The organism is Hydrogenophaga sp. A37 (assembly GCF_002001205.1).
GTDB lineage: Bacteria > Pseudomonadota > Gammaproteobacteria > Burkholderiales > Burkholderiaceae_C > Hydrogenophaga.
Genome location: NZ_MUNZ01000106.1, coordinates 1 through 88,049, shown reverse-complemented (window position 1 = coordinate 88,049; position 88,049 = coordinate 1). Strand labels below are relative to the sequence as shown.

Genomic DNA, 88,049 nt, shown 5'->3' with positions numbered 1-88,049 from the left:
AAGAGCTACCGACTCAAGGAGGCAGCGGCACGCATCGCCGTCACACCCGAGTCGTCATAATCCGGCCGTCCTGCCTGGGGGAATTTGGGGTGGCCAAGGGTGGGGGAATTTGACCTGGCCATCGGGGACCAGTGGCTTGCCCGCATCCCAGCGTGCAACCAGCCGCGTGATCTGGGCCCGGCTGTAGCCGCTCAACCGCTGCAGGTAGGCCAACACGGGGCCACGCTCAGTGCGAGGCAGCCCACGGTACTCAAAGCGCGTGAGCACGCTCCCAATTCACGCATAGCGACCCCTGTCGTCGTCGGCAGGCTGGAACTCCATCGCCTGCGTGCCAGCCAGTACCTGGTGCACCTGCTCCAGCGTGCGCACCTGAGCTTCGTTCATGTCGATCACCATCAATTCGATGATCGACCCGCACCATCAGCGAGCTGCCTGCCAGCCACCATATCGACGATCTCAGCTGCCCTCCAGGCTCATTCCTCACTGGAATGCCGCTCCCGGCCCCAGGCTCATTCCTCGTTGGACAAGACTCGGAGCCAGAAACGGCTCCAGAAGCTGCTACAATTCCGCTTCTGTTTGGCCCGGTAGCTCAGTTGGTAGAGCAGCGGATTGAAAATCCGCGTGTCGATGGTTCGATTCCGTCCCAGGCCACCAAACACAAAAACGCCCAGCACCCGCTGGGCGTTTTGCTTTGTACCTTCCCCTTGAAATCCTCGATCCACACCGTTGAAGTTGACCGTCCCGACACCTGGACGCGCCACCGCGCCGGTCTGTGCGACAGCTGTGTGGCCAACTGCTGCACCATGCCGGTCGAGGTGCGCCTGCCGGAGCTGGTGCGGCTGGGCCTGGTGGACCCATTCGAGGTCGAGCATGAGGCGCCCAAGCAGATCGCCAAGCGCCTGGACAAGGCCGGGCTGATCGACCATTTCAATTTCAAGCACAGTGTGTTCACGCTGGCCCGCCGCGCCAGCGGGGACTGCCAGTTTCTGGATGCGAAGACGCGGCGCTGCACGGTGTATGAACAGCGGCCGGACACCTGCCGCAAGCACCCGCATGTGGGGCCCAAGCCGGGCTACTGTCCTCACGGTGCCAAGCGGATCGTGAGAATCGTGCCCGCCCATGAGCGCTGACGCCTTGCCGCTGCTGTCGGCCGCCGAGTTGGCCACGCTCGCCGGTGCGGAGCGCCCCGGCCATTGCAGCGTGTGCGCGCCGCTGGTGTGCCCCGGGTGGGAGTCGGTGCCTTCGACCTTGGACGCCTCGGTGTTGCAGCGGGTGGGCACATTGCGGCGCGAAGAGGCCGATGAGCCCACGTTGATCGAGCATCACCCGCGAGGCACGCACGGTTGGTCGATCGACGCGCCGATCGCGCCAGCTTTTTTTCCTTACAACCGATGCGACGTGTGGACTTGCAAGGCCTGCGCCCGGCCCTTTCTGCGCTACACCGAGTACGGCGGTTATTACGAAGATGAGCGCATCCGCCAGGTCAATGCGGCGTTGATCGACGACTCGCAGCCCTGACGCTCAGCCGACGCGTGGCCTCGTCCGAGGTCACCGGTTCGCAGGTGCTTTTCGCAGGCGGAAATTCCATTCCGGATCACCACCCGTTCGACCTTCGGCCGCGCGGCGGGTGCCTTGGATGTCGAGCCGGCAATCGGTGGGGGAGAGCTCCCCGGACCACACAGCGCTCATGGCGACACCGTCGTCGGACTCGTCGAGGTTGAACCCGCCGTCGGTCACGTCACCGGACACCTGCGCCTTCACCTCGTCGGCCCGCGTGCTGCGTTGCAGTTGGCCGCGCACACTGTCCGGATAGTCGGGGTGGGCCTCGAGCAGCATGGCGCCCCGCGACACCGCCGCGTCTTCGTTGCCGCCGGATGGCCACAGGCTGAAGTGCCACAGGCCGTACAGATTGGCCGGCTTCACGTCCCGGGCCGCAGGGCATGGGTCGAGCGGCCGCCCTTCGACCTGTGCCTGCGCGGGCGCGCCCCACACCAGCCACGCACTGGCGAGGCTCAAGGCTAGCGAGCGCATCGAGATCACGGCGCCTCCGCCGCTTTGATGGCGGCTTGCTCGGTGGCGCGCTGGGCGAACTCGGCACGCAGTGCGCGCAGCTTTTCGCGCGGGTCTTCCTTGACCGTGTTCTGGTCCAGCGCCATCTCTTTGATGAAGCGGCTGGCCATGCCGGGCACGCTTTCGCGGCCCTTCTTGCGGCGCTTGAGCCAGCTCACCGCCAGCGTGCGCTGCGCGCGTGTGATGCCCACGTACATCAGGCGGCGCTCTTCCTGCAGGCGCTGCGCCAGGCTCTCGGCGCTGGCGTCGCGGTTGCTCTCTTCGTCCATCTTGAACGGCAGCAGGCCTTCGTTCACACCCACCAGCATCACGTGCGGCCACTCCAGGCCTTTCGAGGCGTGCAGCGTGGAGAGCGTGACCACGTTCTGGTCTTTCTCGCGCTCGCTCAGGGTGGAGAGCAAGGCGATGGTCTGCACCACTTCGAGCAGGGTCTTGCGTTCGGTTTCGGTCTGCACACCCGCCTCGTCCTCGATCTGGCCGCCGCAGCGCCCGGCCACCCAATCGCAGAACTCCACCACGTTGGTCCAGCGAGCGGCGGCGACCTTCTCGTTGTCTTCGCTGTCGATCAGGTGTTTTTCGTAGGCGATGTCTTTCAGCCACTCGGTGAGGAAGGCCCGCGCGGCCTCGTGGCCCACCGTGTGTTTCGCGCGGTATTCGAGGTCGTTCACCGCGCGGCCGAATTCGTGCAGCGTGGCCACGGCGCGCGCGGGCAGGGCGGCGCTCAGCGAGTGGGAGAACAGTGCTTCAAACAGGCTCAGCTTGTATTGCGTGGCGAAGTTGCCCAGCGCCTGCAGCGTGGTGTGGCCGATGCCGCGTTTGGGCGTGGTGGCCGAACGCAGGAACGCCGGGTCGTCGTCGTTGTTCACCAGCAGGCGCAGCCAGGCGCAGAGGTCGCGGATCTCGGCCTTGTCAAAGAAGCTCTGACCGCCCGAGACCTTGTACGGGATCTGCGCGCGGCGCAGCGACTGCTCGAACGGGCGCGCCATGTGGTTGGCGCGGTAGAGGATGGCGAAGTCGCGCCACTCCTTGTGCGGCGACACCGTGCGCAGGCTCTGGATGCGCGCCACCGCGCGCTCAGCCTCGTGCTCCTCGTTGTCGGCATCGACCACACGCACCGGTTCCCCTTCACCGAGGTCGCTCCACAGCGTCTTGGGAAACAGCTTGGGGTTGGGGCCGATCACGTTGTTGGCCGCGCGCAGGATGGCGCTGGTGGAGCGGTAGTTCTGCTCCAGCTTGATGACCTTGAGCTCGGGAAAGTCCTGCGGCAGGCGCTTGAGGTTGTCCAGTGTGGCGCCGCGCCAGCCGTAGATGGACTGGTCGTCGTCGCCCACGGCGGTGAAGCGCGCGCGTTCGCCCACCAGCAGTTTCAGCAGCTCGTACTGCGTGGCGTTGGTGTCCTGGTACTCGTCCACCAGCACATGCCCCATCTTCTTCTGCCAGCGCTCGCGCACGTCGAGGTGCTCGGTGAGCAGCTTCAATGGCAGGCTGATCAGGTCGTCGAAGTCCACGCTCTGGTAAGCGGTGAGGCGCTCTTCGTAGCGCGCCATGATGGTGGCGGTGACGCGCTCGTTCTCGTCCTTCGCCTGTGCGAGTGCCTGGGCCGAATTCAGGCCCGCGCTCTTCAGCGAGCTGATCGCCCACTGCCAGCCTCGCGCGGTGTTGGCGTCGGTGGTTCCGCCGCAGTCCTTGAGCATGCTGGTGATGTCGTCGGTGTCGAGGATGCTGAAGTTCTTTTTCAGCCCCAGCGCCGCGCCGTCTTCGCGCAGCAGGCGCACGCCCAGCGCGTGGAAGGTGCAGATCAGCACCTTCTTGGCGTCGCGCCCCACCAGCTGTTTGGCGCGCTCGCGCATTTCGGCGGCGGCCTTGTTGGTGAAGGTGATGGCGGCGATGCGGTCGGCCGCGAGCCCGGCGTTGATGAGGCGGCCGATCTTGTGCGTGATCACGCGCGTCTTGCCCGAGCCCGCGCCGGCCAGCACCAGGCAGGGGCCGCCGAGGTGGTTCACGGCTTCGAGTTGGGCAAGGTTGAGACCGGCGGACATGGGATGGGACGGGGAAGAGCGGCGAATGATACGGGAGCAGGCCGCCTGAAGGGCTTAGCGGATGCGCACGCCGAACTTCTCCAGATCGGCCTGGTTGCGTTCGTCGGTGTAGATGCCGGGCGCCGAGGGCTGGCTGTCGGCGTGGCAGGTGGCGATGACGTTGGCGAAAGCCTGCCCCTTTTGCAGCACCGTGGTGTCGCAACGCCCGTACACGCTCTCCAGGGTCTCCAGCACGTGGCGGGCGTAGGGCGTGGCCAGCTTGCTGTCCAGAATCAGGTTGGCCATCAACACGCCCTGTGGGCGCAGCGTACGGCGGGACGCGGCCCAGAACTCGCGGGTGACGAGGTGGCTGGGGATGGACGCCCGGTCGCTGTAGACATCGACCACCACGGCGTCGAAGCGCCGTTCGGTGCCGGCGACAAAGCGGCGCGCGTCTTCGGCGATGAACTCGCCGTTGGCCGGCGCTTTGAGAAAGTGCTGTTCAGCGATGGCCCGGATCGCGGGGTCGATGTCCACATAGGTGTAGCGGTTGAGTGTTTCGCCGTGGGACAGGGCGAAACCGCCCGCACCCAGCACCAAAATGTCCTTGTCCTTGAATCCCAGTTCAACCAGCAGCGCCTGGCGCAGGGCCTGGACATAGCGGTGGGTTTTGGGCGGCTGGCTGTCATCCAGTTGAGACGAGTGCGAGCCGTTGGACATGAAGACCCGTGGGTTGATCTGGTCGGGCAAGGTGAGTGCCTTGACCTGGTAGTCGGCGTAGGCGGTGTCGGCCGCCGCGATGGGGGCGAGGTTGGCCGCCACGACGGTGCCTGCGCCCAGCAGCGGCACCACGACCTGTGGCCAGCGCCGGTGCTCCAGCATCAGTGCGCCCGCGAGCAGACCTGTCGCGCAGGCGAGCACCGCCGTGGACACGCCAAACCACTGCATCACGAACACCGAGAGCGACACCGACCCGAGAAAAGAGCCGAGGGTGGACCAGTACAGCGCCATGCCGCTGGCCTGGCCCACGTGGCTGTGTTTCATGAGGTTGGTGAGAATGGGCACGGTCTGCCCCAGCAGCCAGGCGATGGGGCACAGCACCGCTGCGATGAACACCAGATAGGCCAGCAACCCTGGCCGCAGGTGGGTGAAGATGGCGTCGACAGTGGAGCCGGCCAGACCGACGCCAGCGATGACGCCTGCCAACAGGAAGTTGCGCGCCACGCGCCACATGTGGCCCTCCACCACCTTGCCGCCAGTGGCGTAGCCGATGGCCAGCGCGAAGAGAAAGAAGCCGATGGTGGGCGCGGTGACGACGATGGAGCTGCCCACATGGGGCACCAGGCGGCGCAGCGCAATGATCTCGGCGCCCAGGGAGCAAAAGCCTTCGATGAAGACGATCAGGTAGATCAGCATGGTGGGGTGGTGACAGCAGGCGGTTGGGGGCACGGCTTGGCTCGGAGGGCTCGCCGTTGTGGTGTTTTTGAGTGTGCCTCAGTTGACGGGGCGCGGTCCCGGCGCCTGAGACAATCGCCCGGTGCTCCAAATCCTGCTCGTCACCTTCCCCTTCTTTGCGCTCGTGCTCGCGGGCTTTGCGGCCGCCCACCGGCGCATGCTGCCGCTGGAGGCGATCCCGGGGCTCAATGGCTTTGTGCTGTTTTTCGCGCTGCCGTGCATGCTCTACCGCTTCGGCTCGACCACGCCGATCGCGCAGTTGCTCGACGCGTCGGTCGCCGGGGTCTATCTCCTGTGTGCGCTGGTGATGGTGGCCTTCGCCATCGTCATGAGCATGAACAGCCGCATCCGCTGGAACGACGCCTCGTTGGGTGCGCTGGTGGCGGCGTTCCCCAACACCGGTTTCATGGGCGTGCCGCTGCTGGCCGCGCTGCTGGGGCCGCAGAGTGTGGGGCCGGTGATCGTGTTGATCGTGGTGGACATGCTCATCACCAGTTCGCTGTGCATCGCACTCTCGCGCCTGGACGAGGGCGAGGGCCACGGCGGCGCGGCCATGCTCGACGCCGCCAAAAAAGCGCTCAAGGGCGTGGCCACCAACCCCATGCCCTGGGCCATCTTGCTGGGCGCGGTGGCCTCGGCCGTGCGGTTCACGCTGCCCGGCCCGGTGGAAAAAACGGTCTGGCTGCTGGCCGACGCGGCCTCGCCGGTGGCGCTGTTCACCATCGGCGCGGTGCTGGCACGCTCGCAGATCCAGTCCAGCCACCCGATGCCGCTCTCCGACTACGTCCCGGTGGCGTTGATGAAGCTGCTGCTGCACCCGCTGCTGGTGCTGGTGGTGGGCACGGGGGCGATCCAGCTCGGTGTGCCGCTCGATCCGTTTGCGCTGACGGTGATGGTGCTGATCTCGGCCCTGCCCAGCGCGAGCAATGTCTCGTTGCTGGCCGAGCGCCTGGGCGCGGACAACGGGCGCATCGCCCGCATCATCCTGGTGACCACCGTGGCGGCCTTCTTCAGCTTTTCGGGCGCGGTCGCGCTGATGATTTGATTCAATAGGTTGCAGCTATTGATTGTCTAGTGACAATCAAGTGGTCATATCACCTGGCGCCGCCTACAGTGAGGCCTCGATCACTCGCTGGAGCCGCCATGACACCCCCCGACACCTTCGCCCGCTTCCTGGCCGACTGTGTGGAGCGTTTCGCAGCACTCGCCCTCGCGCACTGAACGAGTCCGTTCAACCCACTGGAAATCCCCCATGAGCCACCCCACTGCAGAAGCCAAGTGCCCTTTCCACGCTGACACTGGCGTGCGCGTCAGCCACGGTGCCCAGTCCAACGCCGACTGGTGGCCCAACCAGCTGAACCTGGCCATCCTGCACCAGCACCAGCCGGTGTCCAACCCCATGGACCCGGACTTCAACTACGCCGAAGCCTTCAAGAAACTGGACTACGCCGCGCTCAAAGCCGACCTGGCCGCGCTCATGACCCAGTCGCAAGACTGGTGGCCGGCCGACTACGGCCACTACGGCGGCCTGTTCATCCGCATGGCCTGGCACTCGGCCGGCACCTACCGCACGGCCGACGGCCGCGGCGGCGCCAACACCGGCAACCAGCGTTTTGCCCCGCTCAACAGCTGGCCCGACAACGGCAACCTCGACAAAGCGCGCCGCCTGCTCTGGCCGATCAAGCAGACATACGGCAACGCCATCTCCTGGGCCGACCTGTTCGTGCTGGCCGGCAACGTGGCCATGGAAACCATGGGCTTCAAGACATTCGGCTTCGGTGGCGGCCGCGCCGACACCTGGGCGCCGGAAGAAGACGTCTATTGGGGCGCCGAGACCGAGTGGCTGGCCACCAGCGACAAGCCCAACAGCCGCTACAGCGGCGAGCGCGATCTGGAGAACCCGCTGGCGGCCGTGCAGATGGGCCTGATCTACGTGAACCCCCAGGGCCCGGACGGCAAACCCGATCCGGTGGCCTCGGGCAAGGACGTGCGCGAAACCTTCGCCCGCATGGCCATGGACGATTACGAAACCGTGGCCCTGGTGGCCGGCGGGCACACCTTCGGCAAGATGCACGGCGCCGGTGATGCGGCCCTGGTCGGCCCTGAGCCCGAGGGCGCACCCATGGAAGAAATGGGCCTGGGCTGGATCAACAAACACGGCACCGGCAAAGGCGGCGACGCCACCACCAGCGGCTTCGAAGGCGCCTGGAAACCCAACCCGACCACCTGGGACATGGGTTACTTCAAGGTGCTGTTCAAGTACGAGTACGAGCAGATGACCACCGCCGCCGGCGCCATCCAGTGGCGCGCGAAAGACGTGGCGCCGGAGGACATGATCCCCGACGCGCACGACCCGAGCAAGAAGCACCCGCCGCACATGACCACGGCCGACCTCTCGCTCAAGTTCGACCCGGCCTATGAAAAAATCTCGCGCCACTTCGCCGCGAACCCGGACGAGTTCGCCGACGCCTACGCCCGTGCCTGGTTCAAGCTGACCCACCGCGACATGGGCCCCAAGCGCCTGTACCTCGGCCCCGAAGTGCCGTCCGAAGACCTGATCTGGCAAGACCCGGTGCCTGCCGTGAACCACCCGCTGACTGACGCGAAAGACATCGCCGTGCTCAAGGCGCAGGTGCTGGCCTCCGGCCTCTCGGTGAGCGAGCTGGTGTCCACCGCCTGGGCCTCGGCCTCGACCTACCGCGGCTCTGATCGGCGTGGTGGCGCCAACGGTGCCCGCATCCGCCTGGCGCCCCAGAAAGACTGGGAAGTCAACCAGCCGGCGCAGCTGGCCAAGGTGCTGGCCGTGCTCGAAGGCGTCCAGGCCACCTTCAACAGCGCGCAGGCCGGCGGCAAACAGGTGTCGATGGCCGATCTGATCGTGCTCGCCGGCAGCGCTGCGGTGGAAGCCGCCGCCAAAGCCGCAGGCCAGGCGGTGGACGTGCCCTTCACGCCGGGCCGTGGCGACGCTTCGCAGGAGCAGACCGACGTGGAATCGTTCAGCGTGATGGAGCCGGTGGCCGATGGCTTCCGCAACTTCCGCCAGAAGGCCTACAGCGTGTCGCCCGAGGCCATGCTGCTCGACAAGGCGCAGTTGCTCACGCTCAGCGCGCCGGAGATGACGGTGCTGGTCGGTGGCCTGCGCGTGCTCGGTGCCAACGTGGACGGCCGTCAGCACGGCGTGTTCACCCAGCGCCCGGGCCAGCTCACGAACGACTTCTTCATCAACCTGGTGGACATGTCCACCGCGTGGAAGCCGAGCGGCGACAACGCCTACGCGGGCACCGACCGCAAGACGGGTGCCGCGAAGTGGACCGCCACCCGGGTGGACCTGGCCTTCGGCTCCAACTCGCAGCTGCGGGCGATTGCCGAGGTCTATGCGCAGAACGACGGTGGCAAGAAGTTCGTGAAAGACTTCGTGGCCGCCTGGAACAAGGTGATGAACCTCGACCGCGTTGACCTGAAAAGTTGATGCGTTGATCAGGCGGGACATGCCTGCCGCTGCCCCCGCCGCTTCGGCTGCGGGGGCTTTTTTATGGCGGTGCGAAGATCGAGGCTTTCTACCTGCCCCCCTCCGCATGGCCCTGACCCTCCTGATGGCCCGCCACGGCCAGACCGACCTCAACATCGACGAACGCTGGCAGGGCCGGACAGACGCGCCGCTCAACGCCACCGGCTTCGCCCAGGCCGAGCAGCTCGCGCTGGTGCTGCCGGGTGGCATCGATGCACTGGTGGTTTCACCGATGCTGCGCGCGCGCCAGACCGCCGAGCCCATGGTCCGCGCGCTGGGGCTGGTGACGCGTTTCGATGCCGACTTCCGCGAGCGCGATTTCGGCATCTTCGAGGGCCTCACCGCCGAAGACGCAGCACAGCAGTTTCCCGAGCTGGCCGCACGCAACGTGGCCTACCGCTGGGACGAAGAACCGCCCGGTGCCGAGCCCACGCGGGTGGTGGTGGACCGGGTGGCGCGCGGCCTGCAGCGCCTGCGTGAAACCCACGACGGCCAGACCGTGCTGCTGGTGTCACACGGCTTCGTGGTGCGTTGCCTGCGCCATCTGATCGACGGTGTGAGCGAGGCCGATTTTTTCGCCGTGGCGCGCATCGCCAACGGCAGCTTCCTCACGCGGGTTGTGGCCTGAAAAAGTGCTGACCAGGGCCCCTCCGGCCGCCCTTCGACAAGCTCAGAACGGACGGCCAGTGCCGCCCCCTGGGGGCCACGCGAAGCGCGGCGGGGGTGTTTCAACCGGCGCGGTCTTTCCGGTTGGCGTAGGGCGGTATGTACACATAGCGCTCGGCCCGCCGCTTGCGCTTGCGATCCGGCCAGTCACAGCCACCCACATCGCAGCAGCTGAACACGTCGCACACATCCAGCTTGCCGGCCGAGGGCGTGAAGTCCAGGTCGCACGGCAGATCACAGCCGCAGTCGCCGCGCTCGCGTGCCGGTGGTCGGGGCCGTGCCGGGGTGTGCCGCCGGTGCACCACGCCGCACAGCCCGGTGCGTTGGCGCAGCACGAGCCAGCCCTTGCTCACGCCAAAGCGGCGGATCGCGCGGTAGCCCAGCGCCGAACAGCTGCAGCGCCCGGTGTGCACCCGGTAGGCGCAGACGAAACCCTTGTGCGGCGACACGTACCGCTGGTAGAGGCGGATGGCGCCGAGCGTCGCCGAGCGCAGCAGGTCCATGTGTTTCAGGGCTCCAGCAGTTTGGCCAGCACGGCTGGGATCTTCTTCGGCGCGTGGATGCGCAACTGCTTGTTGACGTTGAAGCGGCCGAACACCACGGTGATCGCCTTGGCCGGCACGTCAAATTCCTCCGCGAGGAACTTCACCATGTGGTCGGTCGCCTTGCCCGCCACCGGCGTGGCCGTCACGCTCACCTTCCACTGGTGGCCTTTGGTCTTGCCGATCGCGTCGCGCTTGGCGGCCGGGGTGCCCAGGATGTTGACCACCAGCGTGTCGCCGTCCCACGCGCAGGGCGTGTTCATCTTCATGCGCGGGGCGCTGGATGGTTCTTCGATTTCGGCGTCGGGCGCTTGCTGTGGCGGTGTTGCTTTGGGTTTGTGGGCCATGGAGAAGAACTCTCAAAAAGGCGCTGGAAGATGCCCCTCCAGGGCACCGCCGAACTGGCTTTGCCAGGCGGCCAGTGCCGCCCCCTGGGGGGCTGAGGGCTGCGGCTCCGAGCCTGCCTGCGCAGGCTCGGACAGTCCGAAGTGACACCGGTTCCGACGGTGGCGCGGCCTGCAAGGCACGCGAAGCGGCGCGGGGGGTGTCATATCGTCAACGGGTCCACGTCCACCGCCCAGCGCACCAGCCCTTTGGCCTCGGGCGCGCTGCGGCACCCATGCAGCACCGGCTGCCAGGCCGACAGAAAGCGCTGCAGCGCGCCGCGCGAGGCGCTTTCCACCAGCAGCTGCGCGCGCTCGATGTTGGCCACGCGCTGGATGGTGAGTGGCACGGCGGGGTAGAGCGTGATGTCGTCGCGGTGCGGCAGGCCGGCGGCCTGCTCGGCGGCGATGGTGAGAAAGGCCTGTGCGGCTTGCTGCGTGCGCGCGTCGGCGCGCAGCAGCGCCTGCGCGCCGTAGGGCGGCATGCCGGCGGCCTCGCGGTCGGCCAGCTGCTCGGCGGCGAAACCGGGGAAGTCGTGTTTTTTGAGGGCGGCAAACAGCGGGTGCAGCGGGTGCCAGGTCTGCACCCACATCTCGCTGGCCGCGCTCTGCGCCGCGTCGCGCCCGGCCCGGCCCGCCGCCTGCATGAGCAGGGCAAACAGGCGCTCGGGCGCGCGGTAGTCGCTGGCGAAGAGCGCCGAATCGGCGTTGATGCCGGCCACCAGCGTGATGCGGCGGAAATCATGGCCCTTGGCGATCATCTGCGTGCCCACCAGCACATCGACCTCGCCGCTGTGCAGCGCGTCGAGCTGCTGCTCCAGGCTGCCCTTGGCGCGCGTCGTGTCGGCGTCCATGCGCGCCACCCGCGCCGGGCCGCCGTCGGGCCGTTTCACATCAACCAGCAGGCCAGCGAGCTGTTCTTCGAGCTGCTCGGTGCCGCGGCCCACGGGCGCAATGTCCAGGTTGCCGCAGTCGGGGCAGGCGCGCGGCACGCGCGAGGTGAAGCCGCAGTGGTGACAGCGCAGGGTGCGATCGAGCTTGTGGAACACGCGGTAGGCGCTGCAGTTCGGGCACTGGCTCTTCCAGTCACAGGCGTCGCACGAGAGCACGGGCGCATAGCCCCGCCGGTTGAGCAGCACGAGGCATTGCTCGCCGCGCGCGATGCGCTCCTGCATCGCGGCCAGCAGCGGCGGCGAGATCGGCGTGCCCTTGGGCTGGTGGTTCATGTCCACCAACCGCAAGCGCGGCAGCGCTCCGCCACCGATGCGCCCGGGCATCGCCAGCCGCAGGTAGCGCCCTTGGTCCGCCGCGTGCCAGCTCTCCAGCGAGGGCGTGGCCGAACCCAGCAGCACCTGGCAGCGGGGTTTTTCTCCCTCTCCCCGACTTGCCCCCTCTCCCTCTGGGAGAGGGCGGGGGTGAGGGTTCGAGTGACGATCCGCCGCCGCAGCCTCCAAAGCCTCACTCTCCACCTTCGCCCGGTACACCGCCAGGTCCCGCGCCGAATACCGCGCCCCCTCCTGGCTCTTGTAGCTCGGGTCGTGCTCTTCATCGACCACGATCAGCCGCAGCCCGGGCAGGCTCGCGAACACGGCCATGCGCGTGCCCAGCACGATGCGCGCCGCGCCCGTGTGCGCCGCCAGCCAGCTGGAGAGGCGCTGGGCCGGCGTCATGCCGCTGTGCAGGCAGACCACCGAACCGACGCCAAACGCGGGTTCGAAGCGCTCGCGAAACCGTGCCTCCAGCTGCGGCGTGAGGTTGATCTCGGGCACCATCACCAGCACCTGGGTCAGCGCCTCGCCCTCGGGCACGGCGGTCTGCAACACATCTTGTGTCGCGCGCAGGTAGACCTCGGTCTTGCCGCTGCCGGTGGCGCCAAACAGCAGCACCGGCGCGGTGGCGGCGGCCAGCGCCTGCAAGGCGTCGGTCTGCTCGGCGCTGAGGTCATGGCCACTCAGCTCGCCCGGGGTGGCCGGTTTGTCCGCGGCCAGCTTGGCGCGCTTCTTCAGGCGCCGGGCCAGCTGGGTGTGGTCCAGCTCGCGCAATTGCGGCGGCAGCGCGGCGAGCGCCACCTCGCCCAGGCTGCGCTGGTAGTACTGGGCGGCAAATTTCACCAGTTGGCGCCAGCGCGCGTTGAGCGGCGGCAGGCCGTCGAGCACGCCGGCCACGGCCTTGGTCTGGGCCTCGGTCAGCCCTTCGGGCGGAACGCTCGGGCAGTCCCACACCACGCCCAGGATCTCGCGCGAGCCCAGCGGCACACGCACCAGTGTGCCCGGCGTGAGCAACAACTCACTCCGGTAACTCAGGATGCCGCCCACGCCGCTGTGGGCGGGCGTGGCGATCACGACGCCGGGCCAATAGGACATGGTTAGCGGTTCTTCCTCAGTCGAACTGTCGGAAAGTGATGTAAGTCATTGATTTGACATGTCTTCCGAAGCTGTCCAAGCTTTCTGTGGATAACTTTGTTGATAGGTGCTTTTTGCACGCCCGGAAGCCTTGTAAATCAAGGGCTTTCTTAAACTGCCCAGAAAAAAAGCAGAATTCAAAACTCAATGAAATCAACAGCTTAGCGCAACACCCCATCGGGTGAATCGGCCTGGGTGTGTCGAAACTCACATGCCGCACCGCAGCACAAAATTTGTGCATAAGTAAGGCGTGTCAAGCGTTCTTTTATGGAAGTTTTGTGCTAAAGGCTCGGGCCATGAGCGCTTTTGCCTGCGATCCGGGCGTACAAAGCCCCGAATGCACGGTGCGGCTCAGGCCTGCGCCCGGATGCGTTTGGAGTGCGTGTGCACCGCGTCCACCAGCACTTTCACGCTGTCTGGCGGGGTGTACTGGCTGATGCCGTGGCCCAGGTTGAAGATGTGCGTGGGACCGGTGCCAGCGCCTTGGTGCGGCTGGCCAAAACTTTCCAGCACGGCCGCCACTTCGCGGTCGATCGCCTCTGGCGGCGCGAACAGCACGTTGGGGTCGATGTTGCCCTGCAGCGCTTTTGACTCGCCCACCGCCGCGCGCGCCTTGGCCAGGTTCACCGTCCAGTCCAGGCCCAGGGCCTCGCAGTCCAGCCCCTTCATGTCGTCCAGCCACAGGCCGCCGCCCTTGGTGAACACGATGCGCGGGATCTTCACGCCGTCTTTCTCTGTCTTCAACTGCGCCAGCACGCGCTTGGTGTAGGCCAGCGAAAAGTCCTGGAACTTGCCGTCGGCCAGCACGCCGCCCCAGCTGTCAAAAATCATCACTGCCTGCGCGCCGGCCTCGATTTGCGCGTTCAGGTAGGTGGCCACCGAGTCCGCGTTGATGGCCAGAATGCGGTGCATCAGGTCCGGGCGGCTGTACATCAGCGATTTCACCGCGCGGTAGTCGTCCGAGCCGCCGCCCTCCACCATGTAGCAGGCCAGCGTCCAGGGGCTGCCCGAAAAGCCGATCAGCGGCACGCGGCCGTTCAACGCCTTGCGGATGCTGGTCACCGCGTCAAACACGTAGCGCAGCTTCTCCATGTCAGGCACGGCCAGGGTCGCCACATCGGCCTCGGTGCGCACCGTCTTGGCGAACTTCGGGCCTTCGCCCTGCTGGAAGGTCAGGCCCAGGCCCATCGCGTCCGGCACGGTCAGGATGTCGCTGAACAAAATGGCCGCGTCCAGCGCATACCGCTCCAGCGGCTGCAGGGTCACCTCGGTCGCGTAGTCCACGTTCGTCGCCAGCCCCATGAACGAGCCCGCCCTGGCACGCGTGGCGCAGTACTCGGGCAAATACCGGCCGGCCTGGCGCATCAGCCACACGGGTGTGTGCGCGGTGGACTGGCGCAGGCAGGCGCGCAGGAAGGTGTCGTTCTGCAGGGGGGCAAAGCTCATGGGGGTATCCGGTTGCGGTGATCAGGCGGGAAGCGGGGATTATCCCGCGTGGGGTGAGGGTGTCATACAGCGAGCGCCAGTGCATCCAACGGGCCTGTCCGTTGGCCGCGGCCATTGCCAGAATCGGCGGTTGAAACCTACACTGCCCATTCCATTCAGAGGAAGAAAACCACGCTGCCTTCGCGCGGTTCGGTTCAACAAGGTTGATCCGCTGCAAGGGAGCCCATGCTGGCTTCTTACGTCGTTTCGCGGCTGATCAACGCTGTACGGTAGACCACACCAACACCTTCCAAGCCATGCCCCAAGAAGACATTCCCACGCTCTACGATTGGCTCGGTGGCATCGAAGCGCTGAACCTTCTGACCACACGCTTCTACGAGCACGTCAAACGCGATTCGCTGCTTGCGCCAGTTTTCGCTCACATGGGCAGCGACCATCCTGCTCACGTCGCAGCGTTCCTCGCTGAGGTCCTTGGTGGTCCGGCCGATTACTCTGCACAACATGGCGGTCATCCGCACATGATTCAGCAGCACCTGAACCGCCACCTTGACCAGGAGCAACGGCGTCAATGGGTGAGCTTGCTTCTCCGAACGGCTGATGAACTGAACATGCCCGAAGACCCTGAGTTTCGTTCTGCGCTGGTCGGGTATCTGGAGTGGGGTTCGCGATTGGCCGTCATCAACTCGCAACCCGGTGCCAGCGTCGATGCGAACGCTCCCATGCCAAAGTGGGGATGGGGCGAAGTCAAAGGTCCGTACACCGGTTGAGAGTGCGGTGAACCCTTTTACTGGGACTTCCCAGGTGGTCAAGAGGCGCGGGCGGGGGCATTCCTTTTCCATCGGAGGCAAGCATGGACGAAGACATTGAATCCTTCTCCCGCGAGCAACTTGTCGCGGAGGTCAAACGCTTGCGAGCTGGCATCCGCTCGCACCGAGACGCCACGGGCCACGAATTGTGTTGGCATCATCCCGATCTCTGGGCGCTGTTGCCAGAACAGGCTTCGCCGGCGCTCCTGGTTCCAGAGTGGCCGCAGTTTATGAGGGGCTGTATCCGCTACCGGCAGTCACTTGAAGAGCAAGCGCCTGACGCGCCCAGAACCACACAAGAGTTCAGCGCCAACAGCAACGACTAACTGTCGCACCCCAGAGTTCCACCGAGCAAGCTCGAAAGAGGACATCCGCGCCTGTCGAATCTCATCCCCTTTGATCGTCGTTGACGTGGAGCGTGGTTTCAAACATGCGCCCACGGCTCAAACCAATGACCGAAAGGAATCGAAATGTCTACTGAAGAACCCGTCAAAGGGCCGGCCTCTTACTTTCCGTCTATCGAGAAAAAGTATGGCAAACCCATTGCCCACTGGATGCAGGTCCTCGAGAAGGCCGGTCCGCTCAAGCACATGGAGCTCGTCAGCCATCTCAAGACAGCGCATCAGCTGGGGCATGGCCACGCCAATGCGTTGGTCGCTTGGTTTTCGGCCAAGAGGTAGTTGACAGCAAGGGCTTGTGGGCAGCGGCCGCCTGCCGTGCCGCGCACCTGGTTGCGGTTCCCCGGGGTGGCCGCTAAACTGACCGCGCTCCAGGTACCGCTCTCCCAACTGTTGGCCCCACTCGGTACAAGTGGCCGGCTGGCATGTTCGGTCGAGGTGCGCATGAAATCAGAGCTGATGGCTTGGGTGGTGCTTTCTGCCAGTGTGGTCTCTGAGGTGGCAGGTACCGTGGCGCTCAGGTACTCCAGCGGCTTCACCAAGCTCTTGCCCACGGCCCTTGCGGGCTTCTGTTACGTGGTGGCCATCTGGCTCATGGCGGTGGCGATGCGGCAGCTGGAGATGGGGCTCACCTATGCCGTGTGGGCCGCGAGCGGAACCGCCGCCATTGCCCTGGTTGGCATCGCTTTCTACGGGGAGCCCACTTCGGCGCTCAAACTGGTCGGTCTGTCGCTCGTCGTTCTGGGCGTGGTCTTGCTGAACCTGGGGGCCAAGGCGTGACGCCCGGCCCCTTTGCAGGACCATCCAAGGAAGGCCCGTGGCGCCGACGCCGGGCTCCCTTGAACCACAAACCGCTGAAAGGACCGTTATGGAACTGCTTGACACCCTGAAACGACGCTTCGAAAAACACATGGATCGGCACAAGACGATCAAGTGGGCGCAGGTTCTGGCGCGACTGGAGGGCCGTCCCGGGGCGCTGGAGGTGCTGCGTGAAATGGAGGCGACCGGTGGCGAACCGGACGTGGTGGTGCTGGACGGTGAAGCGGGAGCGCTCGTGTTCTGCGACTGTTCGGTCGAGACGCCGGCAGGTCGCCGCAGCCTCTGCTACGACGAGGCGGCGCTGGCGGCGCGCAAGGAAAACAAACCGCAGGGCAGCGCGGTCGGCGTGGCCGCGGCCATGGGCGTCGAGCTGCTGACCGAGGCGCAGTACCGCGCGCTGCAGGCGTTGGGCGAGTTCGATCTGAAGACCTCCAGCTGGGTGCTGACGCCGCCTGAGGTGCGCGCGCTGGGCGGCGCGCTGTTCTGCGACCGCCGCTACGGCCAGGTGTTCACGTACCACAACGGGGTGCAGTCGTACTACGCGGCCAGGGGCTTTCGCGGCGCACTGCGAATCTGAATCCGATCAACCGAGTCCATGTGCGTGCAAAAGCCACAGTGCACAGGACCACCACGACGCGTGATGCAGTGCCGCCCAGGGCACCGCCGGGCCGGCTTTGCCGGACGGCCAGTGCCGCCCCCTGGGGGGTCGCGCGAAGCGCGGCGGGGGGTCCCGTTTCAGGTCTTGTATTTGATGCTGCAGCCGTAGGGCTGGCTGGTGGGGGTGCTGACTGGTTTGCCGGCGAGCAGTTCACCCAGGCCCTGGCGCACGTAGTTGGTGGCTTTTTCGATGTCGGTCACGCGGGCCGAGGGGACGCTGTCGATGCCGCCGGCGTAGGCCAACTGGCCTTGGGCGTTGACGATGTACATGTGGGGCGTGACGCGGGCCGCGTACAGCGCGCCGACCTGGCCTTCTTCGTCCATCAGCGTGGCGCTGGGGCTGGCGCCTTTGTCGCGCATCCAGCGCGCGAGCTGGGGCGGGGTCTGGTAATCGCTGCTGGCGTTTTCGGTGGAGTTGATAGCGAGCCAGACCACGCCTTTGCCGGTGAACTCCTTGTGCAGCCCCTGCATGTTGCCTTCGTAGTGTTTGCGCACGAAGGGGCAACCGGGGTTGTTCCACTCCAGCACCACCAGCTTGCCCTTGAACAGCGAGAGCTTCACGGGCTTGCCTGACGTGTCGTTGAGCGTGAAGTCGGGTGCGGGCTGACCGACGCTGGCGGCCGCATGGGCAGGGCGCGGGGCCAGGGCGGGCAGGGCAGAAGCGGCACCCAGTGCCAGGCTTCGGGTGATGAAGGGGCGGCGTTGCAGCATGGTCATGACTCCGTTGGGTGGCAAAAACCTAAGACAAGCGCGGGTTTCTTTGGTTCAAGGCCCCCGCGGAACCGGCTTCGCCGGGCCGCCAGGGGCGCCCCCCCGGGGGGTGACGCCGAAGGCGGCGCGGGGGGTTACAAAGAGCCTATCGCCGCGCGCACTTCGCTCACGGTCAGCACCTCGGTCAGCACCTGGGGCGGTTGGCCGTTTTTGTGGATCGCGTACACCGGCACGCCGTTGCGCCCCAGGCTGGCCAGCGCCTGCGTCACCAACGGATCGCGGCGGGTCCAGTCGGCGCGCAGCAGGGCCATGTTTTTGGCGGCCATGTCGGCCAGCACCTCGGCGTCTGCCAGGGTGCTGCGCTTGTTGTATTGGCAGGTCACGCACCAGGCGGCGGTGAAGTCCACGAACACCGGGCGCCCTTCGGCCAGCAGCGCGGCCTGGCGCTCGGGGCTCCAGGCTTGCCAGCTCAGGCCCTGCACGGCGGTGGCCACCTCGGCGCCGGGGCTGGCGGTTTGCATGCGCGTCACGTTCGGCCCCACGCTCCAGCCCAGCCACAGCAAGCCGGCCAGTGAGAGCCCGGCGAGCACCGTGCGGCTCTTGCCGCGCAGGCCGAGCGCCCACACCAGCAGCGCCAGCACCACCAGCAACATGAGCAGGGCGGCCGCGCCGTCGATGCCGCTTTGTTGCCCCAGCACCCAGAGCAGCCAGACCACGGTAGCGAACATGGGGAAGGCCATGAGCTGGCGGAAGATGTTCATCCAGGCGCCGGGGCGCGGCAGCGCGCGCGCAATGGCGGGCCACCAGCTGGCGGCCAGATACGGCAGCGCCATGCCCAGGCCGAGCGTGCCGAACACCGCGAGCGCCTGCACCACGGGCAGGCCGATGGCGAGACCCAGCGAGGCGCCCATGAAGGGGGCGGTGCAGGGCGAGGCGATGGCCGTGGCGAGCACGCCGGTCAAGAAAGCGTCGGCCGTGGGGTTCTTCGCCTGCAGGCTGGCCACGCGGCTGGGCAGCACGCTGCCAAATTCAAACAGACCGGCGAGGTTGAGGCCGATCAGCGTGAACAGCACCGCCAGAGCCGCCACCACACCCGGGCTTTGCAGCTGGAAGCCCCAGCCGAGCTGTTCGCCGGCGGAGCGCAGGCCCAGCAGCAGGCCGCCGAGCGCCAGAAACGAGAGCACCACGCCCGCGGTGTAGGCCAGGCCGTTGGCCCGGTGGGCGGCTTTGTCGTCGGCATGCTGCGCGAAGGCCAGCACCTTGATGGCCAGCACCGGGAACACGCAGGGCATGAGGTTGAGGATCATGCCGCCGATCAGGGCGCCCAGCAGGGCGGCCCAGAGCGACACCGGCACGCCGGGAGCGGCGGGTGGCGCGACGGCGCGGGCGGCGTTGGCGTCGAGCGCGGCCTGCAGCGCGTCGGGCACCGCCGCCGGCAGCGGGGCGGCGGCGGGCCAGGTGCCCTGCACGGGAACGTCGAGCCGCACGCCGGCCGTGCCCGCACCCTCGCCGGGCGGGTGGGCTTGCGCCACCACGAGGGCGAGCCGGGCGGGGCTGTCGCTGCGCTGTGGCGAGAGCGGCAGGCGGGCGGTCCAGCGCTCGCCGTCCCAGGCCTGTGTCCAGGGGCTACCGGGTTCGATCAGGCCCGTGGTTTCGGGGAAAAACTCCAGCGCCTGACCGCGCCAGGTGGCGGGCAAGCCCGCGAGGGCGACCTTCAGAAAGCCGGGCTCGGGCTGCAACGCGCTGCCGTCGGCGGCCTGGGTGGCGGGCGCGGCGGTGAAGGCCGCGTCGAACACGGCGCCGTTCAGCGCGGTCGATCCCTGCACCGGGATGCGCAGGGTGTAGCGGCCCTCTTCGGGGATGCACTCCTTGCGGCAGGCGAGCCAGGCGGCGGAGAGCTTGACGTCGAGGTGGGTGCCGGTGAACGAGGGGTCGATGGTCAGCGGCACCGGCAACAGCACCGTGCCGTTGTAGCCGTAGTTGGCCAGGGTGCCGAGCGGGAACTTGCGCGGCGTGGGCCAGGCGATGGCGCCGGCCGTCACGCCAGCGGGCAGTGTCCACTGCAGCTCGGTGGGCAGGCCGGAGTCGCCCGAGTTTTTCCAGTAGGTGTGCCACTCGGGTGTGTGCGTGAGTTGCAGGCCGAGCCAGACCTTGCTGCCCGGCGTGGCGCCTTCGGGCGCGTGGGCCAGCAACTCGCCGCGCACCATCTGCGGCGGCGCGTTCTGTGCGGTGTTGCCGCCCAGAATGCCTTGGGCCAGGGCAGCGAGCGGCAACCCCAGTGCAAACAACAGGCCGGCCAGCAGGCGGCGGACGGCGGGAACCAAAAGCGGGGGCAACGGCATCAAAAAGCAGTCGGTGAGGAAGGGCGCGCAGCGGCGCTGCCAGGGTATGAGGGGCGGGGCGAGCCCAAGTTCCTGGGCGCGCCGGACGCCGCATGAATATAAGGCAACGCTGAAAAAGTCGCGCGAGCGCCGCACTTTGACTACAAATGAGCTTGGAACACATGGACATGGAGGTCATCCCATGGGATTCATCGTGGAGCGCGCCCTGCTGCCCTGGGCGCAACGTGTGAAGCAGCGCGCCAACCTGCCGGTGCGCCTGAGCTGGGGCGCGGGCGGTGGCTCGTCGCTGGCGCTGGGCGACTTTGAGCAACCGAGCGTGGAGGTCCGCGTGCGCGACCCCTCGGCCTGGCCGCTGCTGATCGACCCGCGGCTCGACACGCTGGGCCAGGCCTATGTGGAGGGCCTGCTCGATGTGGACGGCCCGCTGACCGACATCTTGGAGGCGGCGCATGGCCTGGCCCAACACGCCGAGCCCGAGGGTGGCCTGCTCGGGCGCATCCGCCGTCGCCACGGGCACACCCGTGAGAGCGACAGCGAAGCCATCCAGTACCACTACGACGTGTCGAACCAGTTCTACGCTCAGTGGCTGGGCTTGGGGCTGGTGTATTCCTGTGCCTACTTCGAGCAGGGCGACGAAACGCTGGACGCCGCGCAGGCGAAGAAGATCGACCACATCCTGCGCAAGATCCGCCTGCAGCCGGGCCAGCGCCTGCTCGACATTGGCTGTGGCTGGGGCGCGCTGGTGCTGCGCGCGGCCCAGCACTTTGGCGCGCGCTGCGTGGGCGTGACGCTGTCGCAGAACCAGTGTGATCTGGCGCGCGAGCGGGTGAAGGCGGCGGGTTTGCAGGACCGCATCGAGATCCGCCTGCAGGACTACCGCGACGTGACGCTGCAGAGCGACGGCCCGTTTGATCGCATCACCAGCGTGGGCATGTTCGAGCATGTGGGGCTGGACCACCTGGCCGCTTACTTTGGCCACATCCGCGGCCTGCTTCAGCCCGACGGCTGGGCCATGAACCACGGCATCACCAGCACCGACCCGAACGACGGCGAAACCGCCCTGGGCGGTGGCAGCTTCATTCAGCGCTACGTGTTCCCGCGCGGCGAGCTGCCACACATCGGCACCGTGTTGCGCACCCTGCAAGAGGGCGGACTCGAGGCGTTTGACGTGGAGAACCTGCGCCGCCACTACCAGCGCACCACCCAGCTCTGGTGCGAGGCCTTCGAGGCGAACACCGCGCAGATCAAGCCGCTGGTGGACGAGCGACGCTGGCGCATCTGGCGCATTTACCTTGCGGGCTGCGCCTGGGCGTTCGAGCACGACGAGGTGGCGCTGTACCAGGTGCTGTGCCGCCCTGCGGGCCAGTCTGCGGCTGGGTTGCCGTGGTCGCGGCGGTGGATGTACGCCTAAACTCCGTGGCATGAACGCCCCGACACGTTTCTGGTCCGACCTCAGCACCGCCGATTTTTCTTCGCTCGACACCGCGCGCGCCATCGCCGTCTTGCCGGTGGCCGCGACCGAGCAGCACGGGCCGCACCTGCCGCTGTCGGTGGACACCGATCTGGTCAACGGCGTGATCGCCGCCGCACTGCCGCACCTGCCGCACGACCTGCCCGCGCTGTTTCTGCCGACGCAGGCGGTGGGTTTCAGCCCCGAACACACGCGCTTTGCCGGCACGCTCACGCTCAAGGCCGAGACGCTGATCCGGGTGTGGACGGAGCTCGGTGAGTGCGTGGCCGCGAGCGGCGTGAAGAAACTGGTGCTGCTCAACAGCCACGGCGGCCAGGTGGGCGCGCTCGATCTCGTGGCGCGCGACCTGCGCGCGCGGCTCGGTTTGCTGGTCTACAGCGTGAATTGGTTCAACCTGCCGCTGACCGACGCGCAGGGCCAGGACGTGAACGCGCGTTTCAGCGCCGAAGAACACCGCTTCGGCATCCATGCGGGTGAGATCGAAACGGCCATGATGCTGGCGCTGCGCCCTGAGCGCGTGCGCATGGACAAGGCCGAGTATTTCCGCTCCACCTCACAGGGCCGCGCCGAGCGTTTCTCTATCCTGGGCAACGGCAAGAGCGCCAAGCTCGGCTGGCAGATGCAGGACTACAACGCCAACGGCGCGGTGGGCAACGCACGCGCCGCCACGGCCGAGAACGGCCGCGCGGTGCTCGACGCCGCGGGCCGCGCGCTGGCGCAGCTGCTCAGCGAAATCGACCAGTTGCCGCCCGATACGTTGACCGAGCGCACGGCATTCGACTGAACCGGCGCGCGAGGAGGTCTTCACCCGAAGCCGCAAAGCGGCGCAGGGGGAGCCTATGCATAGGTGATCCAGTCCGCCAGGTGCGGCTGGTCCAGGTGCGGCAGCGCGTTGTACGTCAGCAGCGTGTGGCGTTTTGGGCTGAACTGGAACACGGTCACTGCGCTGTTGCGGATGCGCATGTTCAGGTCGATGGTGGCCTCCGGGCTCAGGCCCAGCACATGGCCCACAGCGGTCGAGATCGGCCCGCCGCTGGAGACCAACAGCACCTTCTGCCCCTGGTGGTGCGTGCGCACATGGTCCAGCGCGCTGGTGATGCCCTGCACGAAATCGGTGTAGGTCGGCATGCCCACGGGGCTCACGGTGCCCGCCATCCATTGACCCAGACCATCACGCAGCAGCCGGAAATGCGCCCGGTAGCCCTCGGGTGATCGGGGGTCGCCCAAGGTGGCATCGTGCCCTCGGGGCATCACGGCGCGGATCACCGCTTCGCTGTCGTACTCGTTGAGGCCGGGCCAGACCAGCGGCTCGGTGTCCAGCCCTGCGCCGCGGGCGATGCCGGCCCAGGTCTGGGTGTGGCGTTTGAGCGAGCCCGTGAGCACGGCGTCGAAACCCTGCCCGCGTTCGGCCCAGTGCGCGCCCAGCCGTTCGGCCTGGCGCTGGCCCAGCTCGCTGAGCTGGTCGTAGTCTGCGGCGCCAAACGAGGCCTGGCCGTGGCGCACGAGGTAGAGCGTTCCCATGGGGCGCGATTCTGTGCGTGGGGGCTGGCCCGGCTTTGTCCCGGCAGCGACTGCTTCGCTCCAGCCTGTCGCACAGATGTCCCCGGGCACCGAAAAGGCGGTCTTTGGGCCACGTTATCCGGGCTATGGCTGGGCCTTCTGCGTGCTTCAATGCTCGGCATGCCCCTCATCGCGCTGGCTCATGCTGCCTGACCTGCCCACCCTGTTGTTGGTGCGTCTGGGCGTCGACGTGCTCATCGCGGGCGCTTTCTGGACGCTGATGCGCCGCTACCCGGCCATCGGCGGGCCAGGCTGGTGGTCGCTGGGCGGGTTGATCAGCATCCTGGGGTCGGTGGCTTTGATGTCGCGTTCCGGCGGGGCCGGTCCTCTGGTGGCCGCCGCGTCGGCGGTGATGTTGTTCGGCGCCCATGGCTGCGCCTGGCTGGGTCTGCGCAGCTACCTGCGCGTGCCCATGCCCTGGCGCACGTTGGGCACGGTGTTTGGGGTGCACGCCGCCCTGCAAGTGGGGGTCGCGCTCCACAGCGACGGCAGTGGACCTCCTCAAATCATCTACGCGGTCGCGGGCCTGGTGCTCGTGGCGCTGGTGCTGCGCGATCTGGTGGGTCTGAAGGCCCAAAACACGACCCGGGAATTCCATGAGCTGACCCTCGTGACACTGGCCGAGGGTCTCCTGCTGCTGCTGGCGGTGGCCTGGATGGTGTATCGCCGGCAATCGCTGGACCAGGTCTCTGCCGGCTTCATGCTGGCGTTTCTGTTGACCAAGTTCCTGCGGACGCTGATCTTCAGCGCCCTGGTGTCGCTGCGTCTGCGACAGGACGCGGAGCGGGCACGCAAGGCCATCGCCGAACGCGAGGCCGACTCTCGAGCGCTCGTCACCAACCTGGGCGCGGGCGTGGTCGTGTTCCGGCCGGACAGGAGCATCGTGTCGGCCAACAACGCGGCGCGGCGCTTCTTCGGTTGGCCGATCGATGACAGCGGACGGGCTGGGGTCCCGCCCTTGACCGAGTGGCGTGTCATGCGCGAGGACGGCACGCGCATGCCGCGCCACGAGGTGCCGTTTGAGCGGGTGCTGGCCACAGGGCAGCCGGTCACGGACCTGATGGGCGGCTTTCAGAGGGGCAGAGGGGGTGCGGTGCGCTGGGCGGTGGGCAGCGCCTACCCCGAGAACGACGCCATCGGCGGCCTGAGGCATGTGGTCTTCACCTTCGTGGACATCACCTCGCTCAAGCAGGCCCAGCAGCAGCAGCACCTGCTGGAAACCCAGCTCGCCCAGTCGCAGAAGATGGAGGCCCTGGGCACCCTGGCTGGCGGCGTGGCGCACGATTTCAACAACATTCTGGCCGCCATTCTGGGCAACGCCGACCTCGCCCGGCAAGACATCTCGCCTGGAGCGCCCGCGCGCGAAAGCCTGCACGAAATCAGCAACGCGGCGAGGCGCGGCCGCGAGCTGGTGCGCCAGATCCTGGCCTTCAGCCGCCAGCAACCGCTGGCGCGCACGCCGGTGCGGCCCGGTGCCATCGTGGCCGAGACCTGCAGCTTGCTGCGTTCCGTGATCGCGCCCCATGTGCAACTGGTGCAGCAGGTGCCACCGAGGCACCACGCGATCCTCGCCGATCCCACCCAGCTTGGGCAGGTGCTGCTCAACCTGGGGACCAACGCGGTGCACGCGCTGCTGGGGCGGCCCGGTCGCATTGAGTTTCAGGCCGCCGACGTGGCGCCAGACGACCCGGCTTTGCCCTCGGCCGTGGCACAGGCCTGTCGCGACAGTGGGCTGGGCGCGGTGCGCATCAGCGTGAGCGACGACGGCTGTGGCATGGACGAGTCCACACGTGCTCGCATGTTTGAACCTTTCTTCACCACCAAGGTGGTGGGCCAAGGCACCGGGCTGGGCTTGCCGGTGGTGCTCGGCATTGTGGAGGCGCACGGCGGCGCCATCGTGGTGGACAGCAACCCTGGCGCGGGCACGACCTTCACGCTCTACTTTCCCGCGACCGCCGAGCAACCGGCGCCCTCGTTGTTGCTCTGCGCTGGCGTTGCGCAGGCCGAAGACGGCACAATGACTGCCTTTACAAGTGGCGACAACCAGCCGCCCCCCGATCATTCAGCGGAGCAATCTGTCATGCCCGACGACCTGAGCAACACCCCCCGCCACATCCTGTACCTCGACGATGACGACACCCTGGTGTTTCTCGTTCGGCGTTTGCTTGAGCGGCGTGGCTACAAGGTCACGGCCCTCACCGATCAGCAGGAAGCGATCGATGCCGTGCGTGCTCAGCCCGATGGTTTTCACCTGCTCATCACCGACTACAACATGCCCGGCATGTCGGGCATCGACGTCGCGCGCGAGGTGCTGCTGATCAACCCCCGCCTGCCGGTGGCCGTGGCCTCCGGCTACATCAGCGACGAGCTGCAGGCCGAAGCGCAGGCTGCGGGCGTGATCGAGGTGGTGTTCAAGACGGACGCCGTGGAGGCGTTCTGTGAGGTGGTGGCGAGACTGGTAAACCCCCCGCGCCCCGCCTGAGGGCGGGTCACCCCCCAAGGGGGCGATGCGAGTGGCCCGGCGAAGCCGGTTCCACCGCATCCCGGGTCAAGACCCTCTCGCCGGATGACCCCGTTTTCAGTTGGTGTTGGCCAGCACCTTGGCGAACGTCGCGCTGTCCACATTGCCGCCGCACAGCGTGGTGCCGACGACCTTTCCTTTGAGGCTTTCACGTTCCTGCCACGCGGCCGCGAAGCTCGCGGCACCGGCGCCTTCGGCCACGTTGTGGGTGTCGGCGAACAGCGTGCGCATGGCTCGCGCCACTTCATCGTCGGTGACTTTCACCACGTGATCCAGGTGCGGTATCAGCACCGCCAGCGCTGCCGCGTCGGCCACACGGCAGGCCATGCCGTCGGCCAGCTCGGTGGTCACGGGGGCTTCGACCACGCGGCCCGCCACGATGGAGTCCGCGTAGGTGGTGGCGTGGGCGCTGACCACGCCGACGATGCGCGCCGTGTGCCCCAACGCCAGCTTGGCGGCGATGGCCGAACACGCGCCCGAACCCTGGCCAATGGGCACGTAGACCACGTCGAGATGGGGCACGGCCTGAAAGAATTCCCACCAGTAGGTGCTCACGCCGCGCAGCAGGTCCTTGTGATAGCTCGGCACCATGTGCGCGCCGCGCTCGGCGGCCAGGCGGATCGCGTGTTCGCGGGCTGACTGGAAGTCGCTGCCGTGTTCGATCAGGTTCACGCCGAGCGCGCGCATGGCGGCATTTTTCTCCAGTGAGTTGCCCTGCGGCACCACGATGCTGCAGGCCACCCCGTGCGCGCGCGCCGCCCAGCCGATGCTCTGGCCGTGGTTGCCGCGCGTGGCGCTCATCACTTCGCTCGGCAGCTCGCCGTGCTGCTTGAGCTGCTCGAAGTAGGTCAGCCCGCCGCGGATCTTGAACGCGCCGACCGGGGTGTGGTTCTCGTGTTTCACCCAGCAGTCCGCGCCCAGGCGCTGCGACAGCGTGCCCCAGCGGTACTGCGGCGTGGCCTGGAAGGATTGGTAGACCACCTGGGCGGCGGCTTCGATGTCGTGCAGGTGGGGCAGCTGGAGGGGCATGAAAAGTTCCGGGTGATCAGGAGGCCGAGCTCAGCATGAATGGGCCTTGGGGTGTGTCGAGCAAGGCGGTGAGCGCAGCGGGGCCAGGCGTCACCGCCATGGCGGCCAGGCCGATGTTGTCCATCGCTGCTTGCAGCCGGGGTGCTTCGGGGTGGCTGAGCGTGAGGCTTTGCAGCGTGAGCCCGCTCGCGGGCATGACGTCGGCGGGGTGCTGGTTGCCCGATGAGTGGCCCCACTGGATCAGCGTGGGCAGCACGCCGTCGAACAGGCGCTGGCCGTCGTCGCGCACGGAGATGCGCCACTGCAGCAGGCCCGTCGGCGTCGGGCGCGACGCGGGGATCACCGGGCCGCGTTCGATACCGAGGTCACGCCAACCGGCGGTCGCCGCGTTGATGTCGGGCACGCTCGCCACCCAGTGCACCAATTGCGGCCCGTGTTGCGCCAGCCGTGCTTGCAGCACCGGGTCGTCCAGATCAAACCAGCGCCGCAGTCCGGCAGCGCGCGTGGGCGTGGCCTGCGGATGGATCGCGATGATTTCCAGGTAAGCGCTCGGGGCCTGTGCGCAGCTCAGCCGCAGCAGCCTGTTGTGCGTGCCGAACAAGGCGTGTTCGCCACCCGGCCCGGGCACCACGCCCAGCGTGGCCTCGCACCAGGCCGCGCCTTCGTCCAGCGTGCGCGCGGCCACCACGATGTGGTCGATCTGCGCGCTGTGCGGGGTGGTCACAGGGTGACGTGGCCGTGAATGCAGGTGACGGACTGGCCGCCAACCCAGATGGTGCCGCCGGCGTCGGTTTCGATGAACACGCGGCCTTCGCGCGCCAGTGCCGTGCCCTGCGCGGCCACGTAGCGCTCGGGCGCGAGGCCCGCACCGATCAGCCACTGCGCGAGCGCGGCGTTCAGGCTGCCGGTGACGGAGTCTTCACACAGGCCGTTGTTGCCGGGGAAGAAGGCACGCACTTCGAACTGGGTGTCGTGTTCCTCGCATGCTCCGACCACACCGACTTTGCCGCGCGGGCCCACCACGCCGATGTCCAGCCCGGCCAGCACCGTGCCGTCGGGCTTGAGGGCCAGCACCTGCTCGGCGCTGCGCAGCATCACGCCGCGCCAGTTGGGCCCGTTGTCGCACCACGCGTGGGCCGTGATGTCGCTGCGCGCCACGCCCAGGCCATGCGCGATCAGCGTCACGTCGTCTTCGGGCAATGGGCCGCTTTTGATCAGCGGCGGCGCTGCAAAAGCCAGGCGCTGGCCATCGCGACGCAAGCGCACCAAGCCCACCCCACATTCCTGCACCACGTGTTCAGCCTGCGGCACACCGCCGGTTTCGAGCCAGGCGTGGCAGCTGCCCAGCGTGGGGTGGCCGGCAAACGGCAGCTCGCGGCCGGGGCAGAAGATGCGCACGCGGTAGTCGGCGCCTGCAGCACGGCCTTCGTCGCTGGGCGGCAGCAGGAAGGAGCACTCCGACAGGTTGGTCCAGTTCGTGAAGTGCTGCATGGCTTCGGTGGACAGGCCGCTGCCATCGAGCACCACCGCGAGCGGGTTGCCGCGGTAGGGCGTGGCGGTGAACACGTCGACCTGTTTGAAAGGGCGTTGCTGCATGGGATGTCTCCAGGTTCAGGACAAAGGCAGGTCCAGCACGCCGCGGCTGGCCGGGTGGGCCAGCCACTGCGCGTACCAGCGTTCCAGGTGCGGCCAGGCCGGGCGCGGCTGCGGCAGGCCCCACCAGCGGTGCACCTCGCAGGCGATGGGGATGTCGGCCATGCTCAGCGTGTCGCCGGCCATGAAGGCCTGCCGCGAAAGGTGCTCGTCGAGTTGCTGGAACTTCGGCTCGGTCGCCGCCACCGAGGCGGCGATCACCTGAGGATTGCGCTGCTCGGCCGGTGTTCGGATCCATTGCTTGAAGGCGGGGCTGCCCGCCGGGTTCAACTCGGTCTGTTGCCAGTCCATCCAGCGTTCGGCGTTGAAGCGCTGTTGCAGGTCCTGCGGGTACAGGGGCGAGCTTTCGCGACAACAGAGGTATCGCACGATCACGTTCGATTCCCAGAGGATGAAGTCGCCGTCTTCCAGCAGCGGCACCAAACCGTTGGGGTTCTTGCCGCGGTAGTCGGGTGTGTTCACGATGCCGAAGCTCAATCCCGCATCGACGCGTTCAATCTTCAACCCGAGCACCTGCGCGCACAGCATCACCTTGCGCACGTTGATCGAGCTGATGCGGCCCCAGAGGCGCAGCATGGCCATCAGCCTTTCGCCGCTTCGCGGATCGCCTGTGCCAGCGCAGCGATGCCGATGTGGATCTGCTCCACGCTGGCCGTCACGAACGACAAGCGCAGCGTGCGCGGGTCGGCGTGATCGGCGTAGAACGCAGCGCCTGGCACGAAGGCCACGCCCTTGTCCACCGCTTTGGGCAGCAGCTCCACGGCGTTCATGCCCTCGGGCAGGCGCACCCAGAGGAACATGCCGCCGTCGGGGGTGTTCCATTGCACATCCAGCCCGGCCATTTCTTTCGAGAGCGCGTCCAGCATCGCGTGGCACTGGGTTTTGTACAGCGCGCGGATGGTGGGCACGTGGCGGTGAATGAAACCGTCTTTCAGCACCTCGGACACCATGCGCTGGTTGAAGCTCGGGCTGTGCAGGTCGGCCGCCTGCTTGGCCTGCAGCAGCTTGGGCATGATGGCTGGGGGTGCGACCACGTAGCCCAGCCGCAGGCCGGGCGCGAGCACCTTGGAGAACGAGCCCAGGTAGATGCAGCCGTCCGGGTAACGCGCGGTCAGCGGCTTCGGCGGCGGCTGGTCGAACCACAGGTCGCCATACGGGTTGTCTTCCACCAGCGGCAGGCCGATGGCCGCTGCGCGCTCCACCAGCGCGGCGCGGCGCGCCTCGCTCATGCTGCGGCCGGTGGGGTTCTGGAAGTTGGGCAGCACGTAGAGGAACCGCGCGCCGGGCGCCTTCTTCACCAGATCGTCCACGTCGATGCCTTCGTCGTCGCTCTCCACGCTCACGATGACCGGTTCCATGGGCGTGAAGGCCTGCAGCGCGCCGAGGTAGGTGGGCGTCTCCACCAGCACCGTGCTGCCCTCGTCGATCAGCACCTTGGCCACGAGATCCAGGCCTTGCTGGCTGCCCGTGGTGATCAGCACCTGGTCGGGGCTCACGTCCCAGGGCAGTTGCTCGGCGATCCATTCGCGCAACGCCGGCAGGCCTTCGCTGGCCGCGTACTGCAGCGCGGCACTGCCGTCGGTGCGCAGCACCGTTTCGCATGCCGCAGCAAACGCGTCGACCGGGAAGGTCTTGGGCGACGGCAGGCCGCCAGCGAAGCTGATGATGCCGGGCTTCTCGGTCACCTTCAGGATCTCGCGGATCACCGACGGGTTCATCTTGTGGGCGCGTTGGGCCAGGGTCCAGGGCATGGTGGTTCTCTCTTTGAATGCAAAACGGGTTCAGGGCTTGAGCGAAACGCTCACTCTCTCAGTCGACGATGAACAGTTTGGCCCCGTGGGGCGAGGTGGATCGGTGGGCTTCGGCGTGATCGGCGACCTGGTAGCTCATGCCGGGGGTCAGGACAAAGCTTCGTCCGTCGGCGAGCTCGGTGACGAGTTCGCCTTCCAGGCACAGCAGCACATGGCCCTTTTCACACCAGTGGTCGGCCACATAGCCAGGCGAGTATTCAACCATTCGAACGCGGATGTCGTCGAACGTCTGGGTGCGCCAGAGGGCCTGGCCTTGCAGGCCGGCGTGGGGCTCTGCGGTGATCGTTGACCAGTGGGTCACGCCAAAGGGAATGTGCTGCATCTTCATGGGGGGCTCCGGGGGATATTCTGGGCTTTCATGGTGTCCGTTCTCGGTGCGGCCATGCGGCGCCCCATGAAGACCGTGGCGACCACGGCCACGGCAAAACCCAGTGTCATCGGGTCCAGCGATTCGCCCAGCAGCGGCACAGCGGCCAGGATGCTGACGAAAGGTTGCAACAGCTGCAGCTGGCTCACCCGCAGCGTGCCGCCCAGCGCCAGGCCGCGAAACCAGGCGAAGAAGCCGGCCCACATGGAGAACACACCCACGTAGATCAGCGCGAGCCAGGCCGAGGTGTTCACCGGCTGCTCAGGCCAGGTGAGCAGCGCACCCGGCACCGTGAGCGGCAGCGCCATCACGCACACCCAGCTGATCACGCGCTCGGCGCCGAGCACCGGCGTGACCTTGGCGCCCGCCACGTAGCCGAGCGCGGCCGCGATCACCGCGCCCACCAGCAGCAGATCGGCCCAGGCCAGACCGAAGCCATGGCCGAGCTGGTGCGCGCGCAGCACGCTGTAGGCCGCCACCAGCAAACTACCGAGCCCAGCGAACAGCCAGAAGCCCAGGCGCGCTCGCTGGTGCAGCAGCCAGGCCGCGGCGGCCGCGGTCGCCAGCGGGAGCAGGGCAGTGATCACGGCGGCGTGGCTGGCCGTCACGTGGCGCAGCGCCCAGCCCAGCAGCAGCGGGAAGCCGATGGCATTGCCCAGCAGCGAGAGCGCAAGCGGTTTTCGCAGGCCTGGCGCTGGCAGCGGTGAGCGTGTCGCCAGCAGGTAGATGGCGGACAGGCCGCCGGCCAGCGCGGCGCGTGCCCAGGTGACGAACCAGGGCGAAAGCTGGGGCGCGTCGGCCGTGCCGGTGGCTAGCCGCGTCATGGGCAGGGTGAGCGCGAACACGACCACACCGATCAGGCCGAGCCACAGACCCAGGGTCTGTTCGCGAGGGCTAGGCAGGGCGGGCAACGCGGTGCTGTGGTTCATGGCGCGGTCCCCGTGGCCGTGACGGGCGCACCCAGACCGCTCGCCAGCATCCACGCGGCGGTGAGCACCAGTGCGCAGGCCATGACGCGGTTGAAAGCCAGTAGGCGAGCGCCCGTGGCCACGCCGTCCACCACCGGCCCGGCCAGCCAGTGGCGCAGCAGGGAGCCGACGGCGGCGTAGAGCAGGTTGCTGAACAACGCGAAGGCCAGCATCAGCGGCAGCACGTGCACGAAGCGCTCCAGCGCATCCGAGCGCCCGGCGATCCAGCCGGCCACGATGGACAGCGCCAGCATCCAGGCCTTGATGTTGAGGAACTGCAGACCCACGCCCTGCAGGAAGGTGACCTGCAGCCGCTCGGACTTGACCTGGCTGAGCGAGCGGCTGCCCCAGAGCTTCCACGCCATCCACAGCAGGTAGGCGCAGCCACCCACCAGGATGGCCCAGCGCAAGGCCGGCTGCGCCACGATCAGCGTGCCCAGGCCGCCGGCACACAGCGCCAGCAACAGTCCCCAGCCCACCGGCACCGCGCAGACGAAGCGCAGCGAATGCCGCAGGCCGAAGTTGGCCGCGAGCGCGGTGGACAAGGTGGTGTTGGGCCCGGGCGTGAAGCTGGTGGCCGTGGCCAGCACCAGCAGGGCGCTGAATTCGCTGGCGGTCATGCGGTTTCCATGGGGGCTTGTCGCTTCATGGGGAACACTTTATCCTTTCATTTCCATACACAAGCCATACAGATGATCGGTTCAGAAGCCACATCTGTGTGGTCTCTTTGAGCCATACACCGCCATGCTGCAGACCGCTGTGTTCCCTTCAGGCGACGCCACGTTGGCCCAGCCGGCGCTCACGCGCACCGCCGCGCAGAGCCTGACCGAGCAACTGGCCGAGCGCTTTGCTGCCCGCATCCGCGACCGCCTGCTCGCGCCCGGCGCGCGCCTGCCGAGCGTGCGCCAGTGTGCCGCGCAGCACGGGCTGAACCCGTCCACCGTGGTGGCCGCCTACGATCTGTTGCTGGCGCAGGGCATGGTGGAGGCGCGACGCAACCGGGGCTTCTTTGTGCGCGAGCGTGCGCCGCTCCGGGGCGAGACCGTGTCGGTGTCCACCGCGCCAGCCGTCACCCCGGGCATGGCCGCACCCATCAGCGCCGCGATGCTGATTCGCGGCATGTTCCACACCACGGGCGGAAAGCCGCAGCCGGGCATGGGCGTGTTCCCGCCCGAATGGCTGGCGTCCACCTTCATGGCAGCCGCGGTGCGCAAAGTCAGCGGCAGCAAGGCGCTGGCCGACAGTTCGCTGCGCTACGGTGAGCCGCAGGGCGACGGCCACCTGCGCCGCGTGCTGGCTTCGCGCCTGCAGGGCATGGGCTTGCCGGCCGAGGCCTCGCAGATCATCACCACCGTGGGCGCCACGCACGCGCTGGACATCGTCAGCCGCACCTTGCTCAAGCCGGGTGACTGTGTGATGGTCGAAGAGCCTGGCTGGGCGGTGGAGTTCGCCCGGCTCGACGCCATGGGCATGCGCATCCTGCCGGTGCCGCGAGGCCCGCTCGGGCCGGACCTGGCGGTGATGGCGCGCTACTGCGAGGTGCACGCGCCCAAGCTGTTTGTGAGCGTGAGCGTGTTGCACAACCCCACGGGTCACTGCCTCTCGCCGGCCAGCGCGCATCGCGTGTTGCAGCTGGCGCAGCGACACGATTTCCACATCGTCGAAGACGACACCTACAGCCACATCGCGCCCGAACACGCCACGCGCATGAGCGTGCTCGACGGGCTGCAGCGCAGCATCTACGTGAGCGGTTTCGCCAAGATCTTGGCGCCGAACTGGCGGGTGGGGTTTCTGGTGGCGCCGCCCGATCTGACCGAGCGCCTGCTCGACACCAAGCTCTTGGCCACGCTCACCACGCCCAGCCTGCTGGAGCGCGCCATGGCGCTGTGCATTGAAAGCGGGCAGCTGCGCCGCCATGCCGAACGCATCCGGACCCGGCTGGACGCCGCCCGCACCCGCAGTGTGAAGCTCGCCCAGGCCGCAGGTTGCCGTTTTGTGGCCGAACCTTCGGGTCTGTTTGGCTGGGTCGACACGGGCGTGGACACCGAGGCGCTGGCGCAGCGGTTGCTGGACGAGGGTTACCTGATCGCGCCCGGCGCGTTGTTCCATGCCGCGCGCGCGCCCAGCACGCTGATGCGCATCAATTTCGCGACCACGCAGGACGCGGCGTTCTGGAAGGTGTTTAGGCGGTTGGCCGGGCGCTGAGCAGCACGGCCAGCGCGGTATCGATCAGCTGCGCCTCGGCCTGCATCAGTGGCAGCGCCCTTTCAAACAGGTGCCAGTCGTGTGAGCGTGCGGCCAGCTCCAGCCCTTTCGAGAGGCGGGCGCCGCGCTCGGCCGTCATGGCGCCAAGCGAGCCCTTGAGGCCGTGCGTGTGGGCCACCGCCAGGTCGGTGTCCTTGGATTGCAGGGCGAGCTGCAAGTGTTGCAATCGTTCGGCCAGATCGCTGCGCATGGCCTGTGCCAGCTGGCGCAGCGTGACCTCATCGCCGTCGAGCCGGCGGCGCAGCGTGTTCACATCGAGGGCGCCGGCCGCTGCCGGGCTGCGCTGGCCGGCTTCCGGTGCCGCATCGGCCAGGGTGCTGCGCACGGGCCGGCCTGCGGCACGCTGCAAGGCCGCCTCCATCGCGCGCATCAGCGCCTGCGGGCTCACCGGCTTGGGCGTGTAGCCGTCCACGCCGGCGGCCAGGCAGGCCTCGCGGTCACCGTTCATGGCGTTGGCCGTCACCGCCACGATGGGCGTGTGTGGCAGGCCCTTCCGGGTTTCCAGCTCGCGGATGCGCCGGGTGGCTTCGAGTCCGTTGCTGCCGGGCATCTGCACGTCCATCAGCACGAGGTCCACGCCGCCCTGCGCCCATTGCTGAACCGCCTGCTCGCCGTCGCGCGCGTTGCGCACGCTGCAGCCCAGGCGCTGCAGCAGCTGGTTCATCAGCAGCTCGTTGACCGGATGGTCCTCGGCCACCAGCACGCACAGCCCGGCGAAGCGCTGGCCGGCCTGTGCCAATTCGTTCAGCTCCACCGGCCCGCTCATCGGGCCCGCGTCCACCACGGCGGGCTCGCCCAGCGGCAGCGTCACGGTGAAAGTGCTGCCCTGACCGAACTCGCTTTGCAGCTCGATGCCGCCGCCCATGAGCTGGATCAGGCGTGAGCAGATGGCCAGGCCCAGCCCGCTGCCGCCGAAACGGCGCGCGGTGGACGCGTCGGCCTGAGTGAAGGCGTCAAAAATGGTGGTTTGTTGCTTGGGTGAAATGCCCACGCCGCTGTCCTGCACCTTCAGTTGCAGCAGACGCGCACCGCTGCCTTGGGCCGTGAGCGTCTGGGCCGAGACCCGGATGCGTCCGCCCCGTGGCGTGAACTTCAGCGCGTTCGACAGCAGGTTGCCCAGCACCTGGCGCAGCCGACCGGGGTCGCCGAGCATCTGCGGCGGCAGGCCGGGTTCGATCTGAAGCGTCCAGTCCAGCGGCTTGGCACGGGCTTGTTGGGCGTAGAGGGCACTCACTTCGTCCAGTGTGTCGCGCAGGTTGAAGGGTAGGTGCTCGATGCTGAGCTTGCCCGCCTCGATGCGCGAGAGGTCCAGCACGTCGTTGAGCAGCGCCAGCAGCGCGTGGGCCGAGCTGTCCATCAGGTCGAGCCAGCTCTTTTGCTCCGGGTTCAGAGGCGAATCCATCAGCAGCCGCGTCAGGCCCATCAGCGCGTTGAGCGGCGTGCGCACCTCGTGGCTGATGTTGGCGAGGAACTCGCTCTTGGCTCGGCTGGCCTGCTCGGCCAGATCGCGTGCGCGCTCGCCTTCGGCCTCCACGCGCTTGCGTTCGCTGATGTCGGCGTGCGTGCCCATCAGGCGAATCGAGCGTCCCTTGGGATCGTGTTCGGCCACCATGGCGTGGCTCTCGATCCAGAGCCAGCCGTCGGCGGTGCGTACCCGGTATTGCGACACCGCGCGCTGATGCGGCCCCTTCAACAAGCTGCGGGCCGCGGCATCCACCCGGGTGCGGTCGTCGGGGTGGACCCGGTCGAGCAGGCCGTGAGTGTCCCAGTAGGCGTCCATGGCGATGTCGCCGAGCATCTCGCCCCAGCGCGCGGTCAGAAAGACCTGAGGCGAGGGCAGTTGCCAGTCCCACAGCGCCAGGCCGGCCGCGTCCACCGCGAGTTGCAGCCGGTCGCGCGTCTCGTCCAGGGCCTCTTCGGCCAGCAGACGGCTGTTGGATTCGCGGTGCACCGAGCCGCGCAGGCGGTCCAGATCGTGGTTCTGCCGGTCAATCTCGGCCATCAGCACCTGGGTTCGCTCGCGCTCTTGTTTCAGATCCTGCAAGGCGCGTTGCAGGTCCAGGGCGATGCGTTGAGGGCTGTTGGGCATGGGGGTGGTGTTTCTGTGTGCCCCCGCGAGAGGGTCAGCTGCCGCCGAGCGCTTCCCAACGCTCCATGGACTGCAGCCATTCAGCTTCTATTTCGGCATGTCGCACGCCCAATTGAGCCGCGCGCGCCGCATCGCTGGCAAACAGGGCGCCGCCGTTCAAGGCCGCGTCGATCTCTGCCTGTTCTGCTTCCAGCTTTTTCAGGAGCGCGGGCAGGGCGTCGAGTTCGCGCTGCTCCTTGTAACTCAGCTTGCGTTTGGCGGTGGGGGCGGGCGCCGCCACCGCCGAGCTCGGGGCTGGCGCCGCAGCGGGTGCGGGTGTTGGCGTGCTCGCGCGTTGCAGTTCAGCCGCCCGCGCCGATTGCGTGAGCCAGTCCTGCACGTCACCCACATACTCGCGCCAGCGGCCGTCGCCTTCGGCCACCAGCGTGCTGGTGACCACGTTGTCCAGGAAGCGCCGGTCGTGGCTGACCAGAAACACCGTGCCTTCATATTGTTGAAGCAGGTCTTCCAGCAGCTCCAGCGTGTCGATGTCCAGGTCGTTGGTGGGTTCGTCCAGCACCAGCACGTTGGCCGGGCGCGCAAACAGCCGCGCCAGCAGCAGGCGGTTGCGCTCGCCGCCCGAGAGTGTGCGCACCGGCGCGTTGGCCCGCGCCGGGGAGAACAGGAAGTCGCTCAGGTAGCTCTTGACGTGGGTGCGCTTGTTGCCGATCTCGATCCACTCGCTGCCCGGGCTGATGAAGTCTTCCAGCGTCGCGTCCAGGTCGATCTGGTCGCGCATCTGGTCAAAGTACGCCACGCTTTGTTTGCTGCCCTGGCGCACCGTGCCGCTGTCGGGGGCGAGTTCACCGAGGATGATCTTGAGCAGGGTGGTTTTGCCCGCGCCGTTGGGGCCGATCAGGCCGATCTTGTCGCCCCGCAGGATGGTGGCGGTGAAGTCGCGGATCACCGTGCGCTGGCCGCCATTGGCCGTGGGGAACGATTTGCTGATCTTCTCCAACTCCGCCACGATCTTGCCGCTGGTGGTGCCGCTGGCCACTTCGAGCTTCACACTGCCCACTGCGTCGCGTCGATGGGCGCGCTGTTCACGCAGTCGTTCCAGGCGGGTGATGCGGCCTTGAGCGCGGGTGCGGCGCGCTTCCACGCCCTTGCGGATCCACACCTCTTCCTGGGCCAGCAGCTTGTCGGCTCGGGCATTGATCACGGCCTCTTGTGCTGCTTGCTCTTCCTTCAGTAGCTGGTACTGGGCAAAGTTGCCCGGGTAGCTCAACAGGCGCCCACGGTCCAGTTCCACCATGCGCGTGGCCACGCGATCCAGGAAGGCCCGGTCGTGGCTGATGGTCACCACACTGCCCTTGTATTCCAGCAGAAGGTCTTCGAGCCAGGTGATGCTGTCCAGATCCAGGTGGTTGGTCGGCTCGTCCAGCAGCAGCACGTCGGGGCGGCTCACGAGCGCCTGTGCCAGTGCCACGCGCTTCTTGTTGCCGCCCGAGAGCTGGCCCACGGTCACTTCGCCCTCCAGGTGCAGTCGGTGCAGCGTCTCTTCCACCCGCTGTTCCCAGTTCCAGGCGTCCAGCGCTTCGATCCGGTTCTGCAGTGTGTCCAGATCCAGCCCGTCAGCGCCACTCAAATAGAGGTCGCGCGCCGCGCGGGCGTCGGCCAGCCCCACGCTGGCGGCTTCAAACACGGTACTTTGCAGGTCCAGAATGGGTTCCTGCGGCACATAGGCGACGCGCAACCCGGTTTGTGTCTGCAGGGTGCCGTCGTCTGGCTTCTCCAGCGCCGCGAGTATCTTGAGCAGCGAAGACTTGCCCGTGCCGTTGCGTCCGATCAGTCCGACCCTTTCCTGGAATTCAAGAGCGAAGTCGGTGTGATCGAGCAGCGCCACATGGCCATAGGCCAGTTGTGCGTCTTGCAATGTAATGAGTGCCATGAGGGAGTCAGAGTCAAAAGTGCCGCGATTATCCCAGTGCACCTCCTGTGGTTGGGGGCACCTTGTGTGTCATGCACATATAGGTGCTTCAGCGCCTTCTGGGAGGGCCCGCCGAAGCAGATCGATGCAGACGCATCTTTTCCAAACTTTTTTGCGGAATTTTGACAAAGACTCAAAATCTGTCATATACTGCGAGGCTGCGCTGATCACTGCGAAACTTCTTCGGAAGGCAAAGAGGTCAGGGTGGCTCAGGAATAAAAACCCGAGCGGTTTAGGCGGTCGAGATAAGTTAGGAGAAACCCTAAAATATTTTGACAAGGTAGCAAAAACTGATGTATACTACGAGGCTCAGCTGATCGCAGCTAAGCAAGCAGAAAGAAGCAAAGCTTCAGACTGTTGGATCATTAAAAACATACAGCCGATAAGCGTGGGCGTTTGAAGGCGATTGCGAAAACGAACTCGAAAGAGTTCAAGTCGCAAGACTTTAAACGCTCATGAGAATAGAAGTGAAGTTCACTTCAATTCCGTTTTTATGAGTAAATTCAAGATCGAACTAAAGAGTTTGATCCTGGCTCAGATTGAACGCTGGCGGCATGCTTTACACATGCAAGTCGAACGGTAACAGGCCGCAAGGTGCTGACGAGTGGCGAACGGGTGAGTAATGCATCGGAACGTGCCCAGTCGTGGGGGATAACGCAGCGAAAGCTGTGCTAATACCGCATACGATCTATGGATGAAAGCGGGGGACCGTAAGGCCTCGCGCGATTGGAGCGGCCGATGTCAGATTAGGTAGTTGGTGGGGTAAAGGCTCACCAAGCCAACGATCTGTAGCTGGTCTGAGAGGACGACCAGCCACACTGGAACTGAGACACGGTCCAGACTCCTACGGGAGGCAGCAGTGGGGAATTTTGGACAATGGGCGCAAGCCTGATCCAGCAATGCCGCGTGCAGGAAGAAGGCCTTCGGGTTGTAAACTGCTTTTGTACGGAACGAAACGGTCTGGATTAATACCCTGGGCTAATGACGGTACCGTAAGAATAAGCACCGGCTAACTACGTGCCAGCAGCCGCGGTAATACGTAGGGTGCAAGCGTTAATCGGAATTACTGGGCGTAAAGCGTGCGCAGGCGGTTTTGTAAGACAGTCGTGAAATCCCCGGGCTCAACCTGGGAATTGCGATTGTGACTGCAAAGCTGGAGTGCGGCAGAGGGGGATGGAATTCCGCGTGTAGCAGTGAAATGCGTAGATATGCGGAGGAACACCGATGGCGAAGGCAATCCCCTGGGCCTGCACTGACGCTCATGCACGAAAGCGTGGGGAGCAAACAGGATTAGATACCCTGGTAGTCCACGCCCTAAACGATGTCAACTGGTTGTTGGGTCTCTTCTGACTCAGTAACGAAGCTAACGCGTGAAGTTGACCGCCTGGGGAGTACGGCCGCAAGGTTGAAACTCAAAGGAATTGACGGGGACCCGCACAAGCGGTGGATGATGTGGTTTAATTCGATGCAACGCGAAAAACCTTACCCACCTTTGACATGTACGGAATTTGCCAGAGATGGCTTAGTGCTCGAAAGAGAGCCGTAACACAGGTGCTGCATGGCTGTCGTCAGCTCGTGTCGTGAGATGTTGGGTTAAGTCCCGCAACGAGCGCAACCCTTGTCATTAGTTGCTACATTTAGTTGGGCACTCTAATGAGACTGCCGGTGACAAACCGGAGGAAGGTGGGGATGACGTCAAGTCCTCATGGCCCTTATAGGTGGGGCTACACACGTCATACAATGGCCGGTACAAAGGGTCGCAAACCCGCGAGGGGGAGCCAATCCATCAAAGCCGGTCGTAGTCCGGATCGCAGTCTGCAACTCGACTGCGTGAAGTCGGAATCGCTAGTAATCGTGGATCAGCATGTCACGGTGAATACGTTCCCGGGTCTTGTACACACCGCCCGTCACACCATGGGAGCGGGTCTCGCCAGAAGTAGTTAGCCTAACCGCAAGGAGGGCGATTACCACGGCGGGGTTCGTGACTGGGGTGAAGTCGTAACAAGGTAGCCGTATCGGAAGGTGCGGCTGGATCACCTCCTTTCTGGAAAAGAGCAATCAAGCTCAAACGCTCACACTTATCGGTTGTTGGAAGGGGAAGTCGCCGGCAATCTGGATTTATCCAGGTTTCTAGTGACCGGCTTGGGTCTGTAGCTCAGTTGGTTAGAGCACCGTCTTGATAAGGCGGGGGTCGTTGGTTCGAGACCAACCAGACCCACCAAGTGCTCGAATTCCACCGCAACACATTGGGGGATTAGCTCAGCTGGGAGAGCACCTGCTTTGCAAGCAGGGGGTCGTCGGTTCGATCCCGTCATCCTCCACCAATTACTTGTCTGTTTCAACATCAAAGCATCTTGTTTTGCAGGATTCTTTGATGTTGATCGGTATCTATCGATCAATAGGTTGTTGAAAAACGACTACGGCTGTTCTTTAAAAATTCATAGAGTCGAATCAGCGTTGCTGATGGAAAGCACACATTCGTAAAGGTTTCGTGTGCACCGTGCCATCAGCAACAAGAATTTTTGATTGCGTCAACGAATATTCAATTTTATCGAAAGATATCAATTGAACGGCATAACGCGTCAGGTGAAAGACCTGACAGACATTTGCTTGATGTAATTTTGCGTTGCAAGACGTCAAAGTTATAGGGTCAAGTGAATAAGAGCATGTGGTGGATGCCTTGGCGATGATAGGCGACGAAGGACGTGATAGCCTGCGATAAGCTTCGGGGAGCTGGCAAATAAGCTTTGATCCGGAGATTTCCGAATGGGGAAACCCACCTAGCAGTAGGTATCGCATAGTGAATACATAGCTATGCGAGGCGAACCGGGTGAACTGAAACATCTCAGTAGCTCGAGGAACAGACATCAACCGAGATTCCGAAAGTAGTGGCGAGCGAAATCGGAGAAGCCTGTTAGTGATAGCACAAGACTTAACGGAACGCTTTGGAAAAGGCGGCCATAGTGGGTGATAGCCCCGTACGTGAAAAGACCTGTGTGGTACTAAGCTAACGAAAAGTAGGGCGGGACACGAGAAATCCTGTCTGAATATGGGGGGACCATCCTCCAAGGCTAAATACTCATCATCGACCGATAGTGAACTAGTACCGTGAGGGAAAGGCGAAAAGAACCCCGGGAGGGGAGTGAAATAGATCCTGAAACCGCATGCTTACAAAAAGTAGGAGCCTCGAAAGGGGTGACTGCGTACCTTTTGTATAATGGGTCAGCGACTTACATTCAGTGGCAAGCTTAACCGAGTAGGGAAGGCGTAGGGAAACCGAGTCCGAATAGGGCGATTCAGTCGCTGGGTGTAGACCCGAAACCAAGTGATCTATCCATGGCCAGGATGAAGGTGCCGTAACAGGTACTGGAGGTCCGAACCGACTAGTGTTGCAAAACTAGCGGATGAGCTGTGGATAGGGGTGAAAGGCTAAACAAACTTGGAAATAGCTGGTTCTCTCCGAAAACTATTTAGGTAGTGCCTCAAGTATTACCATCGGGGGTAGAGCACTGTTTTGGCTAGGGGGTCATGGCGACTTACCAAACCAAGGCAAACTCCGAATACCGATGAGTACAGCTTGGGAGACAGAGCACCGGGTGCTAACGTCCGGACTCAAGAGGGAAACAACCCAGACCGCCAGCTAAGGTCCCTAAAACGGGCTAAGTGGGAAACGAAGTGGGAAGGCTAAAACAGTCAGGATGTTGGCTTAGAAGCAGCCATCATTTAAAGAAAGCGTAATAGCTCACTGATCGAGTCGTCCTGCGCGGAAGATGTAACGGGGCTAAGCCAGTTACCGAAGCTGCGGATTTGCAATTTATTGCAAGTGGTAGGAGAGCGTTCTGTAAGCCTGTGAAGGTGTCTTGTAAAGGATGCTGGAGGTATCAGAAGTGCGAATGCTGACATGAGTAGCGTTAAAGGGGGTGAAAAGCCCCCTCGCCGTAAGCGCAAGGTTTCCTACGCAACGTTCATCGGCGTAGGGTGAGTCGGCCCCTAAGGTGAGGCAGAGATGCGTAACTGATGGGAAACAGGTCAATATTCCTGTACCGATTACAAGTGCGATGTGGGGACGGATCTTAATAGGTTATCCGGCGGTTGGATGTGCCGGTTTAGACAGATGTAGGCGACACGTAGGCAAATCCGCGTGTCATATACCGAGGCTGTTGATCGAGCGAGCTTGCTCGCGAAGTAACTGAACGAGGTCCCAGGAAAAGCCACTAAGCTTCAGCTTGTAATTGACCGTACCGCAAACCGACACTGGTGCGCGAGATGAGTATTCTAAGGCGCTTGAGAGAACTCAGGAGAAGGAACTCGGCAAATTGACACCGTAACTTCGGAAGAAGGTGTGCCCCGGTAGTGTGATGAGAACATCTGAGCACGAAAGGGTTGCAAAAAATAGGTGGCTGCGACTGTTTATTAAAAACACAGCACTCTGCAAACACGAAAGTGGACGTATAGGGTGTGACGCCTGCCCGGTGCTGGAAGATTAATTGATGGGGTGCAAGCTCTTGATCGAAGTCCCAGTAAACGGCGGCCGTAACTATAACGGTCCTAAGGTAGCGAAATTCCTTGTCGGGTAAGTTCCGACCTGCACGAATGGCGTAACGATGGCCACACTGTCTCCTCCTGAGACTCAGCGAAGTTGAAATGTTTGTGATGATGCAATCTCCCCGCGGAAAGACGGAAAGACCCCATGAACCTTTACTGTAGCTTTGTATTGAATTTTGAACAGATCTGTGTAGGATAGGTGGGAGGCTTTGAAGCAGGGTCGCTAGATCTTGTGGAGCCAACGTTGAAATACCACCCTGGTGTGTTTGAGGTTCTAACCTAGGTCCATTATCTGGATCGGGGACAGTGCATGGTAGGCAGTTTGACTGGGGCGGTCTCCTCCCAAAGTGTAACGGAGGAGTTCGAAGGTACGCTAGGTACGGTCGGACATCGTGCTAATAGTGCAATGGCATAAGCGTGCTTAACTGCGAGACTGACAAGTCGAGCAGATGCGAAAGCAGGACATAGTGATCCGGTGGTTCTGTATGGAAGGGCCATCGCTCAACGGATAAAAGGTACTCTGGGGATAACAGGCTGATACCGCCCAAGAGTTCATATCGACGGCGGTGTTTGGCACCTCGATGTCGGCTCATCTCATCCTGGGGCTGTAGCCGGTCCCAAGGGTATGGCTGTTCGCCATTTAAAGAGGTACGTGAGCTGGGTTTAAAACGTCGTGAGACAGTTTGGTCCCTATCTTCCGTGGGCGCTGCAGATTTGAGGAAGCCTGCTCCTAGTACGAGAGGACCGGAGTGGACGCACCTCTGGTGTACCGGTTGTCACGCCAGTGGCATTGCCGGGTAGCTAAGTGCGGAAGAGATAACCGCTGAAAGCATCTAAGCGGGAAACTCGTTCCAAGATGAGATCTGCCGGGGCCTTGAGCCCCCTAAAGAGTCGTTCAAGACCAGGACGTTGATAGGTCAGGTGTGGAAGCGCAGTAATGCGTTAAGCTAACTGATACTAATTGCTCGTGAGGCTTGACCCTATAACTTTGATGAAATCATCAAAATCAAATGTCATCTGACATGAAAAGTCATGTTATGCCCATATGGCACATTTGATGTGACCATAACGTTGGCAGCAATCAAAATTCAGCTGATTCGAAGCTCTATGAATTCGTTTGGCTGTGCATGTGCACAGCCGGACAACAAGTTATGCCTGACGACCATAGCGAGGTGGTACCACTCCTTCCCATCCCGAACAGGACAGTGAAACGCCTTTGCGCCGATGATAGTGCGGGTTCCCGTGTGAAAGTAGGTCATCGTCAGGCTCTTACCAGCCCCCAATACCCCCTCGTACCTCGTGTACTTGGGGGTTTTGGCTTTCTGGCTCATTGTCTTTGAATTGCGTTTATGCGTTCAGAACAAAATGACTGTCCATTCGCAATGCGCGGCTTTGCTCGAGTTCCGTTAAAAGCTGACGAAGCCACTGCTTTTGCAATGCCGGCTCAGTCGTAGGCATGGCATTCTTCAGGTAAGGCGTATTCACTGCCCAAACGAAAAGCTCTTCGTATTCAATTCTTTGCCACTCAAGCAGCCTGAATTTGATCAATACCTTGTGTGCATGGCGCAGGTGGCGCTCAGGAGCCGATCTGAATTGTTGCAACCTGCTGCGCGCACGCTCCAGCGCCTCTGGAACGTTCTGAAAGACCGACCCATGGCCGGGGACCACCGTGGTGGGTGCCAATGCTTCTATCAAATCCAGGGTTTCACTGACTTCGTCGAAGGCCGATTGGCCCTCCAGTTCTGGAAACACGACACCGAATCCGTTCTGCCACAGAGCATCTGCTGACAGGAGCAGGCGACTTTCTGGCTGGAACAAGATGATCGAGTGGGGGTCGTGCCCCTTTGCCCCGTGAACTTGCCAAATCCCAGTGCCCAGCCGCAGCGAGGTGCCGGGTATCAGAAGACCATGGTGCGCAAAACGGGGGCAATGCTGTCCGGTGGGGGCGTAGGTCAGCCGCTCTTCGTCCCAATCCGTGACGGCCGAAGCCAGTCCGGGGGGAATGAGTGTCTGCAGGTCCGGATACAAGACCTTTAGCGCAGCGTTGCCCCCACAGTGATCACTGTGCAGGTGCGTGTTGAGCAGCAGGTCCAGATGCTGTGAGCCCAACGCCTGTGAAACCAGGGCTGTGGTTTGGGCTGCATGGCTGCTGTAACCTGAATCCACGAGCGCTGTCGGTCCTTCGCCCTGGATCAGAACGTTGTTTGCCGAGAGCCAACCCCGTTCGAATACGGTAACGCCAGCGCAGGCCAGGACATCGTTGGCGGCCGAATGGCTCATCTGGCAGATCTCACACCGGTCCGCGGAGCGCGCGACGCAGGATCTTCCCGACGTTCGATTTGGGAAGGTCGTCGCGGAACTCGATGTGTTTGGGGCGCTTGTAGCCCGTGAGGTTGTCGTGGCAGAAGCGGGCCACGTCCTCTTCGCTCAATGTCGGGTCGCTTCGCACGACAAACACCTTGACCGCCTCGCCCTGTTTGGCGTCTTCAATGCCGATCACGGCGCATTCCAACACCCCGGGGCAAAGCGAGATCACATTCTCCAACTCGCTGGGAAAGACGTTGAAGCCGGACACCAGGATCATGTCCTTCTTGCGATCCACGATGCGCGTGAACCCTCGCTCGTCCATGATGCCGACGTCCCCTGTGCGCATGAATCCGTCCACCGTGAAGGCTCTGGCGGTTTCTTCCGCCTGTTGGTGGTATCCGCTCATCACATTGGGCCCGCGAATGCAGATTTCCCCCGACGCGCCGATCGGCAAGCTGTGGCCTTCGTCGTCCTTGATGGCCACATCAATGCCCGGCAAGGGAAGGCCAATGGTGCCGCTGAAGTCGCGGTGGGTGACCGTGTTGTTGGTGCCAATGGCGCAGGTTTCGCTCATGCCCCAGCCTTCAATCATGGGACATCCGGTGACCGCGAGCCACTGCCGGGCCGTGCCTTCGGCCGCGGCCATGCCCCCTGCTTGCGACAACACCAGGCTGGAGAAGTCGAGTTGGCGGAATTGCGGATCATGCAGCAGCGCGTTGAATAGGGTGTTGACCGCTGGCAGCAAATGGAAGGGACGGCGCTTGAGCGTGGCCACCAGCGCAGGGATGTCGCGCGGGTTGGGGATCAGCGTCATGTGTGCGCCCCACCGGACAGCGAGCAGGCTCAGTGTGAGCGCGAAGATGTGATACAGCGGCAAGGCGGTGACGCCATTGATGTCCCGAACATCGCCGACCTGGGTGAGCGCGGGCTTGAACCATGCTTCCGCCTGCAGGATCGCGGCGATCACGTTGCGGTGGGTCAACACCGCACCTTTGGACAAACCGGTCGTGCCGCCGGTGTATTGCAGGAAGGCGACGCTGTCGTGTTGTGCCGCGCTGGGCTTGAGCGGCAGGTCGGCACCCTCCGACACCGCCGAACGAAAGCTGACGATGGTGCGCGGGCCCTGCGCGCAGGTGGTTGCCAGTTTGTACGCAGGCACCATCTTGGCGAGGTGCCGAACGGCGAAGCTGATCCACCGGCCATACCAGAACCCCAGCATGTCCCCCAGGCTTGCCACCACGACGTGCTTCACCCCTGTGTGGTCAATCACATCTTCCAGCGTGGACGCGAAGTTCTCGAGGATGACGATGGCCTCGGCACCCGAATCCTTGAGTTGATGCTCCAGCTCGCGCGCGGTGTACAGCGGGTTGACATTGACCACGGTGTAGCCCGCACGCAGGATGGCCGCCATCGCCACCATGAATTGCGGCACATTGGGTAGCATCACCGCGACCCGCGCGCCCGGCAACATGCCACGGGCCTGCAGCCATGCACCCAGCGCGGCGCTGTGTGCATCGAGCTCACCGTAGGTCATCCAGCGCTCCATGCACACGGTCACCGGGCGCTGGGCGTTCTTTCGCATCGACTCTTCAAGCAGTGCCACCAAAGACCGGTATTGCGTGGGTTCGACCTCATGGGGCACTCCGTCGGGATAGTGCGCCAGCCAGGGGCGCTGAAGAAGGATGTTCGGGTTTGCTGGTTCCATCGGGGCATTTTGACGGCCAGTCACCGAACGCCGCTCAGGGGCAGCCCTAGGGGCGTGTCGCTCAGAGCTCAGATACGAGCGAGCTCGAGGTCCAGCGCCTGCACACAGGTAGGCCGTGCGGCGTCAAACAAGGTGTTGACCCAGAACTGTTCCCGCTCGGCGATGGTGCCGAGAAAACCTTGCGCGTCACCCAATGTCGCGAAGGCGGCGAAGCCACTTTCCAGGAACTGCTGCAGGGCAGACAGCCCCGCAGCCTGCGCCGGGCGCCTCATCATGCGCAGCGCCAACAGGAGCGATTTGCTGCGGGTGTGCTTCTGCAGCTCATGCCCCATGTGCTGCACCACCGCCAACTGGCGTTCCCTTTCAACCCTTTGGCCCGTCAGGCGCCAGCTGCGCACGTAACGCTCGGGCGCAGCGATGCCGTCGCCGAGTGCCAGCCAATGTCCGGCCATCTGGTGGTCCAGGGTCTCTGTGAGTGCGTGCATCTCGGCCAAGTCCACCGCGAGGGCGGTCAAGGCCGGCGGGAAAACCCGCTCGAGCGCGCCGGCGATGCGGGCAAACTGTGCATCCCGTTCTGCGAAGTCGTGTTCTCCGTACAGCTCTTCCAAAAAAAACCGGGTGGCGGGCACCCGGCGCGGGTCGTCCATGAAGTCAAGGTAGGTGGCGCGAAACCGTCGAGCTTGAAGCTGTTTGACGGCATGCACCGCCGAAGCGAGCCCGTTGCCCTCGGCCAGTGTCCTGAGCTCGGCCACGCGGGCGAGGTGGGCCCGGATGTGTTCTGCTGCGTGGTTGGGGGCGCTCATGGTGACGGCAGTCTAGCGGCGGTCGGCACCATGAAGCTAGATGGCGGGCTCTAGGCCAGCGATCTCAGCGCAGCCCATGCCGTGCGATAGTCGGTCCATGCGCTCTCCCATGCCTTCGGGCTCAGCCCCCACGCACCACTCGTCCCGCCTCGCGCGCCTCCAACAGTTCACCATGCTGGGGACGGTGGCCTTGGTGGTCGGGTGGCTGGCGCTGTTCTGGAACGCGCCGGGCGCTGTGGTGGTGGCGGGTGTGTTGCTGTTGGTGTTTGGGTATGCGCTGGTGCTCGCGCTGGAATTCGCAGCGGTGCACCGGGTCAACCGTGGTGATACCGTGCCGCCGGCAGGGCGTCTGGCGCTTGCTCGGGCCTGGTGGCAAGAGGTGCGTGTGGCCCCTCAGGTATTTTCCTGGAGGCAACCTTTCTTCTGGCGCGGGTGTCCCGACGATGCCGTGCCGCCCGCACCAGGGCAGACGGCGGTGGTGCTGGTGCATGGATTCGTTTGCAACCGCGGGCTTTGGTTGCCCTGGATGCGCGAATTGCTCCGCCGCCGCATGCCCTACACCTCGGTGAACCTGGAGCCGGTGTTTGGTTCGATCGACGAGTACCTCCCGCTGATCGACGACGCCGTGAAACGCGCCCATGCGCTGACCGGCCGCCCTCCGGTCTTGGTGTGTCACAGCATGGGCGGGCTGGCGGCGCGGGCCTGGTGTGCAGCCACTCCCGACGCCCATGCGCGGGTGCGCCAAGTGATCACCATCGGTACACCGCACCAAGGCACCTGGCTGGGGCAGTTCAGCCATGTGACCAATGGGCGGCAAATGCGCCAGCAAGGTGCCTGGTTGACGAAATTGCGTTCCCTGGAAGCCGAACAAACGCCCACAGGCACTTATGACCGCTTCATCTGCTGGTACTCCAACGCCGACAACATCGTGTTCCCGGCGTCCACCGCCATGCTGCCCGGCGCAGACAACCGCCATGTGCCCGGTGTGGCCCATGTGGCGCTCGCCTTCGATGCCCGGGTGATGGAGGAAACGCTCGCCTGGGTGGCGTCGGCGAACGCTCCCGAGGCGCGACCGATCGCTTTGTAAGCGGTCGGTCGCTTAACCCTTGAGCACGCCGCGTTTCACCTGGTCCAGTTCCATGGTTTCGAACAGCGCCTTGAAGTTGCCTTCTCCGAAACCCTGGTTGCCCTTGCGCTGGATGAACTCGAAAAAGATCGGTCCCAGCTGGTTCTCGCTGAAGATCTGCAGCAGCAACTCACCCGGCAGACCGTCCACCAAGATGTTGCGCTGTTTCAGGTCTTCCACGTTCTCGCCGTGGCCGGGAATGCGCTTGTCCAGCAGCTCGTAGTAGGTTTCGCTGGTGTTGAGCAGCTTCACGCCCTGCAACTCCAGCGCGTCCACCGTGTCCACGAGGTGGGTTGACGCCAGCGCGATGTGCTGGATGCCCTCACCCTGGTAGCGGTCCAGGTACTCCTGGATCTGACCGGCCTTCTCGTTCCCTTCTTCGTTGATCGGGATGCGGATCTTGCCGCAGGGGCTGGTCATCGCCTTGCTCTTGATGCCGGTCTGTTGGCCTTCCAGATCGAAGTAGCGCACCTCGCGGAAATTGAAGATGCGCTCGTAGAAACCGGCCCACTCGGCCATGCGGCCACGGTGCACGTTGTGCGTCAGGTGGTCGATGAGGGTCAGGCCATGGCCCACCGGCGAGAGTTCGGCGCCGGGCAGCGGGTAGAAATCGACGTCGTAGAAACCGATGTTGCCGATGTCGCCGTCTTTCGCGCCGTTCTTGCCGCGCCAGCGGTCAATGAAATAGATGATGGAGTCGCCGATGCCCTTGATGGCCGGGATGTTCAGCTCGCCCGGGCCGGCGTTGTGGGCATAGCCCCAGGCACCGAGCGAGATCGCGCGCTCGTAAGCCGCTTTGGCGTCCTGCACGCGGAAGGCGATGGCGCAGACGCTGGGGCCGTGCTGGCGGGCGAAGCGCTGGGCAAAGCTGTCGGGCTCGGCGTTGATGATGAAGTTGATCTCGCCCTGGCGGTAGAGCGTCACCGCCTTGTGGCGGTGCCGGGCCACGGGCTTGAAGCCCATGCGTTCGAACAGCGCGCCCATGGCGGCCGGGTCGGGCGCGGCGTATTCGATGAACTCAAAACCGTCGGTGCCCATGGGGTTTTCCCAGGTGGTGGCAGTGGCGGTGGCGGCGGGCATGGGGGCGTTCATGTGGGTTGTCTCCGTGTGTGGTAAACCGATCCGCCACTGTATCGGCGTGTTGCATCACGATTACAGCGTTTTGGGGCGCTATGGTGGTGGAGTTTGCCGCTTTCCTGCAAAATTCAGCAGATGCAAACACTCGACAAGCTTGATCGACAAATCTTGCGCAGCCTTCAGGCCGACGGACGCGCCACTTACGACCAGATCGCCGAAGGCGTGGGCCTGTCGCCCAGCGCCGTGCTGCGGCGCGTGAAACGGCTGGAGGACAGCGGCGTGATCGACCGCTACGTGGCGCTGCTCAAGCCCGAAGCGGTGGGGCTGGGGCTCACGGCGTACGTGAATGTGCGGCTGGAGAAACACGCTGACAGCAACAAACGCAACCCCATGGACCTGTTCCGTGCCAGCGTGCTGAGTTGGCCAGAGGTGGTGGAGTGCGCCGCGCTCACCGGCGAGATGGACTTTCAGTTGCGTCTGATGGTGGCGGACATGCCGGCGTACTCGCGTTTCATGATGGACACCTTGCTCAAACATCCCAGCGTGCAGGACTGCAAAACCAGTTTCGTCATGGACCGGGTGAAAAGCACCACCGCTTTGCCGGTCTGAGGGTGTTGCTCTCAATTTTGTTGCGATGCCGCCAAAAAGCGAGCGGATAGAGGACATATGTCACCCGTTCATCGGGTTTTCCCTGGCTTTAGGGAGGTGTGTCCTTGTCGATATAGGGAAAACCCTTATATTTCCCGTCATGTCCAACACCGCCACCCCATCCCATGCCCCTTCTGTGAGCGGCAGCGATGAGCTGTCGGTTGCGGCGGTGCCCCATCACCCTGACACCCGGACGCCAGCAGGCTCGGTGGTGCCCATCCGCTCCATGGGGCGCGGGCATCTGTCTCGCATCAGCGCCCACTTGCTGGCGCTGGATGCACACGACCGCTACCTGCGCTTCGGGTACTCGGCCAACGACGAGCAGATTCAGCGCTACGTGGACCAGCTCAACTTTGAGCGCGACGAGCTGTTCGGCATCTTCAACCGCAAGCTCGAGCTCATCGCCATGGCGCACCTCGCGTTTTCGGTCGATCCCCAGTGCGCCAGTTGCGCCGAATTCGGCGTGTCGGTGTCGAAACCGGCGCGTGGTCGGGGCTACGGCAGCCGGCTGTTCGAGCGCGCGGTCATGCACGCGCGCAACGAGGGCGTGAACCAGCTGTTCATTCACGCGCTGACCGAGAACACCGCGATGCTCAAGATCGCGCGCAAAGCTGGTGCGGTGATCGTGCGCGACGGTCCCGAGAGCGAGGCCCACCTGCGCTTGCCGCCCGCCGATTTCGACTCGCGCGTCACCGAGCTGTTCAACGAGCAGGTGGCCATCACCGACTACCACCTCAAGGCCCAGGCCAAACACTTTTGGGGCGCGCTCGGGCTTCTTCAGGAAATCCGCCAAGGCGTGCGCGAATCGCGGGAAAAAGCGAGATAACCCCCTGCGCCGCTCACGCGGCTTCCCCCTTGAAAGGGGGACCACGCCAGTGGCCCGGCCAAGCCGGTTCCCCGGCGTGCGCTGATTTTTGGAGGGCGCGCTCGGACCTGGGTTGTGGCCCACTTCATGCGCTTGCGGTATCCTTTGCCGCTGTTTCAACCATCTCCTCTTCCCAGTGGCCGACTCCCCTCCCAGTACGGGGCCGCAGCGCAGCCTGCGGCATGAAGACAAACGTGGTTTCCTGCAAAAGCTCGCGGAGTTCATTCACCCCGGGCCGGATTCCAAGGACGAGCTGATCGAAACCCTCGCCGAAGCCGAGGACAACGACATCATCAACGCCGAATCGCGCGTCATGCTCGAAGGCGTGATCCGCATCGCCGACATGTCGGCCGGCGACGTGATGGTGGCCGCCCCGCGCATGGATGTGCTCAACATCGATGCCCCGTTCGACGAGTTGCTGCACCTGGTGATCGACACCGCCCACTCGCGCTTTCCGGTCTACGAAGGCGAGACCGAAAACATCATCGGCATCCTGCTGGCCAAAGACCTGCTCAAACTGCAGCGCGCGCCCGAGCTCAACATCCGCGCCCTGCTGCGCCCGGCCACCTTCGTGCCCGAAAGCAAGGGGCTCAACGACCTGCTGCGCGAATTCCGTGGCAACCGCAACCACCTCGCCATCGTCATCGACGAGTTCGGCCGCGTGGCCGGTCTGATCACCATCGAGGACGTCCTGGAAGAGATCGTCGGCGAAATCGAAGATGAGTTCGATGTGGTCGAAGACGACGGCGACATCTTTGCCCTGGCCGACAGCACCTGGCGCGTCAGTGGCAACACCGCCATTGAGCGCATCAACGAGTCGTTCGGCCTGCAACTCGAAGTCAACGACTTCGATACCATCGGCGGCCTCATTGCCCACACCATGGGTCACGTGCCCAAGCGCGGTGAGGTTCACGAGATGGACGGCCTGCGTTTTGTCGTGCTGCACACCAAGGGCGGCGCCGTGAAATGGTTCAAGGTCATGCCACTGCCTGTGGACCTTTAATTTCTGCAGCAGCGCTGACGCCATGCGCAGCCTTTTTGGCAACCTCCACACCCCTTCGAGCTTCTCGCCTTTGACAGGCCGGCCGCCGGGCCGCTCTGCGCGTGGTGGGGGCTTGTTCTGGTTCGTGGTCGGTGTGTTGACCGGTGGCATGCAGGCGGCGTCGCTGGCCTGGCCTTGGGCCGACTGGCGGGTGCCGGGCATCGCACCCGGCGAAGTCAGTGGCTGGTTGCAGATCGTTTCGCTCGCCTTGCTGGTCTTGTCGTTGCGCCATGCGCACCAGGTGGGTCAGGCGGTCTGGCGGGGCTGGGTGTTCGCCACCGTGTGGCTGGCTGGCAGCTTCTGGTGGCTCTACGTGTCGATGCACACCTACGGCGGGCTCGCGGCCTGGATGGCGGTGCTCGCCGTCTTTGCGTTGGCCGGCGCGCTGGCGTTGCTCTATGCCCTGGCGGCCGGAGCGCTGTGTGCCTGGGCACCCCGCGCACGCTGGTTGCAGGCCCTGATGTTCGCCTCGCTCTGGACCCTGGCCGAGTTGGCGCGCGGGCGCTGGTTCACCGGTTTCCCCTGGGGTGCCGGGGGCTACGCGCAGGTGGACCTGATGGCGGCCTGGGCGCCCTGGGTAGGGGTGTATGGCATGGGTGCGATCGCTGCGGTGTTGGCGTATGCGCTGGCGCTCACCGTGTCGTCCTTGTTGTCTGGCGTGGCCCAATGGGCGCTGCCACCCACGCGGCGCCCGGGCGCGCCGGCCGCGGCCCCATGGGTCGCGCGGCGCGGTGGCCTGGTGTCGCTGCTGGGCGGGCTGATGGCGGTGGTCGCCTTGGGGGCGTTGCTGGCGAGTGTGATCGCCGGCGACCGCTGGCATGATCTGGGCCGGCGTGGCACAGCCGCCAGCGGCGAGATGAAGGTCTGGCTGCTGCAGGGCAACATCCCGCAAAACGAAAAATTCGAGTCCGGTACGGGCATCGCCACGGCGCTGGGCTGGTACCCGGCGCAGGTGGCCGCAGCGGCGCAGGCGCAACAGCGCGGCACCGGGCCCGACCTGGTGGTGGCGCCCGAGACCGCCATCCCGCTGCTGCCCCAGCAACTGAACGCCGAATTCTGGGAACCGCTGTTTGCCTCGCTGCAAAGCTCGTCCACCGGCGCATCGCCCGGCCTGGGGCTGCTGGTGGGCATCCCGCTGGGGTCTTACGAAGCGGGCTACACCAACTCCGCCTGGGCCATGACCCCGGCGATGCTCAAAGACCGCGCGGGTGCGTTTCCGGGTGAACGCTTCTACCGCTATAGCAAGCAGCACCTGGTGCCGTTCGGCGAGTTCATTCCGCCCCTGTTCCGCTGGTTCACCAACCTGATGCACATCCCGCTGGGCGACTTCGCGCGCGGCGCCTTGCCGCAGCCGGCGTGGACCTGGGCCAGCCAGCGCATCGCGCCCAACATCTGCTACGAAGACCTGTTCGGCGAGGAGCTGGCGCAGTCGTTCACCGACGCGGCGGGCGCGCCCACCGTGCTCATCAACCTCAGCAACATCGGCTGGTTCGGCGACACCGTGGCCATCGACCAGCACCTGCAGATCTCGCGCCTGCGCGCGCTGGAGCTGGGCCGCCCCATGCTGCGCGCCACCAACACCGGCGCCACCGCCGTGATCGACCACACCGGCCGCGTCACCCACCAGCTGCCCCGCCTCACCCGCGACCGGCTGGAAGCCACGGTGCAAGGCCGGACCGGGCTCACGCCCTACGCGGTCTGGGCGTCGCGCTGGGGCCTGTGGCCGGTCTGGGGCGCCTGTGCCGCCGTGCTGTTGCTGGCCGCGCTCGCCCGATCCATGGGGCGCCGTGCGCCCTCGCGCCGCGCCGCCTGAAGCGGGCGGGCTGGCCCGTAAAATCGACGGTTCTGTGCGGCCTGCCGATCCGGCCAGCCGCCGCCCTGTACACCGCTGATCACCCGCCGGCTTCAGTCTCCGGCACCCGACCATGTTGACCTTCCAGCAAATCATCCTGACCCTGCAGTCCTACTGGGACAAGCAAGGCTGCGCCCTGCTCCAGCCCTACGACATGGAAGTCGGCGCCGGCACCAGCCACACCGCCACCTTCCTGCGCGCGCTCGGCCCCGAGCCCTGGAAGGCCGCTTACGTGCAGCCCAGCCGCCGCCCCAAAGACGGCCGCTACGGCGAAAACCCCAACCGCCTGCAGCACTACTACCAGTACCAGGTGGTCCTGAAGCCAGCGCCGGCCAACATCCTGGAGCTGTACCTGGGCTCGCTCACCGCGCTGGGCTTCGACCTGAAGAAGAACGACATCCGCTTCGTCGAAGACGACTGGGAAAACCCCACGCTCGGCGCCTGGGGCCTGGGCTGGGAGGTGTGGCTCAACGGCATGGAGGTCACGCAGTTCACCTACTTCCAGCAGGTCGGTGGCATCGACTGCAAGCCCGCCACCGGCGAGATCACCTACGGTCTGGAGCGCCTGGCCATGTACCTGCAGGGCGTGGACAACGTCTACGACCTGGTGTGGACGAACCGCGCCGATGGCTCCGCGCTGAGCTACGGCGACGTCTACCTGCAGAACGAAAAAGAGCAGTCGGCCTACAACTTCGAGCACTCGGACGCCGACTTCCTGTTCACCGCCTTCAGCGCCCACGAAAAGCAGGCCAAGTACCTGATGGAGCAGCAGCTCGCGCTGCCCGCCTACGAACAGGTCTTGAAGTGCGCCCACAGCTTCAACCTGCTGGACGCGCGCGGCGCCATCAGCGTGACCGAGCGCGCCGCCTACATCGGCCGTATCCGCGACCTCGCGCGCAAGGTCGCCCGCGCCTACCTCGACAGCCGCGCCCGCCTGGGCTTCCCCATGGCACCCAAGGCCTGGAGCGACGAGGTGCTGGCTGACTTGGCCAAAGCCGATCAAAAGAAAGCCGCCTGAAATGACCCACCCCCGAAGCGCTTTCAGCGCCTCCCCCTCAAAGGGGGCGCCACCAGCGGCCCGTCCTGAGCTTGTCGAAGGGCGGTTCCGCGGTGGCCCTGGCCTGACAGCGCGCGAGAGCGGCATGCGCAACGAATGAGCACCATGAGTCAACAAAACAACCTCCTCGTCGAACTGTTTGTGGAAGAGCTGCCGCCCAAGGCGCTCAAGAAACTGGGCGATGCCTTTGCCGGCGTGCTGGCCGAACAACTCAAGGCCCAGGGCCTGGCCGCTGCGGACGCCGTGGTCACGCCGTTCGCCTCGCCGCGCCGCCTCGCCGCGCACGTGACGGCCGTGGCCGCGCGCGCCGCCGACAAGGCCGTGTCGCAAAAGCTCATGCCGGTGAGCGTGGGCCTGGACGCCAGCGGCGCGCCCACGCCCGCGCTGCTCAAGCGCCTGGCCGGTCTGGGCGCCGATGCGTCCGCCGTGGCCGGCCTCAAGCGCGCGCCCGACGGCAAGGCCGAGGCCCTGTTTTTCGACAGCGTGCAGCCGGGCGTCGATCTGGCCGCCGGCCTGCAGAAGGCGCTGGACGAAGCCATTGCCAAGCTGCCGATCCCCAAGGTCATGAGCTACCAGCTCGAAACCGATTGCGAGCAACCCGGCTGGAGCAGCGTGAACTTCGTGCGCCCGGCGCACGGCCTGGTGGCGCTGCACGGCAGCGACGTGGTGCCGGTCAAGGCGCTGGGGCTCACGGCGGGCAACAGCACGCACGGCCACCGTTTTGAAGCCACTGTGGACCCGGTGCTGCTGGCCGATGCCGACGCCTACGCCGCCACGCTCGCCAAGGATGGCGCGGTGATTGCTAGCTATGAAGAGCGCAGCCGCGACATGATTCGCCAACTTCGAGAAAAAGCCCAGCAGTGCAGGGCGGTCCTAGAGGTCGAGCGCAACATGCAGACACTGACCGACGCAGAGATCGAAGAGGTCTTGCTCGATAACGCGTTGGTTCAGGAAGTAACCGCCCTGGTCGAGCGCCCCAACGTGCTCATCTGCGAATTCGAGAAGCAGTTCCTCGACGTGCCGCAGGAGTGCCTGATCCTCACGATGAAGGCCAACCAGAAGTACTTCCCGCTGCTGGATGCGGCCGGCAAGCTGACGAACCAGTTTCTGGTGGTCAGCAACATCAGCCCGGCCGACACCAGCGCGGTCATTGGCGGCAACGAGCGCGTGGTGCGCCCGCGCCTGGCCGACGCCAAGTTCTTCTTTGATCAAGACCGCAAGAAGGAGCTTAAGGATCGCGTCGAGGGTTTGTCCAAGGTGGTCTATCACAACAAGCTCGGTACGCAGGGCGAGCGCATGGAGCGCGTGTGCGCGATTGCAAAAAGAATCGCTCAAGATATCAACCGGAGATCGGTGCAGGTCGTTGGAGATCCCGACCGCCGGGATCAATTTGTGGCGGATGTTGAGATGGCCGCGAAACTGGCAAAGACGGATTTGCTGACCGACATGGTGGGTGAGTTCCCCGAGCTGCAGGGCATCATGGGCGGTTACTACGCGCGCCACGACCGCTTGAGCGAAGACATCGCCTTCGCGATCGAAGACCACTACAAGCCGCGCTTTGCCGGTGACGAACTGCCGCGCACGATGACCGGTGTGGTGGTGGCGCTGGCCGACAAGCTGGAGACGCTGGTGGGCATGTTCGGCATCGGCAACCTTCCGACCGGTGACAAGGACCCGTTCGCGCTGCGGCGGCATGCGTTGGGTGTGACGCGCATACTGATGACCGGTCGGGTTACCTATGATTTGGAGCAGCTTGTAAGAGTTGCAGTTGATTCTTTTGCATCAGTCGAACTGGCAAACGATCCCACCAATCCGCTGCTGGACTTTGTCTACGACCGCCTGCGAGGCTATTTGCTTGAGACAAATAGCCAAACAAATGCCAAACACGTAGATGCTGTTTTGGCGAATCGGCCGATGGAGTTGTCTGAGGTCTATATGCGGTTGACAGCAGTGGTGGTTTTTGAGCGATTGCCCGAAGCACCTGCCCTGGCGGCCGCCAACAAGCGCATAGCCAACATCCTCAAGAAGTCCGAAGGCGAGGGCGCGGCGGTCAACACTGCGCTGTTCGTCGAGCCGGCCGAGAAAGACCTCTACGCGGCGATGCAGGCCACCGTGCCCGCCGCCAACGCGAAGTTCGATGCGGGCGATCACACCGCCAGCCTGCAGGCCCTGGCCGCGCTGCGCACGCCGGTGGACGCCTTCTTCGACGGCGTGATGGTCAACGCCGACGACCCGGCGCTCAAGGCCAACCGCCTGGGCTTGCTCAAGCAATTGCACGACGCCATGAACCGCGTGGCCGACCTGTCCAGGCTCGCCGCCTGATCGCCCCGCACACCGTCACGGACCCCGGAAGGAAACCCGCATGAAACTGCTGATCCTCGACCGCGACGGCACGCTCAACCGCAGCCGCGACGACCACGTGGCCTCGGCCGACGAGTGGGAGGCGCTGCCCGGTGCGCTGGAGGCCGTGGCGCGGCTCAACCAGGGCGGCTGGCGTGTGGTCATTGCCACCAACCAGTCGGGCCTGGGGCGGGGCCTGTTTGACGTGGCCTCGCTCAACGCCATCCACACCAAGATGCACCGCCAGCTGGCGGCTGCGGGAGCCCGGGTGGAAGCGGTGTTTTTCTGCCCGCACGCGCCCGAAGACGCCTGCCATTGCCGCAAGCCCGAGCCCGGTCTGTTCGAACAGATCGGCGACCGCTTCGGCATTCCGCTGGAGGCCGTGCCGGTGGCTGGCAACGCGCTGCGCCATGTGCAGGCCGGCGCCACCGCGGGCTGCCCGCCCCACCTCTTGCTGACCGGCAAGTCCGAATACCTTCGCGGCCACGCCAACGGCGATGGTGTGCTGAGCGAGCCCGTCCCGGGCTTGCCCGAGGGCACGCGCCTGCACGAGGACCTGAGTGCTTTTGCCGACTGGCTGCTCGCGCAGCCCGAGGCCACAACCTGACCCACCTCCCATGATCCTGATCAACCTGTTGCGTTCGGTGTTGCACCTGCTGTTCATGGCCGTCACCGTGGTGCCTTGGGCGCTGGCGGTGGTGATCGTCGCGCCCCTATTCAACAGCACGCAGATCTACTGGATGTGCGCGCGCTGGCTCAAGCTGGCGGTGGACAGCGGCACCGTCATTCTGGGCATTCGCAACCATGTGATCGGGTTCGAGAACCTGCCGGTGGGCACCACGACCCCGGCGGTGCTGCTGGTCAAGCACCAGTCGCTCTGGGAAACGTTTTGCATGCCCGCGCTGATGCCGCACCCGCTGGCGTATGTGTTCAAGAAGGAGCTGCTGCGGGTGCCGTTTTTCGGCTGGGCCATGGCCCGCATGGACATGATCCACATCGACCGGTCTGACGGTGCCCGCGCTTTCGTGAAGGTGGTGCAGCAGGGCCAGCGGCTGCTGGACCAGGGCACCTGGGTGATCATGTTTCCCGAAGGCACGCGCATTGACCGTGGCCAGAAGGGCACCTACAAAAGCGGCGGCACGCGGCTGGCGATCCGCACCGGCGCACCGGTGATCCCGGTCGCCGTGACCTCGGCCAAATGCTGGCCGCGCAAGGCCTTCATCAAGAAGCCGGGCGTGGTGGAGATTTCGATCGGCAAACCGATCCCCAGCGCAGGGCGCCAGCCCGACGAGCTGATGCAGGAAGTGGAAGACTGGATCGAGGCCGAGATGCGGCGCCTCGACCCCGAGGCGTATCGGTGAGCCACACCCCCGCGCCGGACAAGCTCACCCCCGCGCCGCGCTTGCAGCGCGTCACCCCCTCAAGGGGGCGATGCGAGTGGCCCGGCGGAGCCGGTTCCACCGCATCCTGGGTTCGGGCATTTCTCGCCGGAAAGGTTTGAGTCGATGTCGGGTTTTGTGCAACTTGCACTGGACTTCCTGACCGGGTCCGCTCCGTTGGCACCGCTGCCAGCGCCTGCGCCACGCGCCCGTGCGCCTGAGCCCGATGCACCGCCCGCCGAGCCCTTGAACCAGGTGTTCCAGCCGGGCACCTGGCACCACCCGCGCGCCAACCGGCTGTTGCGGCTGAGCGGTTGTGAGGTGGCTTACGAGTTCAAGCGGGGCAAGCGCCGCACCATCGGGCTGTCGGTGAGCCACGAGGGGCTGACGGTGAGCGCGCCGCGCTGGACGCCGCTGGGCGAGGTGGAGGCGCTGCTGAACCAGAAGTCGGGCTGGGTGCTGGAGAAGCTGCAGCAGGCGCGCGAGCGCGCGGGCGAGCTGGCGCGCTCGCGCACCGTGTGGGCCGACGGCGCCGAGTTCGATTTTCTGGGGCAGCGCGTGCGCCTGCAGCTGGACCCTGCGCACGGCTTTTCGCAGGTGGGCGCGGTGCTGGAGCCCGGCGCAGAGGGCGAGAAAGGTGGGCAGGCCACGCTGAAGCTCGGGCTGGCGCGCAACGCGGGCGAGGTGCAGATCCGCGACGCCGCGCAGGCCTGGCTCATGCGGCAGGCCAAGCGCGTGTTCGCCGAGCGGCTGGCGGTGTTCGCGCCGCAGCTGGGCGTGGGCTACAAGGTCTTGCGCCTGTCCAGCGCAGGCACGCGCTGGGGCAGCGCCAGCGCCGACGGCACGATCCGCCTCAACTGGCGGCTGATCCACCTCAAGATGGACATGATCGACTACGTGGTGGTGCACGAGCTCAGCCACCTGCGCCACATGGACCACAGCCCGCAGTTCTGGGACGTGGTCGCCAGCATCCTGCCCGACCACGCCGAGCGCAGGCGCGCGCTCAAGCAGTCGGCGGTGCCGCTGGGGGAGTGATTTGGCGCCAGGGCACCGCGGAACCGGCTTTGCCGGGCCGCTGGTGACGCCCCTAGGGGGGTGACGCCGCAGGCGGCGCGGGGGGAGCAGAAAACCGCCAGATGCCTTCGGCATCGCGCTCGCGCCGCACCAGGCCGCCGAACCACAGCCGGTGCAGGTGCGCCACCGCTTCGCCCATGGCAAAGGTGGTCTGGTGCAGGTCCAGCTCGCGCTTGAACAGCACGGGAATGGCGTCCGCGCCGCTGCACGGGGCCTCGCGGCAGGTGTCGAGCAGCTCGTCCAGGCGTTCGGCGTGGTGGTCTTTCAGCTGCTGGATGCGTTCGTGCAGGCCGGAGAAGGGCTTGCCGTGCGAAGGCAGCACCAGCGTGGCCTCGGGCAGCGGCAGGTACTTCTCCAGCGAGTCCAGGAACAGCGTGAGCGCGTCGCTCTCGGGCTCCATGTCGTACACGCTCACGTTGGTGCTGATGCGCGGCAGCACCATGTCGCCACTGATCAGCACCTGCAGTTCGTCGCTGTACAGCGCGATGTGCTCGGGCGCATGACCGTACCCGCTGATGCAGCGCCAGCCGCGCCCGCCGATGGCGACGCTCTGCCCGTCCATCAGGCGGCGGTAGCGTGCGGGCACGGCGGGCACCATGCCGGGGTAGTAGCTCGCGCGACCACGGATCTGCGCCAGGCTGTCGGCGTCGGTCATGCCGTGGGCGGTAAAGAAGTCGGCCGCGCTGGCACCGCCGAAACCGGTGGTGCTCTGCGAGGCGAGGCGGGCAGAGTGGTAGTCCGTCGCGCTGATCCACAGCATGCAGTTCCACCGCTCGCACAGCCAGTGCGCCAGCCCGATGTGGTCCGGGTGCATGTGCGTCACGATCACGCGCAGGATGGGCAGGCCTTCCAGCTCGTTGGCGAAGATGTGTTCCCACTGCGCCTTGGCTTCGTCCCGCGAAATGCAGCAGTCCACCGCCGTCCAGCCCTCGCGCCCGTCCAGCGTGTCGCGCAGCAGCCAGAGGTTGATGTGGTCCAGCGCGAACGGCAGCGCCATGCGGATCCACTTCACTCCCGGCGCCACGGTGAGGGTGTGGCCGGTGTCGGGCAGCGCGTCGCCCAGCGGGTAGTGCAGGCGGGCTTCGAGCTGCTCTCGGGTGGGGGGATTCATGCGGGGGTGGATTCCGTTAAGATGCCGACGACTGACGTTGACGTAAACGTCAATTTGCAGGGCATTCTACGGAGCGGGGCTCCGATCCACTGTCCGTTACCCGACAAGGCCTTCACCGTTCCATGGCGAGCACCCCGACCTACACCATCAGCGACCTGGCGCGCGAGTTCGACCTGACCACGCGTGCCATCCGCTTCTACGAAGACATGGGCCTGCTGCAGCCGCAGCGCGAAGGCCCGGGCGGGCGCAACCGCGTCTACAGCGCGCGCGACCGCACGCGCCTCAAGCTCACGCTGCGCGCCAAGCGCCTGGGGCTCTCGCTCACCGAGGCCAAGGACATCATCCAGATGTACGACAGCCCGCGCGACACCGGGCCGCAGTTGCGCAAGTTCCTCACCGTGCTGGCCGACCACAAGCGCCAGCTCGAAGAGCAGATGGCCGATCTGGTGGCCAACCTCGACGAGGTCAAGGTGCACGAGAAAGAGGCGCGGGCGTTGCTGGCCAAGGCAGAAAAAGCATCGCCAGAGACGGGCAAGCCCGCAAAGGCCCACCAAGGCTGAAGCCGGGGGCTTGCCCTCGTCGATGGGGTTCGGCCATAATTGACGTTTACGTAAACGTCAATCAAACCATGCCCCAAACCGTGCCCGACAACGAAGCCCTGCGCCAGCGCGTGCAGACCAGCCTGGACCGTCAAGGGATGATGGTGCAGCTTGGCGTGCGTCTCTTGGCGGTGGCCCCTGGCACCGTGACGCTTGCGCTGCCGTATTCCGAGCGCGTGACGCAGCAGCAGGGCGGTTTCCACGGCGGCGCCATGGGAGCGCTGGCCGACATCGCGGGCGGCTACGCGGCGCTGACCGTGGCGCCCGAAGGCATGGAAGTCACGACCGTGGAATACAAGATCAACTTCCTCGCGGCCTTCCAGGGCGGTGAGCTGCAGGCCACGGGCCGCGTCACCAAGGCCGGCAAACGCATCATCGTCACGGCGGCCGAGGTGGTGCACGTGGCGGCCGACGGCAAACGGTCCGACAGCGCTGTGATGCAGCAGACACTGGTGCCGGTGCCCAAGACCTACTGACCGTTGTTGCCCTCATCCCTGCCCTCTCCCAGAGGGAGAGGGAGTGAATACCCAAACCCATTCCCAAGGAGATCCAATGAACAACCTGCCCGGCCTCAATTTCCAGCTCGGTGAAGACATCGACGCGCTGCGCGACGCGGTGCGCGAATTCGCGCAGGCCGAGATCGCGCCCCGCGCGGCCGAGATCGACAAGAGCGACCAGTTCCCCATGGACTGCTGGCGCAAGATGGGCGAGCTCGGCGTGCTCGGCATCACCGTGCCCGAGCAGTACGGCGGCGCCAACATGGGCTACCTGGCGCACATGGTGGCCATGGAAGAGATCAGCCGCGCCAGCGCCTCGGTGGGCCTGTCGTACGGCGCGCACAGCAACCTGTGCGTGAACCAGATCAACCGCAACGGCACGCCCGAGCAGAAGGCGAAATACCTGCCCAAGCTGATCAGTGGCGAACACGTGGGCGCGCTCGCCATGAGCGAACCCGGCGCGGGCTCCGACGTGATCAGCATGAAGCTCAAGGCCGAAGACAAGGGCGGTTATTACCTGCTCAACGGCAACAAGATGTGGATCACCAACGGCCCCGACGCCGACACCCTGGTGGTCTACGCCAAGAGCGAACCCGAGATGGGTGCGCGCGGCGTCACCGCCTTCTTGATCGAAAAAGGCATGCCCGGCTTCAGCATCGCGCAGAAGCTCGACAAGCTGGGCATGCGCGGCAGCCACACCGGCGAGCTGGTGTTCCAGAACGTCGAGGTGCCGGCACAGAACATCCTGGGTGGCCTGAACATGGGCGCCAAGGTGCTGATGAGCGGTCTGGACTACGAACGCGCGGTGCTCACCGGCGGGCCGCTGGGCATCATGCAGTCGGTCATGGACAACGTGATTCCCTACATCCACGACCGCAAGCAGTTTGGCCAGAGCATCGGCGAGTTCCAGCTGATCCAGGGCAAGGTGGCCGACATGTACACCGTGCTGCAGGCCGCGCGCAGCTTCGCCTACACGGTCGCCAAGAACCTCGACCTGCTGGGCACCGACCACGTGCGCCAGGTGCGCAAAGACTGCGCCTCCGTCATCCTCTGGACCGCCGAGAAGGCGACCTGGATGGCAGGCGAGGGCGTGCAGATCTACGGCGGCAATGGCTACATCAACGAGTACCCGCTGGGCCGCCTCTGGCGCGACGCCAAGCTGTACGAAATCGGCGCAGGCACCAGTGAAATCCGGCGCATGCTGATCGGCCGCGAGCTGTTTGCTGAGACCTGCTGAAGCGCAAGCCCACTGGCCGTTTGCGCCTTTGAACCAGCGTCTAAGATCGACTTATGTCATCCCAACTTCAAGACCTTTTTGCCCACAACCGCGAGTGGGCCGAGCAGATGGTGCGCGAAAAGCCCACCTTCTTCACCGACCTGTTGTCTCAGCAGAGCCCCCAATACATGTGGATCGGTTGCTCCGACAGCCGAGTCCCGGCCAACCAGATCACGGGGCTGGCACCGGGCGAGGTGTTCGTGCACCGCAACGTGGCCAACGTGGTGGTGCCGACCGACCTCAACTGCCTCTCGACCATCCAGTACGCGGTCGACATGCTCAAGGTGCAGCACCTGATGGTGGTGGGGCACTACGGTTGCGGCGGTGTCACGGCGGCGCTCAACGACACGCGCGTGGGCCTGGCCGACAACTGGCTGCGCCACATCAAGGATGTGCGCGACCGACACGCCCCGCTGCTGGCCGCAACGCCCGCGCCGCAACGGGCCGATGTGCTGTGCGAACTCAACGCGATCGAGCAGGTGATGAACGTGGCGCAGACCACCGTGGTGCAAGACGCCTGGGCGCGCGGCCAGTCGCTCACGCTGCATGGCTGGGTGTATGGCCTGAAAGACGGCCTGTTGCACGACATGATGATGACGGTGGACCGCAACGACGGCATGGACGCGGCCTACCGCGCGGCGATTGCAGGGGTCAGCGCAGAGCGGGGTTGAGTCCCCGTCGGCAGGGTCACCGCCTGAACGGCCCAGCGTTTTGGGCTTTTAGATTGATTGTTCCAAGGAGATCTCCATGACCACTTCCACTGATCCCATCGTCATCGTCGGCGCCGCCCGCACCCCCATGGGTTCGTTCCAGAGCGACTTCGCTTCCCAGTCCGCCCACGACCTCGGCGGCGTGGCCATCAAGGCCGCCGTCGAGCGCAGTGGCGTGGACAAGTCGCTGGTCGACGAGGTGCTGTTCGGCAACTGCCTGATGGCCGGCCAGGGCCAGGCGCCCGCGCGCCAAGCCGCGCTCAAGGGCGGGCTGCCACTGTCGGCTGGCGCGGTGACGCTCTCGAAGATGTGCGGCTCGGGCATGAAGGCCACCATGCTCGCGCACGACATGCTGCTGGCAGGCAGTGCCACGGTGATGGTGTCGGGCGGCATGGAGAGCATGACCAACGCGCCCTACCTCATGCTCAAGGGCCGCGGCGGCTACCGCATGGGCCACGACAAGATCTACGACCACATGATGCTCGACGGCCTTGAAGACGCCTACGAGGCCGGCCGCAGCATGGGCACCTTCGGCGAAGACTGCGCCGCCAAATACAGCTTCACGCGCGAGCAGCAGGACGCCTTCGCCATCGCCTCCGTGACGCGCGCCAAGGCCGCGACCGAGAGCGGCGCCTTTGCGACAGAGATCGCGCCTGTGACGGTGAAAGACCGCAGCGGCGAGCGCGTGGTATCGGTGGACGAAGGCCCGGGCAAGGTCAAGCTGGACAAGGTCACGTCGCTCAAGCCCGCGTTCAAGAAAGACGGCACCATCACCGCCGCTTCGTCTTCGTCGATCAACGACGGCGCGGCCGCGCTGGTGCTGATGCGCGCCTCGACCGCGAAGGCGCAGGGCCTGAAGCCCCTGGCCACGATCATGGGCCATGCCACGCACGCGCAGGAACCCAACTGGTTCGCCACCGCGCCGGTGGGCGCGACGCAGAAGCTGCTGGCCAAGACCGGCTGGGCCGTGGGCGACGTGGACCTGTGGGAGATCAACGAGGCCTTCGCCGTCGTGCCCATGGCGCTGATGACCGAGCTGTCGATCCCGCACGAGAAGGTCAACGTCAACGGCGGCGCCTGCGCGCTGGGCCACCCCATCGGCGCGAGCGGTGCGCGCATCCTTGTCACGCTGCTGCACGCGCTGCAGGCGCGTGGCGGCAAGAAGGGTGTAGCCACGCTGTGCATCGGCGGGGGCGAAGCCACCGCGATGGCCATCGAACTGGTCTGACACGGCGCATGGCAACGGTTCTGGTCATCGGCGCGTCGCGCGGCATCGGCCTCGAATTCGTGCGCCAGTACCGAGAGGCAGGCGACCGCGTCATCGCCACCGCGCGCGACGACGAGGGGCTGGAGCGCCTGCGTGCGCTCGGGGCCGAGCCGCTGCGGCTGGATGTGGCGCAACCCGCCAGCGTGAGCGCCTTGTCTTGGCAACACGATGGCGAGACGCTGGATGTGGCGCTGTACGTGGCTGGCGTGATCGATCGCGGCAGCGCCACGACGCCGCCCACGCAACAGGCCTTCGACCAGCTGATGCACACCAACGTGCTGGGGCTCATGCAGGTGATTCCGCAGGTGCTGCCCATGGTGGAGGAGGCCGGTGGCGTGTTTGGCGCGCTGTCCTCGTCCATGAGCCAGATCGGCAGCGTGCCGGGCAGCGACAGCTGGTTGTACCGCGTCAGCAAGGCCGCGCTGAACATGGCAGTGAGCTGCGCGCGATTTGATTACCCGAAGGCCCGTCTGGTGGCGCTGGACCCGGGCTGGGTGCAGACCGACATGGGTGGCAGCGGTGCGCGGCTGAGTGTCGAGGCCAGCGTGCGCGGCCTGCGTGCCGTGCTGGCGAGCGTGACCGTTGAAGACAACGGTCGCCTGCTTCACCACGACGGCCAGCGCGCCGAGCACTGGTAAGCCGAACCCGTCCCCGACACACAACGAGAGAGACCCCATGCTGCTGAACGACGACCAGACCATGATCCGCGACGCCGTGCGCACCTTTGCCCAGGCCGAACTCTGGCCCAACGCCGCGCGCTGGGACAAGGAGCACCTGTTCCCCAAGGCCGTGCACCAGGGCCTGGCCGAGCTCGGGGCCTACGGCATCTGTGTGCCCGAAGAACTGGGTGGCGCCGGGCTGGACTATCTGACCCTCGCGCTGGTGCTGGAAGAGATCGCCGCAGGTGATGGCGGCACGAGCACCGCCATCAGCGTGACCAACTGCCCGTACAACGCCATCTTGATGAAGTACGGCACACCCGCACAACAGCAGCAGTGGCTGGTGCCGGCGGCCCGTGGCGACATCCTCGGCGCGTTCTGCCTGACCGAACCGCACGTGGGCTCCGATGCGTCCGGCCTGCGGACCACGGCGGTGCGCGATGGCGACGAATACATCATCAATGGCGTCAAGCAGTTCATCACCAGCGGCAAAAACGGCCAGGCCGCGGTGGTGATCGCGGTGACCGACAAGGGCGCGGGCAAGAAGGGCATGAGCGCCTTCATGGTGCCGACCGACAACCCCGGTTACGTGGTCGCGCGGCTGGAAGACAAGGTTGGCCAGCACAGCAGCGACACCGCGCAGATCAACTTCGACCACTGCCGCATCCCGGCCGAGAACCTGATCGGTGCCGAGGGCGAGGGCTACCGGATCGCGCTCAGTGCGCTCGAGGGTGGGCGCATCGGCATCGCGGCGCAGAGCGTGGGCATGGCGCGCAGCGCGCTGGACGTGGCCATTGCCTACGCCAAGGAGCGCCAGAGCTTCGGCACCGCCATCTTCAACCACCAGGCCGTGGGCTTTCGCCTGGCCGAATGTGCGACCAGGCTGGAAGCAGCGCGCCAGCTGATCTGGCACGCGGCCGCCCTGCGCGACGCCGGTTTGCCCTGCCTGAAAGAAGCGGCCATGGCCAAGCTGTTTGCCAGCGAGATGGCCGAACAGGTCTGCTCAGCCGCCATCCAGACCCTGGGCGGCTACGGCTATGTCAATGACTTTCCGCTGGAGCGCATCTGGCGCGACGTGCGGGTGTGCCAGATCTACGAAGGCACGAGCGACGTGCAGAAGATCATCATTCAGAGGGCGCTGTAAGCGCCACCCCCTGCGCCGCTGACGCGGCTTCCCGCTGGAAGGGGGACGATGCGAGTGGCCCGGCAAAGCCGGTTCCACCGCCTCCTGGGTTGAAGCCACTTCGTTCGTTGCGGTTCTTCAGTTCGGCGCAGCCGGAATCGTCAGACCCTTCGCCACCGCCGGACGTGCTACGAAGGCCGCCACCACGCGCTGCACTTCGGTGAACTCGGCGTAGCCCACCAGGTCGCCGGCTTTGTAGCGTTCGACCATGTTGCGCACCCAGGGCCAGATGGCGATGTCGGCGATGGTGTACTCGTCGCCCATGACCCAGCTGCGGCCTTTCAGGCGTTCGTTCAGCACGCCCAGCAGGCGTTTCGATTCGGCGGTGTAGCGGTCGCGCGGGCGCTTGTCTTCATAGTCTTTGCCGCCAAAAATCGTGAAGAAGCCGACCTGGCCAAACATGGGGCCGACGCCGCCCATCTGGAACATCAGCCACTGCAGGGTTTCGTAGCGTGCGGCGGGGTCGGTGGGCAGGAAGCGGCCGGATTTTTCGGCCAGGTAGACCAGGATCGCGCCCGACTCCCACAGCGCCAGCGGCTGGCCGCCCGGGCCGTTCGGATCGAGGATGGCGGGGATCTTGTTGTTCGGGTTCAGCGACAGAAACGCGGGCGTGAACTGGTCCTGCGTGTCGAAGCTCACGCGGTGCACCTCATAGGGCATGCCCAGCTCTTCCAGCAAGATCGACACCTTCACGCCGTTGGGCGTGGGCAGGCTGTAGAGCTGCAGGCGGTCGGGGTGGGTGGCGGGCCACTTCTGGGTGATGGGGAAAGCGGACAGGTCGTGAATGGTGGTCATGGTGCTGGGGCTCCTGTTGGACAACGCCCAACACGCTACCACCGCCGCGCTCCGCGCGCTGGTCGCCGCTACCATTGACCCGATCCAACAAGGAGACCGCCATGCCCATCACCAAAGGCTTTCGCGCGCTGGTAGACGAAGCCACCGCGCAGATCACCACCTACAGCGTCGAGCAGGTGCGCGAGCGCCTGCAGGCCAACGACCCGACCCTGCAGATGGTCGACATCCGCGACCCGCGCGAGCTGGAGCGCGAGGGCACCGTGCCCGGCGCCTTGCTCGCACCGCGCGGCATGCTCGAATTCTGGGTCGACCCTGACTCCCCGTATTTCAAACCCGTGTTCGCCGACGAGAGCAAAGAGTTCGTGCTGTTCTGCGGCGGCGCCTGGCGCAGCGCGCTGGCGGCCAAGGCCTTGCAAGAGATGGGCATGACCAACGTGGCCCACGTGGAAGGCGGCTTCGGCGCCTGGGCCAAAGCAGGCGCCCCCACCGAAACCCTGGAAGCCCACAAGGCCGCCCACGCAGTGCGCAAAACGGCGGCATGAGCGAGCTCACGCCGTGCCCCTGCGGGCGCGTGGACGCGCGAGGCAAGGTGCTCGCGTTCGACGCCTGCTGCGGCCGCTACCTCGACCACGACACCCCCGCGCCCGATGCCGAGAGCCTCATGCGCTCGCGCTACAGCGCTTTTGTGCTCGGGCGCGTGAACTACCTGAACAGCAGCTGGCACCCCAGCACCCGACCCGCCGAGCTCACGCTGGAGCCGGGCCAGAAATGGCTGGGGCTGGAGGTCAAACGCCACCGCGTGGTCGACGCCGATCACGCCGAGGTTCAGTTCGTCGCGCGCTCGCGATTGGGTGGGCGCGGTGTGCGCCTGTGTGAAAACAGCCGCTTCGTGCGCGAAGGTGGGCGCTGGTTCTATGTGGATGGAGATCTGAAGTGACGGTGAGAAGTGACATCGCGAAATTTGAGGCCGTGCTGTTCGATTGCGACGGCGTGCTCGTGGACAGCGAGCCCATCACCAACGGCGTCTTGCGCCAGATGCTGAACGAGGCTGGCTGGGCGCTGGGCCAGGCCGAGTGCGAGCGCATCTTCATCGGCAAGGCCGTGCGCGACGAGCGCGTGCGCATCGAGGCCGAGACCGGTCGGCCGCTCACCGATCACTGGATGCGCGCCTTCTACACGCGGCGCGACCAGCGCCTGCGCGCCGAACTGCAGACCGTGCAGGGAGCGCTCGACGCCGTCATCGCCGCGCACGGCCACACGGCCGGTCGCATCGCCTGCGCCTCCGGCGCCGACCGGCCCAAGGTCGTGATGCAGATCGGCATGGCCGGCATGGCGCCGTATTTTGAAGACCGCATCTTCAGCGGCCACGACCAACCGCGCTCCAAACCACACCCCGATGTTTACCTCGCCGCCGCCGCCCACCTGGGCGTGGACCCCGCGCGCTGCCTGGTGATCGAAGACACCGCCACTGGCGCACAGGCCGGCCTCGCGGCCGGCGCCACCGTCTGGGGCTACTGCCAGCACGGCGACGGCCGCGCCTTCGAGGGCCTGCCGGTGGCCCGCGTCATGCGCCACATGGCCGAACTGGCGCAGGCGCTGACGTTGCCACCGCCCGGCTTGCGGTAAAAACGTGCCATGCACCTCACCCGCCGCCAACTGCTGGGCCACAGCACCGCTTTGCCTCTTTCGCCGCTCCTGCGGCTCATGCCGCTCGCCGGCCTCGGCCTCGCCGCCTGCTCCAGCGTCGAAACGACGAGCGTGCAGGCGCGCCTGCTCGGCAAATCCATCACCGTCATCAGCACCATCGGCACCACGCTGCGCCTCTCCTGGCGCGGCACCACCGTGTTCAACAACGAGCACGGCGAAGCCTTCGTGCCCGACTGGGGCTTCAAGGAACAGCTCGAAACCCGCACCGTGGAGCTGCTCAAAGCCTCCGGGCGTTTCTCCAGCGTGCAGCGCGCCACCATCACATCGACCCGCCGCGAAGAAGCGCTCAAGGAGCTGAAGGAACTCAAGACCCCGACCGACCACGTGCTGCTGATCTCGGGCGCGCCCTCGGCCGACAGCATCTGGGCCACCAAGGAAGGCTTCTTTGGCCTCGGCATCGCGCAGCGCAGCATCCTGCAACTTGGCACCGAGTCGGTGGCCCACGCCTCGCTGCGTGTCGACCTGCTCGTGCCCAGCACCTTCGGCGCCGTGCTCGGCGAAGCGACAGTGACCACCGCCCAGCGCGTGCCCGCGCCCGCGCTGCTGCGCGGCCCGCGCCTGAACGACGACCACGCCGCTGCGGCGCGCGAGTCGCTCAAGGTGCAGGTGGACGCTGCGGTGCAGAGTCTGGTGAATCAGTTGGGGTTGGGGAAGGCGGGTACGGCTGCGGTTGAGACGCCTGCGACACCGAAGCCTGTGTCAGCGCCAGTGGCTGCGCCTGAGAAGCCATTGGCCAATGGCTTGCCGGTGACGTCGCCGAACGTGGAAGGTAGGGGAATTCCGGCGCCGGCTGGCGGTGGAGTTGACATCCCGCCTGCGGGGCGCTGACCGAGGCTTTGCCGAGCCATTCAATTGATGGAGCGGCCATTCAATGAGTTGGTTGACCAGTCCGGTCAACTTCTTTGCGAAGCAATGACCCATGGTGGATTTTGTGTTGCGCCCAGATTGGCTGAGAGGTGAATTTCTGTTGTTGAAACTCACCTTTCAATCCCTGTCTGAGCTCGCAAATGCCGTTTATCGTGTAGCGCTGCAGTTGCCGAGTTTGGCCATGTCAAGCTCCACCACGTCACTCATGCCTTGCTTTTCAGAAACCTGCACAACCCCCGCTCCGCCGACAAACATGCCCATCTTGATGAACTGACGGACGAAGTAGTTTTTGCCAGATACAAACATCAACTCCAGGGTGTTGGGAGAAAACTCGGACTCCGTGTCAATTTTGTGGGTTTTTCCACCCTCAACCTCGGTGTAAAAGAAAACGTCCGGGGCACTCTCTCCAATGCACTTTCCATCAACCCAAATGTCTTTCTTCAGCGCTTTCCCTGTGAAGCTGTTCCTGTAGATATAGACACCGGCGTTGCCTGGGCTGGGTTGATTGAATTCCTTTGCTTTGGCTGATTCTTCTTTGGATGCCATGTTCACAGATGCACACCCGGTAACAAGCAAGGTTGCAGCAAGAGCAAAGAGTGACGCGACTTTCATGAAATTGATGCCTTAATAATCTTGTGAATAGGGAAAGCTGATTGACATCAGCCCGTGGCGGATGAGCGCCTCATGTAGTGTATGACGCAGAAACTGCTGAGTTGGCTGTTCGCTGCAGTCATTCTGGTCATGACACTCTCGTCAATATATCCAAGCATCTTTTTTGCCGCACTCGGCCTGCTCTGGCTGCATTGCGACAAGGCCGTTTCCAGCAGCGGCGAGAAGTCTGCGTGGTACCTTTGAGCGCAATGGGAGCGTGATATGAGTTTCTTTTCCGAGTGCGTCAAACCACACCTCAAGGCGGCGGTCATTTACTGCATTCCCTTGATTGGTGTGGTGTTCTTGTCGGTGGTTGTGCCGGTGCCGTCATTGGATGCCGCCGATGCGATCGGTCGATGGATTGCGGTGTTTGTGTTCCTGTGGCTGCTGGTGGGCGTGTTCATCTTCCCCGTGTGGCGGCTTTACATCGCGTTGGGGCAGGGCCTTGTTCGCTCGCGGACGTTGCGCGGGGTCTTCGCCTTGATGGGCGGGTTCTTGAATTTCTGGGTGGTCGGGTCCCTGGTGCGGTTGTCAAAGGTTGGGGACTATTTGTATCGGAATCAGCGCCTGGATCTGGGCATGGACTCGGGTGCCGATGTGTGGAGTTCGTACCTGAAGATGACCGAGGGCTTGCTGGCAACGAGTGGTTTGCTTGTGCTGTATGCCGTGCTGGTGCCGACATGTGTGTGCTGGCTGGGACGGGTCAGGCGTTCGAGGGCGGTCTCGCTGGAAAGGCCGTAGCCGCTCCACCGGCTCCCGGTGTGCCGCAACTTCAAAACCGCAAGTCAGGCGAAGGCGTAGGGCCCACCCCTTGGCTCAACGCCGTTTCTCGCTCCACGCGCAGGGCGCGCTGGAAGGCGGGGCGGTCTTGCAGCCGCTGCCAGTAGGCGGCCACCGCGGGCGTGAACTGGGCGTCCAGGCCCAGATGTCGGGCGAGCACCAGGGCGTAGCCCACGGCCACGTCGGCGGCGGTGAAGCGGCCGGCGCACAGGTGCTCGTTTTTCTGTACGGCCACGTCCACCGCGCGCAGTCGGGCCAGGAACCAGCGCGCGTAGTCGGCGGCCACCTGGGGTTGCAGGCGCTCGGGCGGTTCGAAGTGGGTGTAGCGCAGCACCAGCGTCTGCGGAAAGGTGAGCGTGGCGTCGCTCATGTGCAGCCAGTTGAGGTAGGCGCCAAAGGCGGGCTCGCCGGCGGGCACATCGAGCCCGCCCGGGCTGTGGCGCGCAGCGAGGTACTGGCACATCGCGGCCGACTCGGTCATGCGGGTGGCGCCGTCTTCCAACAGGGGCACGGTGCCGAGAGGGTTCAGGTCGAGGTAGTGACGGGCGTGCACGCGGGGCGGGAAGGGCAGCATGCGCAGTTCGTAGGGCAGGCCCAACTCTTCGAGCATCCACAGGGGACGCAGGGAGCGGGCGCTGACGCAGTGGTGCAAAACGATCATGGGGGCAGTCTAGGCAGGGTGGTGGCCATGGCTGCGCCATCGGGGTTGCAGATCAGGCCAAAGATGGGGTCTGCAGCGCGGTCGCGCCGCGGTATCCGATGGGGTCACCTGCGGCGTTCTTGGCGTGATGCGGGAGGTGATCCGCTCGCCTTTGCGCGCCCTCCAAGTCCCTTTGGTTGCGCCAAGTCCAAAATGCGACCCCATGACCGCCCAGCGAAAGAAAGCCGCTCCACTCACACGCCGCAGTCCCCGCCAGGTACGGGCGCACGAAACCCTGGCTGTGATCCTGGAGGCGGCCTGGCTCTTGCTCCAGCAGCGGGGGCTTGCGGGCTTCAACACCAACCGGATTGCCGAGCGTGCGGGCGTCAGCATCGGCACGCTGTATGGCTACTTCCCCAACAAGCAGTCCATTCTGGTGGCGCTGGCGCGCCGGCTGTTGCAGGCGGACCGGCAAGCCGTGGTGGATGCGCTGGAGACCGCTGCAGCGCAGGGCGCGGACCCTGTGCGTTGCATCGTTCGCGTGCTTTTCCAGCGCCATCGGCAAGATGCAAGCCTGCGCAGAACTTTGCTGAGTGCCTACCTCGGTGCCGGGTTGGCGGGCGACGACGCCGAGCAGGTTCGGGCGCAGGTGGGGCACATCGTGTCGCACCCCGGTGGTCCGTTGGAGGGCCGTTCCCTGACCGGGGCGCAGCTCTTTGTCGTCTCGCGCGCCGTGCTGGGTGTCGCACGGGCATTGACCGAAGACGCGGAGGCACTGCCCGTGTCCGATCAGGCGCTGGAGGACGAGTCGGTTCGCTTGGTCCGCGCTTACCTGGACGTCGTCGCGGGTTGAGCCTGGCGGGAGGCGAGCGCCAGCAGCGCGGCAAAGACGCTGTCCTCGGCCGCCAGGATTTCGGGCGTGCCGTAGTCTCCTGCGGTCATCGCGACCACCAGGTCGAGCTCGGGCACCACGAAGAGCCGTTGGCCTCCGTTGCCGATGGCTTGAATCACCGCCAGCGATCTGCCCGCCACCGTTTGCTCGCTGGTCCACCACTGGTAGCCGTAGCCGAAGCGGGCGCTGACCCGGATGTGGGTCGAGGTGGTGGCCTGCACCCAGGCCGACGGCACCACCTGCCGCCCTTGCCATTGCCCACCCCGCAGCACCAGGGCGCCGATCTTCAGCAGATCGCGCGGGCGCAGGCGCAGGCCGGCGTGAGCGAGTGGGCGGCCACGGAGATCGCGGCCCCATGTCCATGTCTGGATGCCGAGGGGTTGAAACAGCTCGGCATCGACCACTTCGGCCCATGGACGGCCGGTGGACCGTTCGATGACGTCGACCAGCACCGAGGTCAGGCCGCCGCTGTAGACGAAGGTCTCGCCAGGGCGGGCCACGGCGTCGCGCCCGAACACGGTGGAATAGAAGGAGCCCGTCCAGGCCAGGGGCGTCTGGTCGTCGTCGCGTGTGCGCCGCACGGGGGACGGCTCGTCCCATGCCAGTCCGGCGCTCATCGTCAGCAGGTCCCGGATGCGGATCGCGTTTTTCGGCGGTTGGTCGAGCGCCGGATGTTCGGCGTACAGCGACGCGACCGTCGTGTCCAGACCGGGGACTTCCTTGCGCGCCAGCAGGACGCCGTACACCAGGCCGACCACGCTCTTGCTGATGGACCGCATGTCGTGCAGGTCATCGGGGCCGAAGTGGCGGCGAGACGACCAGAGGCTGTACAAGCCCCTGTCCTGGCCGCTGCGATAGCGCTCGGCGACGATGCGGTCACCGTGCATGACCAGCACGCTGTGGATGTTGAGTCCATCGGCGTCGATCCGGTTCAGCGTCCGGTCCCAGTCCAGCTCGGCCGCCGCTGCTGGGTGGCCGTAAGGCAGGGGTGGCGTGTCGGCGGCTTGCGCTGCTGGCAGGGTCAACACCGCGATGGTGGCCAGGGTGGAAAGCCAGGCGCGGATGCAGGGAGGTCTGGGCAGTTGCATCGCACGATTGTCGGCAGCGGGTTCCCGGCCGCCTACTCGCATTGGCGACCAGCGGATTGAACACCGCGCTGGATGAAAAGCGCCCAGGGAATCAAGGACTTGCGGGCGAATCCTTGGGCGGCGTGGGCCGCTGCTGTCAGGTCAACTCGGGTTTTGTTCGCTCACGGAGCGCCCCGCATCCCGCCATTCCCCCGGTGTCACCCCCGTCCAGCCCTTGAAGGCGCGGATGAAGCTCTTTTCGTTCAGAAACCCGGCGGCTTCGGCCACCTGCTTGATCGGTCGGGACGTGCGCTGCAGCAGGTCCTGCGCGCGGTCGCGCCGCACCTCGTCTTTCAGCGCCTGCAGCGTCGCGCCTTCGTCCTTCAGTTGCCGGTGCAGGGTGCGGGCCGAGGTGTTGAGCAGGGCCGCGAGATCGTTGGCGTTGTGGGCGTCCAGCGGCTGGGTCGTGAGCACCTGGCGCACGCGCTGCACCAGCAGGCGGTCGCGCCGGTAGGGGCGCACCTGGATCGGCAGGGCGCGCTGCAGCATCTGGTTCATGGCGGCTTCGTCGCGCTTGACGGGCAGAGCGAGGTAGCGCGCGTCGAAGCGGATGGCGGCCTCGGGCGAGTCGAATTCTGTCGGGCCGTCGAACAGCACGCGGTAGGCCTCGGCGTGCGCTGGCGCGGCGAACGGGAAGCTCGCGCCCAGCAGCGGGATGCGCGAGTCCACGAACCAGCAGGCCAGGCCCAGGCTGTTGCGCAGCACAGAGACGAAGCAGAACTCGCGCAGGCTGCCGTCGCCGCCCGGTGGGCGGTGTTCGGTGAGGGTGATGCTGGCCACGTCGCCGCTGGTGGTCACGGTCAGGGTGATGTCGGGCGTGAGCAGGCCGTGGTGGCGGCACCAGCGTTTGAGCGCCGCACCCAACGTGGGGGCCGAGAGCGAGGCGCGCGCGAGCATGCCGTAGCTGCCCCAAGGCAGGGGCCGGGCAAACCAGCCCAGGGCTTCATCGTCGAGTTCGCGCATGGCCGCGCCCGACACGGTTTCCATTTGCGCGGCGGTGATGTGGCCCGCCCGCTGTTGCAAAAGGCTTGGCGCGATCTGTGCCTGCGCCAGCGCGGGCGCCGGGTCCATGCCGCGCAGCCGGTACGCCCGCACAATGGCCCGCACAAAGGCCATGGGCGTTGCGGCGCGCGCCGTGCGCAGATTGCTTGGGAAGCCCGGGGGCGTTGGGGTGGGGCTGGGCATGGCCGGCAGTGTGCCTCAGTTGCGGCGCGATTTGCAACCATTCTGGCAACCGGTGCTGGGCATGAGCTCCTATGCTTGCGCTTGACGCCCGGCCCGGCCTGGGCGACCGCATTCGGAGGAGACACACCCATGAGCGCAACCCCTTCAACCGCCGCACCGCTGGTGCAAAGCCTGGCGCGCGGCGCGACCGACGTGCCGCTGATCGAGCAGACCATCGGCGCGTTTTTTGACGCCATGGTGGCGCGCCAGCCCGAGCACGAAGCGCTGGTGAGCGTGCACCAGGGGCGGCGCTACACCTACCGCGCACTGCAGGCCGACGCGCACCGCCTGGCCAGCGCGCTGCTGGCGCAGGGCCTGAATCCGGGCGACCGCGTGGGCATCTGGTCGCACAACAACGCCGAGTGGGTGCTGATGCAACTGGCCACGGCGCAGGTGGGCCTGGTGCTGGTGAACATCAACCCGGCCTACCGCACGTCTGAAGTGGAGTACGCGCTCAACAAGGTCGGCTGCAAGCTGCTGGTGAGCATGGCGCGCTTCAAGACCAGCGACTACCTGGGCATGCTGCGCGAGCTGGCACCCGAGTGGGCGCATGGCCAGCCGGGCGCGCTCGAAGCGCAGCAGCTGCCGCACCTGAAGACTGTGGTCTGGATCGACGAGCCCGGGCAGGGCGCCGAAGAACCCGGGCTGATGCGCTTCTCGGCGCTGCTCGCGCAGGGCGACGCGACCGACCCGCGCGTGGCGCAGGTGGCGGCCACGCTGAAGGCGAGCGACCCGATCAACATCCAGTTCACCAGCGGCACCACCGGCTTCCCCAAAGGCGCCACGCTCACGCACCGCAACATCCTGAACAACGGCTTCTTCATCGGCGAGTGCATGAAGCTCACGCCGGCCGACCGCTTGTGCATCCCCGTGCCGCTGTACCACTGCTTCGGCATGGTGCTGGGCAACCTGGCCTGTTTCACGCACGGTTCGACCATCGTCTACCCCAACGACGGCTTCGACCCGCTGACCGTGTTGCAGACGGTGCAGGACGAACGCTGCACCGGTCTGCACGGCGTGCCCACCATGTTCATCGCCGAGCTGGACCACCCGCGTTTTGCTGAGTTCGACCTGTCGACCCTGCGCACCGGCATCATGGCCGGCTCGCCGTGCCCCACCGCCGTGATGCAGCGCGTGGTGAGCGACATGCACCTCTCGCAAATCACCATTGCCTACGGAATGACCGAGACCAGCCCGGTGAGCTGCCAGAGCAGCACCGACACGCCGCTGGACCGGCGCGTGTCCACCGTGGGCCAGGTGCAGCCACACCTGGAGGTGAAGATCGTGAACCCCGACAGTGGTGAGGTCATGGCGACCGGCCAGTCGGGCGAGCTGTGCACGCGCGGCTACTCTGTCATGCACGGTTACTGGGACGACCCGGCCAAGACGGCGGAGGCCATCGACGCCGAGGGCTGGATGCACACCGGCGACCTCGCCACCATGGATGCCGAGGGCTACGTCAACATCGTCGGCCGCATCAAGGACATGGTGATCCGCGGCGGTGAAAACATCTACCCGCGCGAGATCGAAGAATTCCTCTACCGCATGCCGCAGGTGCAGGACGTGCAGGTGGTCGGCGTGCCCGACGCCAAATACGGCGAAGAGCTGTGCGCTTGGGTGATCGTCAAGCCCGGCCAGGCGCTGGACGAAGACGCGGTGCGCACCTTCTGCAAAGGGCAGATCGCGCACTACAAGGTGCCGCGCTACATCCGCTTCGTGGACGCCTTCCCCATGACGGTGACCGGCAAGATCCAGAAGTTCAAGATACGCGATGCCATGAAGGACCAGCTGGGGCTGGCCGAACAGAAAACAGCCTGAACCAGAGAACGCCATGCCCGCACTCGACACGAAACTCAACGCCCGCTCCGCCGACTTCCAGGCCAACGCCGCCGCCATGCGCGCCGTGGTGGACGACCTGAAGGCGCAGGTTGAAAAAGCCACGCTCGGCGGCGGCGGCGCGGCCCGCGCCAAACACACCGCGCGCGGCAAGCTGCTGCCGCGCGACCGCGTGCAGATGCTGCTGGATCCGGGCACGCCCTTCCTGGAACTGAGCCCGCTGGCCGCGATGGGCATGTACCCGGACCGCGACGGCAGCGACAGCGCGCCCTGCGCCGGCGTCATTGCCGGCATCGGCCGCGTGAGCGGCGTGGACTGCATGATCGTCTGCAACGACGCCACGGTGAAAGGTGGCACCTACTACCCGCTCACCGTCAAGAAGCACCTGCGCGCGCAGGAAGTGGCGCAGCAAAACAACCTGCCCTGCATCTACCTGGTGGACTCGGGCGGCGCCAACCTGCCGAACCAGGACGAGGTCTTCCCCGACCGCGACCACTTCGGCCGCATCTTCTTCAACCAGGCCAACATGAGCGCGCAGGGCATCGCGCAGATCGCGGTCGTCATGGGCTCGTGCACCGCGGGCGGCGCCTACGTGCCGGCCATGAGCGACGAGACCATCATCGTCAAGAACCAGGGCACCATCTTCCTGGGCGGCCCGCCGCTGGTGAAGGCCGCCACCGGCGAGGTGGTCACCGCCGAAGACCTGGGCGGTGGCGACGTGCACACGCGCCTGAGTGGCGTGGCCGACCACCTGGCGCAGAACGACCTGCACGCGCTGGCGCTGGCGCGCCAGGCGGTGAAGAACCTCAACGCGCGCAAGGTGCCGCCCATCACCACCATCGACCCGGTGGCGCCGCTGTACCCGGCCGAGGAGCTGTACGGCGTGATCCCGACCGACACGCGCAAGCCGTTTGACGTGCGCGAGATCATCGCCCGCATCGTCGATGGCTCGGACTTCGACGAGTTCAAGTCGCGCTTCGGCACCACCCTGGTCTGCGGCTTCGCGCGCATCGAAGGCATGCCGGTCGGCATCATTGCCAACAACGGCATTCTGTTCAGCGAGTCGGCGCTCAAGGGCGCGCACTTCATCGAACTCTGCTGCCAGCGCAAGACGCCGCTGGTGTTTCTGCAGAACATCACCGGCTTCATGGTCGGCCGCAAGTACGAAAACGAAGGCATCGCCCGCAACGGCGCCAAGATGGTGACGGCCGTGGCCACCGCTGCGGTGCCGAAGTTCACCGTGATCATCGGCGGCAGCTTCGGCGCCGGCAACTACGGCATGTGCGGCCGCGCCTACTCGCCCCGCTTCCTCTGGATGTGGCCGAACGCGCGCATCAGCGTGATGGGCGGCGAGCAGGCCGCGAGCGTGTTGGCCACCGTCAAGCGCGACGGCATCGAAGGCAAGGGCGGCAGCTGGAGCGCGGAAGAAGAGGCCGCGTTCAAGGCGCCCATCAAGGAACAGTACGAAGTGCAGGGCCACCCCTACTACGCGACGGCCCGCCTGTGGGACGACGGCGTGATCGACCCGGCCGACACGCGGCGTGTGCTGGCGCTGGGGCTGAGCGCATCGCTGAACGCGCCGATCCCCGAGACGAAGTTTGGACTTTTCCGAATGTGATGTGTATGATTTTCTAATTTCATACACATTGAAGGAGGTTCCCCGTGCGGACCAACATCGTGATCGACGACAAACTCATGGCAGATGTCATGGCCTATGGCGACTTCAAGACCAAGCGCGAGGCGGTGGAAGAGGGTTTGCGCATGCTCAAGCGGCGCAAGGTGTACGACGGCTTGCTGGCTTTGCAAGGACAACTTCAGTGGGACGACTCTGACGAAGGATGGGCCCGCTGGCGTGCGGAACAGCAGGCTTTGAAGGCAGCCGGCGAACCGTATGACCGTGCCATTGACGTGAAACAACGGGGCCAAACAGACGTTCAGGCGCAAGTGCTGCAAGAGCCCGCGCCTCCAACACTGACCGCAAAAGCCCGAAAGAAACCATGATTCTGGTGGACTCCAGCGTCTGGATTGACTTCTTCAATCAAGCGCCAACCTCGCAACGCCTACAACTGGTGCGCTGGCTGGAAGCTGGGGATGTGTCGATTGGAACAGCCGATCTGGTGGTGTTCGAAGTGCTGCGCGGGTTTCGCAACGACAAAGCTCGTCAGTGGGCTGAGAGCCTGTTGCTGGATTTGCCTGTAATGGACATTGGCGGGGCAGCCAACGCGCTCAACGCAGCGGCGCTGTACCGCCGTCTGCGAGCACAAGGCCGCACCGTGCGCAGCCCCATCGACGTGCTGCTCGCCAGCTACTGCATGACCCACGGCCACACGCTGCTGCACCGCGACGCCGACTTTGAATCGCTCAAAACATTGGGAGGTCTGGACACATGGCCGAACTGAGCCCCTCGTTGAGTCCCTTTCACACCCACTTCGCCCGGCAGGCGCGTTACCACGTCTGGGCCACGCACCGCCTGCTTGATGCCGTCTCGCGCGTGTCCGAAGACGACTACCGCAAGGACGTCGGCCTGTTCTTCAAGAGCATCCACGGCACGCTCAACCACCTGCTGGTGGCCGAGCACCTGCTCTGGTACGCGCGCTTTTCCAAAGGCGCCTCGCCGCTGCTCGGACTTGACACCGAAGTGGAACCCGACCGCGAACGCCTGGGCCAGGCGCTCAAGGGCGGTGCCGCCAACTGGGAACACCTGATCGCTTCCTGGCCCGCCGAGCGCTTTGAGGGTCAGCTGGACTACCAGACCATGAAGGGTGTGCCGCAATCGCTGCCGTTTGCTGCCACGCTGGCGCACGTGTTCAACCACGCCACCCACCACCGCGGCCAGATCACCGCCGCGCTCACCGCCCTGGGTCAGCCTGGCCCGGAGCTGGACTGGGTCTACCACCTGCAACTGGAGGCCGCCGAGGCCAAGAAATCATGAGCACTGCCGTGAGCCCAGCCCTGACCGTTTCGGTCCAAGACCGCATCGCCCGCATCACGCTCAGCCGCCCCGAGGTGCGCAACGCCTTCAACGACGCCGTGATCCAGGAGCTCAAGGCCGCGTTTGAAGCCGTGGGCACGCGCGACGACGTGCGCGCCGTGGTGCTGGCCGCCGAGGGCCCGGCCTTCTGCGCCGGGGCCGACCTGAACTGGATGCGCCGTATGGCCGACTACACGCGCGAAGAAAACGTGGCCGATGCGGGCCAGCTCGCGGCCATGTTGAAGGCGATTTACGAATGCCCCAAACCCACCATCGCCGCTGTGCAGGGCGACGTGTTCGCCGGCGGCATGGGCCTGGTGGCGGCGTGTGACATGGCCGTCAGCGTGGACACGGCCACCTACTGCCTGAGCGAGGTCAAGCTCGGTCTGATCCCGGCCACCATAAGCCCCTACGTGATCCGCGCCATGGGCGCGCGCGCCTCGCACCGCTACTTCCTCACCGCCGAGCGCTTCAGCGCGCAGGAGGCGCACCGCATCGGCTTCGTGCACGAGCTGGTGAGCGGTCCGGAGACGCTGGACGCGAAGGTCAACGAACTGGCCCAGGCGCTGGTGAGCGCCAGCCCGGCCGCCGTGAAGGCCTGCAAACGGCTGGTGCAGGACGTGGCCGAGCGGCCCATCGACGCCGCGCTGATCGCAGCCACCGTCGAAGGTATTGCCGACATCCGCGCGAGCGAACAAGGCCGCGAAGGAGTGGCCTCTTTTCTGCAAAAGCGCAAGCCCGCGTGGCTGGCGGGCTAGACGGTTGCTTCCCTCAAGGAGAACACCATGGACGCACTCTGGACCACCATCGTCAACTGGCTGCACGGCATGGGCCTGCACTTGGGCACGGGCGTGGTCAATGAGGTCGGTGGCCAGGTGGCCGAGGGTGTGAGCGCAGCCGCCAGTCACCTCGACATGCCCAGCTTGCTGGCCCTGGCCGCCGCGCTCGGCTGGGTCAGCGGCTTCCGGTTGTATGCGGTGGTGTTCCTGGTCGGTGCTTTGGGCGCGATGGGCTGGTTGCCATTGCCCGAAGGCCTGCAAGTGCTGCAGCACCCGGCCATGCTGGCCGCCAGTGGCGGGCTGCTGTTCGTGGAGTTCTTTGCCGACAAAATCCCGGGGCTCGACTCGCTGTGGGACATGGTCAACAGCGTGATCCGCATCCCCGCGGGCGCCGCGCTGGCCGCGGGCGCGCTGGGCGCCGACAGCAGCACCATGGCCCTGGTGGGCGCGCTGCTCGGCGGCACGCTCGCGGCCAGCAGCCAGGCCGCCAAGACCACCACGCGCGCCGCCATCAACAGCTCGCCCGAGCCGTTTTCCAACATCGCCATGAGCCTGGTCGAAGACGGCCTGGTGGTCGGCGCGGTCTGGCTGGCCACCAACCACCCGCTGGTGTTCGGCGTGTTGCTGGTCATCGCCGTGGTGCTGATGTGGATCGTCACCTGGATGCTGTTCAAGTTCCTGCGCGCGGTGTTCCGCCGGGCGCAATCCCTGTTTTCTTCTGCTACCGCCTGAGGCCTCGAATGTTCACCAAGATCCTGATTGCGAATAGAGGCGAGATCGCCTGCCGCGTTGCCGCCACCGCCCGCCGCATGGGCGTGCGCACCGTGGCCGTGTACTCCGACGCCGACGCCAGCGCCAAGCATGTGGCGGCCTGCGACGAAGCCGTGCACATAGGTGGCAGCGCGCCGAAAGACAGCTACCTGCAATGGCAGCGCATCCTCGATGCGGCCAAGGCCACGGGAGCTCAGGCCATCCACCCGGGCTACGGCTTCCTAAGCGAAAACGAAGCCTTCGCCAACGCCTGCGCCGAAGCCGGCCTGGTGTTCATCGGCCCGCCTGCGAGCGCCATCCTGGCCATGGGGCTGAAGGCCGAGTCCAAGCGTTTGATGGAGAGCGCTGGCGTGCCGTTGGTGCCGGGTTACCACGGCGCCGATCAAGACCCGGCCCTGCTGCAGCGCGAGGCCGACCGCATCGGTTACCCGGTGCTCATCAAGGCCAGCGCCGGCGGTGGTGGCAAGGGCATGCGCGCGGTGGAGAAGGCCGAAGACTTTGCCGCTGCGTTGGCTTCTTGCAAGCGCGAGGCCATCAACAGCTTTGGCAGCGACGCGGTGCTGGTCGAAAAATACGCCCAGCGCCCGCGCCACATCGAGATCCAGGTGTTCGGCGACACGCACGGCAATTGTGTGTACCTGTTCGAGCGCGACTGCTCGGTGCAGCGGCGCCACCAAAAGGTGCTGGAAGAAGCGCCCGCGCCGGGGATGACGCCCGAGCTGCGCGCGCAGATGGGCGCCGCTGCCGTGGCGGCGGCCAAGGCTGTGAACTACGTGGGCGCGGGCACGGTGGAGTTCATCGTCGAGCAGCCGCCCGAAGGCGGCATGCGCTTCTATTTCATGGAGATGAACACGCGCCTGCAGGTCGAGCACCCGGTCACCGAGGCCATCACCGGCCTCGATTTGGTCGATTGGCAACTGCGTGTGGCCAGCGGCGAGCCGCTGCCACTGAAGCAGGAAGACTTGCACATCCACGGCCACGCCATCGAAGCGCGCATCTGCGCCGAAACGCCGGACAACCAGTTCCTGCCCGCCACCGGCCGGCTCGACGTCTACCGCCTGCCCGCGTGCACCGAATTCTTGCCCCCTCTCCCTCTGGGAGAGGGCCGGGGTGAGGGCTCGCGTGTGGCTGCGCAGCCGGTGCGCGTGGATGCGGGCGTGCGCGAGGGCGACGCCATCAGCCCCTTCTACGACTCCATGGTCGCCAAGCTGATCGTGCACGGCCGCACCCGCGCCGAGGCGCTGGCCCGGCTCGACGCCGCGCTGGCACAAACCCGCATCGTCGGCCTGTCGACCAACGTGCAGTTCCTGCGCCACGTGGTCGCCAGTCCCTCGTTTGCGCATGCGAATCTGGACACAGCGCTGATCCCGCGCGAAGCGGGCGTGCTGTTCCACCAGGACAAGGTGGGCCGCAACCTGGCCGTGGCCGCCGCCGTGGCGCAGACCCTGCTGGCCGAGCGCGCGAGCGAAGGCAAGGACCCGTTCTCGCGCCGCGACGGTTGGCGCCCGCACGGCCTGACGGTGCGCCGCTTCGACTTCGAATACCTGGGCGAGGCGATGCAGGCCAGCCTGACCTATCTGCACGATGGCGCACTTCAGTTGGCTTTTTCTGAGGTCAGTGGCGCGCTCGCATTCGACGCGCTGCCGGCAGAGAACGGCACGCTGATGGACCTGCGCTTCATGGGCCAGCGCCAGACGGTGCAGACCTGGCAGCGCGAAGAGATCGTGCACATCTTCTGTGCCCTGGGCGCCACCCAGATCACCGAGCTCGACGCGCTGGCCCACGCCGGCGAAGCCGCTCACGACGTGGGACGCCTGACCGCGCCCATGCCGGGCAAGGTGGTGAGCTTTGCCGTCAAGGCCGGCGACGCGGTGAAGAAGGGCCAGCCGCTGGCGGTGATGGAGGCCATGAAGATGGAGCACACCATCGCCGCGCCGGCCGACGGCACGGTGGCCGAGCTGCTGTACGCGCCGGGCGACCAGGTGGCCGAGGGCGCGGAACTGCTGAAAATCGCCACCGCCACTGCGGGATGAACAGGCAGCAATGAACGCCCCCGCTAAGCTCGCCGCATGAACATCACTTTCTGCTGCACCGACACCAAGGCCGAGCCCTGGTTGGAGGGCCTGCGCGCGGCGTTTCCCGAAGCGTCGGTCGAGGTCTGGGAACCCGGTGCTCCACAGGCCGATCACGCCGTGGTCTGGGCGCCACCGCAACTGTTTTTGGACGAACAGCAGGCGCTCAAGGGCCTGTTCAACATCGGCGCGGGGGTCGACGCGCTGCTCAAGCTGCGCCTGCCGCCGGGTGTCAAGGTGGTGCGGCTCGACGACGCGGGCATGTCGGTGCAGATGGCCGAATACGTGTGCCACGCGGTGATCCGCCACTTCCGTGAGTTCGACGGTTACGAGGCCGACGTGAAAGGGGGCAAGTGGTCGTACCGCAAGCCGCGCGAGCGCCAGGACTTTCCGGTGGGGGTGATGGGCCTGGGCGTGCTCGGGGAGAGGGTGGCCCAAGCGCTGCGCGTGTTCGAATTCCCGGTGCACGGCTGGAGCCGCAGCCCCAAGACCATCGATGGCGTGGTCGCGCACAGTGGCGAGGTGGGGTTCCAGACCTTTCTGTCGAGCTGTCGCGTGCTGGTCAACCTGCTGCCGCTCACGCCCGACACGCGGGACATCCTGAACCGCGAGACGCTGGGGCGCCTGAAGCCCGACGGCTATCTCATCAACGTGGCGCGTGGCGCGCACCTGGTCGAGGCCGATCTGCTCGCCCTGCTGGAGAGCGGCCACCTGGCCGGCGCCACGCTCGACGTGTTCCGCACCGAGCCGCTGCCCGCTGACCATCCGTTCTGGGTGCACCCGAAGGTCACGGTGACGCCGCACACCTCGGCGCGCACGCTGCGCGATGAGAGCATCGCGCAGATCGCGGGCAAGATCCGCGCGCTCGAAGCGGGCGAGCCTGTTGCGGGTGTGGTCGATCCTGTGCGCGGATACTGAGGCCCAATGCGCCCACGCGACCGAACCCGCGATCCTCAGACATGAACACCACAACCTCGACCTCCACCGTTCGCCGGTTCTTCGGCCTGCTGGGCTGGATCCTTCTGGTGCCCAGCGCCCTGACCGCGCTGGGCTCGGCATGGCTGCTGGCCTCCAGCCTGAACTTCTCGGGCGAGATGCAGACGGCGCAAGGTCGCGTGGTGGGGCACCACGACAGCTTCGTGGGAACGTCGACCCGCCGCGGGTTTGCCCAGCAGAGCATCGTGGAGTTTGTGGCCAGTGATGGCCGCACCCTGCGGTTCACGGATTCGGTGCTGCGGCAGCTGCAGGCGGTGCACGAGGTCGGCGAAACGGTCACGGTGCGCTACCCGGTCAACGATCCGTCCAGCGCCGAGATCGGCAGTTCGGGCGTGTTGAAGGTCTTCATCGGCTCGATCCTGCTGCTGTTCAGCGGCGTCGGCATGGCCATCGGCTGGCTGTTGCTGCGCCTGCGGCCCAAGCCCGCAAGCGCCACGTCCGTGGCCTGATCCCGACAGCCCACACCAGACGGGCGGCATCCGTCATGTCGCCCGCACCCTCTGATAGGCTTTTCTGCTTTCCGTGTCTCAAGGGATTTCCAACATGCACCGCTTTCTCTCGCGCCCACCGGCGCTGGTCGCCGCTCTGATCGCCGTCACGCTCGCTCTGGGTGCTTGCGGGCGGCAGGTTGAATCACCGGCCATGCCCGCCCCGTCGCGGGACACGGCCCCCGAGATGTCCGCCAAGATGATGGCGGGCGAGCGTTCGAGCGCCCAATTGGCTCCTTCGCCCGCTGCGGGTGGTGGCGAGGCCTTGTCGCAGCGCCACATCGCCGTGAGCCACGCGCTGGAGGTGGTGGTGCCCGCCGAGCAGATCACCGAGGCCTGGAAGGCCGTGGCCGACACCTGCGCCAAGCTCGATTGCGAGGTGGTGTCGTCGTCCGTGCGCAAGGAGCTGCGTGACCAGCCCGGCGGCGCCGAGCTGGAGATGCGCGTGAATCCGAAAGACGCGCCGCAGCTGCTGGGCCAGCTCGAAGGCGTGGGCCGCGTGGCCTCGCACAACACCAGCAGCGAAGACAAGACCGCGCAGGTGGTCGATGTCGAGGCGCACATCAAGAACCGCACCGAGTTCCGCGACAGCCTGCGCGCGCTGCTGCAGCAGCCGGGCGCCAACCGCAAGCTGTCGGACGTGCTGGAGATCCAGCAGACCCTGTCGCAGACCCAGGCCGAACTTGACAGCCACGCCACCCAGCTCAAGCTGCTGATGCAGCAGACCACGCGCCAGCACATGCAGGTGTCGTTCCGCCCCGAGGTCACGCTCACCGAAGGCCGCGCCGCCAACCCGATCTGGACCGCGCTGCGCGACGCCGGGCGCGTCATGTCGGACAGCGTGGCGAGTTTGATCACCCTGGTGGCTGCCTTCGTTCCCTGGCTGGTGGTGCTGGTGCCGCTGGTGTGGGCGCTGCGCTGGGCTTGGGCCTGGCGGGCACGCCGCCGGGCGCCGCCCGCCGCCTGATGTTGTCTTGAAAGAGGTTTCCCCATGTCCATTCCCACCCGTGTCCAGCTCATCGACGTCGGCCCGCGCGACGGCCTGCAGAACGAGAAGCAGCCGGTGCCTGCCGCGATCAAGATCGAGCTGGTGCACCGCTTGCAGGCCGCCGGCCTGACGGAGATTGAGGTCACGAGCTACGTGAGTCCGAAGTGGGTGCCGCAGATGGCCGACAACCACGAGGTGATGGCCGGCATCACGCGCCAGAGCGGTGTGCGCTACTCGGTGCTCACGCCCAACCTCAAGGGCTTCGAGGCGGCCCTGCTCGACCAGCCACACGAGATCGTGGTGTTCGGTGCGGCGAGCGAGGCGTTCAGCCAGAAGAACATCAACTGCTCCATCGCCGAAAGCATTGAACGCTTTGCGCCGGTGGTCGCCGCGGCCAAGGCGGCTGGCATCGCGGTGCGCGGCGCGATGAGCTGCACCGTGGGCTGCCCGTACGAAGGCGACATCGCTCCCGGGCGCGTGGCTTACCTCGCGGGGCTGATGAAGGGCATCGGCGTCGAGCGCGTGGACGTGGCCGACACCATCGGCGTGGGCACGCCGCGCAAGGTGCAGGCCGCCCTGGAGGCGACGCTCCAGCATTTCGCCATCGACGAGGTGTCAGGCCATTTCCACGACACCTACGGCCAGGCGCTGTCCAACACACTGGCCGCCCTGGAACTGGGCGTGTGGAATTTCCAGTCCTCCGTGGCCGGGCTGGGCGGCTGCCCGTACGCCAAGGGTGCGACCGGCAACGTGGCGACCGAAGACGTGGTCTACCTGCTGCACGGCATGGGCATTGAAACCGGCATCGATCTGGACAAGCTGGTGGATGCCGGCCAGTTCATCAGCGAACACCTGGGTCGCCCGAGCGGCTCGCGCGTGGCGCGCGCCCTGCTGGCGAAACGGGCCAGCGCTTGAAGTGAAACACCCCCGCCGCGCTTCGCGCGACCCCCTCAAAAGGGGGCGGCACTGGCCGTCCGGCAAAGCCGGCCCGGCGGTGCCCTTGGTTGCGGCGTTTTGTGCGGCGGGGTTGCGCTCTGGCTATGACGGGGCTCGGGGTCAGCTGTTCGTGGCCGACCAGGTGTGCACCTGGGTGCTGATGGCCCGCGTGATGCCGGGCAACTGGCTCACGACATACCGCGCCTGATCGACGTCATCAGGCTCTTGAGCCCAGCCTTGCAGACGGGCCTTGCCTTGCGACACCTCGACCGTGATGTCTTTGGCCTTGTCACCCATGGCGCTCACCAGGGCCTGCTGGGCGTTGGTGGCGGTGGTTGCATCGGCGGTTTGGGCCTGGATCGGTCCGGCCAGACTCAGGGCGATGGCGAAAGAGGCGAGTGAGGCGATAGGGGCTTTCATGATGAGGTTCCTTTCGTGAAGTGGCGCGCCATCACCGGGGGTGGTGGGCGCCGGTCCCGGG

81 protein-coding genes, 3 tRNA genes and 3 rRNA genes are annotated in these 88,049 nt (G+C 65.7%); 56 read left to right on the top strand and 31 right to left on the bottom strand.

Annotated features, from left to right (window positions below):
* Positions 1-578: 578 nt before the first annotated feature.
* The 3 genes from B0E41_RS13170 (at position 579) to B0E41_RS13160 (ending at position 1,518) form a co-directional block, all read left to right on the top strand.
* Positions 579-654 (top strand) — tRNA-Phe (locus tag B0E41_RS13170).
* 50 nt (positions 655-704) lie between these two features.
* Positions 705-1,130, top strand: coding sequence for a YkgJ family cysteine cluster protein (locus B0E41_RS13165; protein ID WP_077331604.1), 426 nt, complete (start codon positions 705-707; stop codon positions 1,128-1,130).
* Positions 1,120-1,518, top strand: coding sequence for a hypothetical protein (locus B0E41_RS13160; RefSeq protein ID WP_077331603.1), 399 nt, complete (start codon positions 1,120-1,122; stop codon positions 1,516-1,518). The genes B0E41_RS13165 and B0E41_RS13160 overlap by 11 nt, the downstream gene beginning before the upstream one ends.
* 30 nt (positions 1,519-1,548) lie before the next feature.
* On the opposite strand, the gene B0E41_RS13155 is transcribed toward B0E41_RS13160, so the two are convergent.
* Genes B0E41_RS13155 through B0E41_RS13145 form a run of 3 tightly spaced genes read right to left on the bottom strand, consistent with a single transcriptional unit; the run spans position 1,549 to position 5,504 of the window.
* A complete protein-coding gene (locus B0E41_RS13155; RefSeq protein WP_143433816.1) occupies positions 1,549-2,031 on the bottom strand; it encodes a hypothetical protein in 483 nt (160 codons plus the stop codon).
* 5 nt (positions 2,032-2,036) lie between these two features.
* Positions 2,037-4,109 carry a UvrD-helicase domain-containing protein gene (locus B0E41_RS13150; protein WP_077331601.1) on the bottom strand — a complete coding sequence of 691 codons (2,073 nt, stop codon included), beginning with the start codon at positions 4,107-4,109 and terminating at the stop codon, positions 2,037-2,039.
* Positions 4,110-4,163: 54 nt separating this feature from the next.
* The gene (locus B0E41_RS13145) at positions 4,164-5,504 is read right to left on the bottom strand and encodes a fused MFS/spermidine synthase (RefSeq protein ID WP_143433815.1); all 1,341 of its coding nucleotides are present in this window, start codon (positions 5,502-5,504) and stop codon (positions 4,164-4,166) included.
* A gap of 121 nt (positions 5,505-5,625) precedes the next feature.
* On the opposite strand from B0E41_RS13145, the gene B0E41_RS13140 reads away from it, so the two are divergent.
* The 3 genes from B0E41_RS13140 to B0E41_RS13130 all read left to right on the top strand — a co-directional run bounded on the left by B0E41_RS13140 (position 5,626) and on the right by B0E41_RS13130 (position 9,679).
* Positions 5,626-6,588 carry an AEC family transporter gene (locus tag B0E41_RS13140; RefSeq protein ID WP_077331599.1) on the top strand — a complete coding sequence of 321 codons (963 nt, stop codon included), beginning with the start codon at positions 5,626-5,628 and terminating at the stop codon, positions 6,586-6,588.
* A 207-nt stretch (positions 6,589-6,795) separates the two neighbouring features.
* Entirely contained in the window at positions 6,796-9,012 is a 2,217-nt protein-coding gene (gene katG, locus B0E41_RS13135; RefSeq protein WP_077331598.1) for a catalase/peroxidase HPI, read from the top strand.
* Between the two features lie 106 nt (positions 9,013-9,118).
* A complete protein-coding gene (locus B0E41_RS13130) occupies positions 9,119-9,679 on the top strand; it encodes a histidine phosphatase family protein (RefSeq protein WP_171984756.1) in 561 nt (186 codons plus the stop codon).
* Positions 9,680-9,779: 100 nt separating this feature from the next.
* Here B0E41_RS13130 and yidD read toward each other — a convergent pair whose 3' ends face one another.
* From yidD to hemE, 4 genes are all read right to left on the bottom strand, one after another.
* A complete protein-coding gene (gene yidD / locus B0E41_RS13125; protein ID WP_077331596.1) occupies positions 9,780-10,220 on the bottom strand; it encodes a membrane protein insertion efficiency factor YidD in 441 nt (146 codons plus the stop codon).
* A gap of 5 nt (positions 10,221-10,225) precedes the next feature.
* On the bottom strand, positions 10,226-10,606 hold the full coding sequence (locus tag B0E41_RS13120; RefSeq protein ID WP_253194827.1) for a DUF167 family protein: 381 nt from the start codon (positions 10,604-10,606) through the stop codon (positions 10,226-10,228).
* Between the two features lie 200 nt (positions 10,607-10,806).
* Positions 10,807-13,005 (bottom strand): primosomal protein N', encoded by a 2,199-nt coding sequence (gene priA, locus B0E41_RS13115; RefSeq protein ID WP_077331595.1) that lies wholly within the window; start codon positions 13,003-13,005, stop codon positions 10,807-10,809.
* Positions 13,006-13,395: 390 nt separating this feature from the next.
* Complete coding sequence (gene hemE / locus B0E41_RS13110) at positions 13,396-14,490, bottom strand: uroporphyrinogen decarboxylase (protein WP_077331594.1); 1,095 nt, start codon at positions 14,488-14,490, stop codon at positions 13,396-13,398.
* A 296-nt stretch (positions 14,491-14,786) separates the two neighbouring features.
* Here hemE and B0E41_RS13105 point away from each other — a divergent pair, with 296 nt between their 5' ends.
* From B0E41_RS13105 to B0E41_RS13085, 5 genes are all read left to right on the top strand, one after another.
* Entirely contained in the window at positions 14,787-15,257 is a 471-nt protein-coding gene (locus tag B0E41_RS13105) for a group II truncated hemoglobin (RefSeq protein ID WP_077331593.1), read from the top strand.
* A gap of 83 nt (positions 15,258-15,340) precedes the next feature.
* Positions 15,341-15,622, top strand: coding sequence for a hypothetical protein (locus tag B0E41_RS13100; protein WP_077331592.1), 282 nt, complete (start codon positions 15,341-15,343; stop codon positions 15,620-15,622).
* A gap of 144 nt (positions 15,623-15,766) precedes the next feature.
* Positions 15,767-15,976, top strand: coding sequence for a DUF4287 domain-containing protein (locus tag B0E41_RS13095; RefSeq protein WP_077331591.1), 210 nt, complete (start codon positions 15,767-15,769; stop codon positions 15,974-15,976).
* Between the two features lie 162 nt (positions 15,977-16,138).
* Positions 16,139-16,474 carry a multidrug efflux SMR transporter gene (locus B0E41_RS13090; protein ID WP_077331590.1) on the top strand — a complete coding sequence of 112 codons (336 nt, stop codon included), beginning with the start codon at positions 16,139-16,141 and terminating at the stop codon, positions 16,472-16,474.
* An 88-nt stretch (positions 16,475-16,562) separates the two neighbouring features.
* Positions 16,563-17,090: a DUF4256 domain-containing protein gene (locus B0E41_RS13085; RefSeq protein ID WP_077331589.1), complete on the top strand. Its 528-nt coding sequence runs from the start codon at positions 16,563-16,565 to the stop codon at positions 17,088-17,090.
* A gap of 158 nt (positions 17,091-17,248) precedes the next feature.
* On the opposite strand, the gene B0E41_RS13080 is transcribed toward B0E41_RS13085, so the two are convergent.
* Both B0E41_RS13080 and B0E41_RS13075 read right to left on the bottom strand, forming a co-directional pair.
* Entirely contained in the window at positions 17,249-17,881 is a 633-nt protein-coding gene (locus B0E41_RS13080) for a redoxin domain-containing protein (RefSeq protein WP_143433820.1), read from the bottom strand.
* Positions 17,882-18,015: 134 nt separating this feature from the next.
* Positions 18,016-20,223 (bottom strand): thioredoxin family protein, encoded by a 2,208-nt coding sequence (locus tag B0E41_RS13075; protein ID WP_077331587.1) that lies wholly within the window; start codon positions 20,221-20,223, stop codon positions 18,016-18,018.
* A 181-nt stretch (positions 20,224-20,404) separates the two neighbouring features.
* On the opposite strand from B0E41_RS13075, the gene B0E41_RS13070 reads away from it, so the two are divergent.
* On the top strand, positions 20,405-21,634 hold the full coding sequence (locus tag B0E41_RS13070) for a cyclopropane-fatty-acyl-phospholipid synthase family protein (protein ID WP_077331586.1): 1,230 nt from the start codon (positions 20,405-20,407) through the stop codon (positions 21,632-21,634).
* 10 nt (positions 21,635-21,644) lie between these two features.
* On the top strand, positions 21,645-22,478 hold the full coding sequence (locus B0E41_RS13065) for a creatininase family protein (protein WP_077331585.1): 834 nt from the start codon (positions 21,645-21,647) through the stop codon (positions 22,476-22,478).
* A 53-nt stretch (positions 22,479-22,531) separates the two neighbouring features.
* On the opposite strand, the gene B0E41_RS13060 is transcribed toward B0E41_RS13065, so the two are convergent.
* Positions 22,532-23,215, bottom strand: coding sequence for a histidine phosphatase family protein (locus B0E41_RS13060; protein ID WP_077331584.1), 684 nt, complete (start codon positions 23,213-23,215; stop codon positions 22,532-22,534).
* 181 nt (positions 23,216-23,396) lie between these two features.
* Between B0E41_RS13060 and B0E41_RS13055 the strand changes: the two genes are divergently transcribed.
* Positions 23,397-25,736: an ATP-binding protein gene (locus tag B0E41_RS13055; RefSeq protein WP_171984755.1), complete on the top strand. Its 2,340-nt coding sequence runs from the start codon at positions 23,397-23,399 to the stop codon at positions 25,734-25,736.
* 96 nt (positions 25,737-25,832) lie between these two features.
* On the opposite strand, the gene B0E41_RS13050 is transcribed toward B0E41_RS13055, so the two are convergent.
* Genes B0E41_RS13050 through B0E41_RS13015 form a run of 8 tightly spaced genes read right to left on the bottom strand, consistent with a single transcriptional unit; the run spans position 25,833 to position 32,223 of the window.
* The gene (locus B0E41_RS13050) at positions 25,833-26,804 is read right to left on the bottom strand and encodes a threonine dehydratase (protein ID WP_077331582.1); all 972 of its coding nucleotides are present in this window, start codon (positions 26,802-26,804) and stop codon (positions 25,833-25,835) included.
* A gap of 16 nt (positions 26,805-26,820) precedes the next feature.
* The gene (locus B0E41_RS13045; RefSeq protein ID WP_077331581.1) at positions 26,821-27,528 is read right to left on the bottom strand and encodes a VOC family protein; all 708 of its coding nucleotides are present in this window, start codon (positions 27,526-27,528) and stop codon (positions 26,821-26,823) included.
* Positions 27,525-28,400 carry a PhzF family phenazine biosynthesis protein gene (locus tag B0E41_RS13040; RefSeq protein ID WP_077331580.1) on the bottom strand — a complete coding sequence of 292 codons (876 nt, stop codon included), beginning with the start codon at positions 28,398-28,400 and terminating at the stop codon, positions 27,525-27,527. The genes B0E41_RS13045 and B0E41_RS13040 overlap by 4 nt, the downstream gene beginning before the upstream one ends.
* Positions 28,401-28,415: 15 nt before the next feature.
* Positions 28,416-29,033: a glutathione S-transferase gene (locus tag B0E41_RS13035; RefSeq protein WP_077331611.1), complete on the bottom strand. Its 618-nt coding sequence runs from the start codon at positions 29,031-29,033 to the stop codon at positions 28,416-28,418.
* A gap of 5 nt (positions 29,034-29,038) precedes the next feature.
* The gene (locus B0E41_RS13030; RefSeq protein ID WP_077331579.1) at positions 29,039-30,208 is read right to left on the bottom strand and encodes a PLP-dependent aminotransferase family protein; all 1,170 of its coding nucleotides are present in this window, start codon (positions 30,206-30,208) and stop codon (positions 29,039-29,041) included.
* Between the two features lie 58 nt (positions 30,209-30,266).
* Positions 30,267-30,596, bottom strand: coding sequence for a DHCW motif cupin fold protein (locus tag B0E41_RS13025; RefSeq protein ID WP_077331578.1), 330 nt, complete (start codon positions 30,594-30,596; stop codon positions 30,267-30,269).
* Positions 30,593-31,564, bottom strand: a complete 972-nt coding sequence (locus B0E41_RS13020; protein ID WP_077331577.1) for a DMT family transporter — start codon at positions 31,562-31,564, stop codon at positions 30,593-30,595. The genes B0E41_RS13025 and B0E41_RS13020 overlap by 4 nt, the downstream gene beginning before the upstream one ends.
* Positions 31,561-32,223: a LysE family transporter gene (locus B0E41_RS13015; RefSeq protein ID WP_077331576.1), complete on the bottom strand. Its 663-nt coding sequence runs from the start codon at positions 32,221-32,223 to the stop codon at positions 31,561-31,563. Before B0E41_RS13015 ends, B0E41_RS13020 begins: the two co-directional genes overlap by 4 nt.
* A 124-nt stretch (positions 32,224-32,347) precedes the next feature.
* On the opposite strand from B0E41_RS13015, the gene B0E41_RS13010 reads away from it, so the two are divergent.
* Complete coding sequence (locus tag B0E41_RS13010; RefSeq protein ID WP_077331575.1) at positions 32,348-33,808, top strand: PLP-dependent aminotransferase family protein; 1,461 nt, start codon at positions 32,348-32,350, stop codon at positions 33,806-33,808.
* On the opposite strand, the gene B0E41_RS13005 is transcribed toward B0E41_RS13010, so the two are convergent.
* The gene (locus B0E41_RS13005; protein WP_077331574.1) at positions 33,786-35,957 is read right to left on the bottom strand and encodes an ATP-binding protein; all 2,172 of its coding nucleotides are present in this window, start codon (positions 35,955-35,957) and stop codon (positions 33,786-33,788) included. The genes B0E41_RS13010 and B0E41_RS13005 overlap by 23 nt on opposite strands.
* 34 nt (positions 35,958-35,991) lie before the next feature.
* Positions 35,992-37,887, bottom strand: a complete 1,896-nt coding sequence (locus B0E41_RS13000) for an ATP-binding cassette domain-containing protein (RefSeq protein ID WP_077331573.1) — start codon at positions 37,885-37,887, stop codon at positions 35,992-35,994.
* 550 nt (positions 37,888-38,437) lie between these two features.
* On the opposite strand from B0E41_RS13000, the gene B0E41_RS12995 reads away from it, so the two are divergent.
* The 5 genes from B0E41_RS12995 to rrf all read left to right on the top strand — a co-directional run bounded on the left by B0E41_RS12995 (position 38,438) and on the right by rrf (position 43,738).
* Positions 38,438-39,970 (top strand): 16S ribosomal RNA (locus B0E41_RS12995).
* 100 nt (positions 39,971-40,070) lie between these two features.
* A tRNA-Ile gene (locus B0E41_RS12990) sits at positions 40,071-40,147 on the top strand.
* A gap of 27 nt (positions 40,148-40,174) precedes the next feature.
* Positions 40,175-40,250 (top strand) — tRNA-Ala (locus B0E41_RS12985).
* 324 nt (positions 40,251-40,574) lie between these two features.
* Positions 40,575-43,453, top strand: a 23S ribosomal RNA gene (locus B0E41_RS12980).
* Between the two features lie 172 nt (positions 43,454-43,625).
* Positions 43,626-43,738, top strand: a 5S ribosomal RNA gene (gene rrf, locus B0E41_RS12975).
* The 16S, 23S and 5S rRNA genes sit together here with 2 tRNA genes alongside, the layout of an rRNA operon.
* Before the next feature lie 80 nt (positions 43,739-43,818).
* Here the strand turns inward: rrf and B0E41_RS12970 are convergent.
* From B0E41_RS12970 to B0E41_RS12960, 3 genes are all read right to left on the bottom strand, one after another.
* Complete coding sequence (locus tag B0E41_RS12970; RefSeq protein ID WP_077331572.1) at positions 43,819-44,751, bottom strand: MBL fold metallo-hydrolase; 933 nt, start codon at positions 44,749-44,751, stop codon at positions 43,819-43,821.
* A gap of 10 nt (positions 44,752-44,761) precedes the next feature.
* Positions 44,762-46,483, bottom strand: coding sequence for an AMP-binding protein (locus B0E41_RS12965; RefSeq protein WP_077331571.1), 1,722 nt, complete (start codon positions 46,481-46,483; stop codon positions 44,762-44,764).
* 68 nt (positions 46,484-46,551) lie between these two features.
* The gene (locus B0E41_RS12960) at positions 46,552-47,286 is read right to left on the bottom strand and encodes a hypothetical protein (protein WP_143433814.1); all 735 of its coding nucleotides are present in this window, start codon (positions 47,284-47,286) and stop codon (positions 46,552-46,554) included.
* A 109-nt stretch (positions 47,287-47,395) separates the two neighbouring features.
* Between B0E41_RS12960 and B0E41_RS12955 the strand changes: the two genes are divergently transcribed.
* Entirely contained in the window at positions 47,396-48,373 is a 978-nt protein-coding gene (locus B0E41_RS12955; RefSeq protein ID WP_077331570.1) for an alpha/beta fold hydrolase, read from the top strand.
* 12 nt (positions 48,374-48,385) lie between these two features.
* Here B0E41_RS12955 and hppD read toward each other — a convergent pair whose 3' ends face one another.
* Positions 48,386-49,504 (bottom strand): 4-hydroxyphenylpyruvate dioxygenase, encoded by a 1,119-nt coding sequence (gene hppD / locus B0E41_RS12950; RefSeq protein ID WP_077331569.1) that lies wholly within the window; start codon positions 49,502-49,504, stop codon positions 48,386-48,388.
* Positions 49,505-49,624: 120 nt separating this feature from the next.
* Between hppD and B0E41_RS12945 the strand changes: the two genes are divergently transcribed.
* The 9 genes from B0E41_RS12945 to B0E41_RS12905 all read left to right on the top strand — a co-directional run bounded on the left by B0E41_RS12945 (position 49,625) and on the right by B0E41_RS12905 (position 59,707).
* Positions 49,625-50,098 carry an Lrp/AsnC family transcriptional regulator gene (locus B0E41_RS12945; protein WP_077331568.1) on the top strand — a complete coding sequence of 158 codons (474 nt, stop codon included), beginning with the start codon at positions 49,625-49,627 and terminating at the stop codon, positions 50,096-50,098.
* Positions 50,099-50,363: 265 nt separating this feature from the next.
* Entirely contained in the window at positions 50,364-50,963 is a 600-nt protein-coding gene (locus B0E41_RS12940; protein ID WP_253194829.1) for a GNAT family N-acetyltransferase, read from the top strand.
* 175 nt (positions 50,964-51,138) lie between these two features.
* A complete protein-coding gene (locus B0E41_RS12935; protein ID WP_077331566.1) occupies positions 51,139-52,005 on the top strand; it encodes a transporter associated domain-containing protein in 867 nt (288 codons plus the stop codon).
* Positions 52,006-52,117: 112 nt separating this feature from the next.
* Positions 52,118-53,857 carry an apolipoprotein N-acyltransferase gene (lnt, locus tag B0E41_RS12930; protein ID WP_253194825.1) on the top strand — a complete coding sequence of 580 codons (1,740 nt, stop codon included), beginning with the start codon at positions 52,118-52,120 and terminating at the stop codon, positions 53,855-53,857.
* 112 nt (positions 53,858-53,969) lie between these two features.
* Positions 53,970-54,914: a glycine--tRNA ligase subunit alpha gene (glyQ, locus tag B0E41_RS12925; protein ID WP_077331564.1), complete on the top strand. Its 945-nt coding sequence runs from the start codon at positions 53,970-53,972 to the stop codon at positions 54,912-54,914.
* Between the two features lie 144 nt (positions 54,915-55,058).
* Positions 55,059-57,275 carry a glycine--tRNA ligase subunit beta gene (gene glyS / locus B0E41_RS12920; RefSeq protein WP_077331609.1) on the top strand — a complete coding sequence of 739 codons (2,217 nt, stop codon included), beginning with the start codon at positions 55,059-55,061 and terminating at the stop codon, positions 57,273-57,275.
* A gap of 40 nt (positions 57,276-57,315) precedes the next feature.
* Positions 57,316-57,900, top strand: coding sequence for a D-glycero-beta-D-manno-heptose 1,7-bisphosphate 7-phosphatase (gmhB, locus tag B0E41_RS12915; RefSeq protein WP_077331563.1), 585 nt, complete (start codon positions 57,316-57,318; stop codon positions 57,898-57,900).
* Positions 57,901-57,919: 19 nt separating this feature from the next.
* Entirely contained in the window at positions 57,920-58,654 is a 735-nt protein-coding gene (locus B0E41_RS12910; RefSeq protein ID WP_077331608.1) for a lysophospholipid acyltransferase family protein, read from the top strand.
* Positions 58,655-58,810: 156 nt separating this feature from the next.
* Positions 58,811-59,707 (top strand): SprT family zinc-dependent metalloprotease, encoded by an 897-nt coding sequence (locus B0E41_RS12905; RefSeq protein WP_253194823.1) that lies wholly within the window; start codon positions 58,811-58,813, stop codon positions 59,705-59,707.
* A 52-nt stretch (positions 59,708-59,759) separates the two neighbouring features.
* Here B0E41_RS12905 and B0E41_RS12900 read toward each other — a convergent pair whose 3' ends face one another.
* The gene (locus B0E41_RS12900) at positions 59,760-60,857 is read right to left on the bottom strand and encodes an MBL fold metallo-hydrolase (RefSeq protein ID WP_077331561.1); all 1,098 of its coding nucleotides are present in this window, start codon (positions 60,855-60,857) and stop codon (positions 59,760-59,762) included.
* A 122-nt stretch (positions 60,858-60,979) separates the two neighbouring features.
* On the opposite strand from B0E41_RS12900, the gene B0E41_RS12895 reads away from it, so the two are divergent.
* The 7 genes from B0E41_RS12895 (at position 60,980) to B0E41_RS12865 (ending at position 67,009) form a co-directional block, all read left to right on the top strand.
* Entirely contained in the window at positions 60,980-61,417 is a 438-nt protein-coding gene (locus B0E41_RS12895) for a MerR family DNA-binding transcriptional regulator (RefSeq protein WP_077331560.1), read from the top strand.
* A 68-nt stretch (positions 61,418-61,485) separates the two neighbouring features.
* Positions 61,486-61,932, top strand: a complete 447-nt coding sequence (locus B0E41_RS12890) for a PaaI family thioesterase (protein ID WP_143433813.1) — start codon at positions 61,486-61,488, stop codon at positions 61,930-61,932.
* Positions 61,933-62,008: 76 nt separating this feature from the next.
* Positions 62,009-63,190, top strand: coding sequence for an isovaleryl-CoA dehydrogenase (locus B0E41_RS12885; protein ID WP_077331559.1), 1,182 nt, complete (start codon positions 62,009-62,011; stop codon positions 63,188-63,190).
* A gap of 53 nt (positions 63,191-63,243) precedes the next feature.
* The gene (gene can, locus B0E41_RS12880) at positions 63,244-63,900 is read left to right on the top strand and encodes a carbonate dehydratase (protein ID WP_077331558.1); all 657 of its coding nucleotides are present in this window, start codon (positions 63,244-63,246) and stop codon (positions 63,898-63,900) included.
* Between the two features lie 76 nt (positions 63,901-63,976).
* A complete protein-coding gene (locus B0E41_RS12875; protein WP_077331557.1) occupies positions 63,977-65,167 on the top strand; it encodes an acetyl-CoA C-acyltransferase in 1,191 nt (396 codons plus the stop codon).
* 8 nt (positions 65,168-65,175) lie between these two features.
* Positions 65,176-65,844 carry an SDR family oxidoreductase gene (locus tag B0E41_RS12870; RefSeq protein ID WP_077331556.1) on the top strand — a complete coding sequence of 223 codons (669 nt, stop codon included), beginning with the start codon at positions 65,176-65,178 and terminating at the stop codon, positions 65,842-65,844.
* Between the two features lie 37 nt (positions 65,845-65,881).
* A complete protein-coding gene (locus B0E41_RS12865) occupies positions 65,882-67,009 on the top strand; it encodes an acyl-CoA dehydrogenase family protein (RefSeq protein ID WP_077331555.1) in 1,128 nt (375 codons plus the stop codon).
* Positions 67,010-67,126: 117 nt separating this feature from the next.
* Here the strand turns inward: B0E41_RS12865 and B0E41_RS12860 are convergent, their stop codons facing one another.
* Positions 67,127-67,834 carry a glutathione binding-like protein gene (locus tag B0E41_RS12860; RefSeq protein WP_143433817.1) on the bottom strand — a complete coding sequence of 236 codons (708 nt, stop codon included), beginning with the start codon at positions 67,832-67,834 and terminating at the stop codon, positions 67,127-67,129.
* 110 nt (positions 67,835-67,944) lie between these two features.
* On the opposite strand from B0E41_RS12860, the gene B0E41_RS12855 reads away from it, so the two are divergent.
* From B0E41_RS12855 to B0E41_RS12840, 4 genes are read left to right on the top strand one after another with little or no spacing between them, the layout of a single operon-like run.
* Positions 67,945-68,385 (top strand): rhodanese-like domain-containing protein, encoded by a 441-nt coding sequence (locus B0E41_RS12855; protein WP_077331553.1) that lies wholly within the window; start codon positions 67,945-67,947, stop codon positions 68,383-68,385.
* Complete coding sequence (locus B0E41_RS12850; protein ID WP_077331552.1) at positions 68,382-68,780, top strand: YchJ family metal-binding protein; 399 nt, start codon at positions 68,382-68,384, stop codon at positions 68,778-68,780. Before B0E41_RS12855 ends, B0E41_RS12850 begins: the two co-directional genes overlap by 4 nt.
* Positions 68,781-68,794: 14 nt before the next feature.
* Positions 68,795-69,469, top strand: a complete 675-nt coding sequence (locus B0E41_RS12845) for an HAD family phosphatase (protein ID WP_077331606.1) — start codon at positions 68,795-68,797, stop codon at positions 69,467-69,469.
* 9 nt (positions 69,470-69,478) lie between these two features.
* Complete coding sequence (locus tag B0E41_RS12840; protein ID WP_077331551.1) at positions 69,479-70,378, top strand: hypothetical protein; 900 nt, start codon at positions 69,479-69,481, stop codon at positions 70,376-70,378.
* A 186-nt stretch (positions 70,379-70,564) separates the two neighbouring features.
* On the opposite strand, the gene B0E41_RS12835 is transcribed toward B0E41_RS12840, so the two are convergent.
* Positions 70,565-71,029: a DUF2846 domain-containing protein gene (locus B0E41_RS12835; protein ID WP_077331550.1), complete on the bottom strand. Its 465-nt coding sequence runs from the start codon at positions 71,027-71,029 to the stop codon at positions 70,565-70,567.
* 81 nt (positions 71,030-71,110) lie between these two features.
* Between B0E41_RS12835 and B0E41_RS27125 the strand changes: the two genes are divergently transcribed.
* Both B0E41_RS27125 and B0E41_RS12830 read left to right on the top strand, forming a co-directional pair.
* Positions 71,111-71,272, top strand: a complete 162-nt coding sequence (locus B0E41_RS27125; RefSeq protein ID WP_171984754.1) for a hypothetical protein — start codon at positions 71,111-71,113, stop codon at positions 71,270-71,272.
* A gap of 18 nt (positions 71,273-71,290) precedes the next feature.
* Positions 71,291-71,809: a hypothetical protein gene (locus B0E41_RS12830; RefSeq protein WP_077331549.1), complete on the top strand. Its 519-nt coding sequence runs from the start codon at positions 71,291-71,293 to the stop codon at positions 71,807-71,809.
* A gap of 31 nt (positions 71,810-71,840) precedes the next feature.
* Here the strand turns inward: B0E41_RS12830 and B0E41_RS12825 are convergent, their stop codons facing one another.
* Positions 71,841-72,509, bottom strand: coding sequence for a glutathione S-transferase family protein (locus tag B0E41_RS12825; protein WP_077331548.1), 669 nt, complete (start codon positions 72,507-72,509; stop codon positions 71,841-71,843).
* Between the two features lie 202 nt (positions 72,510-72,711).
* Between B0E41_RS12825 and B0E41_RS12820 the strand changes: the two genes are divergently transcribed.
* On the top strand, positions 72,712-73,341 hold the full coding sequence (locus tag B0E41_RS12820) for a TetR/AcrR family transcriptional regulator (RefSeq protein ID WP_171984753.1): 630 nt from the start codon (positions 72,712-72,714) through the stop codon (positions 73,339-73,341).
* Here B0E41_RS12820 and B0E41_RS12815 read toward each other — a convergent pair.
* Positions 73,317-74,468 (bottom strand): serine hydrolase, encoded by a 1,152-nt coding sequence (locus B0E41_RS12815; RefSeq protein WP_171984752.1) that lies wholly within the window; start codon positions 74,466-74,468, stop codon positions 73,317-73,319. The two genes, B0E41_RS12820 and B0E41_RS12815, sit on opposite strands and share 25 nt — an antisense overlap.
* 141 nt (positions 74,469-74,609) lie before the next feature.
* Complete coding sequence (locus B0E41_RS12810; RefSeq protein WP_077331545.1) at positions 74,610-75,692, bottom strand: AraC family transcriptional regulator; 1,083 nt, start codon at positions 75,690-75,692, stop codon at positions 74,610-74,612.
* Between the two features lie 129 nt (positions 75,693-75,821).
* On the opposite strand from B0E41_RS12810, the gene B0E41_RS12805 reads away from it, so the two are divergent.
* From B0E41_RS12805 to B0E41_RS12750, 12 genes are all read left to right on the top strand, one after another.
* On the top strand, positions 75,822-77,549 hold the full coding sequence (locus B0E41_RS12805) for an AMP-binding protein (protein WP_077331544.1): 1,728 nt from the start codon (positions 75,822-75,824) through the stop codon (positions 77,547-77,549).
* Between the two features lie 13 nt (positions 77,550-77,562).
* Positions 77,563-79,185, top strand: coding sequence for a carboxyl transferase domain-containing protein (locus B0E41_RS12800; RefSeq protein WP_077331543.1), 1,623 nt, complete (start codon positions 77,563-77,565; stop codon positions 79,183-79,185).
* Positions 79,186-79,244: 59 nt separating this feature from the next.
* Positions 79,245-79,568, top strand: coding sequence for a type II toxin-antitoxin system VapB family antitoxin (locus B0E41_RS12795; RefSeq protein ID WP_253194821.1), 324 nt, complete (start codon positions 79,245-79,247; stop codon positions 79,566-79,568).
* A complete protein-coding gene (locus B0E41_RS12790; RefSeq protein ID WP_077331541.1) occupies positions 79,565-79,966 on the top strand; it encodes a PIN domain-containing protein in 402 nt (133 codons plus the stop codon). Before B0E41_RS12795 ends, B0E41_RS12790 begins: the two co-directional genes overlap by 4 nt.
* Complete coding sequence (locus B0E41_RS12785; protein ID WP_077331540.1) at positions 79,954-80,499, top strand: DinB family protein; 546 nt, start codon at positions 79,954-79,956, stop codon at positions 80,497-80,499. The genes B0E41_RS12790 and B0E41_RS12785 overlap by 13 nt, the downstream gene beginning before the upstream one ends.
* Positions 80,496-81,296 carry an enoyl-CoA hydratase/isomerase family protein gene (locus tag B0E41_RS12780; RefSeq protein ID WP_171984751.1) on the top strand — a complete coding sequence of 267 codons (801 nt, stop codon included), beginning with the start codon at positions 80,496-80,498 and terminating at the stop codon, positions 81,294-81,296. The genes B0E41_RS12785 and B0E41_RS12780 overlap by 4 nt, the downstream gene beginning before the upstream one ends.
* 27 nt (positions 81,297-81,323) lie before the next feature.
* The gene (locus B0E41_RS12775; protein WP_077331539.1) at positions 81,324-82,049 is read left to right on the top strand and encodes a DUF4126 domain-containing protein; all 726 of its coding nucleotides are present in this window, start codon (positions 81,324-81,326) and stop codon (positions 82,047-82,049) included.
* Positions 82,050-82,057: 8 nt separating this feature from the next.
* Positions 82,058-84,121 (top strand): acetyl/propionyl/methylcrotonyl-CoA carboxylase subunit alpha, encoded by a 2,064-nt coding sequence (locus tag B0E41_RS12770; RefSeq protein WP_077331538.1) that lies wholly within the window; start codon positions 82,058-82,060, stop codon positions 84,119-84,121.
* Between the two features lie 36 nt (positions 84,122-84,157).
* Positions 84,158-85,078: a glyoxylate/hydroxypyruvate reductase A gene (locus B0E41_RS12765; protein ID WP_077331537.1), complete on the top strand. Its 921-nt coding sequence runs from the start codon at positions 84,158-84,160 to the stop codon at positions 85,076-85,078.
* A gap of 41 nt (positions 85,079-85,119) precedes the next feature.
* The gene (locus B0E41_RS12760; protein ID WP_077331536.1) at positions 85,120-85,605 is read left to right on the top strand and encodes a DUF3592 domain-containing protein; all 486 of its coding nucleotides are present in this window, start codon (positions 85,120-85,122) and stop codon (positions 85,603-85,605) included.
* A gap of 94 nt (positions 85,606-85,699) precedes the next feature.
* Positions 85,700-86,611: a DUF4349 domain-containing protein gene (locus B0E41_RS12755; protein ID WP_077331535.1), complete on the top strand. Its 912-nt coding sequence runs from the start codon at positions 85,700-85,702 to the stop codon at positions 86,609-86,611.
* A gap of 24 nt (positions 86,612-86,635) precedes the next feature.
* Positions 86,636-87,547, top strand: coding sequence for a hydroxymethylglutaryl-CoA lyase (locus B0E41_RS12750; protein WP_077331534.1), 912 nt, complete (start codon positions 86,636-86,638; stop codon positions 87,545-87,547).
* 141 nt (positions 87,548-87,688) lie between these two features.
* On the opposite strand, the gene B0E41_RS12745 is transcribed toward B0E41_RS12750, so the two are convergent.
* A complete protein-coding gene (locus tag B0E41_RS12745) occupies positions 87,689-87,988 on the bottom strand; it encodes a BON domain-containing protein (RefSeq protein WP_077331533.1) in 300 nt (99 codons plus the stop codon).
* Positions 87,989-88,049: the final 61 nt, after the last annotated feature.

What these genes read in the sequence shown, in the direction of transcription:
- B0E41_RS13160 (WP_077331603.1), top strand. Translation starts at nt 1,120, where the DNA reads ATGAGCGCTGACGCCTTGCCGCTGCTGTCGGCCGCCGAGTTGGCCACG.
- B0E41_RS13155 (WP_143433816.1), bottom strand. Translation starts at nt 2,031, where the DNA reads ATGCGCTCGCTAGCCTTGAGCCTCGCCAGTGCGTGGCTGGTGTGGGGC.
- B0E41_RS13150 (WP_077331601.1), bottom strand. Translation starts at nt 4,109, where the DNA reads ATGTCCGCCGGTCTCAACCTTGCCCAACTCGAAGCCGTGAACCACCTC.
- B0E41_RS13145 (WP_143433815.1), bottom strand. Translation starts at nt 5,504, where the DNA reads ATGCTGATCTACCTGATCGTCTTCATCGAAGGCTTTTGCTCCCTGGGC.
- katG (WP_077331598.1), top strand. Translation starts at nt 6,796, where the DNA reads ATGAGCCACCCCACTGCAGAAGCCAAGTGCCCTTTCCACGCTGACACT.
- B0E41_RS13130 (WP_171984756.1), top strand. Translation starts at nt 9,119, where the DNA reads ATGGCCCTGACCCTCCTGATGGCCCGCCACGGCCAGACCGACCTCAAC.
- yidD (WP_077331596.1), bottom strand. Translation starts at nt 10,220, where the DNA reads ATGGACCTGCTGCGCTCGGCGACGCTCGGCGCCATCCGCCTCTACCAG.
- B0E41_RS13120 (WP_253194827.1), bottom strand. Translation starts at nt 10,606, where the DNA reads ATGGCCCACAAACCCAAAGCAACACCGCCACAGCAAGCGCCCGACGCC.
- priA (WP_077331595.1), bottom strand. Translation starts at nt 13,005, where the DNA reads ATGTCCTATTGGCCCGGCGTCGTGATCGCCACGCCCGCCCACAGCGGC.
- hemE (WP_077331594.1), bottom strand. Translation starts at nt 14,490, where the DNA reads ATGAGCTTTGCCCCCCTGCAGAACGACACCTTCCTGCGCGCCTGCCTG.
- B0E41_RS13105 (WP_077331593.1), top strand. Translation starts at nt 14,787, where the DNA reads ATGCCCCAAGAAGACATTCCCACGCTCTACGATTGGCTCGGTGGCATC.
- B0E41_RS13100 (WP_077331592.1), top strand. Translation starts at nt 15,341, where the DNA reads ATGGACGAAGACATTGAATCCTTCTCCCGCGAGCAACTTGTCGCGGAG.
- B0E41_RS13095 (WP_077331591.1), top strand. Translation starts at nt 15,767, where the DNA reads ATGTCTACTGAAGAACCCGTCAAAGGGCCGGCCTCTTACTTTCCGTCT.
- B0E41_RS13090 (WP_077331590.1), top strand. Translation starts at nt 16,139, where the DNA reads ATGAAATCAGAGCTGATGGCTTGGGTGGTGCTTTCTGCCAGTGTGGTC.
- B0E41_RS13085 (WP_077331589.1), top strand. Translation starts at nt 16,563, where the DNA reads ATGGAACTGCTTGACACCCTGAAACGACGCTTCGAAAAACACATGGAT.
- B0E41_RS13080 (WP_143433820.1), bottom strand. Translation starts at nt 17,881, where the DNA reads ATGCTGCAACGCCGCCCCTTCATCACCCGAAGCCTGGCACTGGGTGCC.
- B0E41_RS13075 (WP_077331587.1), bottom strand. Translation starts at nt 20,223, where the DNA reads ATGCCGTTGCCCCCGCTTTTGGTTCCCGCCGTCCGCCGCCTGCTGGCC.
- B0E41_RS13070 (WP_077331586.1), top strand. Translation starts at nt 20,405, where the DNA reads ATGGGATTCATCGTGGAGCGCGCCCTGCTGCCCTGGGCGCAACGTGTG.
- B0E41_RS13065 (WP_077331585.1), top strand. Translation starts at nt 21,645, where the DNA reads ATGAACGCCCCGACACGTTTCTGGTCCGACCTCAGCACCGCCGATTTT.
- B0E41_RS13060 (WP_077331584.1), bottom strand. Translation starts at nt 23,215, where the DNA reads ATGGGAACGCTCTACCTCGTGCGCCACGGCCAGGCCTCGTTTGGCGCC.
- B0E41_RS13055 (WP_171984755.1), top strand. Translation starts at nt 23,397, where the DNA reads ATGCTGCCTGACCTGCCCACCCTGTTGTTGGTGCGTCTGGGCGTCGAC.
- B0E41_RS13050 (WP_077331582.1), bottom strand. Translation starts at nt 26,804, where the DNA reads ATGCCCCTCCAGCTGCCCCACCTGCACGACATCGAAGCCGCCGCCCAG.
- B0E41_RS13040 (WP_077331580.1), bottom strand. Translation starts at nt 28,400, where the DNA reads ATGCAGCAACGCCCTTTCAAACAGGTCGACGTGTTCACCGCCACGCCC.
- B0E41_RS13035 (WP_077331611.1), bottom strand. Translation starts at nt 29,033, where the DNA reads ATGCTGCGCCTCTGGGGCCGCATCAGCTCGATCAACGTGCGCAAGGTG.
- B0E41_RS13030 (WP_077331579.1), bottom strand. Translation starts at nt 30,208, where the DNA reads ATGCCCTGGACCCTGGCCCAACGCGCCCACAAGATGAACCCGTCGGTG.
- B0E41_RS13025 (WP_077331578.1), bottom strand. Translation starts at nt 30,596, where the DNA reads ATGAAGATGCAGCACATTCCCTTTGGCGTGACCCACTGGTCAACGATC.
- B0E41_RS13020 (WP_077331577.1), bottom strand. Translation starts at nt 31,564, where the DNA reads ATGAACCACAGCACCGCGTTGCCCGCCCTGCCTAGCCCTCGCGAACAG.
- B0E41_RS13015 (WP_077331576.1), bottom strand. Translation starts at nt 32,223, where the DNA reads ATGACCGCCAGCGAATTCAGCGCCCTGCTGGTGCTGGCCACGGCCACC.
- B0E41_RS13010 (WP_077331575.1), top strand. Translation starts at nt 32,348, where the DNA reads ATGCTGCAGACCGCTGTGTTCCCTTCAGGCGACGCCACGTTGGCCCAG.
- B0E41_RS13005 (WP_077331574.1), bottom strand. Translation starts at nt 35,957, where the DNA reads ATGCCCAACAGCCCTCAACGCATCGCCCTGGACCTGCAACGCGCCTTG.
- B0E41_RS13000 (WP_077331573.1), bottom strand. Translation starts at nt 37,887, where the DNA reads ATGGCACTCATTACATTGCAAGACGCACAACTGGCCTATGGCCATGTG.
- B0E41_RS12970 (WP_077331572.1), bottom strand. Translation starts at nt 44,751, where the DNA reads ATGAGCCATTCGGCCGCCAACGATGTCCTGGCCTGCGCTGGCGTTACC.
- B0E41_RS12965 (WP_077331571.1), bottom strand. Translation starts at nt 46,483, where the DNA reads ATGGAACCAGCAAACCCGAACATCCTTCTTCAGCGCCCCTGGCTGGCG.
- B0E41_RS12960 (WP_143433814.1), bottom strand. Translation starts at nt 47,286, where the DNA reads ATGAGCGCCCCCAACCACGCAGCAGAACACATCCGGGCCCACCTCGCC.
- B0E41_RS12955 (WP_077331570.1), top strand. Translation starts at nt 47,396, where the DNA reads ATGCCTTCGGGCTCAGCCCCCACGCACCACTCGTCCCGCCTCGCGCGC.
- hppD (WP_077331569.1), bottom strand. Translation starts at nt 49,504, where the DNA reads ATGAACGCCCCCATGCCCGCCGCCACCGCCACTGCCACCACCTGGGAA.
- B0E41_RS12945 (WP_077331568.1), top strand. Translation starts at nt 49,625, where the DNA reads ATGCAAACACTCGACAAGCTTGATCGACAAATCTTGCGCAGCCTTCAG.
- B0E41_RS12940 (WP_253194829.1), top strand. Translation starts at nt 50,364, where the DNA reads ATGGGGCGCGGGCATCTGTCTCGCATCAGCGCCCACTTGCTGGCGCTG.
- glyQ (WP_077331564.1), top strand. Translation starts at nt 53,970, where the DNA reads ATGTTGACCTTCCAGCAAATCATCCTGACCCTGCAGTCCTACTGGGAC.
- glyS (WP_077331609.1), top strand. Translation starts at nt 55,059, where the DNA reads ATGAGTCAACAAAACAACCTCCTCGTCGAACTGTTTGTGGAAGAGCTG.
- gmhB (WP_077331563.1), top strand. Translation starts at nt 57,316, where the DNA reads ATGAAACTGCTGATCCTCGACCGCGACGGCACGCTCAACCGCAGCCGC.
- B0E41_RS12900 (WP_077331561.1), bottom strand. Translation starts at nt 60,857, where the DNA reads ATGAATCCCCCCACCCGAGAGCAGCTCGAAGCCCGCCTGCACTACCCG.
- B0E41_RS12895 (WP_077331560.1), top strand. Translation starts at nt 60,980, where the DNA reads ATGGCGAGCACCCCGACCTACACCATCAGCGACCTGGCGCGCGAGTTC.
- B0E41_RS12890 (WP_143433813.1), top strand. Translation starts at nt 61,486, where the DNA reads ATGCCCCAAACCGTGCCCGACAACGAAGCCCTGCGCCAGCGCGTGCAG.
- B0E41_RS12885 (WP_077331559.1), top strand. Translation starts at nt 62,009, where the DNA reads ATGAACAACCTGCCCGGCCTCAATTTCCAGCTCGGTGAAGACATCGAC.
- can (WP_077331558.1), top strand. Translation starts at nt 63,244, where the DNA reads ATGTCATCCCAACTTCAAGACCTTTTTGCCCACAACCGCGAGTGGGCC.
- B0E41_RS12875 (WP_077331557.1), top strand. Translation starts at nt 63,977, where the DNA reads ATGACCACTTCCACTGATCCCATCGTCATCGTCGGCGCCGCCCGCACC.
- B0E41_RS12870 (WP_077331556.1), top strand. Translation starts at nt 65,176, where the DNA reads ATGGCAACGGTTCTGGTCATCGGCGCGTCGCGCGGCATCGGCCTCGAA.
- B0E41_RS12865 (WP_077331555.1), top strand. Translation starts at nt 65,882, where the DNA reads ATGCTGCTGAACGACGACCAGACCATGATCCGCGACGCCGTGCGCACC.
- B0E41_RS12855 (WP_077331553.1), top strand. Translation starts at nt 67,945, where the DNA reads ATGCCCATCACCAAAGGCTTTCGCGCGCTGGTAGACGAAGCCACCGCG.
- B0E41_RS12850 (WP_077331552.1), top strand. Translation starts at nt 68,382, where the DNA reads ATGAGCGAGCTCACGCCGTGCCCCTGCGGGCGCGTGGACGCGCGAGGC.
- B0E41_RS12840 (WP_077331551.1), top strand. Translation starts at nt 69,479, where the DNA reads ATGCACCTCACCCGCCGCCAACTGCTGGGCCACAGCACCGCTTTGCCT.
- B0E41_RS12835 (WP_077331550.1), bottom strand. Translation starts at nt 71,029, where the DNA reads ATGAAAGTCGCGTCACTCTTTGCTCTTGCTGCAACCTTGCTTGTTACC.
- B0E41_RS27125 (WP_171984754.1), top strand. Translation starts at nt 71,111, where the DNA reads ATGACGCAGAAACTGCTGAGTTGGCTGTTCGCTGCAGTCATTCTGGTC.
- B0E41_RS12830 (WP_077331549.1), top strand. Translation starts at nt 71,291, where the DNA reads ATGAGTTTCTTTTCCGAGTGCGTCAAACCACACCTCAAGGCGGCGGTC.
- B0E41_RS12825 (WP_077331548.1), bottom strand. Translation starts at nt 72,509, where the DNA reads ATGATCGTTTTGCACCACTGCGTCAGCGCCCGCTCCCTGCGTCCCCTG.
- B0E41_RS12820 (WP_171984753.1), top strand. Translation starts at nt 72,712, where the DNA reads ATGACCGCCCAGCGAAAGAAAGCCGCTCCACTCACACGCCGCAGTCCC.
- B0E41_RS12815 (WP_171984752.1), bottom strand. Translation starts at nt 74,468, where the DNA reads ATGCAACTGCCCAGACCTCCCTGCATCCGCGCCTGGCTTTCCACCCTG.
- B0E41_RS12810 (WP_077331545.1), bottom strand. Translation starts at nt 75,692, where the DNA reads ATGCCCAGCCCCACCCCAACGCCCCCGGGCTTCCCAAGCAATCTGCGC.
- B0E41_RS12805 (WP_077331544.1), top strand. Translation starts at nt 75,822, where the DNA reads ATGAGCGCAACCCCTTCAACCGCCGCACCGCTGGTGCAAAGCCTGGCG.
- B0E41_RS12800 (WP_077331543.1), top strand. Translation starts at nt 77,563, where the DNA reads ATGCCCGCACTCGACACGAAACTCAACGCCCGCTCCGCCGACTTCCAG.
- B0E41_RS12790 (WP_077331541.1), top strand. Translation starts at nt 79,565, where the DNA reads ATGATTCTGGTGGACTCCAGCGTCTGGATTGACTTCTTCAATCAAGCG.
- B0E41_RS12785 (WP_077331540.1), top strand. Translation starts at nt 79,954, where the DNA reads ATGGCCGAACTGAGCCCCTCGTTGAGTCCCTTTCACACCCACTTCGCC.
- B0E41_RS12780 (WP_171984751.1), top strand. Translation starts at nt 80,496, where the DNA reads ATGAGCACTGCCGTGAGCCCAGCCCTGACCGTTTCGGTCCAAGACCGC.
- B0E41_RS12775 (WP_077331539.1), top strand. Translation starts at nt 81,324, where the DNA reads ATGGACGCACTCTGGACCACCATCGTCAACTGGCTGCACGGCATGGGC.
- B0E41_RS12770 (WP_077331538.1), top strand. Translation starts at nt 82,058, where the DNA reads ATGTTCACCAAGATCCTGATTGCGAATAGAGGCGAGATCGCCTGCCGC.
- B0E41_RS12765 (WP_077331537.1), top strand. Translation starts at nt 84,158, where the DNA reads ATGAACATCACTTTCTGCTGCACCGACACCAAGGCCGAGCCCTGGTTG.
- B0E41_RS12760 (WP_077331536.1), top strand. Translation starts at nt 85,120, where the DNA reads ATGAACACCACAACCTCGACCTCCACCGTTCGCCGGTTCTTCGGCCTG.
- B0E41_RS12755 (WP_077331535.1), top strand. Translation starts at nt 85,700, where the DNA reads ATGCACCGCTTTCTCTCGCGCCCACCGGCGCTGGTCGCCGCTCTGATC.
- B0E41_RS12750 (WP_077331534.1), top strand. Translation starts at nt 86,636, where the DNA reads ATGTCCATTCCCACCCGTGTCCAGCTCATCGACGTCGGCCCGCGCGAC.
- B0E41_RS12745 (WP_077331533.1), bottom strand. Translation starts at nt 87,988, where the DNA reads ATGAAAGCCCCTATCGCCTCACTCGCCTCTTTCGCCATCGCCCTGAGT.